General features: G+C 38.3%; 115 protein-coding genes and 1 tRNA gene (1 of these 116 cut by a window edge). 81 read left to right on the top strand and 35 right to left on the bottom strand.

Annotated features, from left to right (window positions below; translation table 11 throughout):
* From recF to IV80_RS04285, 9 genes are all read left to right on the top strand, one after another.
* Nucleotides 1-1,101 carry the 3' portion of a DNA replication/repair protein RecF gene (gene recF / locus IV80_RS04325; protein WP_057750021.1) on the top strand. Its footprint begins 15 nt before the window's first position, so only the last 1,101 of its 1,116 coding nucleotides appear in the window; its start codon lies off the left edge, out of view; the stop codon is at nt 1,099-1,101.
* Nucleotides 1,102-1,139: 38 nt separating this feature from the next.
* Nucleotides 1,140-3,083, top strand: coding sequence for a DNA topoisomerase (ATP-hydrolyzing) subunit B (gyrB, locus tag IV80_RS04320; protein WP_083490516.1), 1,944 nt, complete (start codon nt 1,140-1,142; stop codon nt 3,081-3,083).
* 80 nt (nt 3,084-3,163) lie between these two features.
* Nucleotides 3,164-5,662 (top strand): DNA gyrase subunit A, encoded by a 2,499-nt coding sequence (gyrA, locus tag IV80_RS04315; protein ID WP_057750082.1) that lies wholly within the window; start codon nt 3,164-3,166, stop codon nt 5,660-5,662.
* 182 nt (nt 5,663-5,844) lie between these two features.
* Nucleotides 5,845-6,135, top strand: a complete 291-nt coding sequence (gene rpsF / locus IV80_RS04310; protein WP_057750016.1) for a 30S ribosomal protein S6 — start codon at nt 5,845-5,847, stop codon at nt 6,133-6,135.
* Between the two features lie 39 nt (nt 6,136-6,174).
* Nucleotides 6,175-6,720, top strand: a complete 546-nt coding sequence (gene ssb / locus IV80_RS04305; RefSeq protein WP_057750014.1) for a single-stranded DNA-binding protein — start codon at nt 6,175-6,177, stop codon at nt 6,718-6,720.
* Nucleotides 6,721-6,741: 21 nt separating this feature from the next.
* Nucleotides 6,742-6,981, top strand: a complete 240-nt coding sequence (gene rpsR / locus IV80_RS04300; RefSeq protein WP_057750011.1) for a 30S ribosomal protein S18 — start codon at nt 6,742-6,744, stop codon at nt 6,979-6,981.
* Nucleotides 6,982-7,235: 254 nt separating this feature from the next.
* Nucleotides 7,236-7,916: an EAL domain-containing protein gene (locus tag IV80_RS04295; protein ID WP_057750008.1), complete on the top strand. Its 681-nt coding sequence runs from the start codon at nt 7,236-7,238 to the stop codon at nt 7,914-7,916.
* Between the two features lie 21 nt (nt 7,917-7,937).
* Nucleotides 7,938-9,302: an FAD-dependent oxidoreductase gene (locus IV80_RS04290; protein WP_057750005.1), complete on the top strand. Its 1,365-nt coding sequence runs from the start codon at nt 7,938-7,940 to the stop codon at nt 9,300-9,302.
* A 130-nt stretch (nt 9,303-9,432) separates the two neighbouring features.
* Nucleotides 9,433-10,824 carry an LPXTG cell wall anchor domain-containing protein gene (locus IV80_RS04285; protein WP_057750002.1) on the top strand — a complete coding sequence of 464 codons (1,392 nt, stop codon included), beginning with the start codon at nt 9,433-9,435 and terminating at the stop codon, nt 10,822-10,824.
* Nucleotides 10,825-11,012: 188 nt separating this feature from the next.
* On the opposite strand, the gene IV80_RS04280 is transcribed toward IV80_RS04285, so the two are convergent.
* A complete protein-coding gene (locus IV80_RS04280; protein ID WP_371861638.1) occupies nt 11,013-12,161 on the bottom strand; it encodes an MFS transporter in 1,149 nt (382 codons plus the stop codon).
* A gap of 288 nt (nt 12,162-12,449) precedes the next feature.
* Between IV80_RS04280 and IV80_RS04275 the strand changes: the two genes are divergently transcribed.
* From IV80_RS04275 to IV80_RS04255, 5 genes are all read left to right on the top strand, one after another.
* Nucleotides 12,450-14,477: a DHH family phosphoesterase gene (locus tag IV80_RS04275; protein WP_057749996.1), complete on the top strand. Its 2,028-nt coding sequence runs from the start codon at nt 12,450-12,452 to the stop codon at nt 14,475-14,477.
* Between the two features lie 5 nt (nt 14,478-14,482).
* On the top strand, nt 14,483-14,935 hold the full coding sequence (gene rplI / locus IV80_RS04270) for a 50S ribosomal protein L9 (protein ID WP_057749993.1): 453 nt from the start codon (nt 14,483-14,485) through the stop codon (nt 14,933-14,935).
* Between the two features lie 102 nt (nt 14,936-15,037).
* Entirely contained in the window at nt 15,038-16,429 is a 1,392-nt protein-coding gene (dnaB, locus tag IV80_RS04265) for a replicative DNA helicase (RefSeq protein ID WP_057749991.1), read from the top strand.
* A 103-nt stretch (nt 16,430-16,532) separates the two neighbouring features.
* On the top strand, nt 16,533-17,729 hold the full coding sequence (locus IV80_RS04260) for an MDR family MFS transporter (RefSeq protein ID WP_057749987.1): 1,197 nt from the start codon (nt 16,533-16,535) through the stop codon (nt 17,727-17,729).
* Nucleotides 17,730-17,981: 252 nt separating this feature from the next.
* Nucleotides 17,982-18,530 (top strand): C40 family peptidase, encoded by a 549-nt coding sequence (locus IV80_RS04255; RefSeq protein WP_236699568.1) that lies wholly within the window; start codon nt 17,982-17,984, stop codon nt 18,528-18,530.
* Nucleotides 18,531-18,612: 82 nt separating this feature from the next.
* Here IV80_RS04255 and IV80_RS04250 read toward each other — a convergent pair whose 3' ends face one another.
* Nucleotides 18,613-18,981: a DUF1304 family protein gene (locus IV80_RS04250; RefSeq protein WP_057749982.1), complete on the bottom strand. Its 369-nt coding sequence runs from the start codon at nt 18,979-18,981 to the stop codon at nt 18,613-18,615.
* A gap of 193 nt (nt 18,982-19,174) precedes the next feature.
* Here IV80_RS04250 and IV80_RS04245 point away from each other — a divergent pair, with 193 nt between their 5' ends.
* Nucleotides 19,175-19,612, top strand: a complete 438-nt coding sequence (locus tag IV80_RS04245) for a MarR family winged helix-turn-helix transcriptional regulator (RefSeq protein ID WP_057750079.1) — start codon at nt 19,175-19,177, stop codon at nt 19,610-19,612.
* 58 nt (nt 19,613-19,670) lie between these two features.
* Entirely contained in the window at nt 19,671-21,017 is a 1,347-nt protein-coding gene (locus IV80_RS04240; RefSeq protein WP_057749979.1) for a dihydrolipoyl dehydrogenase family protein, read from the top strand.
* A 246-nt stretch (nt 21,018-21,263) separates the two neighbouring features.
* On the opposite strand, the gene IV80_RS04235 is transcribed toward IV80_RS04240, so the two are convergent.
* Nucleotides 21,264-21,336 (bottom strand) — tRNA-Lys (locus tag IV80_RS04235).
* 206 nt (nt 21,337-21,542) lie between these two features.
* On the opposite strand from IV80_RS04235, the gene yycF reads away from it, so the two are divergent.
* The 10 genes from yycF (at nt 21,543) to IV80_RS04185 (ending at nt 31,543) form a co-directional block, all read left to right on the top strand.
* Nucleotides 21,543-22,244, top strand: a complete 702-nt coding sequence (gene yycF / locus IV80_RS04230) for a response regulator YycF (RefSeq protein WP_057749975.1) — start codon at nt 21,543-21,545, stop codon at nt 22,242-22,244.
* A gap of 18 nt (nt 22,245-22,262) precedes the next feature.
* Nucleotides 22,263-24,110, top strand: a complete 1,848-nt coding sequence (gene walK, locus IV80_RS04225; protein WP_057749971.1) for a cell wall metabolism sensor histidine kinase WalK — start codon at nt 22,263-22,265, stop codon at nt 24,108-24,110.
* The gene (locus tag IV80_RS04220) at nt 24,107-25,426 is read left to right on the top strand and encodes a YycH family regulatory protein (protein ID WP_057749968.1); all 1,320 of its coding nucleotides are present in this window, start codon (nt 24,107-24,109) and stop codon (nt 25,424-25,426) included. The genes walK and IV80_RS04220 overlap by 4 nt, the downstream gene beginning before the upstream one ends.
* A 14-nt stretch (nt 25,427-25,440) precedes the next feature.
* Nucleotides 25,441-26,505 carry a two-component system regulatory protein YycI gene (locus tag IV80_RS04215; protein ID WP_057749964.1) on the top strand — a complete coding sequence of 355 codons (1,065 nt, stop codon included), beginning with the start codon at nt 25,441-25,443 and terminating at the stop codon, nt 26,503-26,505.
* A gap of 42 nt (nt 26,506-26,547) precedes the next feature.
* Nucleotides 26,548-27,351, top strand: coding sequence for an MBL fold metallo-hydrolase (locus tag IV80_RS04210; RefSeq protein ID WP_057749962.1), 804 nt, complete (start codon nt 26,548-26,550; stop codon nt 27,349-27,351).
* A 111-nt stretch (nt 27,352-27,462) separates the two neighbouring features.
* Nucleotides 27,463-28,719 carry a S1C family serine protease gene (locus tag IV80_RS04205; RefSeq protein WP_057749959.1) on the top strand — a complete coding sequence of 419 codons (1,257 nt, stop codon included), beginning with the start codon at nt 27,463-27,465 and terminating at the stop codon, nt 28,717-28,719.
* Nucleotides 28,720-29,390: 671 nt separating this feature from the next.
* Nucleotides 29,391-29,870, top strand: coding sequence for a 23S rRNA (pseudouridine(1915)-N(3))-methyltransferase RlmH (gene rlmH / locus IV80_RS04200; RefSeq protein ID WP_057749956.1), 480 nt, complete (start codon nt 29,391-29,393; stop codon nt 29,868-29,870).
* A gap of 157 nt (nt 29,871-30,027) precedes the next feature.
* Nucleotides 30,028-30,603 carry a helix-turn-helix domain-containing protein gene (locus tag IV80_RS04195; protein ID WP_057749953.1) on the top strand — a complete coding sequence of 192 codons (576 nt, stop codon included), beginning with the start codon at nt 30,028-30,030 and terminating at the stop codon, nt 30,601-30,603.
* A 287-nt stretch (nt 30,604-30,890) separates the two neighbouring features.
* Complete coding sequence (locus IV80_RS04190; RefSeq protein ID WP_236699567.1) at nt 30,891-31,253, top strand: GNAT family N-acetyltransferase; 363 nt, start codon at nt 30,891-30,893, stop codon at nt 31,251-31,253.
* Between the two features lie 65 nt (nt 31,254-31,318).
* A complete protein-coding gene (locus IV80_RS04185; RefSeq protein ID WP_057749950.1) occupies nt 31,319-31,543 on the top strand; it encodes a hypothetical protein in 225 nt (74 codons plus the stop codon).
* Between the two features lie 473 nt (nt 31,544-32,016).
* On the opposite strand, the gene msrA is transcribed toward IV80_RS04185, so the two are convergent.
* The 3 genes from msrA to IV80_RS04170 all read right to left on the bottom strand — a co-directional run bounded on the left by msrA (nt 32,017) and on the right by IV80_RS04170 (nt 35,299).
* Nucleotides 32,017-32,856, bottom strand: coding sequence for a peptide-methionine (S)-S-oxide reductase MsrA (gene msrA, locus IV80_RS04180; RefSeq protein ID WP_057749946.1), 840 nt, complete (start codon nt 32,854-32,856; stop codon nt 32,017-32,019).
* A gap of 186 nt (nt 32,857-33,042) precedes the next feature.
* A complete protein-coding gene (locus IV80_RS04175; RefSeq protein ID WP_057749942.1) occupies nt 33,043-33,306 on the bottom strand; it encodes a hypothetical protein in 264 nt (87 codons plus the stop codon).
* A 25-nt stretch (nt 33,307-33,331) separates the two neighbouring features.
* Nucleotides 33,332-35,299, bottom strand: coding sequence for a CDP-glycerol glycerophosphotransferase family protein (locus IV80_RS04170; RefSeq protein WP_057749940.1), 1,968 nt, complete (start codon nt 35,297-35,299; stop codon nt 33,332-33,334).
* Nucleotides 35,300-35,589: 290 nt separating this feature from the next.
* On the opposite strand from IV80_RS04170, the gene IV80_RS04165 reads away from it, so the two are divergent.
* Both IV80_RS04165 and IV80_RS04160 read left to right on the top strand, forming a co-directional pair.
* On the top strand, nt 35,590-35,934 hold the full coding sequence (locus tag IV80_RS04165) for a hypothetical protein (RefSeq protein ID WP_057749937.1): 345 nt from the start codon (nt 35,590-35,592) through the stop codon (nt 35,932-35,934).
* 210 nt (nt 35,935-36,144) lie between these two features.
* The gene (locus tag IV80_RS04160) at nt 36,145-37,002 is read left to right on the top strand and encodes an alpha/beta hydrolase (RefSeq protein WP_236699566.1); all 858 of its coding nucleotides are present in this window, start codon (nt 36,145-36,147) and stop codon (nt 37,000-37,002) included.
* Nucleotides 37,003-37,082: 80 nt separating this feature from the next.
* Here IV80_RS04160 and IV80_RS04155 read toward each other — a convergent pair whose 3' ends face one another.
* The 4 genes from IV80_RS04155 to IV80_RS04140 form a co-directional block, all read right to left on the bottom strand.
* A complete protein-coding gene (locus IV80_RS04155) occupies nt 37,083-38,723 on the bottom strand; it encodes a peptide ABC transporter substrate-binding protein (protein WP_057749932.1) in 1,641 nt (546 codons plus the stop codon).
* Between the two features lie 635 nt (nt 38,724-39,358).
* On the bottom strand, nt 39,359-40,123 hold the full coding sequence (locus IV80_RS04150; protein WP_057749930.1) for an ABC transporter permease: 765 nt from the start codon (nt 40,121-40,123) through the stop codon (nt 39,359-39,361).
* Entirely contained in the window at nt 40,104-40,865 is a 762-nt protein-coding gene (locus IV80_RS04145; RefSeq protein WP_057749927.1) for an ABC transporter ATP-binding protein, read from the bottom strand. Before IV80_RS04145 ends, IV80_RS04150 begins: the two co-directional genes overlap by 20 nt.
* On the bottom strand, nt 40,858-41,985 hold the full coding sequence (locus IV80_RS04140) for a HesA/MoeB/ThiF family protein (RefSeq protein WP_057749924.1): 1,128 nt from the start codon (nt 41,983-41,985) through the stop codon (nt 40,858-40,860). The genes IV80_RS04145 and IV80_RS04140 overlap by 8 nt, the downstream gene beginning before the upstream one ends.
* A gap of 358 nt (nt 41,986-42,343) precedes the next feature.
* Between IV80_RS04140 and IV80_RS04135 the strand changes: the two genes are divergently transcribed.
* Nucleotides 42,344-43,048 carry an ArsR/SmtB family transcription factor gene (locus IV80_RS04135; RefSeq protein ID WP_057749921.1) on the top strand — a complete coding sequence of 235 codons (705 nt, stop codon included), beginning with the start codon at nt 42,344-42,346 and terminating at the stop codon, nt 43,046-43,048.
* Nucleotides 43,049-43,536: 488 nt separating this feature from the next.
* Here the strand turns inward: IV80_RS04135 and IV80_RS04130 are convergent, their stop codons facing one another.
* Entirely contained in the window at nt 43,537-44,424 is an 888-nt protein-coding gene (locus IV80_RS04130) for an Rgg/GadR/MutR family transcriptional regulator (protein WP_057749918.1), read from the bottom strand.
* Nucleotides 44,425-44,529: 105 nt separating this feature from the next.
* Here IV80_RS04130 and IV80_RS04125 point away from each other — a divergent pair, with 105 nt between their 5' ends.
* A complete protein-coding gene (locus IV80_RS04125) occupies nt 44,530-45,723 on the top strand; it encodes an MFS transporter (RefSeq protein WP_057749915.1) in 1,194 nt (397 codons plus the stop codon).
* 233 nt (nt 45,724-45,956) lie between these two features.
* On the top strand, nt 45,957-47,912 hold the full coding sequence (locus IV80_RS04120; protein ID WP_057749912.1) for a GTP-binding protein: 1,956 nt from the start codon (nt 45,957-45,959) through the stop codon (nt 47,910-47,912).
* A 56-nt stretch (nt 47,913-47,968) separates the two neighbouring features.
* Here the strand turns inward: IV80_RS04120 and IV80_RS04115 are convergent, their stop codons facing one another.
* Nucleotides 47,969-48,478, bottom strand: coding sequence for a DUF2798 domain-containing protein (locus tag IV80_RS04115; protein ID WP_057749909.1), 510 nt, complete (start codon nt 48,476-48,478; stop codon nt 47,969-47,971).
* A gap of 128 nt (nt 48,479-48,606) precedes the next feature.
* Between IV80_RS04115 and IV80_RS04110 the strand changes: the two genes are divergently transcribed.
* Both IV80_RS04110 and pepI read left to right on the top strand, forming a co-directional pair.
* Nucleotides 48,607-49,062 (top strand): P-loop NTPase family protein, encoded by a 456-nt coding sequence (locus IV80_RS04110; RefSeq protein WP_057749907.1) that lies wholly within the window; start codon nt 48,607-48,609, stop codon nt 49,060-49,062.
* 117 nt (nt 49,063-49,179) lie between these two features.
* On the top strand, nt 49,180-50,058 hold the full coding sequence (pepI, locus tag IV80_RS04105) for a proline iminopeptidase (RefSeq protein WP_057749905.1): 879 nt from the start codon (nt 49,180-49,182) through the stop codon (nt 50,056-50,058).
* 334 nt (nt 50,059-50,392) lie between these two features.
* Here pepI and IV80_RS04100 read toward each other — a convergent pair whose 3' ends face one another.
* From IV80_RS04100 to IV80_RS04090, 3 genes are all read right to left on the bottom strand, one after another.
* Nucleotides 50,393-50,821: a universal stress protein gene (locus IV80_RS04100; protein ID WP_057749902.1), complete on the bottom strand. Its 429-nt coding sequence runs from the start codon at nt 50,819-50,821 to the stop codon at nt 50,393-50,395.
* Nucleotides 50,814-52,415 (bottom strand): Nramp family divalent metal transporter, encoded by a 1,602-nt coding sequence (locus IV80_RS04095; protein WP_057749899.1) that lies wholly within the window; start codon nt 52,413-52,415, stop codon nt 50,814-50,816. The genes IV80_RS04100 and IV80_RS04095 overlap by 8 nt, the downstream gene beginning before the upstream one ends.
* 167 nt (nt 52,416-52,582) lie before the next feature.
* Nucleotides 52,583-52,798 carry a hypothetical protein gene (locus IV80_RS04090; RefSeq protein WP_057749895.1) on the bottom strand — a complete coding sequence of 72 codons (216 nt, stop codon included), beginning with the start codon at nt 52,796-52,798 and terminating at the stop codon, nt 52,583-52,585.
* Between the two features lie 128 nt (nt 52,799-52,926).
* Here IV80_RS04090 and IV80_RS04085 point away from each other — a divergent pair, with 128 nt between their 5' ends.
* From IV80_RS04085 to IV80_RS04065, 5 genes are all read left to right on the top strand, one after another.
* Nucleotides 52,927-53,646, top strand: a complete 720-nt coding sequence (locus tag IV80_RS04085; protein WP_057749892.1) for an alpha/beta hydrolase — start codon at nt 52,927-52,929, stop codon at nt 53,644-53,646.
* Between the two features lie 69 nt (nt 53,647-53,715).
* Nucleotides 53,716-54,363, top strand: a complete 648-nt coding sequence (locus tag IV80_RS04080; protein WP_057749889.1) for a DNA alkylation repair protein — start codon at nt 53,716-53,718, stop codon at nt 54,361-54,363.
* 10 nt (nt 54,364-54,373) lie between these two features.
* The gene (locus IV80_RS04075) at nt 54,374-54,811 is read left to right on the top strand and encodes a GNAT family N-acetyltransferase (RefSeq protein WP_236699565.1); all 438 of its coding nucleotides are present in this window, start codon (nt 54,374-54,376) and stop codon (nt 54,809-54,811) included.
* 72 nt (nt 54,812-54,883) lie between these two features.
* Nucleotides 54,884-55,093: a DUF3923 family protein gene (locus IV80_RS04070; RefSeq protein WP_057749884.1), complete on the top strand. Its 210-nt coding sequence runs from the start codon at nt 54,884-54,886 to the stop codon at nt 55,091-55,093.
* A gap of 86 nt (nt 55,094-55,179) precedes the next feature.
* Nucleotides 55,180-55,455: a bacteriocin immunity protein gene (locus IV80_RS04065; protein WP_057749881.1), complete on the top strand. Its 276-nt coding sequence runs from the start codon at nt 55,180-55,182 to the stop codon at nt 55,453-55,455.
* A 183-nt stretch (nt 55,456-55,638) separates the two neighbouring features.
* On the opposite strand, the gene IV80_RS04060 is transcribed toward IV80_RS04065, so the two are convergent.
* Entirely contained in the window at nt 55,639-56,382 is a 744-nt protein-coding gene (locus IV80_RS04060; RefSeq protein WP_164481731.1) for a sulfite exporter TauE/SafE family protein, read from the bottom strand.
* A gap of 217 nt (nt 56,383-56,599) precedes the next feature.
* Here IV80_RS04060 and IV80_RS04055 point away from each other — a divergent pair, with 217 nt between their 5' ends.
* The 13 genes from IV80_RS04055 to IV80_RS03995 all read left to right on the top strand — a co-directional run bounded on the left by IV80_RS04055 (nt 56,600) and on the right by IV80_RS03995 (nt 67,775).
* Nucleotides 56,600-57,379: a Cof-type HAD-IIB family hydrolase gene (locus tag IV80_RS04055; protein ID WP_057749880.1), complete on the top strand. Its 780-nt coding sequence runs from the start codon at nt 56,600-56,602 to the stop codon at nt 57,377-57,379.
* 59 nt (nt 57,380-57,438) lie between these two features.
* Entirely contained in the window at nt 57,439-58,023 is a 585-nt protein-coding gene (locus IV80_RS04050) for a uracil-DNA glycosylase family protein (RefSeq protein ID WP_057749876.1), read from the top strand.
* A gap of 110 nt (nt 58,024-58,133) precedes the next feature.
* Complete coding sequence (locus IV80_RS04045) at nt 58,134-59,957, top strand: GGDEF domain-containing protein (protein ID WP_236699570.1); 1,824 nt, start codon at nt 58,134-58,136, stop codon at nt 59,955-59,957.
* A 149-nt stretch (nt 59,958-60,106) separates the two neighbouring features.
* On the top strand, nt 60,107-60,478 hold the full coding sequence (locus IV80_RS04040; RefSeq protein ID WP_057749871.1) for a hypothetical protein: 372 nt from the start codon (nt 60,107-60,109) through the stop codon (nt 60,476-60,478).
* 3 nt (nt 60,479-60,481) lie between these two features.
* Nucleotides 60,482-61,678 (top strand): MucBP domain-containing protein, encoded by a 1,197-nt coding sequence (locus tag IV80_RS04035; RefSeq protein ID WP_057749867.1) that lies wholly within the window; start codon nt 60,482-60,484, stop codon nt 61,676-61,678.
* 129 nt (nt 61,679-61,807) lie between these two features.
* Complete coding sequence (locus IV80_RS04030; protein ID WP_057749864.1) at nt 61,808-62,692, top strand: LysR family transcriptional regulator; 885 nt, start codon at nt 61,808-61,810, stop codon at nt 62,690-62,692.
* Between the two features lie 120 nt (nt 62,693-62,812).
* Nucleotides 62,813-63,436: a hypothetical protein gene (locus IV80_RS04025; protein WP_057749862.1), complete on the top strand. Its 624-nt coding sequence runs from the start codon at nt 62,813-62,815 to the stop codon at nt 63,434-63,436.
* A gap of 182 nt (nt 63,437-63,618) precedes the next feature.
* Complete coding sequence (locus tag IV80_RS04020) at nt 63,619-64,128, top strand: flavodoxin (protein WP_057749859.1); 510 nt, start codon at nt 63,619-63,621, stop codon at nt 64,126-64,128.
* Nucleotides 64,129-64,153: 25 nt separating this feature from the next.
* Nucleotides 64,154-64,897 (top strand): SDR family oxidoreductase, encoded by a 744-nt coding sequence (locus IV80_RS04015; RefSeq protein ID WP_057749856.1) that lies wholly within the window; start codon nt 64,154-64,156, stop codon nt 64,895-64,897.
* A gap of 42 nt (nt 64,898-64,939) precedes the next feature.
* The gene (locus IV80_RS04010; RefSeq protein WP_057749854.1) at nt 64,940-65,353 is read left to right on the top strand and encodes a cupin domain-containing protein; all 414 of its coding nucleotides are present in this window, start codon (nt 64,940-64,942) and stop codon (nt 65,351-65,353) included.
* Between the two features lie 2 nt (nt 65,354-65,355).
* Nucleotides 65,356-65,676 (top strand): carboxymuconolactone decarboxylase family protein, encoded by a 321-nt coding sequence (locus IV80_RS04005; protein WP_057749851.1) that lies wholly within the window; start codon nt 65,356-65,358, stop codon nt 65,674-65,676.
* Nucleotides 65,677-65,735: 59 nt separating this feature from the next.
* Nucleotides 65,736-66,602 carry a DUF3737 family protein gene (locus IV80_RS04000; protein WP_057749848.1) on the top strand — a complete coding sequence of 289 codons (867 nt, stop codon included), beginning with the start codon at nt 65,736-65,738 and terminating at the stop codon, nt 66,600-66,602.
* Nucleotides 66,603-67,775, top strand: a complete 1,173-nt coding sequence (locus IV80_RS03995) for a MalY/PatB family protein (RefSeq protein WP_057749845.1) — start codon at nt 66,603-66,605, stop codon at nt 67,773-67,775.
* Between the two features lie 43 nt (nt 67,776-67,818).
* Here the strand turns inward: IV80_RS03995 and IV80_RS03990 are convergent, their stop codons facing one another.
* The gene (locus tag IV80_RS03990; protein ID WP_057749843.1) at nt 67,819-68,268 is read right to left on the bottom strand and encodes a DUF2188 domain-containing protein; all 450 of its coding nucleotides are present in this window, start codon (nt 68,266-68,268) and stop codon (nt 67,819-67,821) included.
* A 337-nt stretch (nt 68,269-68,605) separates the two neighbouring features.
* Between IV80_RS03990 and IV80_RS03980 the strand changes: the two genes are divergently transcribed.
* Together IV80_RS03980 and IV80_RS03975 are read left to right on the top strand one after the other, a co-directional pair.
* A complete protein-coding gene (locus IV80_RS03980; RefSeq protein WP_057749836.1) occupies nt 68,606-68,809 on the top strand; it encodes a hypothetical protein in 204 nt (67 codons plus the stop codon).
* Between the two features lie 131 nt (nt 68,810-68,940).
* A complete protein-coding gene (locus IV80_RS03975) occupies nt 68,941-69,165 on the top strand; it encodes a hypothetical protein (RefSeq protein WP_057749834.1) in 225 nt (74 codons plus the stop codon).
* Nucleotides 69,166-69,180: 15 nt separating this feature from the next.
* Here IV80_RS03975 and IV80_RS03970 read toward each other — a convergent pair whose 3' ends face one another.
* A complete protein-coding gene (locus tag IV80_RS03970) occupies nt 69,181-69,819 on the bottom strand; it encodes a helix-turn-helix domain-containing protein (protein WP_057749831.1) in 639 nt (212 codons plus the stop codon).
* 1,018 nt (nt 69,820-70,837) lie between these two features.
* On the opposite strand from IV80_RS03970, the gene IV80_RS03960 reads away from it, so the two are divergent.
* The 3 genes from IV80_RS03960 to IV80_RS03950 all read left to right on the top strand — a co-directional run bounded on the left by IV80_RS03960 (nt 70,838) and on the right by IV80_RS03950 (nt 71,844).
* On the top strand, nt 70,838-71,155 hold the full coding sequence (locus IV80_RS03960) for a hypothetical protein (protein WP_057749825.1): 318 nt from the start codon (nt 70,838-70,840) through the stop codon (nt 71,153-71,155).
* Nucleotides 71,156-71,329: 174 nt separating this feature from the next.
* Nucleotides 71,330-71,530, top strand: coding sequence for a hypothetical protein (locus IV80_RS03955; protein ID WP_057749822.1), 201 nt, complete (start codon nt 71,330-71,332; stop codon nt 71,528-71,530).
* The gene (locus IV80_RS03950) at nt 71,530-71,844 is read left to right on the top strand and encodes a hypothetical protein (protein ID WP_057749819.1); all 315 of its coding nucleotides are present in this window, start codon (nt 71,530-71,532) and stop codon (nt 71,842-71,844) included. The genes IV80_RS03955 and IV80_RS03950 overlap by 1 nt, the downstream gene beginning before the upstream one ends.
* A 185-nt stretch (nt 71,845-72,029) precedes the next feature.
* Here IV80_RS03950 and IV80_RS03945 read toward each other — a convergent pair whose 3' ends face one another.
* The 7 genes from IV80_RS03945 to IV80_RS03910 all read right to left on the bottom strand — a co-directional run bounded on the left by IV80_RS03945 (nt 72,030) and on the right by IV80_RS03910 (nt 77,895).
* The gene (locus IV80_RS03945) at nt 72,030-72,668 is read right to left on the bottom strand and encodes a helix-turn-helix domain-containing protein (RefSeq protein ID WP_057749815.1); all 639 of its coding nucleotides are present in this window, start codon (nt 72,666-72,668) and stop codon (nt 72,030-72,032) included.
* Between the two features lie 847 nt (nt 72,669-73,515).
* The gene (locus IV80_RS03935) at nt 73,516-74,778 is read right to left on the bottom strand and encodes a chloride channel protein (RefSeq protein WP_057749810.1); all 1,263 of its coding nucleotides are present in this window, start codon (nt 74,776-74,778) and stop codon (nt 73,516-73,518) included.
* Nucleotides 74,779-75,011: 233 nt separating this feature from the next.
* The gene (locus tag IV80_RS03930) at nt 75,012-75,770 is read right to left on the bottom strand and encodes an ABC transporter permease (RefSeq protein ID WP_057749807.1); all 759 of its coding nucleotides are present in this window, start codon (nt 75,768-75,770) and stop codon (nt 75,012-75,014) included.
* Entirely contained in the window at nt 75,767-76,690 is a 924-nt protein-coding gene (locus IV80_RS03925; RefSeq protein WP_057749805.1) for an ABC transporter ATP-binding protein, read from the bottom strand. The genes IV80_RS03930 and IV80_RS03925 overlap by 4 nt, the downstream gene beginning before the upstream one ends.
* A 13-nt stretch (nt 76,691-76,703) precedes the next feature.
* Nucleotides 76,704-77,030 carry a DUF1048 domain-containing protein gene (locus tag IV80_RS03920; protein WP_057749802.1) on the bottom strand — a complete coding sequence of 109 codons (327 nt, stop codon included), beginning with the start codon at nt 77,028-77,030 and terminating at the stop codon, nt 76,704-76,706.
* Nucleotides 77,023-77,352 (bottom strand): PadR family transcriptional regulator, encoded by a 330-nt coding sequence (locus IV80_RS03915; RefSeq protein WP_057749799.1) that lies wholly within the window; start codon nt 77,350-77,352, stop codon nt 77,023-77,025. Before IV80_RS03915 ends, IV80_RS03920 begins: the two co-directional genes overlap by 8 nt.
* 132 nt (nt 77,353-77,484) lie before the next feature.
* Nucleotides 77,485-77,895 (bottom strand): VOC family protein, encoded by a 411-nt coding sequence (locus tag IV80_RS03910; protein ID WP_057749796.1) that lies wholly within the window; start codon nt 77,893-77,895, stop codon nt 77,485-77,487.
* 191 nt (nt 77,896-78,086) lie between these two features.
* Here IV80_RS03910 and IV80_RS03905 point away from each other — a divergent pair, with 191 nt between their 5' ends.
* From IV80_RS03905 to IV80_RS03895, 3 genes are all read left to right on the top strand, one after another.
* Nucleotides 78,087-78,638: a GNAT family N-acetyltransferase gene (locus IV80_RS03905; RefSeq protein WP_057749793.1), complete on the top strand. Its 552-nt coding sequence runs from the start codon at nt 78,087-78,089 to the stop codon at nt 78,636-78,638.
* A gap of 448 nt (nt 78,639-79,086) precedes the next feature.
* Nucleotides 79,087-79,635 (top strand): helix-turn-helix transcriptional regulator, encoded by a 549-nt coding sequence (locus tag IV80_RS03900; RefSeq protein ID WP_057749790.1) that lies wholly within the window; start codon nt 79,087-79,089, stop codon nt 79,633-79,635.
* 59 nt (nt 79,636-79,694) lie between these two features.
* Nucleotides 79,695-80,519: a hypothetical protein gene (locus IV80_RS03895; RefSeq protein ID WP_057749787.1), complete on the top strand. Its 825-nt coding sequence runs from the start codon at nt 79,695-79,697 to the stop codon at nt 80,517-80,519.
* Nucleotides 80,520-80,683: 164 nt separating this feature from the next.
* Here the strand turns inward: IV80_RS03895 and IV80_RS03890 are convergent, their stop codons facing one another.
* Together IV80_RS03890 and IV80_RS03885 are read right to left on the bottom strand one after the other, a co-directional pair.
* On the bottom strand, nt 80,684-81,781 hold the full coding sequence (locus IV80_RS03890) for an acyltransferase family protein (RefSeq protein ID WP_057749784.1): 1,098 nt from the start codon (nt 81,779-81,781) through the stop codon (nt 80,684-80,686).
* A 92-nt stretch (nt 81,782-81,873) separates the two neighbouring features.
* On the bottom strand, nt 81,874-82,743 hold the full coding sequence (locus tag IV80_RS03885; protein ID WP_057749781.1) for a LysR family transcriptional regulator: 870 nt from the start codon (nt 82,741-82,743) through the stop codon (nt 81,874-81,876).
* A gap of 129 nt (nt 82,744-82,872) precedes the next feature.
* On the opposite strand from IV80_RS03885, the gene IV80_RS03880 reads away from it, so the two are divergent.
* From IV80_RS03880 to IV80_RS03850, 7 genes are read left to right on the top strand one after another with little or no spacing between them, the layout of a single operon-like run.
* The gene (locus IV80_RS03880; RefSeq protein ID WP_057749778.1) at nt 82,873-83,775 is read left to right on the top strand and encodes an ACP S-malonyltransferase; all 903 of its coding nucleotides are present in this window, start codon (nt 82,873-82,875) and stop codon (nt 83,773-83,775) included.
* A gap of 43 nt (nt 83,776-83,818) precedes the next feature.
* Nucleotides 83,819-85,462 carry a malonate decarboxylase subunit alpha gene (gene mdcA / locus IV80_RS03875; RefSeq protein WP_057749775.1) on the top strand — a complete coding sequence of 548 codons (1,644 nt, stop codon included), beginning with the start codon at nt 83,819-83,821 and terminating at the stop codon, nt 85,460-85,462.
* A 24-nt stretch (nt 85,463-85,486) separates the two neighbouring features.
* Complete coding sequence (locus tag IV80_RS03870) at nt 85,487-86,299, top strand: triphosphoribosyl-dephospho-CoA synthase (RefSeq protein WP_057749772.1); 813 nt, start codon at nt 85,487-85,489, stop codon at nt 86,297-86,299.
* A gap of 1 nt (nt 86,300) precedes the next feature.
* Nucleotides 86,301-86,600 carry a malonate decarboxylase subunit delta gene (locus tag IV80_RS03865; protein ID WP_057749769.1) on the top strand — a complete coding sequence of 100 codons (300 nt, stop codon included), beginning with the start codon at nt 86,301-86,303 and terminating at the stop codon, nt 86,598-86,600.
* Nucleotides 86,590-88,260 carry a biotin-independent malonate decarboxylase subunit beta gene (gene mdcD, locus IV80_RS03860; RefSeq protein ID WP_057749766.1) on the top strand — a complete coding sequence of 557 codons (1,671 nt, stop codon included), beginning with the start codon at nt 86,590-86,592 and terminating at the stop codon, nt 88,258-88,260. Before IV80_RS03865 ends, mdcD begins: the two co-directional genes overlap by 11 nt.
* On the top strand, nt 88,260-88,895 hold the full coding sequence (locus IV80_RS03855) for a malonate decarboxylase holo-ACP synthase (RefSeq protein ID WP_057749763.1): 636 nt from the start codon (nt 88,260-88,262) through the stop codon (nt 88,893-88,895). Before mdcD ends, IV80_RS03855 begins: the two co-directional genes overlap by 1 nt.
* A 56-nt stretch (nt 88,896-88,951) precedes the next feature.
* Complete coding sequence (locus IV80_RS03850; RefSeq protein WP_057749760.1) at nt 88,952-89,749, top strand: alpha/beta fold hydrolase; 798 nt, start codon at nt 88,952-88,954, stop codon at nt 89,747-89,749.
* 101 nt (nt 89,750-89,850) lie between these two features.
* Here the strand turns inward: IV80_RS03850 and IV80_RS03845 are convergent, their stop codons facing one another.
* Nucleotides 89,851-90,840, bottom strand: a complete 990-nt coding sequence (locus tag IV80_RS03845) for an AraC family transcriptional regulator (protein WP_057749757.1) — start codon at nt 90,838-90,840, stop codon at nt 89,851-89,853.
* Between the two features lie 126 nt (nt 90,841-90,966).
* On the opposite strand from IV80_RS03845, the gene IV80_RS03840 reads away from it, so the two are divergent.
* The 6 genes from IV80_RS03840 to IV80_RS03815 are packed head-to-tail and all read left to right on the top strand — an operon-like array spanning nt 90,967 to nt 96,997.
* Nucleotides 90,967-92,316, top strand: coding sequence for an MFS transporter (locus IV80_RS03840; protein WP_057749754.1), 1,350 nt, complete (start codon nt 90,967-90,969; stop codon nt 92,314-92,316).
* On the top strand, nt 92,317-93,783 hold the full coding sequence (rhaB, locus tag IV80_RS03835) for a rhamnulokinase (protein WP_057749752.1): 1,467 nt from the start codon (nt 92,317-92,319) through the stop codon (nt 93,781-93,783).
* Complete coding sequence (rhaM, locus tag IV80_RS03830) at nt 93,784-94,098, top strand: L-rhamnose mutarotase (protein WP_057749749.1); 315 nt, start codon at nt 93,784-93,786, stop codon at nt 94,096-94,098.
* A 19-nt stretch (nt 94,099-94,117) separates the two neighbouring features.
* A complete protein-coding gene (locus IV80_RS03825) occupies nt 94,118-95,389 on the top strand; it encodes an L-rhamnose isomerase (protein ID WP_057749746.1) in 1,272 nt (423 codons plus the stop codon).
* A gap of 47 nt (nt 95,390-95,436) precedes the next feature.
* Nucleotides 95,437-96,279 carry a rhamnulose-1-phosphate aldolase gene (gene rhaD / locus IV80_RS03820; RefSeq protein ID WP_057749743.1) on the top strand — a complete coding sequence of 281 codons (843 nt, stop codon included), beginning with the start codon at nt 95,437-95,439 and terminating at the stop codon, nt 96,277-96,279.
* Nucleotides 96,280-96,316: 37 nt separating this feature from the next.
* Nucleotides 96,317-96,997 carry a YczE/YyaS/YitT family protein gene (locus tag IV80_RS03815; protein WP_083490509.1) on the top strand — a complete coding sequence of 227 codons (681 nt, stop codon included), beginning with the start codon at nt 96,317-96,319 and terminating at the stop codon, nt 96,995-96,997.
* Between the two features lie 47 nt (nt 96,998-97,044).
* On the opposite strand, the gene IV80_RS03810 is transcribed toward IV80_RS03815, so the two are convergent.
* The gene (locus IV80_RS03810) at nt 97,045-98,232 is read right to left on the bottom strand and encodes a hypothetical protein (protein ID WP_057749741.1); all 1,188 of its coding nucleotides are present in this window, start codon (nt 98,230-98,232) and stop codon (nt 97,045-97,047) included.
* Nucleotides 98,233-98,422: 190 nt separating this feature from the next.
* On the opposite strand from IV80_RS03810, the gene IV80_RS03805 reads away from it, so the two are divergent.
* The 3 genes from IV80_RS03805 (at nt 98,423) to IV80_RS03795 (ending at nt 101,468) form a co-directional block, all read left to right on the top strand.
* On the top strand, nt 98,423-99,613 hold the full coding sequence (locus IV80_RS03805; protein WP_057749738.1) for a metal-dependent hydrolase family protein: 1,191 nt from the start codon (nt 98,423-98,425) through the stop codon (nt 99,611-99,613).
* A 17-nt stretch (nt 99,614-99,630) separates the two neighbouring features.
* Nucleotides 99,631-100,836 carry a metal-dependent hydrolase family protein gene (locus IV80_RS03800; RefSeq protein ID WP_057749735.1) on the top strand — a complete coding sequence of 402 codons (1,206 nt, stop codon included), beginning with the start codon at nt 99,631-99,633 and terminating at the stop codon, nt 100,834-100,836.
* A gap of 95 nt (nt 100,837-100,931) precedes the next feature.
* Entirely contained in the window at nt 100,932-101,468 is a 537-nt protein-coding gene (locus IV80_RS03795; RefSeq protein WP_057749732.1) for a DUF1697 domain-containing protein, read from the top strand.
* A 73-nt stretch (nt 101,469-101,541) separates the two neighbouring features.
* On the opposite strand, the gene IV80_RS03790 is transcribed toward IV80_RS03795, so the two are convergent.
* Nucleotides 101,542-102,027: a glutathione peroxidase gene (locus IV80_RS03790; RefSeq protein ID WP_057749729.1), complete on the bottom strand. Its 486-nt coding sequence runs from the start codon at nt 102,025-102,027 to the stop codon at nt 101,542-101,544.
* A 199-nt stretch (nt 102,028-102,226) separates the two neighbouring features.
* On the opposite strand from IV80_RS03790, the gene IV80_RS03785 reads away from it, so the two are divergent.
* Both IV80_RS03785 and IV80_RS03780 read left to right on the top strand, forming a co-directional pair.
* Entirely contained in the window at nt 102,227-103,702 is a 1,476-nt protein-coding gene (locus IV80_RS03785; RefSeq protein ID WP_083490508.1) for an MFS transporter, read from the top strand.
* A gap of 43 nt (nt 103,703-103,745) precedes the next feature.
* Entirely contained in the window at nt 103,746-104,513 is a 768-nt protein-coding gene (locus IV80_RS03780; RefSeq protein ID WP_057749726.1) for a sulfite exporter TauE/SafE family protein, read from the top strand.
* Between the two features lie 49 nt (nt 104,514-104,562).
* Here the strand turns inward: IV80_RS03780 and IV80_RS03775 are convergent, their stop codons facing one another.
* The 4 genes from IV80_RS03775 to IV80_RS03760 form a co-directional block, all read right to left on the bottom strand.
* Nucleotides 104,563-105,267: an EAL domain-containing protein gene (locus tag IV80_RS03775; RefSeq protein ID WP_057749721.1), complete on the bottom strand. Its 705-nt coding sequence runs from the start codon at nt 105,265-105,267 to the stop codon at nt 104,563-104,565.
* Nucleotides 105,268-105,473: 206 nt separating this feature from the next.
* Nucleotides 105,474-106,634, bottom strand: a complete 1,161-nt coding sequence (locus IV80_RS03770; RefSeq protein WP_057749718.1) for a GGDEF domain-containing protein — start codon at nt 106,632-106,634, stop codon at nt 105,474-105,476.
* A gap of 222 nt (nt 106,635-106,856) precedes the next feature.
* The gene (locus IV80_RS03765; protein WP_057749715.1) at nt 106,857-107,558 is read right to left on the bottom strand and encodes an EAL domain-containing protein; all 702 of its coding nucleotides are present in this window, start codon (nt 107,556-107,558) and stop codon (nt 106,857-106,859) included.
* A gap of 181 nt (nt 107,559-107,739) precedes the next feature.
* Nucleotides 107,740-108,927 carry a GGDEF domain-containing protein gene (locus IV80_RS03760; protein ID WP_057749713.1) on the bottom strand — a complete coding sequence of 396 codons (1,188 nt, stop codon included), beginning with the start codon at nt 108,925-108,927 and terminating at the stop codon, nt 107,740-107,742.
* Nucleotides 108,928-109,350: 423 nt separating this feature from the next.
* On the opposite strand from IV80_RS03760, the gene IV80_RS03755 reads away from it, so the two are divergent.
* The 4 genes from IV80_RS03755 to IV80_RS03740 all read left to right on the top strand — a co-directional run bounded on the left by IV80_RS03755 (nt 109,351) and on the right by IV80_RS03740 (nt 114,351).
* Nucleotides 109,351-110,337 carry a choloylglycine hydrolase family protein gene (locus tag IV80_RS03755; RefSeq protein WP_057749710.1) on the top strand — a complete coding sequence of 329 codons (987 nt, stop codon included), beginning with the start codon at nt 109,351-109,353 and terminating at the stop codon, nt 110,335-110,337.
* A gap of 142 nt (nt 110,338-110,479) precedes the next feature.
* Nucleotides 110,480-111,181 carry an ABC transporter ATP-binding protein gene (locus tag IV80_RS03750; protein WP_057749708.1) on the top strand — a complete coding sequence of 234 codons (702 nt, stop codon included), beginning with the start codon at nt 110,480-110,482 and terminating at the stop codon, nt 111,179-111,181.
* Between the two features lie 8 nt (nt 111,182-111,189).
* On the top strand, nt 111,190-113,754 hold the full coding sequence (locus tag IV80_RS03745) for an FtsX-like permease family protein (RefSeq protein WP_057750067.1): 2,565 nt from the start codon (nt 111,190-111,192) through the stop codon (nt 113,752-113,754).
* A gap of 36 nt (nt 113,755-113,790) precedes the next feature.
* Nucleotides 113,791-114,351 (top strand): TetR/AcrR family transcriptional regulator, encoded by a 561-nt coding sequence (locus IV80_RS03740; protein ID WP_057749705.1) that lies wholly within the window; start codon nt 113,791-113,793, stop codon nt 114,349-114,351.
* Between the two features lie 92 nt (nt 114,352-114,443).
* Here the strand turns inward: IV80_RS03740 and IV80_RS03735 are convergent, their stop codons facing one another.
* Nucleotides 114,444-115,244 carry a helix-turn-helix transcriptional regulator gene (locus tag IV80_RS03735; RefSeq protein ID WP_057749702.1) on the bottom strand — a complete coding sequence of 267 codons (801 nt, stop codon included), beginning with the start codon at nt 115,242-115,244 and terminating at the stop codon, nt 114,444-114,446.
* Nucleotides 115,245-115,343 lie beyond the last annotated feature (99 nt).

Raw genomic sequence — 115,343 nt, 5'->3', positions numbered from 1 at the left:
ATTAGTCTTCATAATTTTCGTAACTATACGGATTTGAAGGCCGAATTTGTTCCAGGTGTCAATGTCTTGTTGGGTGCTAATGCCCAAGGAAAAACCAATTTATTAGAGTCAATTTATGTTTTAGCTTTAACCAGAAGCCATCGGACTTCAAATGATCGCGATTTGATCAATTGGGATGCCAATAGTGCCCAGTTGGCCACACGAGTGCATAAAAATCTTAGTTCCATGCCATTAGAACTTGAGATTAGCAGCAAGGGTAAAAGAGCACGCGTGAATCATCTGGAACAAAGCAAGTTATCCCAATATATTGGCCAACTGAATGTGATTCTATTTGCCCCAGAGGACTTATCCTTAGTTAAAGGATCGCCTGCAATTAGGCGACGGTTCATTGACATGGAATTTGGGCAAATGAGTAGTCGCTATCTTTACAATTTGGCTCAGTATCGGACCATTTTAAAGCAACGTAATCAGTACCTAAAACAGCTTAAGTTTAAAGCTAAACAAGATAAGGTGTTTTTAGGGGTGTTATCGGATCAATTAGCTGCTTATGGCGCAGAAATTATTTTTCAACGTCGTCAATTTTTGAAGAAGCTGGAAAAATGGGCGCAGCAATTACATACTCAGATTTCATTGGGTAAGGAAAAGTTGACGTTTGAATACGTCTCGCAAATTGCGACGGATGGTCTATCTGTTGAGCAACTTTACGACGCTTTGCAAAAAGCATTTGTTAGCCATGAAGAACGTGAGTTGCAGCAGGGGACCACATTGGTTGGTCCTCAGCGCGATGACGTTCGTTTTTTAGTCAATGGTAAAAACGTTCAGACGTTTGGTTCCCAAGGACAACAGCGAACGACCGCTTTGAGTGTCAAATTAGCAGAGATTGATTTGATGAAAGAAGAAACTGGGGAATATCCAGTATTATTGTTGGATGACGTGTTATCAGAGCTAGATGATGATCGTCAAACCCACCTTTTGAAGACGATTCAAAATAAAGTTCAAACGTTTTTAACCACCACAAGTTTAAGTGGAATTGCGCGGCAGCTGATCAATCAGCCCCGTGTTTTCACAATTAGTTCAGGTACTTTGCATGAGGAGGAATAAAATTGGCAGACGACGATAAAACACAAACACCGCAAGAAGTGGAAGCTGCACAAGAACGCAAAGAAGAAAAAGCCCAAGAATATGATGCGAGTCAAATTCAAGTACTTGAGGGCCTTGAAGCGGTTCGTAAACGACCAGGGATGTACATTGGATCCACTAGTTCCCAAGGACTTCACCATCTCGTTTGGGAAATTATCGATAATGGAATTGATGAAGCTCTAGCTGGATTTGCGGATAAAATTAACGTCATCGTTGAAAAAGATAACAGTATTACGGTGACAGATAATGGCCGTGGGATTCCAGTTGATATTCAAGCTAAAACTGGTAAACCAGCACTAGAAACAGTTTTCACTATTTTGCATGCAGGTGGTAAGTTTGGCGGCGGCGGATATAAAGTGTCCGGTGGTCTGCATGGTGTGGGTGCCTCAGTCGTGAACGCTTTAGCAACCGAATTGGACGTTAAAGTTATGCGTAATGGCAAAATCTACTATATGGATTTCACACGTGGCAAAGTGAAGACCCCAATGAAGGTAATTGGAGATTCACAACCTCATGCTCACGGGACAATTGTGCATTTCTTGCCAGATCCAGATATCTTTCAAGAAACGACAACGTTTGACATTAAAATCTTACGGACAAGAATTCGTGAATTAGCATTCTTGAATAAGGGCTTGCGGATCACCTTAAAAGATTTGCGTCCGGAAAAACCAACAGAAGACGACTTCTTGTATGAAGGCGGTATACGGCATTACGTAGATTACTTGAACGAAGGCAAAGAAGTCCTTTTCCCTGAACCTATCTATGTAGAAGGGGTTGAAAAGGGAATTACTGTTGAAGTGGCCATGCAATATACTGAAGGTTATCAAAGTAAGTTATTGACTTTTACCAATAATATTCATACTTACGAAGGTGGCACGCATGAAGAAGGCTTCAAACGGGCTTTAACACGTGTTGTCAATGACTATGCACATAAGGCAGGTCTCTTAAAAGATAATGATGATAACCTTTCCGGCGATGATGTTCGTGAAGGATTAACAGCAGTTGTTAGTGTCAAGCATCCCGATCCACAGTTTGAAGGACAAACTAAGACCAAATTGGGAAACTCAGACGCAAGAACGGCAGTTAACGATGTTTTTGGGGAACATTTTAATAAGTTTTTGATGGAAAATCCGGATACTGCTCGCAAAGTGGTTGATAAGGGGTTGTTAGCCTCAAAGGCCCGAATTGCCGCTAAACGCGCTCGTGAAGTGACACGGAAAAAGAGTGGCCTTGAAATTAATAATTTACCTGGTAAATTAGCTGATAATACTTCTAAAGATCCAGCAATCAGTGAATTATTTATTGTCGAGGGAGATTCCGCCGGTGGTAGTGCCAAGCAGGGACGTTCTCGTTTGACCCAGGCCATTTTGCCGATTCGAGGTAAAATTCTGAACGTTGAAAAAGCCACTTTAGACCGGGTATTAGCGAACGAAGAAATTCGATCATTATTTACGGCTTTAGGAACTGGTTTCGGTGAAGACTTTGACGTTACGAAAGCAAACTATCATAAATTAATTATTATGACCGATGCCGATGTGGATGGAGCGCATATTCGAACCTTATTATTGACCCTATTTTATCGTTATATGCGGCCAATGATTGATGCTGGATACGTCTATATCGCCCAGCCACCGCTATATCAAGTGCGTCAGGGTAAGATGATTAAATATATTGATTCGGATGAGGAATTACAAGAAACGTTAGGTCAGTTACCACCAAGTCCCAAACCAGCTATTCAACGATACAAAGGTTTAGGTGAAATGGATGCTTCTCAACTCTGGGAAACTACCATGAATCCTGATAATCGTCGTTTATTGCGTGTTTCAGCGGAAGAAGCCGATGCAGCTAATGGTGATTTTGAGATGTTGATGGGTGACCGGGTAGAACCCCGCCGTAAGTTCATTGAAGACAATGCGGTTTATGTAGAAAACTTAGACGTTTAATTTAGGATTGGAGGTTAAAAATTTTGGCTGATCAAGAAAATATTGGAACTCGAGTAACGGATGTTAACTTGAGAAAAGAAATGCGAACGTCCTTCCTAGATTATGCAATGAGTGTTATTGTGGCCCGTGCACTCCCAGATGTTCGAGATGGGTTAAAACCTGTTCACCGGCGTATTTTGTACGGCATGAATGAATTAGGTGTGACGCCAGAAAAACCTTATAAGAAATCGGCCCGAATTGTTGGGGATGTCATGGGTAAGTATCATCCCCATGGTGATTCAGCAATTTATGAATCTATGGTTCGTATGGCACAGGATTTCAGTTATCGTTATATGTTAGTAGACGGACACGGAAACTTTGGTTCAGTTGATGGTGATGGGGCTGCCGCGATGCGGTATACCGAAGCTAGGATGAGCAAAATTTCGGTGGAAATGCTTCGTGATATTAATAAAAATACGGTTGATTTCCAAGAAAACTATGATGGTACTGAACGGGAACCGAAAGTATTACCTGCCCGTTTTCCCAACCTATTAGTCAACGGTGCAACTGGGATCGCGGTCGGGATGACCACCAACATCCCGCCCCATAATTTAGCAGAAGTTATCAGTGCAATTCATATTTTGATGGATAATCCTGAAGCGACCACTGCTGATTTAATGGAGGCCGTACCTGGTCCTGACTTTCCAACCGGTGGTGTGGTTATGGGCAAGTCTGGAATCCGGAAAGCCTACGAAACCGGTAAAGGCACGATTATTTTGCGTGCTAAAGTTGACATTGAGCAAGAAAAAAGTGGTCGGGAACGTATTGTTGTAACCGAATTGCCTTACATGGTTAACAAAGCAAAATTAATTGAGCGAATTGCCGAATTGGCACGTGACAAACGAATTGAAGGAATTACGGATGTCAATGATGAGACAGACCGAGAAGGAATGCGGGTTGTCATTGATGTTCGCCGTGATATGAGTGCGTCAGTCGTTTTGAATAACTTGTATAAAATGACTTTGATGCAGACCACATTTAGCTTTAATATGCTGGCAATTGTGGCTGGTGCGCCTAAAGTTTTGAGTTTGAAGCAAATTTTGCAATACTATCTCAAACATCAAGAAGAAGTTATTCGTCGTCGAACTGAATTTGATCTGAAAAAGGCACAAGCGCGGGCACACATTCTTGAAGGCTTGCGGATTGCTTTAGATCATATTGATGCCATTATTGCGATTATTCGAAATTCAAAAACGGCCGAGATTGCTAAAGATCAGTTAATGAGCAAGTATTCCTTGTCTGATAAACAATCACAAGCTATCTTGGATATGCGTCTGGTTCGTTTAACCGGCTTGGAACGAGAAAAAGTTGAAAATGAATACAAGAAATTAATGGCAGATATTGCCGATTACAAAGATATTTTGGCACATACAGAACGCATTAATCAGATTATCTATCAGGAATTACTTGATATTCAGGATAAGTTTGGTGATAAACGACGTACCGAATTATTGGTCGGTGAAGTCTTAAGTCTTGAAGACGAAGATTTAATTGAAGAAGAAGATGTCATGATTACTTTGACCCACAATGGCTATGTCAAACGTATGCCGCAGTCTGAATTTAAGGCGCAGCGTCGTGGTGGTCGTGGTGTCCAAGGCATGGGGGTTCACGATGATGATTTCATTGAGCACCTGGTTTCTAGTTCAACCCATGACGTGCTTTTATTCTTCACAAATGCTGGTAAAGTCTATCGTATGAAGGGTTATGAAATTCCTGAATACGGTCGAACTGCCAAGGGAATTCCGGTGATTAACTTGTTGGGGATTAGTGCTGGTGAAAGTATTCAAGCCGTTATTAATGCCGGACAAGACCAGGGTGCTTTGGAAGAGCGTTATTTGTTCTTCACCACTTTAAAGGGTGTTGTAAAGCGGACACCACTTAGCGAATTCTTGAATATTCGTAGCAATGGTTTGAAAGCAATCAACCTGAAAGATGATGATGAATTGATTAACGTGGTGATCACGGATGATCAACAAAATATCATTATCGGTACACATAAGGGTTATGCAGTAAGCTTTTCAGAAAAAACGGTTCGTTCCATGGGACGCTCCGCAACTGGTGTGCGTGGTATTCGTTTACGAGATGAAGATTATGTGGTCGGTGTCGATGTCTTGAAGGCGGATAGCAAAGTCCTTGTTATTACTGAAAAAGGTTACGGCAAACGAACTTTAGCATCCGAGTATCCTATTAAGGGTCGGGGTGGTAAAGGTATCAAGACAGCCAATGTTACAACGAAAAATGGGCCACTAGCTGGCTTAACAACGGTAACTGGTGAAGAAGATATTATGTTAATTACGGATCGTGGTGTGATGATTCGTTTTGATGTGGATTCTGTTCCAGAAACTGGTCGAGCAACGATGGGCGTTCATTTAATTAAAATTGATGAAGATTCTAAAGTAGCTACTATGGCCAAGGTGGATCATGAAGATGATGACCCATCTGATGATGATCAAAAAGATGATGTCACTGAGGCGCAACCGTCAGCTGATGAGGTCAAAGCAACCGACGAAAACACTTCAGAGAATTCTTCTGAGGAATAAAAAATAAATCCCAATAAAGGACGTAACTTAGTTATGTATCGTTTATTGGGATTTTTGTTTATTGCGTTGCACAAGTATGAATGCTATAATTTAAGTTCGTGAGTAACTATTAATTTAGAAGCTCTCCTTGCTTTCTTAAATTGTTAAGGAAGCCACTTAGTCCATAAGGAGGTGTAAAACACATGGAACCCAAATCATACGAAATTACTTATATCATTGCTCCAGATGTTGAAGAAGCAGCTAAGGCAGCCTTAGTAGAACGTTTCGACAAGATCTTGACTGACAATGGTGCAGAAGTGGTTGATTCAAAAGATTGGTCCAAGCGTCGTTTTGCTTATGAGATCGGTGGATACAACGAAGGTATCTATCATATCGTAAACGTTAAAGCAAACGATGATAAGGCTTTAAATGAATTTGACCGTATTTCGAAGATTACTGACGGTATCTTACGTCACATGATCGTCGTACGCTAAAATAGACAAAATAATTAATACAGAAAGGAGTTATTGTTTATGATAAACCGAACAGTTCTTGTTGGACGCTTAACCAGAGATCCTGATTTACGATACACCAACAGCGGTGCTGCAGTGGCAACCTTCACAGTTGCAGTTAATCGTCAGTTTACGAACTCACAAGGAGAACGTGAAGCTGATTTTATTAACTGTGTGATCTGGCGAAAAGCTGCAGAAAACTTCTCAAACTTTACACATAAAGGCTCATTGGTTGGAATTGATGGACGGATTCAAACTCGTTCTTACGAAAACCAACAAGGTCAACGTGTCTATGTGACAGAAGTTGTTGTTGAAAACTTTTCATTATTGGAATCTCGAGCTCAATCTGAGCAACGTCAAAATCAAGGTGGCAATGCGGGATTTCAAAACAATGCTCCTCAATCATCCGGTAATACCAATCCGTTTGATGCAGGGCAAGGCAACAACAATGGTAGCCAAAGCAATAGCAATGGTAATGCATCCAGTGCTGCTAGTTCTAACCCTAATGATCCATTTGCAGATAATGGCGAACAAATTGATATTTCCGATGATGATTTACCATTCTAATCATTAGAGGAGGGAAATTTCATGGCTCAACAAAGAAGAGGCGGAAATCGTCGACGTCGTAAAGTTGACTTTATCGCTGCTAACCATATCGAATACATCGATTATAAAGATACAGACTTACTGAAACGCTTCATTTCAGAACGAGGCAAGGTTTTGCCACGTCGTGTGACAGGTACAAGTGCTAAGAACCAACGTCGTTTAACAATTGCAATTAAACGTGCACGGATCATGGGCTTATTACCATTCGTTTCAGAAGACTAATCAAGGAGAACCTTTCGTGTCAGTTATTGACTTGAGAGGTTTTTTTGTGGCCTAAAAATGAACTAGAACGTTTATCTAAATGGTCATATAAAGATAGTACGAAAATGTATAAAAATATTGTTGGGAGATAAACCAGGTTGAATATTAGCTTACAGGCTGATTTTACTGTGGTTATGAATTAAAAAACTTACCAGCAATTTAGGCAAAAATGATTTATAATAACAAGTAGTTAATACAATAAAAAGGGGTACACAATGTATCGATATTTTATTCAACCACAATTGAATAAGGTGAATAATTCACTAATTGGCTATGAATTACTCATTCGGAGGCGAACCGCAGATGGATGGCGGCCACCTAAGTATTTCTCAGATATTCCGACTACAGTTATTGCCGATATGCTGACAAAGGCGACCAAAAAACTGGTTTTAAAAATTGGTTCGGTATCAGTAAACTTGAATCGTACGCAGATGATGAATAAAGAAATAAACCTAGCCTTGATTCGCTCTCAAGATGCGCTGCGGCCGTTAAAGCTTAACATTGAACTGACAGAAGAACCTGGGGATGAAGCCATTACGAATGCGGATTTGGAACCAATGTTGCAGAATTTTTTGCAACGAGGTATGGAAATTTGCTTAGATGATGTGGGAACTGGTGACAATCAGTATGCTGAAATCAAAGCTTTGTTGCCCTACGTGAGCGAATTAAAGTTTGCCTTACAGAACTTCAAGGAACCGTTCCAAGACCCTAAAATCCAAGCTAGAGTGGTTAAATGGCGAGATATTGCCCACAAGGAAAATCTGCGCTTCATTTTGGAAGGGATTGAAGATGCGGCTGATGATCAATTGGCAGATGACTTAGAGATCGATCTACGCCAAGGTTATTATTATGGAAAGCCACATCTATTAAAATTAAATGCTGATGATCCAGATTAATTTAAGGGAGAAGATGTTATCGTGAAAGTTGTTATCGTAGGCTGTACACATGCAGGAATCGCAGCTGTTACAGAAATTCTAAAAGCCCATCCGGAGACAGAAGTTACTATCTATGAGCGCAATGATAACGTCTCATTTTTATCTTGCGGAATTTCTTTATACTTAAATGGGCAAGTTAAACGTTTGGAAGATATGTTTTACGCGACGCCGGAAGATTTAGCTAAGTTAGGGGCAAAAGTACGTGTTCGCCATGATGTTTTGAGTATTGATACTAAAAAACATCAAATGACCGTTGAAGATTTGCAGACCAAGGAAATCTTTTCGGATACTTATGACAAATTGATTATGACAACAGGCTCTTATGTGGTGGTTCCCCCATTAATGGGCATCGATGATAGCCGCGTCTTATTATGTAAAAGTTATGATCAGGCGAAACAGATTTATGCGACGGCTAAGAACCATAAGCACATTACAATTGTGGGTGCTGGTTACGTGGGCGTGGAGCTTGCTGAAGCATATGCAGACACGGATCATGAAGTCACATTGATTCAATCACATGATCAAATCCTGAATAATTATGTGGATGACTTGTTTTCAAAGAAGATCACGCAACTCTTGAAAAAGCATGGAGTGCATGTTTATTTGAATGAGCGGGTCCAAGCATTTCACGGCGATGAGAAGAATGATAAAGTTGTCGTGGAAACTAACAACGCTGAGCATGAAGCTGATTTAGCCATTGTATGTACCGGATTTATGGCAAATACAGAGTTGTTAAGAGGACAGGTTGATATGGACCGTCACGGCGCTATTTTGATTAATGACTATACACAAACTTCTAATCCTGATGTGTACGCAGCAGGGGATGCCTGTGTGTCACATTTTAATCCGGCACATAACGATGCTTACATTCCGTTGGCAACGAATGCGGTTCGCCAAGGAGCGCTGGCTGGTAAAAATATTTTTGGTAAAGTTCAAAAGTATATGGGTACACAAGCTACTTCGGCAATGGAGTTGTTTGGGTATACTTTAGCTTCTAGTGGGTTGACCTTATCAGCAGCAAAACGTGAAGGCTTAAACGCTGATTCTGTGACGTATAAAGGAAATTATCGTCCAGGTTATATGCCCAGCACGGAAATGCTGACGATCGTTTTGGTTTATGATCGCGACAATCGCCAAGTTTTAGGAGCACAATTGTTTAGTAAGCATGAAGTTGCTCAGTCGGCTAATGCCATTTCAATTTGTATCCAAAATAAAAACACGATTGATGATTTGGCATATGTTGATATGTTATTCCAGCCTCATTATGATGAACCATTTAATTATTTGAACTTAGTGGCCCAGTTAGCCATTGAACAGGAACGACAAGCTAAACTAGAATCACGCTAAAGGCGGGGTTCTTTTTTTATGGGCATTTAGAGGAGGGTAGACACGAAAGATAGCGTTTTCATTTCAACCATGAGATAATAGAGATGAATCTTGGAAATGTGGATGCACGTAATTAAAGTGGAGGTAGATTATGAGTAGGAAAAATGTACCAGATCACGAGAAAAAAATATTTTATTATAACTCTGGAAAAAGATGGTTATCCGTTTTTGTTGTGGCTGGCGTGGTAGGAATTGCTGGGGTGGCAATCCCAAGTGGCTATCACACACAATCTGTTCACGCGGAAACAACGACACAGGTAGTCAAAGAAACAAATGCGCAGGAAAAAGTTGATCAGCAACAAGTGACATTTAAGGTAGCTTCAGTCAGTGTTAAGGATACGAATAAAGTATTTGATAGTGCGACAATTACCGCAAAAGTGGGAGACACCGTCAATTTCGCCGATTATATAAATACCAATGTACCTGGCTATAAGACTTTTTCTAACGTGACACAGACTGTTAAAGCGTCATGGGCAGATGGTACTGTGTATCTCTTGTATCAACCACAACCACAGACAATTACCATTAAATTTGTTGACGCGACAACCCATGAAGCACTCAAAGCACCTGTTGAAATCACAGGTAAAGAAACTGATTCGATCGTCGATTTAACTCAGGAAGGCATTGAGACCAATATTTCTGGTTATAAATTGGGGAGTTCACTAGACACACAGTGGGTTGTTAGAGGCGATCAGAATGTGATCGAGTTATTATACGTGCGTGATACCGCTAAAGTAAATGTCCATTTCGTTAGTGGTTCTAACCCAAATAAGGAGCTAAAACCAAGCCAACAAATTGAAGCTACGGTGGGCGATCGCGTTGATTTTAATACGCTACTTGATCTGAAAGTTTTGGGTTATAGATTAATGTCGAGTGGAAAATATACGGTACAAAGCGGCGCAGTACAAGACGTTTACCTGCTATACATGGGAGAAGCTCGCGATATTAAAGTGCACTATATTGATGCTAAAACGAGGCAAGAATTAAAGCCTAGCTCGATTTTAAGAAATGAAGAGGTTGGCGCCATTGTGGACCTTACCAAGCAGGGACTTGATACGCAAATTGCGGGATATGACTTGCAGAACAGTTTGGAATCCGCATATGTGGTGAAAATCGAGGGGAATGACGTTTATCTAGAGTATGTTGCCAAAAAAGCACCTACGCAACCAGGTCAAACGCCTACTGTGCCCGACAAAAAGCCTGGTGAGTCAGCAAAACCAAATAAGCCTACACAACCGGGTAAAGATCAAACACAAGTAGGCAATCAACAGACAGTTACAAAGACACCAGTCAACTCTATGACGGGCACAAAAGGTACTAGCAACGTTAAAGCTACAGATGCAACAACTAAAGCAACGGGAAAAAGTGCTCAAGGTGCGTTACCACAGACTAATGAGGCAGGTATCGCTGCATATGGGACGCTTGCTGGAATGTTATTATTCGCCACATTATCATTGTTGGGCATAAAACGAAAGAAAAACTAAAATTCAATGAAATTCGATTCATATGTGAAGAGTGGGAAAAAGGTGTATTAACTGCAGACATAGCCCTTTTCCTGATTTCGGCTATATAAAGTTCAGAGACAGAAAGAGATGGGCGTTTTTTCCCACTCTTTTTTGTTTAGTCCACGAAAAAAGGATTGAAAATTGGCATTTTCAATCCCGTGTTGTCATTATTGCATATCTCTCTGTAATTTTTGGGGTTCTCTTAACAATAGATGACCACCTAAAGCAAGAACTAAAAAGATGGCGGCCACACTGCAAACGCCAACCCAACCAAAATGGCTCCAAGCAAAGGTGGCAAAGAAAGTTCCTAGAGCACCTCCTAAAAAGTAGCTGAACATGAAGATGGAATTGTTACGGCTGCTGGCTTCTAAGCTCAATGATTGGACGATGGCTTGGTTAGAAACTTGGCCAAATTGTGTGCCAAGATCCAACAGGATGATTCCAATGATAAGACCGACAAAAACATGCCCTAAAAAAGCAAAAACAACAAAGGCAATTGTTGAAAAGAGAATACCTAAGCCAATGGTCATTCTTGGTGAGTAGACATCCACCATGCGCCCAATGATTGAGGCAAATAGTACACCAGTGATACCCAACAAGCCCAATAAACCAGCCACGCCACTGCCATAGTGGTATTGATGTGCCAAATAAAAGGCAAGTGTTGACCACAACACATTTGAGACTCCGAACAAGCAAAAACCATTAATGGCAGATCCTTGTAAGTGTTTTTCTTGCGCGAGTAGTTTGGGTAATGAAGCTAACACCTTACGATAGTTCATACTTTGATGGCCACGAGGATCACGCGGCAAAAAGCGATGCAAAATGAGTAGTAAAATCCCGCAAATAACGGCAGCAACGAGATAAACGTATTGCCAGCTAAGAACGCTCCCCAACAAGCCACTCACCGAACGAGATAGTAAAATCCCGGTTAATAGGCCACTCAAAACGTTGCCCAGTACCTTTCCTTGATGCAAACTAGGTGCTAAATAGGCGGCGTATGGAATAATGATTTGGGGAGCAACGGAAGTAATGCCCACCAGCAGCGAAGCCATCCCAAAAATGGTAATGGACGGTGCCCAGAAAGCTAAAAATAAGGCAATAATTGAAAAACCCAGCATGGCTTGAATCAAGTGATAGCGATTAAAAATATCACCCAAAGGTACAATTAAAAGTAATCCAAATGCGTAACCAAGTTGTGTGAGCATTGCCACAACGCCGACGGAAGCTTTTGAAACGTGGAAGCTAGCGGCGATTAAGCCTTCAATGGGTTGAATGTAATTTAAGTTGGCCACAATAATTCCAGTTGCAATGGCCATTAATAAAACGGTTTTGCCAGATAATTCTGTTTTTGAATCCAAAGATAACCCTTCTTCGTATGATAGTTTTTCGTGTGACTTAGAGATTACGTGTCAACGAAAAAGGATTTTCAATGCGCATAATTAACCAGTGAAAAAACCGGTGATTTAACATGCTAAAACCTCCAATCACGATCAATTAATTCTAAACAAAAAAGTGATTTTCGTAAAGGCGAGCTTTTATCCAGTGGTTCTTTGTCAGAGGGCTTTGTGATAAAATAAAGCTAGTACACAATTCGAGGAGAAACTATGAAAAAATTTCGTTTAGCAGAAAGGATTCCAGTGTTTATGCGTAACCCCCGACTGCGTTTACTGGCGATTTATATTATTCTACTATCGTTAGTTGGTGCGGGGATCGCTTTTTATTATAACTGGATACTGGGAGTCGTATTAGTTATACTTCTCATTTTGGGAAGTATTTTTATTAGTGACACATTTCATCGTGTGAACGAAGAAACAACTAAATATATTTCCGATCTATCATTTCAAATTAAACGTAGCGAACAAGATTCACTGTTACGCATGCCATTAGGAATTTTAATTTATGGGGATGAAGATCAAGTTCAGTGGGTGAACCCTTATATGCAAGGCTATTTGAGCGATAAGGATGTATTGGGCAAGAAATTAAGTGACGTTGATGCGGATCTAGCTAAGTTATTAGATGAGCATCGTGACGATAAAGGAACGGTTTCTGTTGTCTGGGGAGATCGCCGGTTCACCTTATTAGTTGAACAAGATAGTCATGTCTTGTATATGATGGACATTACGAAATATGCCAAAATTGAAGAAGCCTATGATAATTCACAAGTTGTGATTGGACAGGTCTTTTTAGATAACTATGATGAAGTCACCCAATCGATGGCAGATTCTGATATTTCTAGTTTGAGTAGCTTTGTGACGAATCAAATTTCGAGCTGGGCACAAGAATTTGGGATGTACCTAAAACGCGTTGATGACGATCATTTCTTTGTGATCATGTATGCCGAAGTCTTACAAAAAGTGGAAGCTGATAATTTCAAATTATTGGACACCATTCGGGAAGCAACTTCTAAACAAAACTTTCCGATTACGCTTAGTATTGGGATTGCTTACGGGGATCAGGATTTGAACCGATTGGCCGACCTTTCACAAAGTAATTTGGATCTCGCATTAGGACGTGGTGGGGATCAAGTAGTGGTGAAATCACCTGATGATCAGGCACGCTTCTATGGTGGTAAGACGAACCCCATGGAAAAACGGACGCGTGTTCGTGCTCGGATGATTAGTCAAGCAGTCACGGAATTGATGTCACAAGCTGATCAAATTTTTGTGATGGGACATCAACAATCCGATATGGATTCGCTAGGCGCCTGTTTAGGAATTCGGCGGATTGCTCAGATGAATAATCGACAGTGTTGGATTGTGCTCGATCAGGACAATTTACATTCAGATGTAAAACGGCTGTTAACCTCACTTGAAGATTACCCGGCGATTAAAGAGTCAATCATTACGCCTGAGGCTGCCTTAGAGAACGCCAATAGTCAAAGCTTACTCATTATGGTCGATCATTCTAAACCGTCACTGACGACGGCTCCTGAGCTTTATAAGAAGCTTGAGAATCGGACCATGATTATTGATCATCATCGCCGAGGCACAGAGTTTCCAGAAAATCCAGTTTTGGTATATATTGAACCTTATGCTTCTTCGACGTGTGAATTGATTACAGAAATGTTTGAATATCAATCTAAAGATAGTGAACCTATTAATGAGATTGAAGCCACGGCAATGCTTGCAGGTATCGAAATTGATACTAAGTCCTTTACAACGAAAACAGGGACGCGAACGTTTGATGCAGCGAGTTACTTACGTTCTGTAGGAGCTGACGAAGATCTTATTCGGCACTTTATGAAAGAAAATGCGGATAGTTATCTTCAGCGTAACCATTTGATTGAATCGGTCGAGTTTATTGATAAGCGGCTAGCTGTCTGTGTCGGTGAAGAGGATCGCCAATACGATCCGGTAACAGCTGCACAAGCGGCAGACTCGTTACTTTCTATTTCTGGTATTGAGGCTTCCTTTGTGATTACACGCCGCTCGAAAAAAACGGTGGGTATTTCTGCGCGGAGTGCTGGAGATGTTAATGTCCAGTTAATTATGGAACAAATGGGTGGTGGCGGTCATCTTGGCAGTGCGGCTACTCAGATTGATAATCAAAGTGTTTCTGAAGTTAAAGCTACTTTAGTGGCCATTTTAGAAAAACAAAATGATACAGAAAATAAAGATGATGAAGAGGAGTGAATCTGATGAAAGTTATTTTTTTAGAAGATGTGAAGGGTAAAGGAAAACGGGGCCAAGTAAAAGAAGTTCCAGATGGTTATGCCCAAAACTTCTTAATCAAAAACAAGAAAGCTGAACCAGCCACAAAGGGTGCTTTGAGCAGCTTGAAAGGCCAGCAACGTGCCGAAGAAAAGCATGAACAAGAAATTTTGGAAAACGCTAAAAAATTGAAGACAACGTTGGAAGACGACAAAACAGTTGTGGAATTAACTGCTAAAGCTGGCACAGATGGCCGTTTATTTGGTTCCATTCCTAGCAAGCAAATTGCGCAAGCTTTGGACAAACAGTTTGGTCTGAAACTTGATAAACGTAAGATTGAATTAGCCGAACCAATTCGCGCATTAGGTTATACAAATGTGCCGGTCAAACTACACCCTAACGTTACAGCTAAAATTCGGGTCCACGTGGCTGAAAAATAACGCCGAATAGATTACTTTGTGGTGAAGTTGTCTATCTAGCGGTAGTTACAGGGATGGACGCCGATTGTTTAAGAAAATTTCCTAGTCATCAGAGGTAAGAACATGGATAATGACATTTTAGAAAATCAAACACCGCCACAAAATATCGATGCGGAAAAAGCAGTTTTAGGTGCCATTTTTCTGGATTCAGATGTACTCGTCGACGCAATGGAATATTTGCAGCCAGAAGATTTTTATCAACGGGCTCACCAAATTATTTTCCAAGCGATGGTTTCGCTGAATGATGAGGATGAAGCCATTGATGTTGTGACGATGAATAATAAATTAACTGCACAGAATCAATTGGATGATGTGGGTGGCGTGAGTTACATTGCAGAATTAGCTGCTTCGGTTCCAACCGCTGCCAACGTGGTTTATTATGCAAAGATCGTTCAAGAAAAGGCTATTTTACGACGCTTAATTAAAGCGGCTACGAAAATTGTTACAAAGAGTTATCAACAAGATGAAGACGTTGGATCGGTCCTAGATGAAGCAGAACGAGAAATTACCGAAGTTTCGGAAAATCGTAATCAATCAGGATTTAAAAAAATCTCGGATGTATTGACCGATTCGATGACCGAGATTAACAAGCTTTACCAAAACGGTGATGAGATTACAGGCTTGTCCACTGGGTATAGTGAGTTAGACAAAATTACAGCTGGATTGCATCCAGATGAACTCTTTATTTTAGCTGCACGTCCTGCCGTTGGTAAAACGGCCTTTGCGTTAAATATTGCGCAAAATGTGGGGACCAAAACGGATAAAACGGTAGCTATTTTTAGTTTGGAAATGGGTGCTGATCAGTTAGTTAACCGAATGCTTTGTGCTGAGGGAAGTATTGACGCCAATCATTTACGAACTGGGCAACTCAATGAAGAAGAATGGCAAAACTTGGTGATTGCCATGGGGAGTTTAGCCAAAGCCAATATTTATATTGATGATACGCCAGGAATCAAAATGGCAGAAATTCGTGCTAAATGTCGGCGGTTAGCTAAAGAACAAGGTAATTTAGGGCTGGTCGTGATTGATTATTTGCAGTTAATTGAAGGTTCCGGTCAAGAAAACCGGCAACAAGAAGTTTCTGCCATTTCTCGACAGTTGAAAAAATTAGCCAAAGAATTAAGGGTACCTGTGCTAGCTTTGTCTCAGCTTTCACGTGGCGTTGAGCAGCGACAAGATAAGCGACCTGTGCTGTCTGATATTCGTGAGTCTGGGTCAATTGAACAAGATGCGGATATCGTGGCATTTTTATATCGTGAAGATTATTACGAACGAGAAGGCGAAGATGGTGAGGATCAAGATTCTGATCCTCGTCAAGGCGACAGCCCAGATGTGGGACCAGTTGAAGTTATAATTGAAAAAAACCGAAGTGGTGCGCGGGGAACCGTGAAATTACTTTTTGTGAAGTCATATAACAAATTTGCGCCGATTGCGTATGTTCCAGATAATAACTAAACGCTAAATTTAGCAGTTTCGCACAGCTCTTTTAGACGACTTGTGAAGCTGTTAATTTATGCCTTTTTTTAAGTTAAAAGGTTATTTGGGAAAGGAGAGGACGATGAAAGAATTAAAATTACGTTATTTACTATTGGGAGCTTTAATGGATAGTATTGGAATGAGTTTTGTGTGGCCCTTAACAACGGTATACATGCATAATATTTTAGGGCATTCGTTAACGATTGTTGGGATCGTGTTGATGTTAAACTCAGTGGCTAGTATTATCGGCTCATTTGTGGCTGGTCAATTGTTTGATCGTTACGACGGATATTATCTCTTATTGGGCGGAATTGTGTTTACCGCTTTGAGCATGTTTGTTCTAGTGTTCTCTAATGATTGGCCTGTTTATCCAATTATGCTCATTTTAATTGGTCTGGGTACCGGTTGGATTATGGCATTTGTTAATGCCTTGGGGACTACTGTGCACAGCCGTGATGGTCGGTTCGTGTTTAACATGTTGTACTTTGTACAAAACATGGGCGTTATGATTGGTACGGCCGTTGTGGGGCTCATGTTTAAGGACAATGTGGCACCCTTATTTGCTGTTTCTACTGGGTTATACGTTCTGTTCTTTGCAGTGGCAGCCATCAATTACCATGTTAAACGTGAACGACCAAAGCAAAAACATCAAATGGATCAAAATGCCAATGTGGCTACTAATACTGAGAAACTGCCGCATGTAAACACCGTGATTATGTACACATTATTTATCAGTCTTTTTTTGATTTGGATTTTTTACCAGCAATGGAACAGCAATATTTCGGTATACATGTTGAGTTTGCATATTCCGTTAAAAGACTATAGTTTCTTATGGACAGTTAATGGGTTGTTCATCTTAATTGTGCAAGGCTTTCTGAGTTGGCAAGGCGGAAAATTTTTCAAAGATCCCTTTCATCAAGTCTACTTTGGGATGCTATTTTTGATTGCTTCCTTCGTTATTTTAGTTTTTGCAAAAGCCTATTGGTCATTTGTCCTTGCGATGATTATTTTGACAATTGGAGAAGCGATCACGTTCCCGCAAATTCCAGCAATTGCCAACCTTCTTTCCCCTTATGGGATGAAGGGAAGGTATCAAGGCCTCGCGAGTTCTTTTCCGTCGGCGGGGCGCGCATTGGGACCGTTAGTTGGGAGCTTGATTATTGATACCCTCTCCTTTGTTTCTTTGTTTGTGGTGGCATCCGTGATTATTGCCCTTATATTGTTTATTAATGTGGCTTTGATTGAAAAAAGTAAACATGAACTGATTGAGTATAAGTAGCGCCTCATATTTTTTTTCGGGTTGTGAAGGGCAAAAAATGTCTTTTTTGCTTAATTTGAAGTTAAAAATTTGGATAAATTGAAGGTCGATGAAGGTCGTTTCCTTGTTGTAAAGCGGATTAACGGCACCTTGTAATTTTCTGTAATATTTTGAGAAGAGTTTGTAAATAGAATTAAATGGTGTCGTATTACGTGCGTGTTAATATATATCTTGTTATAATGATAAGAAATTAGTTAACACGAAAGGATGTTTATGATTAAAATCAATTTGAGACATGCACTTGTATTGGCAATTGGCGTAGCGGGGTTCACTTTAGGATCAGGTACGGTTGCAAGTGCCAACGCCAACGCTGGTGGTAATCAAACTTATACAGCTGCACAAACTGCTAACAACACCCAGACGGTTCAAACTTTAGAAACTGCAAGTACAAGCACTTCAAGTAACAGCGCAGTTGTTTCTGAGGCTTTGAAATTAGCTAATCAGCACATCCCTTACGTTTGGGGTGGCGAATCGTTAAGCGGAATGGATTGTTCCGGATTTACTGACTGGGTATACGCACATGCTGCTGGTAAATCGCTTGGTCATTATACAGTGACACAAGAAAGTCATGTGACAAAACAAGCTGTATCTCAAGCACAACCTGGTGATTTATTATTCTGGGGTTCTCAAGGCGCTACATATCACGTTGGGATTTATGTAGGTAATGGGAAGTATGTGGCTGCACCTGCTCCGGGTCAATACGTATCCGTTCAGTCAGTCAGTGGTTCATTCATGCCAAGCTTCTCAGGTCATGTCATTTAAATTTAAACTTAAACAAAAAAAGATGGTTGTAGAAACTAACTTTGAGGATTCCTCAAAACAGTTTCGTCAATCATCTTTTTGTTTACATCATAATGGCTAATAACAGTCCAATGACACCAGGCAAAGCTTCAAGTAAAAAGAAGCGCCGGGTGAAAACAAAGCCTTCATAAATACCGTTAAGGAAGATAAAAAGGTTTAAGAAGATTAGCATGTACTTCATAGGGCCACTTGGAATGATGATGACGGACAAAAGAATAACCAGCCCGATAAATCCGCTATATAAGCCGAGATTTTGAATGAACTTTTGCATCACTGAATTTTTGACGGCCTCAACCGGAATGGCAAAGAACCTACCAACTGTCTCATAAGAAGCAAACAGTTCGATGTACAAATAATAAAGGTGTGCTAAAGCAATAAGTAAACTCACAATGACACTAATTGTAGACAACATAGAAAAACTCCTTACTTAATGAATGGTATAAGTAAATTATAGTTAACTTGTCAAGCATTATCATGAAAATTATATAAGAGATCAAAAAATTAAAGAAGCTAAAAGTTTATACAAGGACGGAAAAAGGTGGCTTGCGATTTTGTCATTGAAGAACTATACTAATCGTGCACGATCGAAAGGAGCTCCTGAATTAATGGAAAATGAAATGAAGCTGACTAATCAACTTTGTTTTTCAGTATATAATGCGAGTCGTCTGTTTACGAAATTTTATCAAAAAGCTTTGAAGCCCTTTAACTTGACCTATCCGCAATACCTAGTTTTACTTTCATTATGGCAACAGGATAATCAGACGTTGCATGCATTGGGGGATGAGTTGCGTTTAAGCAGTAATACGCTTACCCCACTTTTGAAACGGCTTGAACAATCAGGGTGGGTTCAAAGAATTCAACCGGATGAGGATCATCGCCAATTAAATGTTAAGTTAACTGAAACTGCTAAAAAGCAGGAAAAGGCCATTTATAAAGCAATCGGTGAATGTGTGAGTCAAGAGGCATTTGATATTAATGAATATAAGGCAGCCTTGCAAATTAACAATAAACTTGTTGAGGAACTTGAAGCAATTTTAAATTAAGTTGCTTTTTATTTGATCAAATTAGTCGCACACGACTAAAATTTATGGAGGAAATTTTATGCAAAAATATGATGTAATTTTTATCGGTAGTGGCCATGCTAACTGGCACGCAGCAGTGACTTTAAGGCAAGCTGGAAAAACAGTGGCAATTATTGAAAAGGATAAAATTGCGGGCACTTGTACAAACTATGGGTGTGATCCAAAAATCTTGTTGGATGGCCCCTTTGAACTTTTAGATCGACTTAGTGCGTATCAAGGAATTGGCATTAACGAAGCCCCTAAAGTGGATTGGCCAGCCTTAATGGCATATAAGCATCAAGCCATCGATCCGTTATCAATTCAAATGACAGCCGTATTTAAACAACTGGGAATCGATGTTTTTATGGGTGAAGGCCAACTTACAGGAGCGCACACAGTTTCCGTCAATGATCATACATTGGAAGCTCAAAATATTGTGATTGGAACAGGCCAGCGCGCTGCTAAATTAAACATCCCTGGTCAAGCTTATTTACGGGACAATCGCGATTTCTTAGATTTAGAACAAATGCCCAATCACCTCACATTTATCGGAGCAGGTGTGATCTCGATTGAATTTGCCACAATGGCCAGTGAACTGGGTGCAGAAGTCGAAATTGTGGAATTTACGGACCACGCATTAGGCGCGTTTGACCCTAATTACGTCGGAAAATTGGTTCAAAAATTGGAAGCTAAGGGGATTCATTTTAACTTCAATGAAGCAGTAACTGAAGTTCAAAAAGACGGTGATCATTACACCGTGCTGACGAATACGGGTCGCCAAATTAAGACGGATTATGTCATTGACGCGACAGGACGAATTGCCAATGTTGAAAATCTTGGTTTAGCAAAAGTTGGCATTCAAACCACACGTGGCGGTATTGTAGTTGACGATCATTTACGTACGGCTGTTAAACATATCTATGCCAGTGGGGATGCGGTTGATAAACAGATTCCTCGTCTTACACCAACGGCGACATTTGAATCAAACTATATTGCGTTACAAATTCTGGGAAATCCAGAACCAATCAAGTATCCTGCTGTTCCGAGTGTGGTTTATAGCTTGCCACGTATTGCTCAAATGGGAGTGACACCTGCAGAGGCTGCGAAATCTGAACAGTACCACGTGCAGAGCCTGCCATATGGTAAACAGCTTTTGTTCCAATATAAAAATGAAATTGACGCCGATATAACGTTGATTTTTGATACGGACAATTATCTGGTGGGGACTAGTATCTACGGAAATGATGCCCCAGAACTTATTAATTTGATGGCGTTTATTATTAACGAGCGTTTGTCTGCCAACCAATTGAATCAACAAATATTTGCATTCCCAAGTGCTTCAATTGGCATTATTAGTTTGATAAGTACCATGTTGAATCAGGGCTAAATTAATCAATAGAAAAAATTTTCTAGATATGGTTTCAAACTCATAATAAATGAAGAGGGTTATCAGTTTATTTTGCTGATAACCCTCTTAGTGTGTATCGTAAATTTAAGTTTTTACTTAGTTCTGTTGTAATGGAAAAGAAAAGTTGTTTAATTGGACAAAGTCCTGTATAACAATATGAGTATATAAAAAAATCAGCAATCACGGTGGTTTTACACTGCGTGATTACTGATTAATTGGTATTTATGGGTGGTCAGGGGATCGAACCCTGGACCCACGGATTAAGAGTCCGTTGCTCTGCCAGCTGAGCTAACCACCCATATCATTAACCGACTTAAATATATTATCATACATTTTTTAGGTTGGCAACCCACTAAATGAAAAATTTTAAGCCAGGAAGGTGTATTTTTTGTGTTCGTGTAACCGCTAAAACTCATGTGGTATAATAAGAACGCAATGTTTTTAAGCTTTTACCAAAAATAGATGATCTAAAAAACGACTCTGTTCAAGGAGGAAATAAGTTTTATGCAGAAAATTTTAATTGTTGACGATGAAAAGCCCATCTCTGATATTGAAAAATTTAATTTAACTAAAGAGGGCTACGAAGTCATTACAGCTTACGATGGGGAAGAAGCTCTCGAAAAAGTTGAGGATGAACATCCCGATTTAATCTTGTTAGATCTGATGCTTCCTAAAATTGATGGTTTGGAAGTTGCTCGTCGTGTACGTGCGAAACACAGCATTCCAATTATCATGGTGACCGCTAAAGATTCTGAACTTGATAAAGTAGTTGGTTTGGAATTAGGAGCCGATGATTATGTTACCAAACCATTTTCAAACCGTGAATTAATTGCCCGAGTTAAGGCTAATTTACGGCGACAGGATCAATTGGTTAGTTCTGAACAAGAAAGTAATGATATTAAAGTAGGAGATTTGGACATTAACCCAGATGCCTATGCCGTTTCTCGTCGTGGTGATCAGCTTGATTTGACTCACCGAGAATTTGAATTACTTTACTACCTGGCTCAGCATATGGGACAAGTTATGACCCGTGAACACTTGCTGCAAACCGTTTGGGGCTACGATTATTTTGGCGATGTCCGAACGGTTGATGTGACAGTGCGCCGTTTACGTGAAAAGATTGAGGAAAGTCCAAGTAATCCTGTCTATCTTGTCACCCGTCGTGGTGTGGGCTACTATTTACGGAATCCAGAAAATGAAAAATAGTGGGAGCCATATTTGGTTATGAACAAAAAAACCCGTTTTTACCAATCGATAAACTTTAAAATAGCCTTGGTATTCGCCTTGTTATTGATGATAACATTGGAAATTGTCGGGGTTATTTTTGTACGTCAATTGGAACAACAAAATTTAAATCAGTTTAAAAGTCAAATTCAGCCTGGGGCCTATGTAGACAACGCCGTTTCTGAACAGTTAGGTCGGAGTAATACAACCGCTGCTAACAAGGAAATTCAACAAATTATTGCCGATGTCAATAATACGAACATTGTTGAAGTACGTGTGATTGATAATAAAGGCACCGTACGAGCTACCAGTGATTTGAACGAACAATCTTTAATTGGCCAGAAAACTACCGATCAAGCCATTAAAAATGTCATTTATAATTCACGGTCTTATCAGCAGATCAATTATGATCAAGGAAATAACAATCGGTATTATATCTCGATCATTCCTTTGATTAGTACGAGTGGGAACACCAATACGGTGGTTGGTGCTTTGTACGTTCGTGCCAGTCTAGAGAGTGTTTATAAAAATGTTAACAGTATTACTTTGATTTTCTTTGTGGCTGCTTCATTTGCGATTGTTGTGGGATTATTGCTAGCCATCATTATTTCCCGAGCCATCACTAGACCGATTGAAGAAATGAAGAAACAAACGATGCGAATTGCCCGAGGAGATTATTCTGGGCACGTGCACGTCTATGGAAAAGACGAATTAGGCCAATTGGCTTCAGCGGTCAATAACTTGTCTGTGCGTGTGGAAGAAGCTCAAGAATCAACGGAGTCTGAGCAACGTCGTTTGGATAGTGTTCTAGCCCATATGACTGATGGTGTGATTGCAACCGATCGCCGAGGCCGCATCACCATTGTTAATGACATGGCGCTCGACTTTTTAAGTTCAGATGCAGAGCATACCGCGGGAAAATCCATTTTAGATGTCTTAGATATTCGCAATACCTATACACTAAGGGAATTGTTAGAAAATCAAGATGATATTGTACTTGATTTCTCAACAAAAACCCAAGACTTAATCTTACATGCGTCATTTGCCCTTATTCAACGAGAATCCGGCTTTATTAGCGGCCTAGTTTGCGTACTGCACGATGTGACTGAGCAACAAAAGATTGATCAGGATCGTAAGCAATTCGTTTCTAATGTTTCTCATGAACTACGAACACCATTGACCAGTTTGAAGAGTTATATTGAAGCTTTAACTGATGGTGCCTGGAAAGATCCTAAAGTAGCGCCACAGTTTTTGAAAGTTACTCAGGATGAAACAGATCGTATGATTCGTATGATTAATGACTTGTTAAGTTTGTCACGGATGGATTCTGGGACGGCAAAACTAAATCTCGAAATGGTTAACTTAAACGAACTTTTCAGCCATGTTTTGGATCGGTTTGACATGATCCTAAAAACTGATGATAATCCTGATAAGCGTTATACGATTAAACGTGAATTTACACGGCGAGATCTCTGGGTTGAGGTGGATACGGATAAGTTTCAACAGGTGCTAGATAATTTGATGAATAATGCGATTAAGTATTCACCAAATGGCGGCCGCATTACTTGTCGCTTGCTTGAGACGCATAATCATGTCATTTTGAGCGTTTCCGACCAAGGTTTAGGAATTCCAAAGAAAGACCTGACACACGTCTTTGATCGATTCTACCGTGTTGATAAAGCACGTTCTCGTGCGCAAGGCGGAACCGGTTTAGGCTTAGCGATTTCAAAGGAAATCATTTCAATGCATGGTGGCCGAATCTGGGTGGACAGTAAAGAAGGAAAAGGATCTATTTTCTACATTTCTTTGCCTTATGAACCCTTAGATGAGGAGGATCAGTGGGAATGAGAGGAATGCGAACAAGTCGATTTTTAATTCATCTTGGCTTAATTTTGGTGATTCTATTAAGTGTGGTGTTGTCTTGGTTTATTTGGACCAATCCAGCGCGTTATGAACGGACCAAACAACAAACATCACGAAGTAGCAACGTCATTCAAAATGAGCAGGCTAACAAATCCGTTGGCGATATCTATTTACCAACGCAGGTCGTTTACCGGCAAACAGCGACTAATGCCCATTTAATTAATAATACCAATGTCAGTTTGACCGATTCTATTCGTACCGCAATGGAAAAATGGCGCCTAACACGAGTAACACGCCAATCCGTTAATAGTCGTAAGGCTTATGAAGACATAATCAACCAAGATAATATGGTAATGCTGAAATATCCAGACAATGTGACGGGCGGCATTTTGAACGACGCATTCAAGCAAAAAATGGATTTTAGCGGCAAAAGCTCGCGGATATTGTTTTCTGTTGAGAAACGAAATGAAGTTTATCTCCTTAATGATGATAATTATGGGATTTATAAAGTTCGCGCACGTAACCAAAACTTAGCACGCATCAAGGAAATGTTGAGTGGGGATGTGCAACGCTTTGAGGTTAAAGAAACGCTGATTAATCATCATTTGATCACGAGCTATGTGAATGGTGTGAAAGTTCCAGAATATAGCTACTTAATTAATAAGCAAACAGCTGCGTATTTTGTTTCTACGCTCATGAACAGTGACAATGCCTCATCGGTCACTAGTAAAGAACAGAGTGGTAAAACTATTTATAGCGATGGAAACTCAAAACGAATGACCGTTAATAATAAGCGAGGCACCGTTTTTTACGAAGATATGGCAGGTCAAAGTAGCTATCATGAAACGGCTGGCAAGGCCCTTTTACAGAGTTTTACGGTATTGAATAATATGGAAGTACCGCTTGATAACATGCGCTATTACAACTATGATGCAAAAAATAATGCGGTTGTTTACCGTAGTTACGTTGAAGGATTCCCAATTTTTAATCAGACGGACTATGGAACGGTTGAAATTCAAATTACTGGGCCGCGCACAAAAGAAATTGATTTTTCATTGTACAGTTTACAAATTCCGGTGCCGACTGGAAAAGAACGGACAGATCTGCCCTCAACGCAAACTGTGTTGCAGAATTTACAGGCAAATGGTTATAAGTTAAGCGATATTCATAATATTGAGATTGGGTATCAATGGACGGCCAATCCATCTAGTGATTTAGTCGTTAACTTGACCCCTACTTGGTATGTGAATTATAAAGATCAGTGGGTGGCCTATCAGAAACTGACAGCAGCTCAACCCTAAGGAGATGAGTACACTTGGATTTCAAAAGAATTGAATTGATTTTTTTAACGGCGTTTGCAGCGCTTGACATTTTTTTAGTCATTTCCTTTTTCCAGAACAATTCTGACGTGCACTCGACTTCACGGGGAGTTAATCATAACGCCACGATTTTAAAGGAAATGCGTGAGGATTCCATTTCATTTTCTGCGCCTTCAAATAAAAAAGGACAAGGAAACTATATTTCGACACAGACGGCTGGTAATAAACAATTTAAAAAGAAAATGCAGGCTTTAACTGGTCAGTCAGCAAAAATGGTTAATGATGAAATTATTAGTACCTTTAACAATCCCATTACTCTGAATCCGAAAAATCCAGAAAAAACGTTAGATACTGTGGTCAAAGATCCTAATCAGATCGCAAATGGTAAATATTACGAGTATGATGAAAAGACCTCCACAGATAGTCAGATTATTTATACTCAAAAGTATGCGGGAAAACGCGTGTTTTCTAAATCTGGCCAAATTCGGTTTAAGGTCAATGAAGATAACCAAGTCGTAGGTTATACGCAAGGTTACTTGACGGATGCTAATCCTTTACGTGAAAAACAAGATACAATAAGTCAAGAACGTGCAATTATTTGGCTTTATCAGTATAATGAGGTGCCGAACGACTCTGTGATTAAGTGGTCCCGCTTAGGGTATACGAGATTGTTAAGTATCAAAAAGGGATCTGTCTATGTCCCAACGTGGTACATTGCGGTGCATGGTAAAGGGAGTGCGTCATTGCAGTATTACCGCATTAATGCCTTTACTGGGGTGATTATGAAGTATAATACTCAGGTGCAATCTACGAGTTCTAGCAGCAAGGCGACTTCAACAGAGAGTGGTTCACAGGATGATAGTAGTCTGTTGAATCAAGCTGTCTCTAGTTCCCAGCAGGCGGTAGAATCAAGTACTCAGGCTAGTGTTCGAACCACCACTAACCGTTATCAGAGTAGTGCAACGCGGGCGAGTTCCAGTACGGTTTCTACAAGTGCTAGCAGCTCGACCACGAGTAGTAAAATCTCTAGCAGTAGTTCGACTTCATCTGAAGTTCACTAGATACTTAATTTAAGTTCATTTTAATAAGGAGTAAGGAAATACATGAGTGAAGATGACATGAAGATTAGTGTTTTAGCAAGTGGCAGTACCGGTAATGTGACTTATATCGAAACAGCTCAGCATAAGATGTTGGTAGATGCTGGTTTAAGTGGTAAAAAAATTGAAGGTCTCATGAACAGTATTGGACGTGATCTTGCGGATGTAGATTCACTTTTTCTTACCCATGAGCATACTGACCATATTCGTGGTGCTGGAGTATTAGCACGGCGCTATAACCTGGATGTTTATGCCAATCAGGGGACGTGGCAGGCGATTGCGCCTAAAATTGGTCCTATTCCAGAAGAAAAGAAAAACGTGTTTGAAGTTGGGAAAACAAAATCCTTTGGTGACATCGATGTGGAAAGCTTTGCCGTTTCACATGATGCGGCCGAGCCTCAATTTTATGAATTTCACCACAATGGCAAAACATTTGTCATTTTAACGGATACAGGCTACGTTTCGGAGCGCGTTGAAGGCCAGATCGAAAATGCGGACGCCTATTTGTTTGAAGTTAACCATGATGTGGAAATGTTGCGCATGGGAGGCTATCCATGGCCTTTAAAGCAGCGTATTTTAAGTGACCACGGTCATTTATCTAATGAGGATGGCGCCAATGCCTTGATGGACGTCATGGGTTATCATACAAAGAAAATCTTTTTGGGACATCTTAGTTTGCATAATAATATGAAAGAATTGGCCCATTTGACGGTGGCTTCCATGATGAAGAATAAGGATTTGGCAGTAGGTCATGATTTTCAGCTTTTTGACACCGATCATGGAAAAGCAACCAAGCTTACCGCAATTTAGTAAAAATGATTAAATTCGTTCATATTTTCATCACAATTTATTGTTATTCTGTAACCAGTTACAATTAAATAGATGAAGGGGGATTGCGCGGTCACAAGATCGCATATGACTATGTTTAAAAACAAAGGTTTATGGACAGTGTTTATTACAGCGTTAATTGCAGGACTCATTGGTGGAGGGATTGCGTTTGGGACGGCTAACTACCTTAGCAATCGGCAGTCCGAGACAGCCACCGCAGTACCAAGCGGATCTAATAGTTCAGGATCTACAAAAGTTAGCAATGTAAAGGTCAACGTCAGCAATCAATCAGAAAAAGCGTACAGCAGTATCAAAAATGCCGTAGTAACGGTGATCAACCTGAAGAAAGAAAGTTCTAGTTCTAATAACAGTTTATTTGGTTCTATTTTTGGCGAGTCTTCGTCTAGTTCTAACTCCAGCTCGAATTCGAATAAGTTAGAAACTTACGCTGAAGGTTCTGGTGTCATATATAAGAAGAGTGGTAATGCCGCTTACGTGGTCACAAATAACCATGTTATTTCTGGTTCGAATGCGGTTGAAATCATTATGAGCAACGGTAAAAAGGTTTCAGCGAAAGTCGTGGGTAAAGATTCAGTTACCGATTTGGCTGTGTTAAAAATTAATTCCTCAGTAGTGACAACAGTTGCAAGTTTTGGTAATTCTAACAATATTAAAGTTGGTGAAACGGCTTTAGCAATTGGCTCTCCATTAGGTTCGGATTATGCGACATCCTTAACCCAAGGTATTATTTCGGCAAAGAAACGAACGGTTTCAACCACGAACGAATCCGGGCAAGAAACGGGTGAAGCAACTGTTATTCAGACTGATGCAGCGATTAACTCAGGGAACTCTGGTGGTCCACTAATTAACTTAGCCGGTCAAGTTGTCGGGATTAATTCCATGAAGCTTTCCAGCAGTTCATCGGGGACCAGTGTTGAAGGGATGGGTTTTGCAATTCCTTCTAATGAAGTAGTTACGATCATTAATCAGTTGATTTCTAAAGGTAAAATTGTCCGTCCAGCAATAGGAGCTTCCTTACTAGACCTCACAGATATCACTGCTAGTCAGCAAAAATCTGTTCTTAAGTTACCTTCCAATGTGACTGAAGGTGCCGTGATCTATCAGACGTATGCCGGTTCTCCTGCACGTAAGGCAGGTTTAAAACGATATGATGTGATTACGAAGTTAGATGGTACCAAGATTACGAGTGTAGCTACTTTGAGAGATAAACTTTATAAACTCAAGATTGGTGATAAGGTTTCAATTGGCTGGTACCACAATGGTTCTTATAAGACGGCAACCATCAATTTAACAGAAACCACAAGCGCGTTAAGCTCACAAGCTAAATAAATTACACACATTAAAAACGACAAGTTTCGGCTTGGCGTTTTTTTGTGACTTAACGTTGTTTTTTATTAAAAGGATGTAGTGTAGAATTATACACAGGAAATGCATAAGTAAGGGCATTTAACTGTTGTTAACAATAAATTTTAGGGAATTTTGACAAACCTCTTTATTTTTTTGACAAACTGTGGTTCCGAATAATTTTAAATATTCTAAAGAATTTATTAAGGAAGGAAAGGATTTCAATAAATAAAATGCGAACAATACCCCGATTTTCGGGGAATGAATGTTCAGATCGCATTTAGCTTGTGAAAAACAATTGGGGATAACTGTGGATAACTTTGTGAATAACTCAAATGGCTTTTTTACCTGATGACGGAAAACTAGTTAGGATAAGCAATGAAATGTGTTCAAAAGTTATCCACAGGTTGGGATGAAACTTGTGGATTAAATTTGTTTCACAAAAAACAGAACGCCACTAATGCCTTTGTTAAGCCGTTTTAAGCTTGTGGATACGAACATGTGTTACTGTTCAAAACGGTGGATAACTAAATTTTATGTTGACAAACTGTGAATAGCTTATGTTGTGTCGGAATTATTTTGACATCTATATGTAGAAAATCAAGTTATGAACTTGTGGATAACTTTGTGCATAACTTGTGTAAAGGAGTGTTTTTATGAACATCAAGTTTATCGTGGTCGGAAAACTCAAGGAAAAGTATTTTAAGCAAGGAATTGCCGAATATGCAAAAAGACTCACTAAATTTTGCAAGTTTACGATCGTGGAAGTCCCCGATGAGAAGGCTCCGGAATCTCTAAGTGACGCAGAGATGTCTGAAGTTAAAGAAAAAGAAGGTGAACGCATTCTGGATAAGATTAAAGATCGTGAGTATGTCTATAGTTTGGAGATCTTAGGGAAAGAGCGTTCATCAGAGGAGTTTGCAAAGGAAATCGATCAGTTGGCAACGTACGGTCACTCTGATCTCACATTTGTGATTGGTGGTTCATTGGGATTGAGTCCGGCAGTGATGAAGCGGGCCAATGCACATATTTCATTTGGGCGTTTTACATTACCCCACCAACTAATGCGGTTAGTATTGGTTGAACAAGTTTATCGAGCTTTTATGATTAATGCAGGGAGTCCTTATCATAAGTGATAATTAGTTCTGTATTGATCTCCTACTATCAAACTATGCTATTTTCGCACTAAATCACCTTGTCAAAACATTTTGACAACGAATTTTATTGCTTGTCAGGCTAGTTTGATGGTACGTTGAACCTATTCCTGAGACAATTCTGGTGGAGGCGTGGAGAATGAACCTTGGCAAGCAGATTCAAACCTATCGTAAAAAGCTGGGCTTATCGCAAGAAGGTTTGGCCGCAAAGATCTACGTGTCGCGGCAAACCATTTCCAACTGGGAAACTGGGCACAGCTATCCTGATGTGGAAAATCTGTTGTTGTTAAGCGTACTTTTCGACGTTTCCTTAGATGAATTAGTCAAAGGGGATGTTGTTATCATGAAAAATGAGCTCGAACGCTCAAAAATGGATCGCTATACTAAATTGATGCTGTTGTTTATGATACTTGTAATATTTTCCGTTGGACCAGCGTCATTTTTACCGGATTACTGGTGGGCGATTATTCCGGGGAGTTTTTGGATTGTTAGTATGTTTTTTGCATGTAGGCTTGAAAAAATTAAACATGAAAAGGATATTCAAACTTATCAAGAAATTATGGCATTTATGGCTGATCAAAATCTTGATTCAGTCAGACAGCGGCGTAATTGGTTTAGAGATCGATTAAGTAAGGCGGTGATCGTGCTCGTTTTTGCGATTATTGCTGGTTTGCTTGCACTACTTAGTGCATTACCTTATTGGTTAACGCACTAAAAGTAGCCATAGCCAATTGAACTGAGCAAGCAGAAGTATCAGACAACAGTTGGGAGGACTTAATTTTAAGTAGCGAATTTTAGATTGATCTAGAATGTGGCTTAGTGAACAGTTTTTTTAGGGTGCACTGAGCAATCGTTACTTGAAATAAAGCCTTACCTTCTGCTATTGACGATGATATAAATGGGCAGAAGTGTGACTATCGTTCACCTTCTGTTTTTTTTGTGGCTATTTCTAGATTGATAACTGTTGTAACGATTCTGATGTCAATCAAAAGAGTACAAAAAATGACCAAATTAATAACAAAACGAATGAATTTAAGAAACTTTAAATTAACTGATGCGGCGAGTGTTTATCAATATGCTAAAAACCCCAATATCGGGCCGATCGCGGGCTGGCCAGTGCATACAAGTGTGGCGAATTCGCGCTATTTCATTAAAGCTTATTTTATGAGCCCGCATATTTTTGCGATCACGTTAAAAGTAGCGCCTGAAGCCGTTATCGGCTTGGTTGGCCTAGAGTTAGTCGATGAGGGTAATGGTATGCTAATACACCTGATGGAAAAATTCAAGTACAAAATAATGATTTACCAGGAGCTGATCATTTTGAGATTCATGCCCTTGGTGGGGTCGTTTTCTATACTTCATTAAATGGAACTACTGGCTACGATTCCTATTTAGCAACTGGGTCGATTGCTGATGGTTATTCAAAAAATATGGATAACTCAGAGAAAGTAAATAAATATCTTCTTGGTGATAATGGCGTTGTTTACCAGCTAAGACTTGGTGAGGGTATTCCTGCGGCACCAATGGACGGATTTGGAGAGCTTGATAGTAATGGTGATTTTGATAGTGAAACAGCACCCAATCAAGACTTCTCTATATCGAAGGATGAGGCTGCCCAAACTGAGTTGCAAAAATTAATTAAAGAAAATAGTTAAATCATGAGAACCAGTAAAAATAGTAAATATTCTTTTAGTATTTTTGCCCACGGGTACTAATGTAGATGCTTAAACTATAGAAATCATGTCAATTAGCTAGTTTTTCAATAATTCATCAAACTGAGATAAGTCATGGGTTTTATTATTAACTTTGGTGAAATATTACTTGGAAAGTAAATCATATAGTTTATGAGGATATGATAGTGAACGACTTTATCGACTGGAAAAATTTCCAAAGCTTACAGAAAATAAATAACACGACTTTAAGTGGAAAAACTTAGTCGTGTTATTTTTGATTTTAGTTTTTTAATTTACAAACTGATAAAGGTATTTTACCTTGATGATTTGTCCGTTAGTATTGTTACTTTCATACAGAATACTATAAATACAAAACGGTCCAATTCCTTTGATCGCGCTATGAAGCTAACATATAAATTCTGAGACAGAAGAACTCTGATTTTCGAACGAGTTAGTTATTTTTGTTTGCCCAATTTTTTTAGCCATACGCGCAATTTTCCGTGTAAGTGTTGCAGCGCTAGATATTGTTGACGAGCATGTGCCATTCGCTTATATCTCACGGGATGCTTTTTATAAAATTCTTGGTGATAGTTTTCTGCTGGCCAGAATGTAGTGGCGGGTAAAATTTCTGTAACGATTGGACGCTTGTATTTTCCGGAGACAGCTAGTTTGTGCTTGGAAGTCTCCGCGATTTGCCGTTGGTGGGCATTTTGAACGAAAATAATCGGCCGATACTCATTTCCGCGATCATTAATTTGCCCCAGATTGTCAGTGGGATCCGTAATTTGCCAGTAAAGATCTACTAAATCTGCGTAGGTGATTGCACGGGTATCAAAAATGATTTCAACGGCTTCAACATGTCCTGTTTGTTGGCTGGCCACGGCATCATAGGTGGGATGTTCTGTGTGACCGCCTGTATATCCGGATAAGACTGAAATGATACCTGGACGTGTTTCAAAGGGCTCTACCATGCACCAAAAACACCCGCCTGCAAATATGGCTCGTTCGTAATGGGGATCAGTCAAATTTTGATGTTTGGTAATATCAAAACGCGGGATTGACGCTTCATTGTGGGTAATCTTTGCGTAGAAATCCGCAACGTCGGGAGTTAGGTTTTCTCGCCAGGCTAAGGGACGTAACGCAAGTTCTAGCTGATCACAAGCCTGCTGATAAGGGACACCTTGTGTCACAGCATTTTTCATAGTAAGAAGCTGTGTGCGTTCCCAATCACGAGTTGCAGGATTCAAAATTAGATTGTAGAGGTCATTAAGCGTTGCTTGTTCGTCAGTTTGCAATTTATTTTCCCCCCTCCCTTTCCAAGAGCATTATGCAGGAATTCAATGAGAATTGCATCTTTTTTGAATTATAAATCAAGTCGCGTTTTAATCGATTTAAATTGTGGATTTGAGCGTAATGAAAAAGCAATCAGAGAGGCAAATGACGTCTTCTGATTGCTGATATTTAGGTTATCGAATGAAAATTTATTTTGTAAAATCGTGTTTGGCCAGTGATTGATTCAGGGTGAGAAAGCCCCAAATAATTAAGGTTAAGATTCCCCATAAAACACCCAGAATACCTAGTACTACTAAAGATAGCAGAACGAGATTTGGTGCTTCTCGAATCGTGGTAATCCAACCGTTCAGGATTGGTTGATGACGAAATAGTTCAAATGGAATGGCCAATAAATCGAAAACAACACCAATCCCCATAAATGATAGACTTTCTAGCATGGCTCTTTTTAACATAAAGATAACTCCCCCTTGCTAGTTATCATAACATACGCATCACTTGCAAAATGCGGTCACGGGCATGTCGATCTTGAAATTTATAGAGATTTTGTGAGAGGGTTTGTGCATACTTTTCATCTAATCGATTGTTTTTGACTTTCATCTGAAGTTCAGAAATCAACTGAGTTTCGTCTGTTATGACAGGACCTGGAAGTAATGATTCTGCCTGATCACTAAGGGCGCCATTCGCTGGTAAACCATCAAATTGATAATACAAAACAGCTCGTTTTAAGAGGGCGAAGTCGAGTCCAACACTGGAAAAGTCAGTAATTAAAATTCCGTGCGATTTTAGAAGACTTTGAACAGTTTGTTGCCCCTCACGTAAAATGGTGACCTGATCTGAGTGAAATAAATGAGCAAATTTTTGAAAATTAGTGTGTAAATAAAAATCAATGGTGAGGTGCTGTTTTTGTTTTAACTGGCGTAATTTGGGTGAGTTCAGTAAACCATTCAATTTTTTGAAATAATCAGTTTTGACGAAATCCTTATCGGTGAGATTGACAAGTTGTTCGCGCCACGTTGGCATCAGTAACACATGTTTGCGTTTTAAATAGGAAACTAAGCGATTATTGTGTTTTAACAACAAATCGAAGCGCGCAAATCCCGTGATAATGACGTCTTTAGGCTCATAAGCTAGTTTATCAACGACTAATTGCTTTTCTCGCTCAGAGCTGACAATGAATTTGTTGGTGAAATCGGGTTGTGTATCCTTGCCATACAAGTGATCAATATTGCGGACGGCAGTGATCCCGTGCTGTAGGAAAACTTTTTTGATTGTACGCTTTTTCTCAAGAAAGAATTGACTTCGAAAAGGCATTGCATAATCAGAAGAGTGGGTGTGACAAAGAATATCAGCCCGCATAAACACTTTTACATGGTCGGGTGTGTTGTAAAAAACGACGTGATCCATATCATTTTTAAGATTACCGAGATCTGGTGAATCCTTAGTGACCACATAGTATGGCTCAAATTCGGTAAATTTTTTATGCATCAAATATTTAAAAAGAATAAGGCCATTATCTTGGGCCTTTTGTGGATACTCACTGATTAACACCGTTTTAACCGAGGAATTCTTTTTAGTCTGACGGGCCCCGTTTTTGAATTCCAAGTAGGTCTGATAAGTGTCTTTGGGGACAAATGAAATACGATAGGAAAGCTTTTGATACTTGTGTGTGCCGTACCAATACAAGTGCAGGAATAGCTTATCCGTATAGGGAACGTCACAATCTTTGGCATTTTCAGGATTGTAATCGACCCGAAAAGTCCGTGATCGAACTTCAATTGCAGTGAAATGAAGTTGAAAGCGGAGGTCAAAAATTTGCCAATTAAAACCGTTTAAATTAATGTTAGGGGCGATGTCAGTTAATGTCTGGCTCGGCTGGTAACGAATTTGAACGTGATTAACAAATATATTTGGCTGGCGATGTTCACATGAGGTTGGCTTAAAATCCATTAGTGTTGTCGATTTATCAAGTTGGCGATGCGTCACCTTAAAATCTAAGGATGCCAGAGAAAAATACTTAGTATAGATGGCTAAGTTGAAGAAAATGGTGCGGTCCTTAACCGTGATGGATTCGACCTGGTTTTTTAAATAGTATGCAGTCGCACTTGGCAACAGATTGCACATAAAACGTAAGGTATCGTCGATTGAAACATACAAAGACAAGCGGACGCCCTCAATTGTGATCTGCGTGGCTTGAGATTCTTTTAAGTTCGATTGAGTCAAGTCAATTTCTTGATGTGCGCCAAAAATGATATAGGCGCGATCCGTTTTATCGGTGTTAAGAAGAGCCAGTACTTTTGCAGCCGACAGTTGATAGTGGCCGGTAGCAACTGTTTCAAATGGGGTTTCGGTATTAGTTTTTTTGTTCCAAATTCGTAAGTCAGGAAAATTATTTTGAGAAACGATGTGAAAGTAATTTTTTTCCAGATAAATCTCGATTTGATTCATAGGTAGCCTCGCTAGGTTTTAAGTGATTGAAATTTAATAAGTCCCGATACGTGACATCATATTAGAGCCTTTCATAAATTATTGTAGGCGCACTTGAATCACGATTGCAATAGCGATAACTATCGAACTTAATTGAAAGAACTTTCTGTTTTAATGGCACGGGAAAAAACTTGTGGCCAGATAAGACCTTTAAAGAAGCCTGAGTTTGAGTGACAGGTTTCATTCCAGTCTTATAAGCTGTCTTGCGATATAATAAAGATAACCAACATTTAAGAGAATAGGGAGATTATATGTTATTTATCGGAATTATGCTTGTCATCTTTTTTGCGTTAGCTGCGGCCTGGTATGTGATTCAAAAGCGCAGTAATGCCATTAAAAAGCAGTTTACGCTGGAACAAATTAGTAATGTCATGATGAAGGATAAGAGTGTTGTACGAACCGTTAAACAAGCTCGAGTTCTGCAGGGTATTTCAGTCGTTTCTGTATTATTGATTTTATGGACAATTTTTGAAAATTATCCTACTAATTATTATTTGGTGCTGTTAGTTGTGATGCAGTTAACCACGACCGCACGGCAATACTTCTTGTACTTGGCTTGGCAGCGATGTGCATTTTTAATTAAGGAACAATCATAGACAGCGTTGCGGTCGTAACATGGGGATTAGATCGTTACTTCAAGATAAGATCGAAATTCAATTTTTGGTCTTATTTAGATGTTAAAAAAATTATTTTCATCTGCAGAAAAGCACCCAAATAAAGCGAATGTAAATTAAGTGAAATGAAGTTCAAAAATAAGCTCATAACGTTGATTTAATAAACATTTGGAGAACGTAAGGGGAGTAATTATGATGTTCACTAAAATAAGTAAAAGAACTCGTTTTATTTGTTTGATCATTCTGGTTATTGGTGCTGTTTTCTTAGGTGCGTATATCCATAACTATCAAGTGAAAATTGCAAGTCAATATCAGCAAACGAATGTGCCAACGCTATTTATTCATGGTTTTGGAAGTAGCTATCACGCTGAAAAACATATGGTAACTGCCATTAAAAGAGTGCACGCAACCAATGGGGTTATTCGTGCTGAGGTCTCCAAAACAGGCAGGGTAACGCTTGTAGGACATCTGCGTAAAAATGCAGTTAATCCGATTGTGATGATCAATTATCAAAATAATCACGAACGTAGCTACCGCACAGATGGTAAATGGTTACGTAATGTTTTACAAAAGCTGCAACAAACCTACCGTTTTAAAAAATTCAACACAGTTTCACACTCAGTTGGTAATGAGGCCGTCATGTATTATATGGCTGATTTTGCACCTCAAAACAAAGGATTACCCCAATTAAATAAAGAAATTAATATTGCGGGTCACTTTGCCGGAATTCGTGGATATGACGCGGCTAAGGGCAATACTTTGAATGCACAAGGGAAACCCAAACACATGATTGCGACATATCGTGCTTTGTTAAAATTGCGCAAGACTTATCCGCAAAATGTGGCGGTTTTAAATATTTATGGCAATATTGGCGATCGTAGTGATGGCACGGTTCAAAACTATTCTTCAAAATCACTACGTTATCTGGTACAAAAGAAAGCAAAATCCTATCAAGAGTTAGAAATGAAAGGTAAGTTGGCCCAACATAGTAAGCTCCATTCTAATCCGAAGGTCGATCAAGCCATTTTGAAGTTTTTGTGGGAGAAATAACGTCATAAAAAATCGGATAATAAGGAAATTAGATTAGTTAGCTTACTAATCTGAACAGTTTCCTTGTTATCCGATTTTTATTATTTTACATAGGCAGTTCGAAAATCCATGGCGCCATTAAACTTATTGTAAACAATGCCATGCAAGTTAGCGTTGACCAATAAGCGTGAACGACTTTCATATAGTGGTGTGACACCCTGATCTTTAGTAGCTGTTTTTGCAGCTTTAACAAGATCTTCATAGCGATTTGAACTGTTCATAGCATCCTTACCATCAGCATCGCTCATGGCCGTATCGTAGATTTTACTCTGATAGTGACCCATGTTTGAATTGCTGTTTGAAGTTAAAATGGTTAGGACTTGGCTAGGATCCGCAAAGTCCATCCCCCAGCTCGTTAAGTTAAGCTGAAAATCTCCTTGAGAAACCTTTGTTAACATAGATGGGAATGGCATCGTGCGCACATTTACCTTCAAGTTCTTTAAATGATTCATTAGTTGTCCTTGAATATAGGTGGCAGTTTGTTGACTGGTATCATCATTTGCACAGGTGATGGTCAAAGTTAGCTGTTTGGTGCCTAATTGCTTTTGGGCGGCCTGATATAACGTCTTGGCCTTCGCAAGATTAGTAGTCATTTCACTTGGTGTTTGGGCGTCGTCAACAAAATCCGTGCCCGTTTTAGGATTCTTTAACATATTACGAACCCCAAAAGTTTTGGCAGCAATTGAGCCATTTTCAAGAATCTTGGTAACTAGTTGTTGGCGATTAATAGTTAGTGAAATGGCAGTTCGTAAATCTTTGTTGGCAGCTGTTTTGTCTTTTTCGTTGTACTGAATAAAACCAACACGACCGGCCGAAAGGGTTTTTGCTTCAGGGTTATTTTTGTTTTGAACACTTTGTTCGCCAGCCAAGGTGACCATGTCAAGTTTGTGCGATTGATAGAGATTATAAGCAGTAGATGACGTTTTGATCACTTGATAATTGATCTTATTGAGCTTGACAACCTTGTGACCACGATAGGTTGGGTTCTTAACTAACGTCCATTTATCATTAGTGCCAGTCCAGCCTGTTAGTGTGAAGGGACCGTTATAAAGAGTTGTTTTAGCAGTTGTGCCATATTTACTGCCATACTTTTCGACTGCTTCTTGACTAATTGGATAAAAAGTAGTGCCTGCTAATAGTTTCTTGAAGTAAGGAACTGGTTTACTTAATGTAATTTTTAATTGATATTTACCAGTTGCTTTGACACCTAGTGTGCTGGGCGCCTTTTTGCCAGCCATAATAGCGTCTGCATTTTTAATGCTGGTAAACAAATAAGTAAACTCAGATTTTGTTTTAGGGTTCAAAGTTCGTTTCCAAGAATAAACAAAATCTTGAGCGGTTACTTTTTGGCCATTGCTCCAACGGCCGTTGTGTTTCAAATTAATTGTGTAAAGCTTACCGTGATTAGCGATAGTTGTTTTAGCCGCTAAAGCGTTAACGGGTTGACTATTTTTGCTCAAACGATACAAACCTTCGTCGACTTGACTTAGTTGAGCACTTGAAACACCATCGGTTATTTTTGAGGCATCTAAACTTGTTAAATTGGTTGCTTCATACAAACTGATTTTTTGTTCTGGTGCGGATTTGGCCTGTTTTGAATTGGCGTTCACGCCAAAACTAACGCCGCCGATAAGAATAATTCCTGCAATGATTAAAGCTTTTTTGTTTGTAAAGATACTCATGATTTAATTCCTCCAAATAAGTTGCATGATTTGTTTTGAAATTGATCAATGAGTTTTGCCATCGTTTTTGTAACATGTGTTTCACCCCGTTTTAGAAATCAAAAAACCGTCCTTAACAGCCAACGTGTTAAGGACGGTTTCCCGCGGTGCCACCTCAATTGGGTTCATTTTAGATTCACGAAAAGTCTAAAGATGCACCCCTACTTTATAGAGAACTAACATTCTCCTGACAACTGACGTATGTCTGACGTCTTTCCGTACTCTCGAAATTTCGGAAAAGCCCTCGGTGGTCCATTTAATTACTTGCGTTCGGTCATACTCTCAGCAACGATGACTCTCTGTGCGTGCACGGTAATCTTGATCTCCACTTCATCGGTTTTTAAGGACGATTTTAAGTTGCTATTAGCATACAGCAGGTACATAGAAATTGTCAATTAAAAAATAACTACCGATGATTAAAATTCAAGTGCATTCTTTAAAATAATAAAGCAAGTCTTAAACTCACCTGTAAGTGCTAAAATGTCAATAATAATTCTTTTACTAAATATCTCAATTAACTTTTTAAAGTGGAGCATCATGTATAACTTTTATCTTCTTATTAACAACTGACAAAATAGCCTTTAAGAAATTCATTTTCAATAAACTAATTTTTTGTGAACTAATCTAACGGGAATTATCCCCAGTAGTGTAATTACGAGTAACATCCACAAAATATTCCAGCCAACATTTGTAATGCTGCCTATCATTAGGCTTCGACATACATTAACAGCATGGTATAACGGTGAAAACCAGCTATAAGGACGTAACCATTTAGGCATACTACTAATCGGAAAAAAGGTGTCTGAAAACATATACAATGGCTGTATTATTAGCATTACATAATAATTTAAGTAATCTCGATTAGGAACAATGATTGTAAAAATTAAACCTAGAAGTCCAAAGAGCAACCCATTTAAAAATAAAACCAGTGGAATGGCGATAACTAACCAACTTTGTACAGCTCCCAAAAATGCTGCAATTATCAAGAAAAGCGAGCCAAAAATAGTACTTCGTACTCCAGCCCAAACTGCTTGTCCGATAACAATATCTTGTAAATTAACAGGTGTCATACTAATCGCATAGTAAGTTTTTTCCACTCGCATTTGTATAAATGCGTTAGTGGTTGCTTCATTTGTAGCTGCATTCATACCCGTGGCTGCCACTAAACCTGAGGTGACAAACATAAAATAAGACATACTTTCTACATTACCAACAAAACCTGCAAGCCCAATTCCCATCGCCACCAAGTATAAAATTGGATCCAATAAATTAGGAAAAACCGATATTTTAAACAATTTTTTAAAACTCATATAGTTACGTTCAATCACGTGTTTAATTGAATTAAGAGAGAGCTTGTACAATATCGTTCGCCTCCTCGTCAAATCCTGTCAATCCTAGAAACGTGTCCTCCAGTGTTTTATATCCATTTTGTACAGGTAAATTGTCCGGGGTTCCTTCCGCTAAGACCACTCCTTGGTGTATGATCAAAACCTTATCTGCCAACTTCTCAACTTCATCCATGTAATGTGAAGTCAGTAAAAGTGCAACCCCTTGTTGCTTTAATGTTAAAAGCTTTTTCCAAATAACATGTCTAGATTGCACATCTAATCCAGTAGTAGGCTCATCAAGAATAATAAGTTTTGGATCATTCAACATAGCTCTTGCCAAAACCAAACGCCGTCTCATACCACCTGACAAGCTGGTGATCTCTTTATTTGCATAATTAGAAAGACCAACAAATTCTAGTAACTCTTTACATTTTTCCTTCAATTGCTTTTTTGGAATATCGTAACAAATACCATGTGCAATTAAATTTTCAAGAACGGTTAACGATCCGTCCAATAAGTCCTCTTGGGAAACGATCCCTAACGCCCGTTTAGTAGTTGCTGGATTCTTTGAAACATCTATACCGTCTACCTTAATCTGTCCATCAGTTATAGAAGCTGCGGAGTAAATCATTTTCATGGTTGTTGTTTTCCCCGCTCCGTTTTCTCCCAGTAATGCAACACACTCTCTCGAAGAAACAACAAAATTTACATTTTTAACTGCCGTAAAAAAACCATATTTTTTGGATAAATTAATAACATTCAGAATTTCACTCATTTACTATACCTCCACACACTTCACAATCGTCCAATTTTTTTAGTGGAGTGAATTTTTGTTCAAATGATAAAAAGTCAATTGAAAACCGTTTATTGAAAGTCAGCATACTTTCTGCTCCCCAAAAAAGATATCTCATAATTTCAAATGAAACAAAATAGCCCTGAAATAAACAGGCTGGTCCAAGAGCCCCATTAGGCGAACGATAGAGATCAAGCTTTTCCGAGTTTTTCTGAACTCGTGTTGCCATAACCTCTTCTTCATGTTGAGGTAAAGAATTTAATTCATCGACATATTGACAATTGTAGCAGGCTGTTTTTCCTGGAATAACCGTGTAAACTCGTCCGTTCTTCTTATCAACCAAAGCTGCTATTAATGGAATTTTTTTTTCAACACAGGCCTGATTTACCCAGAAATCGATGTAACCTGTTGGATAATCTGCAACATTAACTACAAAATCGGGTTTCGAAACTGTAATGATTTTTTGAACATCTTTTTGAGAGGATATTTCTTGATGAATTGTTTCAAATTGTACATATGAATTAAATTCATTTGCTCTTTTCTTAGCTTCTTCAGACTTTAATTTTCCAACACTTTTTTCTGAGTATAATATTTGTCGATTTAAATTGCTTAAGTCAACTTCATCAAAGTCCGTAGCAATAATCTTCCCTATCCCAAGTTCAAGTAACGCTATACAAATATTTGATCCAATTCCTCCTAATCCAATTATTAAAACAGTCGCATTTTTTAATTTTTCTTGGTATTTAAATTTATTGTTAAATGGGTTTTCTAAGGTACTAAAAAAATTCAAATTAACCTTGTATCGTTCCAGATTATCTCCTGTCAAATCAACGGGTGGCTGAATAGCTTCATCCTCTAAATACCCAGCATTCTCTAATACTTTCAAACAATCCTTAAGTTCTGCTTTGCTTAAATCATATTTTTCTGGATGCGCTAATGCTTCTTTTCTGGAAATACCCAGCTTTAATGCTTTCAAAATTTTTGTATATTTATCATTTGGATTATCAATATTGGCGACATAACTTTCGCCAGCACCAATACGGACTCTATTTTTCAAGAAAAGTAAACCATGCAAATTTTTAATTTTCGGTCTTGTTATCATAGTTAAGGTACCTCACTTATTATAAAAAAGCTTAGCGTGAATTAAAATTCACCACTAAGCTACGCTAGAAACTGATCTAATTAACGTCCTGATGGTTCAACTGCGCTTGCAGTAGTTTTTGTTAATGTCATATCTAACACCTCCGATCAAACAGTTTCCTGATTAACGTCCTGATGGTTCAACTGCACTTGCGGTAGTTTTTGTTAATGTCATAAGTCAGCATCTCCCTTTTAAAAATTTCATGAAAGAAAAGTTATAATAAACTAAGCGTTCGCTCTTTTCTTTCATCGAAATTTAATATATCATTAAATTAGTTCAGTTTTTATCGAAATGTGGAATTTTCTAAGGAGAATGTAAAATGAATAAATTACCTGACGTATCTTTGATAGCCGAAGTTTTTTCAAATAAGACTAGGGTCGCCGTGCTCGATGCATTGATGGACGGGTGTGCTCACACAGTTAATGAACTGTCGACCCTAGCAAAAATCACACCACAAACTGTTGATTATCATTTACAGAAATTACTTTTGTTAAATTGGATCAAACTAGAAAAATATGGTCGATTTCATTATTACTCTTTGATTAGTAAGGATGTTGCCTCCGTCCTTGAAAATCTAAGTCCGCTTGCTCCTTCAAAAAAAATAAGTACATTCAATGATAATAAAAGTTATAAAAGAATTTACTATGGTCGGACTTGTTATGATCATCTAGCTGGTAAATTAGGTGTAGGTTTAACCCAGACTTTTTTAAATAATAATGTCATTATTGAAAAAAACAATGATTTCCTAGTCACCACAAGTGGAAGTAATTATTTACAAAAAAACTTCAATCTAAACTTAGCGCAACTTAGTCAAAAAAAAAGGGCCTTTTGTAAGCCTTGTTTAGACTGGAGCGAAAGAAAGGATCACATTGCTGGAGCCGTGGGGAATGCAATCTTTATATCTTTGTTAAAAAGAGAATTTGTCATTAAATCGGAAAATTCCCGAGCAGTAGAACTAACTAGAAAGGGAGAAATCTTCTTAAACGATACGATTGGCTTGAATTTACACCTGGAATATTCATAGATTGAAGTATAACACTTATGTGTTTAAAAAATAGCCCTCGCGAGGGCTATTTTTTAATGGATTTGACTTTGAGCTTCTACAACAAGAAAATGACACGTATTTAAATCGAAAACAATATGTAGGTCAAAATTTTGATAAATATGTGAACTACTTAAATTCAAACCTATTTTTGTCTTGAAAAACAAGTTTTTAATCCCTTATTCGTAGTAGCTTAGTAAATTACTATGCTATTGGTAAAGATATCTTTGGTAGAGATGATCACAATGTTATCAGTTTTTTAAGACGATTTTAAATTGATAGAAGATAGCGAAAAGGTGCTAAAACTATTTTATTTGTTGTGTTTATGCTATTTAGCTGAACTATTTTGATTGAGAAAGGCCGGTTATGTGAGCTAACTTGAATATCAATAAAAATTAACTCATTATCATCAATTGTATAAAGTACTAAAACGTCATTTACTTTATTTCGCAAAAGTATAACAAAATTGCCTACAAATTATTCCAGTTTATAAATACCTTTTTTAGATCTGTATCAGTTATATATTGTTTTAAAAAGTTAAATTCATTAGTTATAAAATGATCATCATGCATAACTAACACGGTAATATCAATAGATCGCTTTAAAAGTGCTACCCCTTCTTCTTTTCTGTTTTGCTTATACTTAACCAATCCTTCAAGAGAAAAATAACGCGTTTTGTGATAGTAATCACGTTCACTGAAGCCGTTATTTTTCAATAAATTAACAAACGCCATTGCCTGCTCAAAGTCACCAGTAGCTACTAAGTTTAAAATTAAATTATTGTATAAATAGAATACGATTGAGAAACTATCTTGCCGAAAGTTGCCATATAGATTTATTTTTTTAGTTAACACACGAACAAGGCTAGCAGCTGATTTAACATCCATAAATGGCATTGCATGACCAAAGAGATATAGTTCATAAAAAGACCAATTTTCAATTTTTGCAAAATATTCTTGCAAATATGTAATCTCGTTTTTTGAAATTTGACCTTCTCCTAAAGTAACAAGCATCATTTTTAGTTGAATAACTTGCAGCTTGGAGTAGCGATCGCTGCCCTTGTGCCAAAGATTCAAATATTGTTTAAGTACCGTAACGTTACCTGATTGATAGGCTTCCTGCAAATTCATTACAGAATCGTCACTTTTTTTATTGCGTTGATGGAATAGGTAGTCAAACTCAGAGGGCTTTACCTTGATACGATCAAGTAGTTTTAATAAATGTGAATACGAAATATCGCTTAACCCACGTTCAAATTGAGATAAAAACGGTACTGATACAATGTCTTTTCCGGCTTCTTGTAGAGTGATTGATTTACCCTTGCGTAACTCGTGGAATATTTCTCCAGATTGAATCATTTACTTAACCTCCATACTTAGTAATTTAAAGTATATCAAACTTTTAATTGTTATTTTGAGTTTACTTTTACACTTGAATTAATAAGTGCTTAGAAGGTGAATAATGTGAAATTTAAATTTTCTGATTTCAACAAGCTTTGGTTTTCTTTTCTCAAATCTTCAATTGGAGATTGGTTATACAAGTTAGCCTTACCTTTGATTGTTTTGGCTAAAACTGGGTCCGCTTATCATGCTGCAACTATTTATGGAATTTCCTTTATACCGTGGATATTTTTTTCACTTATAGGCGGAAGCATCGCCGATACGTTTAATAAAAAACGTATTTTATTCTTGGGAAATGTAGTGTCTGGAATTTTAACCGTTTTATTGGCATTATTTGTGAAACAAACAAATCTGATTATGTGGCAACTTTATTTGATTGTTTTTTTTCTTTCATCGATTGATCCTTTGATTCATCCAACTTTTCAGAGCATTTTGCCACAACTAACAGAGTCCACAGAACTAATCACGGCCAATGCTAAGATTCAAACTGTGGACAATACGCTATCAATCGTTGGTCCATTGCTCGGCGGAACGGTGATCGTTTTGTTCTCCGGTGTCAACGCGCTTTGGGTGGATGCAATTACGTTTTTTATGGCAGCTTTTTTTATTACCAAAATTTCTATAAAAACTCCCTCGCGTGGCACACTGAGTTTGAAGAAATTAATCAAAAGTATTAAAGAAGGTGCTAGTTACTCATTTGGACAAAAGGTGATTTTTAGTGGCTCTGTAATGTTCTTTTTTAGTAATTTTGCTTTGAATATGTTTGAAGCAAATTTTATGTATTATATGACGCGACAATTGAAATTATCTGTATTCGATGCTTCCATGGCGATGACTTTAGCTGGAATTGGATCTTTAACTGCTGGCTTTGTCACACCTAAAATTAGTCGATATTTTTCATCTGGTAGAATTTTGTCTGTCAGTACGATGTTAGCGGGGTTATTTACAATTTTTCTATTTATAACGAATAGTGCATGGTCGGTTGGGCTTGTTTTAGGATTGATTAGTTTTTTTGGTACTATAAATGTTATTACATACTTCACATTAAGACAGCGAACAGTTCCATCAAATATACTAGGAAGAATAGTATCTGTTACTCGTATGGTTTCATATGCATCTATTCCGATCGGATCATGGTTAAGTGGTTATTTGATTAGTATTGGTACCACGATGAAAGTTATCGTGATATTGGCTGGAATTATTCGTTTATTAGCAGGAGCTGGAGCATGGCTGTCACCACTTGGTAAAGAAAAGTGAGATTAACAGTAAAAATAATTAGGCTTATCAACTATGAATAAGTTTAACAATTTCTATTCTAGAGATATTTGAAAATATACTTCACAGTATTATTTGTTGATGAAACAAACGAAATAATACCTTTTTAAGTATGATAAAATCATAAGTACAGAAGTTGATAATAATTATCAACTTCCTCAATGATAAATGTCCAAAATTATAACTAGAATATTTAATTCGAAGAAGGAATTGTCATGAAACATATTGTTGCTGGAATCATTGCACATGTCGATGCAGGAAAAACGACACTCTCAGAAGCCATGTTGTATCGAACGGGTGCCTTGCGGAAGCTAGGACGTGTCGATAACGGCGATGCCTTCTTGGATACAGATGATCTTGAAAAACAACATGGAATCACAATTTTTTCACATCAGGCTAATCTCAAATATCACGATCTTAGTTTAACCTTATTAGATACGCCTGGACACGTGGATTTCGCTGCCCAAACGGAGCAAGCCTTAAGTGTGCTTGACTATGCTATTTTGGTCATTTCTGCAACGGATGGCGTGCAAAGCCATACCCGAACACTTTGGCAACTACTCAAACGATATCAAGTGCCAACTTTTATTTTTGTGAATAAGATGGATGCGGATGGTGTTGATAGAAGCCAGGTATTAAAGCAATTACAAATGGGACTTGCTGAGGGATGCATTGATTTTAATAACGACACAGAAACACAAACTGATATTCCTGAAAATGGCTATGAAGAAATTGCCATGCAAAACGATACGGTCCTTGAACAATTTTTGGATTCTGGAAAGCTTAGCGATGATACCGTTCGGAAAATGATTATCAATCGTGAAATTTTTCCTTGTTATTTTGGTGCGGCCTTAAAATTAACTGGTGTGGAACCCTTCTTGGCCGGCTTGGAACGGTGGACTTGTGAAAAAACTAGTGACTCAAATGAGTTTGGGGCGCAAATATTTAAAATTTCTCATGATGAAAAAAATGAACGCCTAACATGGTTGCGGGTAACTAGTGGTACACTACGTACCAAGGCTGTCTTGTTAAATGATCAAAAGGCAAACCAGCTTCGAATTTATGATGGTGTGAAATACACTGTTGTGCCAGAAGTTGAAGCTGGTGGGATTTGTGCAGTTACGGGCTTAACAGAAACATATCCGGGACAGGGATTAGGAATTGAGCCGAACAGTAAGTCAGCCACTATTCAGCCAGTACTTAATTATGCACTTGATCCAAAAGATAATGATATTCATGTATGTCTAACGGCGCTTCGTCAGCTTGAGGATGAAGATCCCCAACTACATGTAACGTGGTCAAACCATCTTCAAGTAGTTCGTGTTCAAATTATGGGTGACATTCAACTAGAAATTCTGCAACAGATTTTGGCAGAGCGTTTTAATTTGGATGTTAAATTTGGAGAGGGTAGTATTCTGTACAAAGAAACAATTACCAAATTTGTTGAAGGCGTAGGTCATTTTGAACCTCTTCGCCACTATGCTGAAGTTCATTTGTTGTTGCAACCAGCTCCTAAAGGTAGTGGTTTAATCTTCGATTCAAGTTGTGGGGTTGATGTTCTTGGTAAAAATTGGCAACATCAAGTTTTAACCAATTTACGAGCAAAAGAGCATTTAGGTGTTTTAATTGGCGCGCCAATTACAGATATGAAGATGACGTTGGTTAACGGCAAAGCCAGCATTGTGCATTCCGTGGGCGGTGATTTTCGTGAAGCCACTTGGCGGGCCGTCCGCCAGGGATTAATGATGTTGAAAGCTCAAGATGCTTGTCAGCTTTTGGAGCCTTGGTATCGATTCAATTTAACAATTGATCAGGCCCAGGTTGGGCGGGCAATGAATGATATTCAACGGATGAGTGGCACTTTCGAAACACCAAAAGATAGTGGAACTGAGTTGATAACATTGACTGGAAACGCGCCCGTTTCGGAAATGCAAGGTTATGTGCAAGAAGTGCGAGCATATACGCATGGACAAGGACAATTAGAGTGTGTCGTTGACGGTTATCAACCATGTCATAATGCAGAAAAAATCATCACAGATCTGAAGTACAATCCAACTTCAGATCTTGAAAATACACCAGATTCTGTTTTTTGTGCGCATGGCGCTGGCTATCCAGTTCCTTGGGATGAAGTACCTAAGATGGCACATGTGACATATGTGTTTGAAAACTAAAATTAAGCTAACAAAAAACGTCCACAATCTTTAGATTACGGACGTTTTTACATTAGTTAGTCAATTTCTTCGCTAATAGATTCTTGTTCAGTTTGTTTCTTATCAGCTGCAGATTGCATAATTCCAAGTACTGCGCGGGCAATTGGACCGACAATAAGCAATTGAAGTGGTAGAGCTACAATTAAGTTAAATCCCCAAGTGTGTAAGTAGGTTAGCAATAGATTTCCGCCAAAATTATGTGCCATAATCATTCCGAAAAGTGACATACAACTTACCATTCCAAGAACCATCAATACAGAAATCGTAATGCCAATTAAAACGACATTTTTCTTCATGTAATCATTGATGATGTACTTGAAAGCTAATTTTTTGGCAATCGGTCCTACAACTAATAAATCTAAGATAATCGCAACCAATAGACCGCCTGGGTATTCCTTAATAGAATTTAACATAAATCCTTTTGTGAATCCTTGAACCAGAATCACATTGTAGCAAACCATCACGAAAACCATTAGACCGGCCATGATAGCAGTGAAAACAACTTCTTCTTTTACATTTCTTGGCATTTTATTCTCCTTTATTTTTGAGCAGTAACTACCAGTATACAGGTTGAAAAATGGTCTTCGTAAGTTACGTTTGTGTGACGATTTTGTAAGGGATTGCACATTTTTTGATAGAAAGGAAAATAAAATAAATGAAAATCAGAATTATTGGTCCCGTTGGCAGTGGTAAAACACAGTTGGCAAGGCAACTAAGCTTAAAACATAATATGCCAGTAACTTCACTTGATGACTTGAATTGGAAAAGAGATCCTCAAGGAGACAGACATCGTACGACCGAAGAACGCGCTTGGTTGCTTAAACACGTTTTAGAACAAAGTGACTGGATTATTGAAGGTGTTCAGTATCGTTATGGACGAGAGTCATTTGCGGATGCTGATGTAATTTATTTCAAGGATATTTCGCATTTTCGCAACCTATATTACCTAGTCAAACGATTTTTAAATAATCGGTTGACAGGTGGACCAAAGCAATATGCACATTTGCGATTATTTATAAAATGGGAGCATAGCTTTCGCGTGAAAGAACGGGCCGAGATAATAGCATTATTAAAGCCATATGCCGATAAAACAGTCGTGTTAAAAAAATAAACGAACTTACATGATCACGTTTGACGTGGTTTTTATTTAATTTTTCTAAAGCGGTCATCCTATTCAGGAGTACAATGAATTTAGCAACACTATCTTACATAAGAGGGACTGATTTGGATGGAAATTAAAGAAGGCTACATGCCATTTCATGGGTATAAAACGTACTATCGAATTGTTGGTAAACCGAGTAAAGATAAGGCGCCATTACTATTAATTCACGGTGGACCCGGTTCTTCACACAATTATTTTGAATTATTAGATGATTACGCTAAAACTGGTCGTCAACTCATTATGTACGATCAAGTGGGCTGCGGTAAATCCTCACTTCCAGAAGACGAAGGTGTTTATGTTAAAGAAACTTGGGCAGAAGAATTGGTTGCTTTACGTAAGTATCTTCACTTAGATGAAGTTCATATGTTAGGCCAGTCATGGGGCGGCATGTTGGAAATGTACTATTTGACTAGTTATGATCAAACCGGCGTTAAGAGTGTCATGATTGATGGTTCACCAGCTTCCATTAAACTGTGGACGCAAGAACAGCATCGTTTGATTTCATACTTGAGCTATGAAGATCGTGCGGCCATTGCGGAAGCAGAACGAACGGGGAACTTCAGCGGCCCTAAGTATTTAGCAGCAAACGATCGTTACATGGAACGTTATTGCTGGGATGATCCCGATGAAAATTCACCTGAACCATTACGGCGTGAAACAAATGGAAAACGCGCAAGCTTAATTGCTGAAGGGCCCAATGAATTTACCGAAAACGGCACCATTAGCGATTTTGAAGTTACTGATGATCTCAAGAAAATTCATGTACCTGTTTTGGTTACTAATGGAACTGATGACTTGTGTACACCATTGATTGCCAAATCTGTTTATGACCATATTCCAGGTGCCAAATGGCATTTGTTTGCCAATAGTCGTCATTTAGCCTTGTTGGATCAGCATGATGAATTTATTAGTGTGCTGGATAAGTGGTTGGCGGAAAACGATTAAAAATAAATTTTTTGAAGATATAATGAAAAGCTAACTTTGATTATGTAATTAAAGTTAGCTTTTTTAGTGGACAAAAAATTGGGTGATTCTAGCCAATATCATATCGTTTTAGGAATCTAGCCAAGCGTAAGAGTCGGTAGAATCGCGAGCACCTAAAGTTGGCGCATCAAATAGCGAAGATACGATAAAAGCGTACAAAAAGCGGTTGATTTTCATGCGCTTTTTGTACGCTCTTTTGTAAGAGATACAATTTTTAAAAAATTTGACCCCATCTTGGCAAGTTATCTTGTGAAAAGTAATAACGTCGTTTGGACGGTTACTCAAAGGATAGCGTTTATCTTACCACGGTCACAGTAATGGTGGCATATTTAGCCATGTAGGCTGCTTGACTACCTAAATGTCTAGAAAGTCCCTTTTTAGCTTTGGAGCCAATCACAAGTAGATCAGGTTTGACATGTGGAATGACGTCTTTAACAATGGTCTCGCCAGGCTCACCTTCTGCAATCAACACACTGACTTTTTCGACACCGGCATCAACAGCTTGCTGCTTATAAGTTTGTACGTGTTTTTCTAAATCATCTCGTTGTCCATGCACGAAGTCTTTACTTAAGGCTTCATAGACGTTCATATCACCAGTCTCTAAAACTGACACAATGACCAATTCAGAATTGTTTTGATTGGCTAAGTGAATGGCATACTTAAATGCTAAAATAGCGTCTGCAGAATCGTCAACGCCCACTAGAATCCGTTTAAATTCATTCATGATTAGCCTCCTCTGCTCTCTTTTGAATTAATAAATCTTGTTCCGTGTATTTTTTATTGCTTCTCCGTAAGTCGAATACGGTCCAAACAAGTAAGGCAAGGACAGCCACGATCAAGATGTAGGCAATATTGTCGGCGGCAGACAACTGACTCTTCGTGGCGTTATCACCGAAGATGCCTTCAATTTGTCCTGGAAGACCAATTAGATTTAGATAAGTCAGTCCAATTACCGAAATCCAGCCTAGAACTTTGACCCATAGTGAGTTTTTGAATCGTTTACCCATCTCAGCACTACTATCTGTCATCATAAGTAATGGCAGCATTGAAAAGGGTAAAGCAAATGCTAAAAAGACTTGTGAATTATTCATGAGATCATTTAAAGCAGTATGCTCGGCAATTGCACTTTTACCGCTCGTTAACATCACACAAATTAAAACTGGAATTACGGAAATCAGCCGTGTAACTAAACGACGAAGCCAAAGGGGCATTCGCATATGTACGAAACCTTCCATAATAACTTGACCAGTAAGTGTGCCAGTAATGGTGGAATTTTGGCCGGATGCCAAAAGTGCAACGGCAAATAAGACGGATAACACGCCAGATTTGGCAACACTGATTAAGACACCATTGCTCAGCATAGAAGTATCAGACAAGGCCTTGAATAAGCCGAAGAATGAAGGATCTTTTACAGCACCAGTCTTGAAGACAGCCACACCCATTATTAATAATAAGGCATTTACAAAGAAGGCCGCGGTCAGCTGAATGTTTGAATCCAAAGCTGAAAACTTTACTGTTTGGGCCACTGATTCTTCATCGTTATGGTCGATTTCACGCGTTTGAGAAATAGCTGAATGCAGATACAAGTTATGGGGCATGACTGTTGCTCCGATAATACCTAAGGCACCTGATAATGGCGTTTGGCCACCAATACTTGGCGAACTAGAAAAAGTTTCACCGTTTGGAATTAAGCCGGTAAACACACTTCCCCAATTTGGATTAGAAAGTGCTACTTGGTAAACAAAAACCAGTAAGATAACTAAAATTAAGCAAACCACAATAGCTTCGATTTTCCGGAATCCAATCTTAGTCAATAAAAGTAATAATAAGACATCAAATACGGTAATGAAAACAGAAATGACTAAAGGAATATGAAAAAGAAGATATAAAGCAATGGCCGCACCAATCACTTCGGCGATATCGGTTGCCATGATTGCCAGCTCCGTCAAAATCCATAAAACGATACCAAGAGCTTTGCTTGTTCGCGCTCTAATAGCCTGGGCAAGATCCATCTGACTCACGATACCAAGTTTAGCCGCCATGTATTGCAATAACATCGCGATCAAACTTGACATCAAGATAACAGACATTAACAGGTATTGAAAATTTTGCCCACCGGTAATTGAAGTAGACCAGTTACCGGGATCCATATAGCCTACTGCTACCAACGCACCAGGACCAGAATACGCAAACAAGGTTCGCCAAAATCCCTTTCCTTTCGGGACTGCCACGGTGCCGTTAATTTCCTCAAGCGAAGGTCCGTTCGCATATTCAATTAATTTATGCTTACGGGGCACATTTAGTTTGTTGTCGCTCATTTAAATTCCCCCCTTATTAAAATATATGAGCAACATCATTGTACATCAAAATAATATTAATTGAAATATTGTTTAGGGATACCGAGAAAAATATATAACGTTAAAAAAACTGGCGCTTCTAAATGTTTTCACATTCAGAAGTCCCAGTTAGTTTGTGGTGATAAACTTTATCTTTTTAAGTCTTGCTGGATACTAATTGCATGTTCAAGTGAGATACCAAGTTCAACAGCAGATGCAGCTAATAAAAATTTCCTGTTAATCTGTTTGTTCTGCACATCAGTCGTATGATGAAGTCTCTGAAATGCTGAAACCAGGGCTAAGGTGCTTGAAAGTAGGCCTAGGCCGGTGATAATTACACTTTGATGCCAATAATTATTTTTCAATTCAAATACCTTCTTTATTGATAAAGTATATTTTCGAGATCGCTTACATTATACTATTATTTGTTGAATATTACTTTAGAATAGTGGCATCATAGATAATAGACATTAATAGGTAGAAGGGAGAGTTTATGAAAAAAAGAACCAAAATTTGGCTTAGTGTACTGATGGTTGTGGTTGTCCTCGTTTTTGGCAGTTGGCTATTTTTGCGCTCTCAGATTTATCAACCTAGTTCGACAGCCATGCAAACTGCAGATCAGGCTACGGTCACTAAAGCAAGCCTTAATTTTTCGACAAAGTTAACGTCCAGACCGAATGTTATTTTTTATCCAGGGGCCTTAGTGGAACCAGCAAGTTACAGCATCTGGGCCAAAAAGCTTAATACTGCGGGCTATCCTGTTACTATCGTAAAATTTCCAATGGATTTAGCCGTTTTGGCGCCTAATAAAGCTAATGCGGTTAGAAATAAAACTAGACCTGACTATGTGATTGGCGGACATTCTTTAGGTGGCGTAATGGCAAGTCGGTATGCCAAAACACATCAAAAGAATCTGAAGGGCGTTTTCTTTTTAGCAAGTTATCCAGATCAAAAAGGAAATTTAAGAAAAATGAATCAACCAGTATTATCAGTCACTGCTAGTCGTGATGGCGTCTTGAATTGGTCGGCATATCGAAAGGCTAAACAATGGTTACCCGGGGATACAATGTATAAATCGATTAAAGGTGGCAATCATGCGGGCTTTGGGAGTTATGGAAAGCAAAAGGGTGATCGTCCAGCAACTATCAGCAATGCACGTCAGCAACAAGAAATTGCGCATACCTTAATTAGTTGGTTACAAACGATCAAATAAACAAGTGTTTCGCGTGAAACATTTTAAATGGACCTTGATCGGCTTGGATACTTAAAGATGGGAGATTATATGGAAAAATTAGATTTTGAATTAGTTGGCAATTCTGCCATTGCACCGGCGATGGCACATTACATGAAGGACAAATTTGAATTTATTGGGATTAAATCTGTGGAAAGAAAAGCACAAAGTCGGGATCTGTTAAACCGGAGTACCCATTGTTCACCTACGACCATCAAGGCATGGATTAATGAATTGTATGCACGTAAATATCGAGAGTATCAGTATGTGGCAATTGATTTAGCGATTAAAAATATCCAAAAATGGCATTTTACGGATATTATGGTGTTTAAGCAGTTGGTTACGCAAAAAAGTTGGTGGGATTCGGTTGATCCCTGGCGAACGTTTTTCGGTAAATACGTGAAGCGGCATCTTGATGAAAAAGAAAAGGTATTTGAGTTGTTTTACCAAAGTCAGAATTTTTGGGAACGCCGTGTGGCTATTAATTTACAGCTTATGGAAAAGGAGACTTTAGATACCAACATGCTGACTCACGCTATTTTGTATGATCAGAAGACGGATGAATTCTTCATTCAAAAGGCCATTGGTTGGTCACTAAGGCAGTACAGTAAATACAATCCTGATTGGGTGAGTCAGTTTTTAAAAGCACATGAGTTGAGTAAATTAGCAGTTAAAGAAGGCAGTAAATATCTGTCATAAGGAGTATAAATTGAAAATTCAAAAAGTGACGCAATTAACCTCAGATCAATTGGACCAAATTATGCAGATTTGGTTGGCAGGTAATTTAAAGGCCCACAATTTTGTGGATCCCAACTATTGGCAGGGGAATAAAGCGTTAGTAAGAAAATTAATGCAAAAAGCCACGTTCCTTTTGGCAATTGATCACGAAGGCATTGTGGGATTCCTTGGCTTGATGGATCGTTACATTGCCGGACTTTTTGTACGTGAGGACGTTCAAAATCAAGGGATTGGCACACAGCTAATTGAAGCCGCAAAGAAAGCGGTAAGTCCTTTGACCCTTGATGTGTATGAAAAGAATGACCGAGCTATCAAATTTTACAAGAGCCACGGTTTTGCAATCAGCGAAACGCGAACGGATCCAGCTACGAAGGAAGTGGCGTTCGTTATGAAAACTTTAGAGAAATAGCGTAAACTAATGAAGAAGATAAAAAGTTCACTTTTGAATTTTAGTGATAAACTATAAGGGGGGATCTTCGTTATGCAGATTAAAAATTGGTGGATTATGAACAGTATTTGGTTCGTAATCTTTATGATCGCCACAATCTTCATTTTGATGCGAAAAGTTGACGGCGCCGGTATTGTGCAGACAATGTCTATGAGGTGGCTCGCATTAGCCGTGCTTGGCATATTTTTCGTGATTGTTTTAATTTTTCAGTTAGTTGTTTACCATCTGATTCGCAATCGCTAATTAGTGGTCCCTTAAATGGGTCATAGAAAGTTTCCACTTGAAACAGCGCTACAATATAAAGCGATATACATAATGGGGGGAAGAAAATGGATAAAAAACAACAGGAAATTTTTGATTTGATTGATACAGCCTACAAAGATCCAAAAATTAAACAAAATCCAGAAATTTCAAGTTTTCTCTTAACTTACGCTACTGAGCTAGAAAATAATGTTGAAGTAAAACTTGTCTGCATTAGAATTAGCCGTAAAATTACGTATTACTTATTAGCTCATCATTATGTAGCACCACAAGCCTTGACAACCCTATATCAGGGGATTGCCGCTAATGCAGAGAAGTATTGGGGACTGATATATCTATATTAAAAATGAGAGCTGGAAAAAAGTGGTTTGACTTTCGTAGCTAAGCGGAGAAGACAGTTCCTTTGCTGGATGGCGATTATTCAAGTGTAGAGATAGCAAAAGACCGGGATTTTTTCCCGGCCTCTTTTTTTATAATTGGGTTTTAGAGGAAATGGCACTGCTGTTTAATGCAATGCCTTTTGCTGCTTAGAGTAAAGTTTTAGTACCCATAAATACGAGCAAAACGCCCATAATGACATTTAGAATAATCGCGCCACGGCCGACAGCAAATTTCTTCATTAGTCTTGGCGCAATGGCAGCTCCGACAACAGCGCCACAGATTAAGCTGATGCCAATTGGCCAGTCAACTTGACCACCAGACACATGTGTTAGGGCGCCCACAATTGACATGCATACTAAGACGTATGAAGAAGTGGCCGAGGCTTGAATCATGGGAGCTCCCATTAAAAGCAAACCAGCCATGATTGGTCCCCCACCGCTCAAGCCAGCAACACCAACCATTAATCCGCTAATGACACCAAAAATAACTGGTAGTGTTTTTGAAGGATTTGCGGATGCTTTTTTATTTCCCTTTCTAACTTTATAAAGAACCTGAATGCCCAGAACCAAAAGAATCAGGCCAATAATAATCGTGTAAATTTTAGTAGGAATAAATGGTGCAATAAACGCACCAACCAGTACGGATGGTACGGCAGATAACAACATAATATTTCCTAAGTGAAAGTTAATCTGCCCTTGCCGATAGTATAACCAGGAGCCGATGGCTAAAGAAGGCAGTGCCGTTACGATGGAAGTGGCAGCGGCCGAAGCGGGAGCCAAGTTAAATACAGCGGTTAAGATACCTAAATAGATGGCACCACCACCGCCGCCCATAGAAATGACAAACACACCAACAAGTAAACCGGTAAAGACCATAAATAAGAACTGCAAAGTTACACATCTCACTTTCTTTTACTGTAGTTTATTTTAGTTCATTTCATTTATTTTTGGGTGTTTTTTATTTTATTCTGGTTAATTTGAAAAGTCGTTGAATTATTTGCGTAGAGGGCGTATATTTTAATTACAGCGCTTTTAGAAAAGCCTTACAATGGCTTTGCAGAGCGTGTTTTTAAACTATAGATCTGAAAATCAAAGAGGAAAATTGCAAATGGAAAACTATCGTGGGATCGTCTTTTTTGACTTGGATAACACGTTACTAAATGTTCATCATGGTGTAGATGAAGATGTCTTGTTGGCAATTCAAACGTTGAAGCGTCGTCACATTTTACCTGTGATTGCCACTGGTCGTTCTGCCGGGATTATGACGGACATTTTGACATTGACAGGCATTAATTCAATTGTGGCTTTAAACGGGCAGTATGTGGCATTAAATGGGCACAAAGTGTACGCCCAAAGTGTGCCAAAACAACTTTTGCAACGACTCATTGCTTATTCGGATGCGCATGGGATTGCCCTTTCGCTATATGATGCCTATGACGAATGGGCAACGGGAATTAATGCAGCCATGAAGGCGGGGTATCAGATTTTACATTTGCCGTTACCTACAATTGATAGGGAGCGTTACGAAAAAAATCCAGTTTATATGATTATTGCATTGACTGATGATTTAAATGAAGACGCCATTTTAAAGGCAGAGTTTCCCGAATTTGATTTTTATCGGAACGCGAATTTTGCGATTGACATGGTATTAAAGGGTATCAGCAAGCAAACGGGCATCGCACAAGCCTTAAAAGCCATTGGGCAAGCTAATGTGCCAACCTATGCCTTTGGCGATGGCCCAAATGACATTGCGTTAATGCAAGCTGTAGATCACGGTGTCGCAATGGCAAATGGCGTTGATGCGACAAAGGAAGCAGCTGAATTTGTGACAACAGATTTTCGTGATCACGGTGTTGTTAACGGGCTTAAGCATTTTAACCTCATTTAAGTTGTTAAAGCGCTGTGCTAAGATAAGAAAGTAAGATAATTTGAGTGGAGGATGGATTTATGCAAACGGCGACCGCAATTTTTAAAGCTATTCAAGCCGATCCGCAAAACAAAAAATTTACGGAGCAGCATATCCAGCCCCTCTATCATATTTATCAGGCAGCTGAAATTCTAATCATTAGTCAAGCTCCCAGCAGAAAAGCCCAAGCCTCAATGGTATTTTGGAATGATCCGAGTGGCGATCGGCTACGAAGCTGGATGGGGTTGTCTAAAGATGAGTTTTACCATTCCGGAAAAATAGCAGTCATGCCGTTAGATTTCTATTATCCAGGAAAGGGACCACATGGTGATTTGCCACCACGAAAAGGATTTGCAGAGAAGTGGCACAAACCATTGTTGAACTTAATGCCCAAGCTACAGTTGAAACTTTTAATTGGACAATATGCACAGCAATATTATCTCCAAACACGACGAAAAAAGACACTTACAGAAACAGTTCGTCACTACCAAGATTATTTGCCTGAGTATTTTCCGCTAGTTCATCCTTCACCATTAAACTATGGGTGGATGCATCGTAATACTTGGTTTGAAGAAACCATCGTCCCTGATTTGCAGCAGCATGTGAGGACGATTATGGCGGAGTGACAAGAATGGTGAAGTTCACTGAAGTTAAAACAAATGGTGAATGTTTTGTCGTGTCGGCATTCTGAAAAAGTATAAAAAGTTATTAGATATTGGGGGAAAAGCAAGTGCATATGAATATGGGAGTTGTGACTGCGGGGGCATGGATTGCGCAATTATCAGTAGCAATCTTTTTTATTGTCGGTTTCGTTGAGATATACATGTCCGTTTGGCACATCGCATTTAGAAAATTACATACCACCCAATCTAGGCGCATGGTTGACCGAATTATGCTAATCGTGCTTAGTGTTGGGGTGAGTTCCTTATTGCATTTTGCGGGTTATGAAGGTGGCATTAATGCCATGCTGTACCACAATGTGGGCCTTTTTATTTTGACATTCTCATTAATGGATGCCGATATTAATGCAGTGGAGTATGCGATTCGTGGTTTTGCGGTCGTGATTATTTGGATGATGCACCATGTGGGTGACTTAACCTCAGGACGTTTTTTGTTTTCGATGGTTTTTCTATTTACAATCTTGGTTGTAATCCGCTATCGTCATAAAACAATTAATAAAAATTTCGTTGAAAATATTTTAGTTTACACCCTCATTGGCCTAAATTTTTGGTTAACACTTCCAGCAGAATCAGCTGGGATGCTGGTAAGTATTCCCGTTGCAACTGAAGGCATTCTGATGTTTATCTTGATGACTTTGTTTACTTGGCGACAATGTCACGTGGTGGTTCGAAATAATCAAATTTCTCACATTGCCAATTACGATACGATGACAGGAGTTAAGAACTTTACAGCCTACAACCATGAAATTTTTAATGCCGTTGGTGTTGCCAGAACGAACCAGCAACCTCTTTCTTTGGCAGAATTTGATGTGGATCACTTCAAACAGATTAATGATACTTATGGGCATTTGGCTGGCAACCTCGTATTAACAGGTGTTTCCATGACTGTTCAGAAAATTTTGAAACAGTATAGCCACGATTATCAGCTGTATCGCACAGGCGGTGAGGAATTTGCCATGAGTTTTCCGAATAGCTCTGCAAAAGAAATCATACCGGTTTTGATTCATTGTTGGCAGGCAGTGCGTGAACAGACTTTTACTTACAACACAGACAAAATTAAAGTGACTATTTCGATTGGAATGTCTAGTTTACGTCCCGGGGATAAATCAGTAGATGATCTGTACAAACGGGCAGACGATTCGCTATATAATAGTAAACGTTTTGGGCGAGACACAATTACGGTTGATGGTAAGGAACAAAAAATTATTAGTGATACACATCACAATACTTTTGCTTACTTTGTACAAAGTATCTATGATGTGAAGTCTGGAAATACGCACATTGCGAATGAATTAACACTGCGTTGTTACAATCATAAAAAAGGAAAATGGGAGAAGCCTGACCGGGCTTATTTGAATATTGATGAGCGATTAAAGTTGATTGGTCAAGCACTGATAAATAGTGATTGTAAGAAAATTGTCATTTCCTTATCAACAGCTGAATTTTTGGATTTAAAAGTCGCTAAAAAGATCATTGAATTTCGTAAAGGCGTCGATGGCCCTGAGAAATTAGTTATCGAACTTGACCAAGTTCCAACCCTAGAGGAACTGAAACGCTCAATTGCAATTTATCATCAAGGCGGTATTAAGGTCATGCTGAGCCAAGTAGGTCGTAACCGACATTTTGAGCGTGTAAGTCCTGCCCTGGAATATATTGATGGAATTAAGTTAACCCTTAAAGGGCTGCGTGATAAACAAAGTAGTGAATTTTTAAAAGACAATATCCAATTTTGGGGAAGAATTGCTGATAAATGGCACATTGATTTTATTTTAGATGGTGTTTTAACTCAGCAAGAAGCCCAATTTGTCCCGACGCAATCATTTGTGACGTATGTTGAAGGAAATTATTTTGATCAGTCCCATTTACCAATTGGATCTTAACTTATAAATGTCATTTTCAGAGATGAAAATGGCATTTTTGTTAAAAAGTTTCCACTGTTAACAAAATACTTGTATCCACCCGGAAAAGTGCTATTATTTAGGCAATAAAGCGTTTTCAATTTTGAAAACGTGAAAAAAAGGGTGATATTATGGGCAGTAAAAAGAGTCATGGATTCAAAAATATAAGCTTTTTAGAAATAAGCGTTCTGTTCCTTACAAGCTTGGTTATGATTTTTGGCTTGACCAATCCGACGGTGGTGCAAGCGGACAGTGGAGAGTCACCAATCAGCAAGGCAAGCAGTGTAAGTTCAACTGCTGAAGTTAAGGAGACTGACGCCAGTTCGTCGACTTCAGAAACACAAAAAGCAGTTCAGACGGCTAAAACGTCGCAGTCAGACACGCCAAATGCAGTGTCTGAGTCGACAAGGAGTTCATCTACGACTTCTCAAAAAGTTAACGTAAATCAGTCTTCCAAAAGGGTTTCTGATCAAAAGGTTTCTGAACAACCAGCAGAAACGTGACCAGTGCAAAAAAGTGCCAAATTGACCACACACTATTATTTAACAGGAACTCGAAAGCAATTAGCGAGCGACCAAATCCAAAATATAGCTGTTAATACAAAGTTTACAGCACCAGTTAAAGCACTTACCGGATACAAGTTAAATAAAAACGCTAGTCAGAATGTAACAGGAGTTATGGGAGATACCGATCAAATTAGCAGTTACTTTTATCTGGCTAAGACTGAAAAAATGAAGGTAAATTATTGGTTGTCTCTTGAGGATGAAGAATTTTTACTGGATACACAGATTGTTAAGGGGAAGTATGGGACCAAATATCAAGTGAAACCCGTTGATTTAGTAGATGCAGGTCTTTATTGGATCATAGATGATCAACGAATGCCACAAAATGCAACTGGCTATTTTAAAGAAAAGAATCAGTCTGTGAACTATTATTATTTGTCGGATACAGCAAAAGATGTGGTACATTCTGATGGATCAGAAACTTTTGTTGTTCTTGCCGCTAACGGAAAAATTGGTAGTATTGATCAAACTTATGATGAAGGTGAGGAACTCGACTTTGAGCATGATCAATTTAATAAACCGGTATACGACCTCTACTGGGAAAATGAAGATGGGGATGGAGAATACTGTGAAGTTAATTTTGGGAGTCAGTTATCCTTAAAGCATTCTAAATATATCTATGAGGTTCAGGTTGACCAGTTGGGCGGTGTCAAAATTGCACGTTTAGTAAACAATCAAGCTTTGGATTTTTCTGTTTTGAATGTGTCAAATACCGGCAATATTGCCGCATATGTTTCAGAAAAATTAGCAAATTTACAATATGCCAAGGCTAATGGTGTCCTAGTTTTTGTCCGACAAAACCCAGAGCGAGTTTTTCTGTTTACACATAATGAGTTGTATCTTATTAATCAAGGACAGTTAGAAAATTATGCTGTGAATGCCAAGTTCTACAATGTCTTATTGCAGGCGATGACGGTAGCCACTACAAGTAAAGGCCAAAATAATTTGCTAGCAAACGCTACCGACAAAAAGGTCTCAACTGTAAAAGCCAGTGCCTTAAAACAGGATGATGAAGCGTTACCCCAGCTTGATGAGTCTCATGTTGAAAATTATTTAATATTACTTGGATTCATGATGTTAGGATTCGCATTATTACTTATCTTGATTTCAGTAAAGGATAGTAAAAAAATTAATTTTTAAAAGTAGAAAATTAAGAATCACCTGCGGCATTTTGTGTTGTAGGTGATTTTTTTGATGACAATGTGAGTTTTTAATGGCTGATGTATAATTAAATCATTAAATATGTGTCAAATTAAGGGAGGGATATCAATGGAACTGCGCTTATTACGTTACTTTTGGACAGTAGCTGACCTCGGCAATATTTCCCAGGCAGCTGAACAGCTTCATATTACCCAACCCACATTAAGCAGGCAGATTCGTGAATTAGAAACGGAATTAGGTTCGCCGCTGTTTACCCGTGAAAAAAATCATTTGGAATTGACTGAAGCTGGATTGTTTTTAAAAAGTCGTGCGAGTGAAATTTTAGATTTAACACAAGCTACTCAACAAGCATTTGTGGATCGACGCCGGCAACTATTTAGTGGCCATATCCGGATTGGTTGTGTTGAAGCTGATAATTCAGATACTATGGCTATGATGCTTGAAGAGTTTATTCGTGATTATCCGGAAGTCACTTTTACCGTTCTAACGGGAACCAGTGATGATATTATCGATCGGTTAGACAAAGGACTAGTTGATTTAGCTATTTTGTTGGAACCAATCAATACAGATAAATATCACACCTTAACGCTGCCACGAACGGAACGTTGGGGGCTGTTAGTGGCACAAAATTCATTTTTGGCGGTCAAACCAGCCATCACACCTGATGATTTGAGCGGAATTCCACTCATGATGGGCGCCCGTTCAGAAATTCATCAGTTACTTTCGGACTGGACGGGAGAGCCAAATGATAATTTAAATGTGATTGGTTATTTTAATTTACATTATAATATTCTCCCGCTAGTTGAACGTCAAATTGCTGCCGCGTTAGTCATTGAAGGCGCAACAATTGATAGCAATATCCGTAAAATCAAGTTTATTCCGCTACAGCCAGAAATGAAGACAAATTGTGTCTTAGCATGGCGAAAAAATCGCGTTTTATCGCCAGTGGTTTCAGAACTAGTAAAACGATTTAAGCAGGCCTTTACAAAATAGAAATTAGGTCATAAATCTTTTATAGGTTGGCCAATTTTGCAAAGGTCTATAAGTGTTTGACTTTTAATAATGATGAGCCTATAGTGGAGGCGTTTTGAAGATGAATTAGGGGGGGAAAGTATGAAAAAATCAATAACTTTAATAGCTTTAGTAACTTTATTGTTTTTGGGTGTTTCAGGTGGATCAACGCACGCAAAGACCATCAGTACTTTACGTAGAATTGAGACAACGTATAACGCTTCTAAAAAGGCTGTTACCTTTAGTGGCACGGTTTCATCAAAGAAAACAACGCGTGTTACTTTGGTTTATAACAACGGAAAAAAGACAGTTGTCAATGTTAAAAAGGGCGCCTTTAAAGTAGCTAAAAAGTTCCGTGGCTACAAGACCTTTTCACTTTACGGTACTAATAAGAAAAGTCAGCGCACGACAAGAGTTTATAAATTAACTTCTGCCAAATATGCGACAGCGACACCAACGATCTTAAAAATTGATCATAGTGCCAAAAATGGGACGGTTGTTGTGAATGTGAAGGCGCCAAAGCAAAGTCAAATTCAGATTTATAATGCTAAAAAGAACATTGCTAATGTAAAAAGTAATGGTAAAACACAAACATTGAAGCTAAAGAGTTATAAAGGTAAAACGATTCATTTTCGTTTAAATGCTAAGCAGCGTCATTTAAAGACCAGTAAAGACGTTTATACACCAAAAATTAAACAAGGTATTATTTATCAAGTTAGCTATTAATAATGAAATAGCGGTAAAAAGTATGTTCACACGGTGAGCATACTTTTTTATTGGCCAATTTTCTTGTCTATGCCTGTAAAGCATGAATGACGTTTATTTAAGCATTAGACGCAATGTAATAAGGAGGGTAACATAACCTTTGTAATCAAGAAGACATAACTGATGAATGGAGATGGATGGAGATGTCGGTTATCGTATATTTTTCTCACCAAGGAGAAACTTTATTAGAAGGTCGGCATCAACAAGTTTCATTTGGCAATACAGAAGTTGTGGCAAAAACGATTGCGAAGAAGCTTAACTATGATTTGGTGAAGTTAATCCCTGAAGAGCCGTATGCAGTAGATTATCAAACAACTTTATCACGTGCAAAAATAGAGTTGCGGGATAAAAGTTTACCGAGGATTTCCTTAATCAAACATGATTTTCAGACTGATGATGAAATTTTCTTGGGTTATCCCATTTGGTGGGGAACTTTACCAATGGTGATGAGATCTTTTTTGAAGCAGGTAGATCTTAGTGAAAAAAAACTATATCCGTTTTGTACACATGAGGGAAGCGGTTTTGGTCGTAGCCTACAAGATTTAGGCAAATTATTACCAGAAACTGAAATTCAAAAAGGTTTGGCAATTCGTGGATCACGTGTGACTTGTGCACAATGTGCGATTGATAATTGGTTATGTCAGAAGGCTTAGATAAATAAATTAGGAGGTCATGAAAATGGCAATAAAAGATAAGGTAATTGTAATCACAGGAGCATCAAGTGGTATCGGCGAAGCAACGGCAAAACTAGTAGCTAAAAATGGTGCAAAGGTTGTGTTAGGTGCGCGTCGTGAAGGCCGTTTACAAGAAATTGTAAAAGATATTGAAGCTGATGGTGGTCAAGCCGCATACAGTGTGACAGATGTGCGCAATCCGGATGAGGTTCAGGCTTTAGTTGATTTAGCAAAATCAAAGTTTGGTGGGTTAGACGTTATCTTCAACAATGCCGGGATTATGCCGAACTCTCCGATTAGTGAACTACGTACTAAGGATTGGAATGATATGGTTGACATCAATCTCAAAGGTGTTTTGAATGGCGTTGCCGCAGTTATGCCAACCTTTACGAGACAAAAACATGGACAGATCATTACCACCTCATCTGTAGCTGGAATTAAGAGTTTCACTGGTTCTGGCGTTTATGGTGCCACAAAGTTTGCCGTTCGCAATCTCATGGAAGTTCTTCGAATGGAAAGTGCGCAAGAAGGAACCAATATCCGAACTGTTTCACTTTATCCAGCGGCAATCAATACTGAATTATTAGGCTCAATTACTGATCAAAAGGTCGCTAACGATATGGGTGAATTCTACAAACAAGTTGGTATTACACCAGATGCTGTGGCACGTGTTGTGAACTTTGCGATCGATCAACCCGAATCAGTGAACGTAAATGAATTTACCATTTACCCGACTAAACAGGCTTAGGTTCAATGAAGTTAAATTAAACAAACAAGGAGGATTTTTAAGATGGCAAAGAATGAAGAAGCAGTTAAAAATGGTATTTTCAAAATGGGTGACAAGAACGTCGCTTATCAACAATTTTTCCAAGGCCAAAGTTACTTAAATAATTTGGTTGGTGAAAAAGATATTAATGTGGGTGTCGGTAATGTTACCTTTGAGCCAGGTTGCCGAAACAACTGGCATATTCATCACGATGGTTACCAAATTTTGTTGGTGACTGGCGGCGAAGGTTGGTATCAAGAAGAAGGCAAACCAGCACGTAAATTGCACCCTGGCGATGTGGTTGTTACACATGATGGCGTTAAACATTGGCATGGGGCTACTAAAGATAGTTGGTTCTCACATGTAGCCATTACGGCCGGCACACCAGAATGGCTGGAACCAGTTTCTGATGAAGAATATAACGCATTGGAGGACTAGAAATGGCTAAAAAACAAACTGCAGGACGTGATAATTTAGGTGACTTTGCACCCAAGTTTGCGGAATTAAATGATGATGTCTTATTTGGAGAGGTTTGGTCTCGGGAAGATAAGTTATCTGCACGTGATCGTAGTATGATTACGTGTGCAGCATTGATGGGACAAGGATTGTTTCCACAATTAGAATCTCACATGAAGATTGCCAAACAAAATGGCGTTACAAAAGACGAAATGGTGGAACTTGTGACGCATCTTGCCTTTTATGCAGGTTGGCCAAAGGCATGGTCCGCATTTGGATTGGCGAAGAAAATTTATGCCGACTAATTAATGAAGGCCTAGGGAAACCTAAGCTTTTTTGTATTGTTTTCAGAGAAGGAGAAAATATGACAGAATATAAAGATCAGTATTTCGAAGGGGAACGTCCCTTATTTGCAGAAAAAGATGCAACTATTGTGCGGACTACTTTTGGTGAGGGTGAGTCACCACTAAAAGAGAGTCGTCATATTGAGATGCAAGATTCCATTTTTAAATGGAAGTATCCGTTATGGTACAGCAAACAGGTTAAGGTGGACCATACAATTTTTGAAACAATGTCACGTTCGGGCATTTGGTATACCGATGATATTTCGATCACGAATAGTACGTTACAGGCGCCTAAGTTGTTTCGTCGTAGTCATCGTATTGCTTTGAAGAATGATCATTTTTCCGATGCAGAAGAAACGTTGTGGAATTGTTCTGATATTCGAATTGAAAATGTTCAAGCAAAAGGTGATTACTTTGGCATGAACAGCGATAATATTTATGTGGATCATTTAGATTTAATCGGTAACTACGCGTTTGATGGTGCCAAAAATATTGAGGTTCATAACTCAACGTTGGTCAGCAAGGACGCTTTTTGGAATTGTGAGAACGTCACAGTTTATGATTCAGTGATCAACGGGGAATACTTGGCGTGGAATACCAAGAATATTACCTTAATAAATTGTACGATCGAAAGTGATCAAGGGCTGTGTTACATTGATCATTTGGTGATGAAGAATTGTCGATTACTAGAAACTGATTTAGCCTTTGAGTATTGTCGTGATATTGATGCTGATATTCATTCTCATATTAGCAGTGTAAAGAATCCAATTAGTGGTACAATTCATGCAGAGTCAATTGGTGAAATGATTTTGGATCCCACTAAGATTGATCCAGACCAAACAACGATCGTGACAAATAAAGGTATTTCCAAAAAGAGGTCAGCATAAATGGGTGAATTTGATCAATTAATTTCTCGCCGAGGTACAGATTCTATCAAGTGGCACGTTAAAGATGGCGAATTACCAATGTGGATTGCGGATATGGATTTTAAAACAGCACCAGCGATCTTGAAAGCCATGCGTGAAAAAGTAGATTTTGGTGTTTTTGGTTATGAGGAACCACAAGCAGATTACTTTAATGCTGTAGCCAGTTGGTATGAAACGGAACATCAGGCACGGCCGAAAACGGATTGGATGTTGTATTGTACGGGTGTGGTGCCCGCCATTTCTTCGGTTGTGCAACGTGTGAGTCACGTTGGCGATAACGTGGTTGTTCAGGCACCAGTATATGATATTTTCTATCATTCGATTGAAAATAACGGACGCCATGTCTTATCTAGCGATTTGGTTTATGATCAGCAAACTCACAGTTACGCGATTGATTTTGTAGATTTAGAAAAGAAGTTAGCTGAGCCATTAACTACGCTAATGATTTTATGTAATCCACATAATCCAATTGGTAAAGCATGGTCACGAGACGACTTGATTCAGATTAGTACCCTATGCAAAAAACATCACGTGATTTTATTGAGTGATGAAATTCATGGGGATTTAGTTTTTGGAAAACCCACGTATACACCGCTGTTCTCATTACCAGATGATTTGATTCAACATACCATTACCACCGTCTCCCCAAGTAAAAGTTTTAACGTGGCTGCTTTGCATGCAGCAACAGTGATTGTCCCCAATGAAAACTTGCGTGAATCGGTGAGTCGTGGCATCAACAACGACGAACTGGGTGAACCTAATCTATTGGCGATTCCAGCGACCATTGCAGCGTATACGCAAAGTGCGGATTGGCTGCATGCCTTAAAAGCTAAACTGGTTGAAAATCGGAAAGTTGTGGATCAGTTTGTTTCAGATGAATTATCTGAAGTTCAATTGGTGTCAGAAAACGCGACTTATTTACTCTGGTTTGATGTCAGTCAGATCACTGATGACGCTGAAAATTTAACCAAATTTATTCGCGAACAAACCGGGCTATTTCTATCAGACGGAACGGTTTATCGTGGTAATGGACGTTATTTCTTACGCATGAACATTGCATGTCCAACTGAGATGGTTGAAGATGGATTGCGAAGATTGAAACAAGGCATTACAAAATTTGAAGCACAAAAATGAAAAATGGATCAATTCTGAATTTCAGGATTGGTTCATTTTTTGTCTAGCGGGGATGAATTTCATCCTGCAAGTTGCCATTCTTTTTATAAACTTTGACAGCAGCATCTTTATTTCGCACAATTTCACGAGCGCGTTTAAGGGCTGCTTCTTTAGTAGAAAAACTTTCACTAGCATGCTTGGCTCCGTCAGCTTCAACTTGCCACTTATCATTTTCGTAATAAACTAATTCGTTGGCATTTAGTAAACGGGAATGTCTCTGGTCTGTTTTATGTGGATCATGTTTTGTGGGATTGGACTCAGCTTTGAACTTGGCCCTTTCTTTAGAACTTGCGTTAGCATACCAGCGTTCGGCTTGTTTCATGGCAATTGGAATAGCACGATCATCTGGATAACCATCAGCAAGTAAGGCGTTGGCAATGTCCACGGCCTTTTTGCGTTCGAGTTCTTTCATATTTCTCATTGAATCGGGGTAATCTTGCATATCCCAAGGCATCGGAAGACCTCCTCAAACTTTTAAACAGTGACTAGCTATAGTTAATATTATATAGGTGACAAACTGAAGTTTAAAAATGTTTGCTCAGAAAAAACAGACATTTTATTTTTCAAAACTGAACTTCAATTCTGTTACTAAATCTAGAATTAAAAGGCTCAATAATGGAGACATACAGTATTTTGCAAGTCTCGCAAACACAGACAGAAAAGATGAGTTATCTGAAATGTTTGGTGCTAATATAACAGTTGAAAAGAAGGCCTTCTTTTTATGTTGATAAAAGATGAAAGTAACTAGTTAGATATATTGGATGATTTTTTGATTTAGGGGGATGACTATAATGAATATTGAAAAATTAATGGGGGTTGTATTTTTATTGGTCGCGGTTTGGCAATTTTATGCATTTGCTCGTGGTTTTAAGACTTTACGTACTAAATCAAACAAGAGTACAACAGCTTTTTCAATTGCTGGTACTTGGTATGGGTTGCTCTTTGGTATACTTTTTCTTGGGTTTGGTATGACTTTAGTATTAAATGGATTTTAAACAAAAATATTAATTCAAAAATAGCTGAGAGTTGTAATCTGATTCTCAGCTGTTTTAACTATTGTAGCGTAAAACTTTGAAGATTAAATTCAGAGTATGATTGACCTAACAAATTATTGGAGACGGCAGAGATGAATTCAGAAAATGTAATGGGTCTTATATTTATTTTACTAGCCATTTGGCAATTCAATGCTTTTGGTAAAGCATTTAAGGAATTTCGAAAACACGCAAATAGAAGCACTACTGTTTTTTCCATTTACGGATTTTGGTCAGGACTACTTTATGCATTAATATTTTTAGGGTTTGGAATTGCCCTTATGTTTAACGAGTTAACGGCATTGCTCAGTGGATTATAGTTATTTGTGATTCATTTAATTTTGATTTATAGTTTTCTTTAGTGAATCGCGACCGAAAACTACAATCATGAGACCAAGAGTCATTAATAAAATAAGAGTAAACTTTCCCAGCATAAAGCCTGCAACATAACCCACTTCACCGTTTGATATTTTAGATATGAAATTGTAATTAGCAAAATTTAGGATAACGTGTACGAAAAAAATAAGAATGAAACTCAAGCTGATTTTAATTGCGTATCGAGGATGTTGCAGTTTTTTCCAATTATCATAATAAGACATAAAAATTATGATGTTTATAGCAAGTAGTACGGGAATCAATAGAAAATGAATCCCCGCAATTCTGAAGAATTCCACGTAGCTTAAAAGCCACATAATGAAGTTCAAAATATACGCGCGTTTGGCAACTGTGCGAATCTGAAGACTCTTTTTTTCTTGTTCTTTATAGTAACTTAATACACGATCATCTCGCAGCAACAAATCTAGTGAAACACCGTACAGATCACTTAGTTTCACAAAACTATTGACGTCAGGATAACTACGACCGTTCTCCCAACCAGAGATGGTTTTTCGTGAAACATGTAACGTTTCTGCTACTTGGGCTTGTGTTAAGGATTTATTTATACGGCACTGTTTCAACTTATCTGATATTTCCATTCTATAATCTCCCTAACATTAGTTTACTACATAATAGAAAAAGTCAATAAAAGATACGGTGCATGTGTTGTCTTAATTTATAAGCCACCTATGTCTTGATTACTCAGCTTGAAAGATTCGTTTTTCTGTTTAAAGTTAAAAGTATTTAAAGTAATTTGAAAAATTAAACAATTGAGGGTGAGTTATAAATTGATTTTTTTCGAAGTACCGATGAAGTACCGATAACAAGATTTTTGGTAGTGGGGGAGTAATCTGATAAAGTTGGTAATTCGGACAAAGAAATAGAGGCAAGTTAATTAATGATTGAAATTATTGAAATATTAGTAAGTTTATTTGAATTTTAGGCATTCTACAAAGGTGTAAAAGAAGTTAAACTTTCTAGCAACAAAATAAGTACAACCTATACAATGTTTGCGTTATGGCTGGGTTTATTATTTGGCGTTGCGGTATTGTTACTTTCAATTGCGGCTTTATTAGGAGATTGAAGTTCAATTATAGCTTGATTTTAGCTTGAAAATGCGAATTCTTCTAAACGTTATCTGTGGGCTAAACAGTGAGCTAGAAATTACAAAACTAATCAGAGTCCGTAGTAAAGATTAGTTTTGTAAAACATTTACATTTATTAAGTAAATTTTTGGGGAGAAATTATGAAACGATTAAAGTTGAAGATCATACTGGCTATTCTCTTATATGCGTTAGTAGTCCTAGGAACCTTTACAGATATAGCTTATCCGATTCCGACAATTGTGATGTATATATTGGTGTTTGTGTTTGGAACAGTAGTTGTGTTGAGGGAATCTAATCGAATTTACAAATATTCACTTTATCCTGCCCTAACATACGCAATTACACAGGTGCTTTTAATTTTGTACGAGCCTCAACAGATGAGTATGGTATTTGATAATCTTTATTTTTTATTGCTTATGTTTCTATACAGTTTATTTTTAGGATTCCATAAAAGAAAATAGTGAGTTTTCAATTTGAGATAGTCATAAGAAGTTGCATTGAGGTAGTTAATATGAATAAACAACAAAAAATACAGGGTGATCTAAATATATTTAGAACGCGATTGGGAATGTTAGAAAATACCAATGAAAAACAAAGAGCAATAGAAGCTACCAATGATTTCTTAGGCGCAATTTCTAAACACGAGGTGAGTGATCTTGTCCTCAATGCTAAGGGGAAGATGTTTATTAAAGAAATCACTATTTTAAGAGGTATTTCTACGCATAAAATTGATTTGGATACTCAATCTGTTGCTTTATTTGAAGAGATTCGTGATTTGATTCCAGCAGCTTATAACGAAGTGAATACTATACTTATGCCCTGGGGATGAGTTAAAGATAGAGGGTAACCAAGTTACAATATATTAACACAACTATGCAATGTAAAATCTAGGTTAAAAATGTAGAGATTTTTTTAAAAAAATAAAAAACAAATTTTAATTTACAGTTTAATTAGGTTGAAGGAATAAGTGTTTTGCTTAATGTTGAAATAATGGGGATATATTATGAAAAATTATAAGGAGCTTGACGTTACAAAATTACAGAAAATTTTTGGCAGCATTAAATGGCATTCTGAACTTGTTGATGGGTTAAAATGTACAAAAGGCGGACTGAGCAAGAAAAAATGTCATGTTAAAGTAGGCCGAGCCGGCAACCAAACTAATAGCCAGGAGACTAAAGCATTGATTAGTGATGGTCAAAGATAATGGGAGCCCCAGTTAATCAAGAAATTATTTCAAAATTAATTACTTTTAAAAAAGCGCTAGCTGTACAAAAATCATCTGAAAGTGTTCAGAAAGCTGTTAATTTAACAACTATTGAAATTAATGAGTTGAATAATTCAAAATTAAATAATAGAAATATCTCTATTTCGGCAGAAAAATATATGCAACAAATAAATCTTTTGATTGGTTTTCATGGACTTAATTTGAATAAAAATGCTGAGGATGCTTGGAATGATTTTAAACTATTAGTACCACGTAGAAGATCGTTCATTAATGAAATGTCCTTTCATTTTTAAATTGTGGTGTTGTACATTTAAAAGTTTAGTTCTGAGCATTTTGAATTAGATCAGTTTTATGTTAGGTACTGCAACTCAGATAGTTGAAGGATTCAGCCTGAAATTTGTTTGACTTACGAATAAATATGCTTATTTAGCTTGTGATTATAAATTCATGTTTTGAAAGCTGTAACGTTTGAACAGTTTTATTTGATGTTTTCATAATTATGTAACGCATCTCTGAAGAAAATAATTATTGTTAGACTAAAACTTATGAGAGAATTTAAAATAAGTCTACCTAACATCATGCCTGTTATAAAATTAATATCGTTATTATTCATTTGGTATACAAAGCCTGAGCTTAGTAGATTCAGTAAAACATTTATTCCAAAAATAATTATGAAACTAAAAGTAACCGTAAGACGATAAGCGTTGTTGCTAAATTTGTACCAGTTTTCATAATGAGAAATAAAAATTGCTATGTTAATAAGAAGAAATAAAGGTATAAGTAAAGAATGAAGACCGGCAATTCTGAAAAGCTCTATATAACTAAGTCCAAGCATTACGATATTAAAAACGTAAGAATATTTAGCTATCTTGTGAATTTGAATATTTCTCTTATTCTGCTTTTTATAATATTTTAATACCTTGTCATCACGTAACAAAGAATCGAGTGAAACTTTGTATAGATCACTTAATTGCACAAAACTATTTACATCTGGATAACTGCGACCATTTTCCCATCCGGAAACTGTTTTTCGTGATACATGTAGAATTTTTGCCACTTGTGACTGTGTTAAAGAATTGCTCAATCGACATTTTTTTAGTTTTTTAGATATTTTCAATCAAAAATCCCTCCCAAAAATTGGTAACGTTGTTACGGTTTAGAATCACTAAATTAGTATACTATAAACTTTTTAAACAATACGTTTTTGTTTAGTATACAACAACCAAACTCAGTAGGCTCAGCAAACAGAGATCTTGTAAGATCATCAACATATAAGCATGGTATTTGCTAAACTATATTTTTAATTGATTACATTTCTGTCTAGTTGATTTTTAAGATTTCATAGAAAAAAACAGCAAGTTTTCAATTTGAAATAGTCATAAGAAATTGAACTGGGGTAATTAATATGAATGGATAACTGAAAATACAAGGTGACCTAAATATATTTAGAACGCGATTGGGAATGTTAGAAAATACCAATGAAAAACAAAGAGTACTAGAAGCTACCAATAATTTTTTTGGATGCAATTTCTAAACATGATGTGATTGATTTTATTCTAACTACTAAAGACGATGAGTTTATTAAAGAAATCACTATTTTAAGAAGTATTTCTACGCATAAAATTGATTTGGATACTCAATCAACTGTATTGTTTGAAGAAATTTGTGAGTTGATTCTTCAAAATCGAACAAATATACTTGTTTAGTTGGTGATTGTAAATTGAATTTTAAAATTTCGGTTATAGTTGATAATTCAATATTATGAATTTTGAGTAAGGGTGAGCTAAATAAAAGACAAAAACATTTCATGTCAGGTTGGGGCGTAACTCAGATAAAATACCAACATACAGATCGATATTAACAAATATTTGATACGCAGCGTAATACACACGACCAGTACGTATTCTATGTCCAAAGTAAAACAAAGACGTTCTCCGCAAGAAACGTCTTTGTTAAGTATATTATTAAAATATATTTAAGCCATGCAACCAATCACCAATCTGGTCAAAAACGGTTGGCGCGTATTTGGTATAGCGTCGTTGTAGTGATTTTATGAGCATCAATAAAATAGTCGCTAAAATAACAAATGGTAACAAGTTTATCGGGGCGAACATGATAGCCATCAAGCTTCCCACCAATAACGGTGATTCCAAGATAGCAGAACTTACACCTATTGCCACCATGACCATCACGAAAGTTCGATCTAAGTTTGGTAGTAGTTGACTTATAGCTAATCCTTGAATGGTTGCTGAGAAGAGCACAGGAAAAATATCGCCACCAACCCAACCTGTATTAAGTGCAATGGTTAACAATAATAATTTAGCAAATGAAATAGCGGTTAAATACAGTACCGAGTGACCAACCCAATTGGTTGTAAACAGATGAAAATTATGCTGGCCAGAAAACAAAATTTCGGGTGCTAAGAGGCTGGATACGTAAATAGCAAGTCCGCCAAGCGTAATCAATGCCACTTCATGAAAAATCCGAGACTGAATGACCTTTCGAATTTCAATCATCACTTTTAGGTATACATGACCAACTGCGTAACTCACCAGTAAAATCAGTAACATCCAACCGAGTTTTTCATAATGCCAGTTGGAATCGCCAATTCGAATAATCAGCGAGGGCTCTCCAAAGAGGTTATAAACAATGGAAAATCCTAAAACACCGTTTAAAAAGTAAACGATCTTGGTCATCTTCTTATTTAAAAAAATCCCACGATGTTCAGGAGAATCCTCACGGTGAATTCGGTACTGATGTGGTATCAGTAGGACTCGTAATACCATGAGCCAACTTGATTTTTTTAGTTTCGCATAATTAGCTTCAACGTATCTCAATTTGTCACCAATCCAAATACCATATAGCACGGTAGAGCTCACTAATGTTGCCTCTGGTCCTAAACTAGTTCCGCTGACCAAGATGATTGCCGGAATCACCATTTGCGCCAGTAAAGTGTGATAGTTGGCTGTTCCTTTTTGTCGAATTTCAGCCATGACATTACTAAAGTTACGTGGTAGTTGACCAAAATGTTTGCGTGTTAAGAAGATCACAATACCGATTACTAGTAAAATGATGGCATTAGTTACAGGGCGAGAAAAAGCGTCGACATTTTTATGCCAAAAGAATTCAATTAGAAAGCTCTGTAACACGTAGAATAAGCCCAAAATAAACCCTGCTATGACACTTAGACCCAATCCATACATAAAAATCAGGAATTTTTTTCGCATAAGTTGTACCTCTCTAAAAATAAAAAGTCCATTGTCCATTTAAACATAGATAGGCTGAAAAAAATAGGTCATCAGCGATTAGCAATAGTATGTGGTCAATCATTGATTAATATGAATCTAGAACACTTTTTAGATTTATAGTTTTGTGAATCAAAAACACTCTATAAATTTTAAGACTTTTGCGTCTACAATTTACAGAGTGTAGTCATCGTTAGCGGGCGCACATCAAACGGTTAAACATGTCGATAAATACGTGTGCCAAGCAAGTAAGAAATGAGGGTAATTGCAATGATCCAAGCTAACGCGATCCAACCATGATTGCCGATTGGCTGAGCAGTTAATAATTGGCGAATAGCTTGAATAATGTGGGTAACTGGCTGATTTTCGGCAAAAACTTGAATGACTTTGGGCATGCCGGTTACCGGAACAAACGCAGAACTGATGAACAGCAAAATTAGGACCAAATAGGAAAAGGCACTAGCGCCATCGACACTTTTCGCCGCTAAAGCAAAAGGCACTGATAGCCAAGTGATGGCAAGCGCAAAACCCATCAAGATTAGAATGGCTAGTCCCCATTCGGCAAAATTTGCCTGACTTCGAAAACCAATTAAAAATCCAACTAACAGAACAATTAAGGTAGAAGTCATCATAAAAATGACCAAGGCGACAGCTTGACCGTTTAAAACGGCCGATTTGGAAATTGGTAAGGATTTGAAACGATCAAACATACCTGACAACTTGTCTGTATTGATTCGCAAAGCAGTATAGGCTGATCCTGTTGCGATGGTCATCAATAAAATTCCGGGCAACACATAATTCACATATTCTGCATGGCTAACACCAGGAATTTCGATGGATCCACCAAATAAATAGACCATTAAAAGTAACATCATGATGGGCATTAAAATAACGGTGATGATGGTATCCAGGCTACGTAAATTGTGCTTAATTAAGCGACCAGCTAAGGTAAAAGTGTCCGTTATAAAAGTCATAATGAAGCTCCTTTCGTCAATTTCAGGAAAACATCATCCAGGGTAGGTGAAGTTACCTGAAAAGTGTTTGGTTCAATTTCATTTGTGGAGAGAAGATGCAGTATTTTTAAAACACTCTGCATACTGTCGGGTAATTCTACATTGATAGAAACTTCATCAATAAGTTGGACTTTAAAATCAGTTAAGAGTGTTTGAGCTTGTGCTAATTGTTCAGAAGTTAGAAAAATTAGTTGTAATTTTTCGGAACCAGCAAGATGTTTCATTTCACTAGGGGTGCCAGTAGCAATGATTTTTCCTTCACCTAAAAAACCGATTTTATCTGCTAATTGATCTGCCTCTTCTAGGTATTGGGTGGTTAGAAAAATAGTTTTTCCTTGCGATTTAAGCTCACGAATAGTTTGCCATAAATCATTTCTACTGCTTGGATCTAAGCCGGTGGTTGGTTCATCTAAAAATAAAATTTCAGGATTACCAACTAGGCTCATTGCTAAATCCAAACGTCGCCGCATCCCTCCCGAGTAATCAGCCACTCTTTTTTTGGCAGCATCGGTTAACTTGAATTGGACTAATAAATCTAATGCGAGTTGCTTAGGATGAGCTACATGCCGCAGTTTAGCGATTAGAACCAAGTTCTCATATCCGGTTAGAATGTCATCGACAGAAGATGTCTGGGCACTAAAACTAAACAACTGTTGAACTTGGCGTAAATCTTTGGTGACGGTCAAATTGTTTACCAAAACATTTCCTTGATCGCTGTCTAATAAACCGGTAATAATTTTTAAAAGCGTACTTTTTCCGGCTCCATTAGCACCCAAAAGGGCATAAATACTGCCCGGTTGAACTTCAATTGAAACTGAATCTAAAACCAATTGCTTTTTAAAACGCTTTTTAATATTTTTCACTTCAATTATGGGGGTCATGATAAGTCCCTCCTTATTTTTTATAGGAATCGCGTAGCTTTTGACGCTGTTTGTCCATCCAGGTTTCCTCTGGATATTCCCTTAATAAATTGTCTGCAAAGGCGGCAATGTCGTCTCCAACAACCGCTTGAATTGGCTCACCGTCAGCTACTGCAGCCTCAAACATGTCAAGAATTGAATAAAGTAGCCCTATCATGCCGTCTCCTTTGGCCCAATTCCAAAGATACTTTTCTAAGGCTAGCATGGTGTGACGATATTCCGGTGGTAAAGCTTCAATTCGTATTTTATATAGACGATATGCTTTCTTTTCCTGCCGTAATTTTTTTAAATACTTAAACATGATGATCCTCCTTTAAGTGATCCATTTGGGCCGTCAAAAATGTCCAGTGTTTCCAAAACAAAGTCAATCTTTGCTGACCAGCATCATTAAGCTGATAAAATTTACGTGCTGGTCCCAGGGACGATTTCTTTTTTTCGACGGTCACTAATTGTTGCTTTTCTAGACGCATTAAAATGGTATAAACGGTGCCTTCAACCACATCCTCAAAACCATGATCATTTAGATTCTTTGTGATTTCATAACCATAAGTTTCACCTTCACTTATGATCTGGAGCACAATGCCTTCCAAAACGCCCTTAAGCATTTCCGTTGAGATTTTCATGAGTTCCTCCTAGCTACTTAGTCTTAAAGAGTACTGCTACATAGTAAAACATAGTAGCTAATCTGTCAAGAATTTATATTAAAAAAGGGAACTTGAATATTAAAACATTCAAATTCCCTGTATTTTCAATAGTCAATGACTTGATGCACGATGTACGAGTTGCCAGGTAATTCCGAATTTATCAGTTACCCAAGTTGCTTTGTCGAATTGTTGGATAGCTTCGGGACCCATAAGCACAATGCCATCTTGTGATAATTGATTAAAAACCTGATCAAATTCGTTGGTGTCGGAAAATTCAATATATTGTGAAGTCTGCCAACTGGCTGGTGGCGCTTGTTCTGTCGTGAAATCAAGTGCGTAAAATGGTTCGCCCATGATGGTGAAGTCAGCATTTAAAATTTTGCCAATAAGGTCAGGGGCATCGTGTGAAAAATAATGAAATTGAATTAATTTACTGTTAGGAAAAGTCTTAACGTAAAAATTAACCGCAGCTTCTGCAGTTCCAGGAAAACTAAAGAATGTAATGGGGCGATTTTGCTTCATAAGTTTCAGCTCCTCAGTTGACGTGTATTTTGTATGGCTAGTGTATCATGATAGGGCTTTCACATGAATTTCTTTGCCCGTAAAAATCGTTGATGATTACAAGTTAGCTATCTCTGCCACTAACAGACACGTATTAGTCTAGTTAGAAAAGTATTATAATATATCTAATTATAGGAGAGAAGGCGTATATAATGTTTGCTTATCAAGTTAATGACAATTTGAGTTTAGCATTACCTAACCCGGAGAAAGACGCGGAAAAACTTTTCGCAGCAATCGAAGATAGTCGTGAATCAATGCAAAAATGGTTACCTTGGGTGAAAGATGTTCGATCTGTTGAAGACGAATTAAAATTTTTAAAACACGTTAATGTAAATTTTGGAAAAGGTGAGTCCTTAAACGTTGTAATTTGGTGGAAACAGAAACCAGTGGGCATGATTAGCTTTAATCACATCAAGAAGGCCAATATGAGTGCCGATATTGGTTATTGGTTGGCAAAAAAAGCGCGAGGACAAGGCGTGATGCACCAAGCATTATTGGGGATGGTGGACATTGGTTTTAAAGATTATGGGTTGAACCGGTTAGAAATCGAAGCTGCCGTGGGAAATGATGGTAGTAATCATGTGGCTCAAAAGGCTGGGTTTAAGTTGGATGGCACTTTGCGAGCCAATATTCGATTATTAGATGGCCAGTATCATGATCACAATTTATATTCCCTTTTACGAAGTGAATGGCAAAAAGCCTAAGTTTTGAACTTCATAACTGGGTAGTTAAAGCAAAATATGAAGTTAAATTAAGTTGAAAAGTGACGAAAATAAACGTTACTTTTTTTAATTTTCTAATTACTGTGTGAAGATTTAACTTCAATTGCGGTTTAAAAAAGAATGGCTCTAAAAAATTAAGTTCAAAATTGGGATAAAAAAACGCAACTGATGTAAACTGCTTAGATTGCTGTTAAATGGGGATGCGCAACTGCAAGTGACACTTGATGTAAAGCAGAAGTTGCCCCAATGTAAACCGCCATTTGGGGAATGTAAACAATGCGTTGCCCCTTTATGTATTTTTCTTAATCGAAATAGATAATAAATAAAGTCTTCACAAGGACTAATATACTGGTATGTAACAGGTTTGTTGCTTTATTTGTTGATCAAAGTTTCTCATACTAGTAATTGTGCAAAGGAAGAGGGGGTTCAAATGTCTTTAGGCGATTCATTAAAGCATGCGCGTATAAATAAAAGTCTAACCCAAGAATCGGTTGCAAAAATATTGTTTGTGACAAGACAGACAGTTTCGCGGTGGGAACAAAACAAAACGCTACCTAACATTTATGTTTTAAAAGACCTAAGTTCGCTTTATGGCTTGTCTTTGGATGAATTAATCTCTGAAACCAAAGCACAAATTAAGCATAATGAGGAGATTAGGCCAATGAATAAAATAAACTGGTTTGCATTATTTGGAGTGATTGCGTTTAACATAGTGTTATTTTCTTCGGGAGCTATCATCGTTGTTGCGATGCTTGGAGCACTTTGGGTAATTACGGCAGCTTTTATAATTTCACCGCTGCTATTATTGATTGGATTAATTACTGGCACGCAAATATACCCAATTTTATCTACATTGTTATGTGCTCTGATATTTATCGTTGGCTTGGGTTTGTATCCGATCGCAAAACGTGCAACCCACTATCTAGTGACGTTTTTTGTGGGTTATGTAAAATATAATCGACGAACAATTTATAAATAGAAACTATCTTAAAAATCGTTTTTGTGGGGGGACAAGTTAAGAGAAAGGAAGTGCTCACTTTGAATGATGAAATAGAACAACTATTGGAGAATGTAGATGGTGATACAGAAATCGCTCGAAAAACTAAAGAGTTACCTGAAAAGACTCAAAAATATTATGTACATGGTGAGCTAGTCGCTATTTGTATAACATGGGAAAATGAGATTCATCCATTCGCGTTATATTTTACTGTATATGAAAAAAATGCTCAGAATGAAACACTAAATTTAAAAATTTTACATCATATACGACAAAAGGCCTTAAAATCAAATAAAGATCGACTTATTACTCGTGATTTTGCACCACAAGGACATTTCAATCGTTGGTTACAAATGCAGAATTTTAAATTAGTTCGAACTACAGTAGAACCCCAAATTGCTACAAAAGATGTTCATGTACAGAATGAAAAGATTCAATTTCAAACGGCCCATCAGGTTAAACAAAATAGTTATTTGTTAAAGCAACTAGTAAGCAAGTGTTATGCGCGTTACAAACAGGTTCATATGATTAATCCAGTGGCTAGTATGTCCAGAGAAAGATGGCAAAAAATTATTTTTCAAGATCAAATAGATTCTGCACCATTGATTACAATAAAAAAGGATGAAATCTTAGCGTATGAATTTCTTTTTGAAGATGCCACTAATTTGGTCACGTTAGGATGGAATGGACAAAACGTGTCAGGAGAACTGAATAAATTGCAAAATATACAGTTCCAATGGATCAAGGAACGATATGAATTTATTGGTGGTGAATTTGACTCTACTGATGAATTGGCAATAGAGACGAGTAAAAACTGGAATTTCCCTAAAGAAAAACGATATGAAACATTTATAAAGATGCTTTAACACCATTCTTTAGATTTTTTGTAAACCTCAATTATAAAATGCACCACACACTATATTTGGGAAACAAAACTAATTTATTTTAATCGAAACAAAAGACGACCGTTACGAATTTTCGCTTCGGTCGTCTTTTGTGTTTTTAATCCTGTTTGACTAAATGAATAATTTTAGAAGTTAAATTTATGTTTAACGGCAAACCAACTTACATGAAAAACATAAGCGGAAGTGAACGCCAAAATCCAAGTTAAGATGTAACAACAGATAATAGCCCAAACTGGATGATTATTGCTAAGACTATTCCCGAATATATGCCAGATGACTTGTAGCCAAAAAACATTTGATAAGTATGCACGATAGGCATAAGTTGCCAAGAAATGCATGGGTTGTAGGACCCGTGAGTGTTGGCGAATATTTAGAAATGCTAACGCAGCTACCAAACCAATAATAGCCAGAGCATAAAGCGTCATTGACGGCTTGTAATAAATGGCGTTTGCCAAGTTTACGGGATGACCAAAGGATTTTAATTCCAAATTAGTCCAGATAAATGTGCCAACCAGAATAATAGCTATGATCCCCCAAAAACGGCGAAGGAGATTCTCCAATTGATGATGTTTCTTCCAAGCCAATGAACCGAAAATACCGTAAATAATAAAGCTAACGAAAAGGCGATCTAACAGATACCAGTGCTGCATTTGGGGACCATAAAACACAAAATGATCATAAAAGAACAACCAGATAAAATAACCGATAGTCGTAACTAATAAGGTTCCGTAAAGACGATGGGTTGATTTTACTGCCCAGCGAGAAAGCCACCAGAAAAACGGCATTAAAATGATGAACTGAAGCATCATTGTGTTGTACCAAAGATGAGGGGCTGCATTTCCGTTAATGAAGTGCCACAGAAAGCTACCCAAATTATGATAATGGTTAACCTGTTGTACATTGGGCATAATCAAGAGATACGCGAGTGTCCACCAAAAAGTAGGGACAAATAAAGCCGAAAATTGTTTGGCCATATAACTGCCATAATCGGATAAATGAGCATTTTCGTGCGTTCGAATTGTGGAAAAAAGAATCCCAAAAATGAAGGCTGGTGCAGTATACTTCACCAGATTATAGACGATGCCAATTCCAGATTGGGTTGCTAAACTAGGGCCTGTTTTTAAAACGAGTGAAAGCACCGTCTGCATCATCACTGCCGTACAGGCGAATACTTTCATGTAGTCACCAACGTCCGCGGCTGGCGGAGTTGTTCTTGTTGTCATTGAAGTTTGCCACCTTTATTGAATTTGTGAGATCAATCAAAATGGCGAAGTAAAATCAACGTAAATATAGCAGGTTATTTTCATTTGCGCAACTATATTTTTAATTCTTGCTTTTGTGCAGCTACAAATATTTCAACGAGTTCATTACTAATTTCGCGCTGAATTGTGTTCAATTGATGTGCAGGAGAACAGAGGTAAATCGTGCGACGCATCGTGTGCGGTGTGAGGCGGGCAAGATGCAAGGACTTGCCGACTGTTTGCCAGGTGACAGCCGGAATAAAACCGACGCCAACACCAGCATCAATAAGACCACGAACAGTTGCAGGGTCATCCGTTTCATATTTAAATTTAATAGATAAGCCTTGTTTTTGAAAATACGTATCAATTGTTTTACGTAACTGATTTTGACTTCCTAGGCCGATAAACTGGGTGTTAGTTAAAGTAGCTGCTTGAACAGTGTCGTTAGGATAACTGGATTTCCAGCCCACAAAAATTTCTTCACTAATGATGGGTGCTACGAAATATTTCGGAATTTTTCGCGTGGTGACAATGAAATCATACTGTTCAAGATCGGTATCCATTTGAACGTGTTGGGCAATATTCAATTGCACCTTAGGTAAATTTTGTTGGATGCGATTAACAATTTGAGGAATTAAGGTGGACCCAACTTCAAACAAAATGGAAATAGGTTGTTCTGTAGCTTGAACACCGCCTGAAACAGCAGAGATACCACGGTCAAGTAAATTCAAACTATCTTTGACATAGCTATAAAAAAGTTTGCCTGCCCGGTTTAACTTAATGGTTCGGCCAATTCGGTCAAAGAGTTTGACGTTTAGTTCTGACTCTAGTTGTTTAATTGTTTTGCTGACAGCAGATTGGGAGACAAATAGTAACTCGGATGCTTTAGTAATGCTTTGTTGACTAGCGACAACAGAAAAGTAACGTAGATGTGTTAAATTCATAAATTAGCCTCGCTTTATTGTTAACCATTTGGTTAAGTATCTTTCCAACTTTGTATTATACATATTTCAGAATCAACATTAAAGTAAGCAGTGTGAGATCAATTCATAAGAAAGCTGGCGTGTAAAAGGATGAAAACCCTATGGATGTTTCCAGGACAGGGTTCGCAACGACGAGGAATGTTAGCAACTGTTGATCCAAATTTGAAAAATAAAGTGACTGAGTTGACAGGTGTGAATTTGGAAGATACGGACCAAGGCTATCTGGACTCTGTGCAGATTCAGTTAAGTATTCTAATTCTACAAATGGATCAGGTAAATCAATTAAGAGCGGAAAATAAACAGCCCGATTTAGTAGCTGGACATTCTTTAGGTGTGTTTGCTGCAGCATATGCAGCCGGAGTGATTCGTGCGGATGATGCGATTAAAGTAGTTGCACAGCGAGCCAATTTAATGCAAAATGCATATCCTGATGGTTATGGCATGGGTGTCATTGTAGGATTGCTACGCAAAGAAGTTACACAGATTGTCACTGATCATTTTGATGAAGCCCATCCAGTTTATGTATCCAATCAAAATTCACAGTTACAAGTCACAGTTTCAGGAAATATTGTTGGTATTCAAACGGTGTTAGAAAAGGCAAAGGCTCAGGGAGCACAAAAGGCCAAACTATTGCGTGTACCGGTCCCTTCTCATTCACCTTTGATGAGAGGTGTTGCGAAGAAACTAACTGAAGCATTAAGTAAAGTAACTTTGAAGGCCCCTAATTGCATTTATTTAGCAGATTACAACGGACATGCCACAAGGGACGTGAAAAAAATAGCCTATGATTTAGGAAATAATCTCTCATATCCGGTGTATTGGGATGTCATGATGGCAATTGCACAAGAGTATTTAACTACAGTTTCCGTTGAATTTTCGCCGGGACATGTGATGACTAACTTGTTAAAAGCCAAAGCACCTGATATTAAGACGATTACCTTAGCAGATATGGCTATGGACGATGCTAAATTTTTGTTGAATAAATGGGCTTAGTAATTAGTGAAAAAATAATATAGATAATTAAAGGAGTTAAATCATGAGTGAGATTAAAAGTTGGACAACTCATCGCGATGCAAAACGACAAAAACTTGAAAATGCCGCAAGCCTTTTAGATGGAAAGTTTGCCAAAACCAAAGATGCAAAAGCTTTGTTAGAAACCTTGATTGATTCAAATGATAAGGTCGTTTTGGAAGGCGATAATCAAAAGCAGGCAAGCTTTTTATCAAAAATTTTGGCGAGTGTTGACCCGGAAAAAATACACGGTTTGCATATGATTATGTCGAGTATTTCACGTCCGGAACATTTAGATTTGTTTGAATTAGGTATTGCAAATAAAATGGACTTCTCATTTGCGGGACCACAAAGTACGCGTGTGTCGCAAATGATTGCCGATGGAACAATGCAAGTTGGGGATATTCATACGTACCTTGAGTTATACGCACGTTTATTTATCGACCTGATTCCTAATGTTGTCCTCGTAGCTGCTGATAAAGTTGACCATGAAGGGAACTTATACACTGGTAATAACACTGAAGAAACACCGGTAATCGTTGAATCAGCGGCATTTAAAGATGGTATTGTGATTGTACAAGCTAACGAAGTGGTAGATAAAGTACCACGTGTTGATATTCCTAGTGACTGGGTAGATGTGGTTATTCCTGCTGATGAGCCTTATCAGTTGGAACCATTGTTTACACGTGATCCACAAAATATTACGGAATTACAAATTCTGATGGGCATGATGGCCATTCGCGGAATTTATGAAAAACACAATGTACAGTCTGTTAACCACGGGGTTGGGTTCAATACAGCTGCGATTGAGTTGTTATTGCCTACCTATGGCGAACAACTAGGTTTAAAGGGCAAAATTGTTCCTAATTGGGAAGTTAATCCAACGCCAACTTTAATTCCAGCAATCGAAAGTGGTTGGATCAAGTCCATTCACAGTTTTGGTGGCGAAGTCGGCATGGAGAAATACATTGCAGCTCGCCCAGATATCTTCTTTGTAGGTAAAGATGGCAGCATGCGATCCAACCGAGCTTATGGTCAAATGGCTGGTCAGTATGCTTTGGATATGTTTGTGGGTTCAACCTTACAAATTGACCAATACGGAAATTCTTCAACCGTTACCAATGGTCGTTTATCCGGATTTGGTGGGGCACCTAACATGGGTAGCAATCCTACTGGACGACGTCATTCCACACCTGCTTGGCAGAGTTTGCGTCCTGATAATGATCCTCTTGGCAAGGGACAGAAGCTAGTTGTTCAAATGGTTGAAACCTTTGGAGCTAACAAGAAACCTGTTTTTGTTGATCATCTTGATGCTGAGGAAGTTCGTAAGGAAGCTAAATTAAAGAACGTGCCAATCATGATTTATAGTGAAGACACCACCCATATTGTGACTGAAGAAGGAATTGCCTATCTTTATAAGACGGATAGCATGGCAGAACGTCAGGCCGCTATTGAAGCAATTGCGGGCGTCACACCAGTCGGATTACGCAGTGATGCAAAGACATTAGCTGACTTACGTGCACGTGGTATTGTAGCATTACCAGAAGACTTAGGTGTTTCTCGTGGTCAGGCAAAACGTTCATTATTAGCAGCACAGACGATGGATGATTTAGTAGAGTGGTCAAATGGATTATACAATCCACCGGCAAAATTCCGTAGCTGGTCATAATGATAAGTTGGAGTGAAAGCTGAAATGAAAGTAAGGATTGCTGAAAACCTAGCTACGCAGGCGGTACAGGCGTTAAAATGGGAAGCTAACTTTGCACCCAAACCAGGATTGGTTACAAAAGTATCTAATGGCTCGCATACAGATATGGATATCGCGTTATTTATGCGTTCCGCAGATAGTTTATATGAAACTTTTCGGCAGATTGCTGAGACTGCACAAAACATGTCCATTTCACTCAACTTACGAGAAAAAATTGGGTCACTTGGCCGTGAAGGTGAAGAGGCAATGCTTCAAGCTACTCAAGGTGTCAATACACATAAAGGTGCCATTTGGGCCTTAGGCGTGTTGATAGCGGTCATCAGCAGTCAAGAAACAGCGGACTTGCCAACTATTTTGCAAATGGCTGGCAAATTGGCGAGTTTTCCTGATCGATATGTACAGACGCATCCTCAAACAACCTATGGTATACAAGCTAAACGAAAATATAAAGTTATTGGCGCCCGCGAAGAAGCTGCGAGTGGCTTTCCTCACGTGGCAGCGGGTTTGAAATTAGTGCTAGGTCAAGCAGAGGTCACACCACAACAGTGGTTGCGTGTGTTGTGCCTGCTGTATGCCAGTGTAGATGATACCAATGTGATTCATCGCAGTAGCTTGGCAGTTTTACGTGATTTTCAAAATGAAGCGCGACAAGCACTGGTAGCTCCTGTGGTTGAAGAGAGTCCCGCTTTTCAGCAATTAAATCAAATGGCGGTCAAGTACCAGATTTCGCCGGGCGGCTGTGCGGATCTATTTGCAGCAACTTACTTTTTACACAATTTAAATATCAAGGAGAATTAAAATGGAAAAACTAACATTTTCATTTAAAAATACAAAGCCAGTTCAGCATCCGGTTCATGTAGGTGTCGTTGCATCTGGTGATTTAGAAGTTATCTTCAAGCCAACATCGGCGAAAGAAACAACGCTGCATATTGTGACTGGTAGCGATGGCTTCAAAGAAGTTTGGCAAAATGTTTTAACGCGCTTTTTTGATCGGTATCCGTTACTAGCAGATATTGAAATTAACGACTTTGGTGCAACGCCAGGGGTGGTTAACTTGCGATTAACTCAGGCAATGGAGGCGTTAAACGATGAAAAATAGTTTTGTGGAATTAAGCGGACGTGATCGGGCACTCGCCTTACTGGATAAGGGAACGGCTCGCGAATTGGTAGGGCCTTTTGATGATATGATTTCGCCACATTTGGAGCCACAAGGGATTGTGCCTGAAAGTGATGATGGTGTCATTTTAATGAAGGGTCAATTGGAGCACAAAAACGCCCTAGTTATTTCAATTGAATCTGCTTTTCAAGGTGGAGGCATTGGTGAAGTGAGTGGTGCCAAAATTGTGGCAGCTCTCGAACAAGTTTTGAAAGATAATCAAAACGGCACCGAAATTTATCCCATTATTATTTTGGATACTGGTGGTGTTCGTTTACAAGAAGCTAATTATGGCTTACTCTCAATTTCTGAGATTCAAAATGCCGTTATTGCGATCAAGAAATATGTACCGGTTATTGGTTTAATTCCAGGACGTGTCGGTTCATTTGGCGGTATGTCAATTACCTCAGCAATTTTGTCTTACTTGATTGCAACTAAAAAAGCGCGTATCGGTTTAAATGGTCCTGAAGTAATTGAACAAGAAGCTGGTGTTCGTGAATTTGATTCCAGTGATAAGGATTTGATTTGGGATACATTGGGCACCAAACAACGTGCAGCTACAGGAATTGTAGACGAAATTGTGGATGATTCTGTTGAAGTGATGCGCGACGCCGTAACAGCGGCCATTGCTGAGAAAAAGGATGCCAAACGCACAGAAAAAGCTGATTTTTACCTTTCCTTGTTGGACAAGTTAGATATGAGCCAACCTTTAAATACCACTGAGTATCGGCAACGATATCAAGACGTTGAAACAGTGGCTCATCCGATCATTGATGCCGTATCGACAAATGATGAGAAGCCAAAGAGCCGTGGGCGTCTCTGGTTTGAAAAGTTAACTGGTATTCAAAATGCAGAAACTAATGTCCCGACTGTGTTGCAGGCTACTGTAGGTGGAAAAACTTACATTGCTATTGTGCCAGATCCAAAGAATCGTTTTCCGCGGGTACAAAATGGTGAAGCCGGATTACAAGAAGGTTTTGCCATTGCAAATGTAGTAAACAAGGTGATTAAAGAGGATGCTGACAAGGATACAAAACGACCAATTATTCTTGTTGTGGATGTTCCTAGTCAGGCTTATGGTTATAAAGAAGAGTTAATTGGGATTCATGTGGCTTTAGCTTCGAGCGCAGCAGCATATGCAAAAGCGCGTCAGGCAGGTCATCCAGTTATTTCCTTTATCCCTGGAGATGCCGTTTCTGGTGGCTTCTTGGCTCATGGATTGCAATCAAATCGGATGATTGCTTTAGACGATGATTCCATTACGATTCAAGCCATGTCTAAAGCCAGTGCAGCCCGCATTACACAACGCACGATTGCAGAGCTTGAAGAAGCAACTAAGCATGTACCAGCGATGGCCTATGATATTGATAATTACGAAAAATTGGGTGCTTTGTACAAATTAGTTAAGGATGTTTCTTCATGGGATGCCAACGATCAGGCTGTGACAGAAATTAAGAAAATCATTGATGAAGCCGTTGAAAGTGCGCGCCAGGGTGAGAATAATTTACACTTCCGTTATGAAACCAAAATTGCTAAAGAAAGTGGTCGTGTAGCAACCTTAAAGATGCGTCAAGCTGTTGCTGATCAGTGGCATGTGTCATAATGACTTACTTTCCACACGATTTAATTAAGTTAAATGAAGTTCAACATTTGGTAAACTTCGCTGAATTGCCACAGTGGGCTAAAGATTCTTTGTTACGAGCTCCTTTTGTAGTTGTGCGCCGCGGCTCGCAGATTAACGGTCAAATTCCGGTTGGTATTCGTGGCCTTTTGAAGGCACAACGGGCTGCTGCAGTGATAGCCGAGAAAAATGTGGCTCAAAAAATTTCACCTTTTCAACTGGTTCAGAGTCAAAAGTGGACTTTTGTGGAAAAAATACGACAACAATTACCTGTTTTCCAGGCATTGCCAGCAGTTGTTCCCATATTAGAGCCATTTGAGTGGGGCATTGGGGGTAGTTGTGAGTACGAACTGGCAAGTGGTGTGCACATGGTGAATGTGAACAGTGATTTGGATATTATTGTGAAGCATTTTGCAAAACTAAGCGTGACTCAAGCCCAAACTTTGCTCGCAAAACTGAATCAGTTTGGTGTGCACATTGATTTGCAGGTAGTTACTGGTCAAAACGGCTTTTCGTTAGAAGAATTTGCGAATGCGAGAAGTCAGACGGTCTTAATTAAGACGAGCAGTGGCCCAAAGTTGGCAACTGATCCTTGGCAAGCGATTCAAGAACTATAATTCAAAAAGTGTCGTAACTTTGGGTTACGACACTTTTTGGAGTGAAAGGAACTTTTATGAAATTCAAAACTTCGGATGGTATCAGTTTAGATTATACAGATCAGGGCACAGGATATCCTGTAGTTTTTGTGACCGGCTTTGGTGGCTACAAGGAAATTTGGACACTGCAAGTTCGGTATTTACTGGAAATGGGATATCGTGTTGTGACGTACGATCATCGGAATCAAGGTGCCTCACAGCGTGTAAAGAAAAATGATTCGTTCACAAGATTGATTTTGGATTTAAGAGAGTTGATCCAGTATCTGCAACTTGAAAAACCGATTTTGGTGGGGCATTCTATGGGTGCTAGTATCTGCTACGGTTACATTGCCAAATTCAGGCAGGTGGCAGGTATTATCGGTGTGGATCAGACTCCAAAAATGTTGAATACTGCGACGTGGCCATTTGGTTTTATGAATGCCACAGCAACTAATTACAAACAGGTGGCAAGTCGTGAACCTAGAATTAAAGAAACCTTACATGGTCTCAACCGGGATGTTCTTGACCGCCTGTTAGTACAAAAAAACCGACATCCCTTTGAACGTTCCCGAAATATAGAACTTTTAGAAAAGCATTTTACTAAGGATTGGGTATCAACGTTGAACGTTAGTGAGATTCCTGTACTTTTAATTGCTGCTATTCAGAGCCCGTACTACGATGCGAAATTTGTTGATGCAATAGCGCAAGTGAATAAAAATGTTTATGGTGCCAAACTGAATAATTGTGGACATGTTATCATGGCAGAATTACCGAAGGAGTTCAATCAGTTATTAAGACATTTTGTATTGAAAAATCGGCACCGACAAGTTGGATAGCTGTTATTTGGCGGTTTGAATTTTGAGTATTCATTTTAGAAATGCAATTAAATAATCTACGTAATCTATCAAATAAAAATTCGATAGGTTACGTAGATTTTTTAGATATCTAAGGTTTCTCGGTCTTTTCCAGGAGTTGAGTGATAAAACTGTTTGTACTTCTTATAAAAGAAGGTCTTATTCGAGATGCCCACTTGTTCCATGACAATTGTGACAGGCATAGTTGTTGAAGAAATCAGATTATGAGCTTGAATTAAGCGTTCTTGAGTTAAAATTTCGCTAAATGTTTTTCCAGCTTCTCGTTTAAATAAATTACTCAAATAATTTTCGCTGTAACTATAGTGATCGGCTAGTTGTTGGAGCGTAATAGTTTTGTATTTTTCAGAGACTGTTTTTAATATTTCAATAATTAGTTTCTGCTGTTTACTTGAATGCTTATTGTTTGAAAGCGGGTATTCCCGGACTAATTGAGTGAGCAAAATTGAAAGATAAGATTTAATAATGGAATTTGAGAAATCTCGCTTTAAGAAATATTCGTCAATAATGTGTTCAATCGTTTCTTTGATCTCACTTCCGTGTTTCTTGGGAAAAAGCAGAAAATCTTTTTGAGATGACGTATTACTTACAGTGTGACTGAGTAAGAAATCGTATAAGACACTATTATTACGCATCAAATCACTTAAAAAATTGATACTAATAGTTTGTTCACGAAAAAGTATGTTTATGAGAATGTCATCTTCGCCTAACGCTTTGATAGCATGTTTTGACCCAATATCGAGTAATAGTAGATCTCCCGCGTTTAAAATTAACTCTTTGCCGTCAACAATTTCCGTGGCACTACCATGCAGCATGTAATTCATTTCTAAAAAGGTGTGCGTGTGATTAGGATAATCGGCAAAGCGATTGTGTTTGCTTATATAGATATCACGATTGCGAAAGAAAAAATTATTTAGCACCCTTGTATTTGCCTGTTTTGATAAATTAGCGTTAATCGCCTTTGAAGGTAGATCTTCACAAAACTTGTGAGATTTTTTCTGTTGTAATTCTAGTGACGTAATATTTTTAAGAATATTGAGTACTCGTGTGTTCATAAAAAATCCTCCTGTAAATATGATACTCCAAAAGCATGTATTTGACATTGTTGGATCATTAAGTAAGCGGTTACAATGTCCTTGTAATCAATTGAAACCGTTTACTAAATAAGGAGGGCACATGTCATGAGTGAAAGTAAAACAGGATCTATTAAATCAACAATTGCCGTTTCAATTACGAATTTTTTAGATTCTGGCTCAATTGTAGCAGGAGCTAGTGGATTGACCTTATGGACTAAGGCTCTAGGCCTTTCAAGTTTTCAAGTAGGTCTACTAGGAGCTCTAAGTGCAAATGCATTTGGTGCAGCTGTAGGTGCATTAATTGGAGGACATTTATCGGATAAATATGGCCGAAAGGTTATTTATACCTATGATATGTTAGTCTACATGCTTGGAACGATAATTGTGGCACTCTCATTTAATTTTCCAATGCTGCTGTTAGGATTTTTGGTAACAGGCGTTGCTGTGGGAGCCGGTGTTCCAGCTTCATGGACTTATATTTCTGAAACCTCTCAGTCAACTAATCGAGCAAAGAATATTGGAATTTCTCAATTTGCTTGGTCATTAGGACCAGCATTAATCTTTATCGCAGGTACTTTACTAGCACCGATTGGATTAATTGGAAATCGAATTATTTTCGGCTTATTAACGATAATTGCGTTTATTGGCTGGAGATTACAAAGCAAATTACATGAGTCACAGGCTTGGGTTGATCAAAAGGCTCGTGAAAAAGCGACCAATGAAAAACCACATCCTTACAGAGATCTTTTTTCAAATGCTGTTAATATTAAAACCTTACTATTTTTGATTGGTGTTTACATGTTCTGGAATTTGGTTGCCGGAGCAATGGGATTCTTTATGCCATATGTATACGAAACGGCTGGCGGCTTAAGCAATATGGAAGCTAATCTGTTACAAGCAGTTTTGTGGATCTTTACAGCATTAGCTACTTATTTCGGTTTTGCTCAATATGGGGATCGCGCAAATCATCGGATATTCTTTTTTGTTGGGTCTGCGATGGCGGTTGCTTCTTGGATTGTCCTAAGCTACGCAGGTATGAATTGGGTAAGCTTATGGGTTTTCGTCACAGTTTGGGGAATCTCAGCAGGAATTGGCGCGCAAGCTTGGTACGCACTTTGGGCTACAGAACTTTTTCCAACTAAATATCGTGCCGGTTCACAAGGCGTTATGTTTTTTGTGGTTCGCTTGTCAGCAGGCATTTGGTCCATAATTTTCCCAACAATTTTGACAAATATGGGATTCAAAGCAGCCGGAACTTTCATGATTGTGTTATTAATCATTTCCTTAGTAATTGGCACTATTTGGACACCGCAAACTCGTGGGAAAACACTGGATGAAATTACTAGGGAGCGTTATAGCAAACAAGTTACAAGGGAAAAAGTGGTTAAGAATACAAAGTCACCAAACAGAAAATCTGGTTCTACAGGAGTTCATTTAACAGGAGGTGCAAAGTAAATGAAAGCATATATTGCTGTTGATATTGGGGCGTCAAGTGGACGTTTAATGCTTGGTGAGCAAGAAAATGGCCGTCTTTCGTTAAAGGAAGTTTATCGATTTAAAAATGGTTTTTCTAAAGAAGATGGACATGATCGCTGGAATATTGATCATTTAATTCATGAAATTTTTAAAGGCTTAGAGAAAGTTAAGCAAATGGGTATCAATGATGTGAAGCTAGGAATTGATACTTGGGCTGTTGATTATGTGCTGGTTGGTATGGATGGCAAAAAATTAGAAGACCCAATCAGCTATCGAGATAAACGGACGCATAATGCGATTCAAAAATTAACGAGCCAACTGCCAAAAGAATATATCTATGAAAAAACGGGTATCCAGTTTCAAGATTTTAACACGTTGTATCAGTTATATACAGAAAACCGTGGGTTACTTGCCAAAGCTGACAAGATCATGATGATTCCTGATTACATTGGTTATGTACTGACAGGCAATGCTGTTACAGAGGTCACAAACGCATCAACCACGCAAATGTTGAATTTACGAGTTGGACTATTTGATAAAGATTTACTTGCAGAAGTCAACGTTTCTGAAGAGCAATTTCCACATTTGGTTGAATCTGGAACCGTGCTTGGTAATGTGAGTTATCACTGGCATCAAAAGTATGATATTCCAAATGTTGAAGTCATTACGGTTGCCACACATGATACGGCATCTGCAGTTGTAGGAACTCCTGGAGTAGGTGATCGTTGGGCGTTTTTGAGCTCTGGTACGTGGTCTTTGCTAGGATCGGAGTTGAACGTTCCAGAAAATGGGCTTCAGGCTTTTCATGAAAATTACACTAATGAGTGGGGAGCATATGGCACATATCGATTTTTGAAGAATATTATGGGACTTTGGATTGCACAATGTGTGCGACATGAATTAGGTGATGAATATAGCTTTGATGACTTAGCTGATATGGCAGAAAAAGTAAAACCCTTTGAACAGTTTATCGATATTAACGATGAGCGGTTCGTAAATCCAGAAAATATGATTAATGAACTGCAAAGCTATTGCAAGGAAACTAATCAGAAAGTACCAGAGACACCTGGTGAGCTCTTTCAAGCAATTTATTCAAATCTTTCATTATTCTATGCAAATGAGTTATCAAAGCTAGACGAAATTCTTGGTTATCACATTGATACATTGAACATTGTCGGTGGCGGTAGCAATGTTGGGTTAATGAATCAGTTAACCAGTACTTTAGCCAATGTTAAGGTTGTTGCGGGTCCAGGAGAGGCCACTGCGATTGGAAACATTATGGTGCAAATGATTGCTTCTGATGAAGTTGAAAATGTTCATGCGGGGCGTCGACTGATTGCTAAATCATTTGATTTGAAGAAGTATCAACCAGAAACAAATAAATTTGGCAACATTTTGAAACAGTATCAAAAATTTATTCAAAATCCTGTGAAGGAGATGGTATAAGTGGTTAGACTGGGACAAGTTATGTATTTGCATAAGGATGCCTACAAAGAATATCAAAAGAGACATTCGGAATTATGGCCACAAATGAAATTAGCTTTGCACGAATATGGCGCATCGAATTATTCAATTTTTTTAAATAAGAAAACGGGTCAAACGTTTGCCTACTTGGAAGTGCCAAGTGTGGAGACGTATAACAGAATTGCTGACACTGATATTTGCAAAAAATGGTGGAAATATATGGAACCATTAATGGATACTAATCCAGACAATAGTCCTGTCACAACAGATCTTAAGGAAGTTTTTCATTTAGACTAAAAATTAGGAGGAAACAATGATGGCTAAAACAGAAGAAGTTGAAAAGGCATATCAATTAGCGAAGGAACGTTACGCTGAGCTGGGTGTTGATACAGATAAAGCAATGGAACAATTAAAGAAAGTTAAACTTTCAGTTCATTGCTGGCAAGGCGATGATATCCATGGATTCTTAAATCCAAATCAAGAATTAACTGGTGGAATTGGTGTTTCTGGTAATTATCCTGGTATCGCACGTACACCCGATCAATTAACTGGTGACTTGCATGAAGCATTGTCTTTAATTCCAGGTAAACATAAAGTTCAATTACACACACTTTATGCAGTTACAGATAAAAAGAAAGACTTTAATGAAGTTGGCCCTGAAGATTTTAAATACTGGGTTGATTGGGCTAAAGAAGAGGGAATAGGGCTTGATATGAACCCAACATTCTTCTCACATCCAATGGTTAAAAATAATTTCACCTTAGCTAGTCCAGACAAATCTGTCCGAGATTATTGGATTGAAGTTGGTAAAAAGTCTCGAGAGATTTCTAATTACTTTGGCAAAGAGCTTGGCCAACGCTCCGTTAATAATTTCTGGATTCCAGATGGCTTCAAAGATAATCCGATTGATAAACAGTCACCGCGTGAACGCTTGATTCAATCATTAGATACTATTTTTGAAAAGAAATATGACGAAAATAACACAATTGAATCTGTTGAAGGTAAGTTATTTGGGACTGGAATTGAATCATACACTGTTGGCTCACATTTGTTCTACAACAATTATGCAATTAGTCGAGGAAAGTTATGGACCATTGATGCTGGACACTGGCATCCAACAGAGGATGTCTCAGATAAGTTCTCGGCATTCTTACCATTTGGGAAAGGCTTAATGTTACATGTTTCTCGTCCAGTACGTTGGGACAGTGATCATGTCGTAATCTTTGATGACGCTTTAACTAGAATTACGCGTTCCTTAGTTCGTGATAACGAATTAAGTCGTACGAATATCGGACTTGATTTCTTCGATGCCACTATTAATCGTGTTGCTGCTTGGGTTATTGGTGCACGTGCTACCCAGAAAGCGTTATTACAAGCTATGTTGGCACCAATTGATGACTTGAAGAAGGCTGAATTGAACTTCGATTTCACAAAACGATTAGCTGTTACTGAAGAGTTGAAATCATATCCATTCGGTGCTGTTTGGGATGAATTCTGCTTGAAGAATGATACGCCAGTTGGTACTGATTGGCTTAACAATATTCATGATTATGAACAAAAAGTTCAGTTTCCTCGTGATGAAAAATAATTTTTACTGATTTAACAAACAAAAAATAATTTTAAGAGGCGGAAGACATGAAAGACTTTATTGAATCTAAATATGTACACGAAATGGCACAAACAACGAATAATTTATATCGTCATGGCTGGGATGAACGCAATGGTGGAAACGTCAGCTTGCGTTTAACCAAAGAAGAAGTCTCACAATTTGCTGGCACGGATAAAGTATTACGCAATATTCCAATTGATTTTGATGCTAGTGAATTGGCTGGAAAATATTACTTAGTTACGGGTACTGGACGTTATTTTAAGAATATTATTGAATTTCCAGAACGTGATTTAGGTCTTATTCGGATTACCGATGAAGGAAACAGTGTTGACTTGATGTGGGGTTTTAATGACGGAGGGCAGCCTACTAGTGAATTTCCATCACATTTGATGAGTCATATCGAACGATTGAAGAAAGATCCAGATCAACGTGTCATTATGCATTGCCATCCTACGAATCTTGTAGCAATGAGCTTTACTAATCCGCTAAATTCTAAACATTTTAGTCGAACATTATGGAAGATGCATCCTGAATCAATCGTTGTCTTTCCAGAAGGTATTGGTGTTATTCCTTATATGTGTCCAGGTACAACAGCTATTGGACGAGCAACAGCTGAAAAGATGCAGAACTTTAGAGTTGTTGTTTGGCCGCATCATGGCGTTTTTGCTGCAGGTGATTCGTTAGATGAAACTTATGGTCTGGTCGAAACTGTTGAAAAATCGGCCTTGATTTATACAACGATTCAATCACAAGGTGGCGAAATTTTACAGAGTATTACTGATAAAGACCTTCATGATCTTTGCCACCGCTTCGATTTGAAGCCAAATCCAGAGTTCTTAAAGCCTGAAAAAGTAGCTGTAACAAACTAAACTCTAATAATGAAAGTTAAGTGATAAAGTGCGTGCTTTGGAAAGGAATACCACACTAGAAAATAATGATTGGGGTAAAAGATGGTCCTTTCTTGGCTTGTCATTACTCATAAATGCAACGGGCCATTCAATTACTATTGTGATGAACTTAGGAAGTGCCGTTTGGACCGCATCTGCAGTGAATCTGTATCATATGTGGCCACTTAGTTTGAGAGCTACGCTATTCCTTTGTGGAGTTGTTGTCGTCTTAATGAATGCGTTGCTTATTCAGCAATTTAATTGGAAAAGAATAATTGGGAATTTGTTATTCACCTTTCCGTTTAGTTACTTGATTCAATTATTTACACAGGTAATAAGTAAAACAGGCATAAATCAATTGCCTTTGAGTGTGCGGATTATAACTGATGTCTTTGGTATCTTGTGTGTGGCATTGGCAACATCCATTTATCAAAGAGCTAACATCATACTGCATCCCAACGATGATTTTATGCAGATCATTCGATTTAAATATATGAATGGAAATGCAACTCTTGCTCAGATGATTCACTACATTCCACCTGTTATCATTATGCTTATTACGTTTGTTATGACAAAACATCTGTGGGCGGTTAACATCGGTACATTAATTTGCTTATTTTTTCAAGGTACGTTCATTGGTTTCTTTGATAAACACGTATTTTTAAACTTAAAACATTATGGTTTGCATGTTATCAAATAAAAAATAGTTATGAATTCTATTGTGAATTCATAACTATTTTTTTTAGTTTAAATTAATTTCAAGAAAATTGATGCAATGATGACTGACGCAATTGACACAGTAGCAAAGCCGCCAACTAACATTTTTGGTAACATATTTTCTGTCAAAAATTCTTCTTCCTGCTCATTTTCAGCTACGCTATGGCAAATTTCGGTTGTTAGAATATAATCAGCTGGAAAACCAAATAAAGCAGTGAGTGAACAGGCAAAGGCCATTTCACGAGTCATGCCAAATGGTTTTGCCAATACGGATGAAGCAATGAACATTCCTAAAATGCCAAGTGCAATTAATACAATAATTTGAACTACAATACCACCCATAATTTGTGGTGTTGTTAAACTCAATTGTGCAAAGACATAGGCTAATAAACCATACATTAACCAGTTGAAGACACCGGCTTGGTTCAAAGCATTGTCTTCCAAGAAGCCAAGCTGATGCGCAACGACTCCAAAAATCAAACAAACCACATTTGCGTTGATGGCATTGTTAAGGAGGCCCGCCACCCAATTGCTAAAGAGGGCAACAAGGGCGATTCTAACAAGAATGAAAGCTGGTGTTTGATATTCATCAGGAAGATTGAAAATGCGTTGCTTAGGTTGTGCTGCGACGGCTTTTTTAGTCATTTTTGGGGCGTCTTCTTTAGCTTTTAAAGTGCCATCACGAAGACCAGTGACTAAACGGTGCCCTTCTTTTTTTAACATGACAGCAGTTAAGGGGTAGCCAATGACAGAATGGATAACATACATTGAGACTGGCAAAGCAACTAGCGTGGTAATACCAGCAGCTTTTAAACCATTCGTCATTAAAAGAGCAGCAACTAGACCACCAGTTAATGGCGGAATAGCGGCAACGACCGTGTGCCAATCGAAAATAACTGATCCCACAATTAAGGTTAAAATCAAAGTTCCTAAAACACCCAATAAAGCAATACATACTGCTTTCCATTGAGCAATTAATTCTTTCAGGTTCATCAGGGTTCCTAAGTGAACGAGTAAAATGGAAATACAAACACCCACAAACGGAGTGTCAAAAGAAGCTTGAGAAACAACATTTTTGGGAAGAATTGTCCAAAAACCAATGACGAATAAGACCGCAGTCACGAAAACAGATGGGATAAATGCTTTGGTAAGGCTGGAAACCCATTCACCAATTAACATGAAAAGCATGACACAAACAAATGCAATTAAGTATGACATATAAAAGCCTCCAAAATTCTATGTAAAAAATTAAAAATATTCTAATAGAACATTAATATAAGAACACCCATAAGTCAACGCAAAAAACGAATTATTTTTAACATCTCATAATTTTATAATTAAAAGCAAGTTTGACTAGACTGAAAATGAGAATTACAATCAAATACAAATATGCTTAAGGAGTGTAAAGATGACAAAAACGAACTATAAGAATTTTAATTTGTTTGATGGTGTGCATGAAAAATTACAAGTAAACGCCAATTTCACTGTTGATAATGAAACTGGCCGTCTTGTTGCTGGTGACAAGGCTGACGATGTTGTGGATTTAAAAGGAAAATATGTAATGCCGGGACTCATAAATGCCCATACTCATCTGATGATGCAGCCCCAGTCAAACAAGTTGGAATATCTTTCTGAAGCAGAAGTTACATTTAGTGCGATTGAAAATTTAAAAGAACTACTACGTTCAGGGGTTACTTATATTCGTGATTGCGGATGTGCCTTTGATGTTGATATCAAACTGGCTAAGTTGCAGCAAGAGGGTCAACATGTGGTTGGACCACAAATTTTACCTTCTGGTCGTCCAATGTCAATTACCGGTGGACACGGTGATTTTACAGAAGGTTGGGATGGAGATACCACTTGGGGTTATCTAACGGATTCAACTGACGAAATGCGTAGAGCAGTTCGAAAAGCATTTAAATATGGTGCCCGCAACATTAAAGTTATGGCAACTGGTGGCGTAATGTCTGCAACGGATCAGGTTGACGATACAGAATTAAGTTATGAAGAAATTAGAACGGCGGTTGAAGAAGCGCATTCCAAGCATATGACGGTGGCGGCACATGCTGAAGGTGCGAAAGGAATTCACAATGCTGTTAAAGCTGGTGTAGATTCAATTGAACATGGTTCATATGTTACGGATGAAGATATTGAATTGATGTTGCAGCAAGGGACATACTTAACACCAACACTAATTGCAGCTTATACCATTCCCAAATATGGACAAGGAAAATTACCGCAATATATGTTAGATAAAGCCAATGCTTTTATTAAAGACTATTTTGAAAGAATCGGCGCTGCAATTAAAGCAGGAGTCAAAATCTCCTTTGGTACGGATGCAGGAACACCATTCAATGGCTTTAAAGATACACCGTTCGAATTGCAGTTGTTAACGGAGGTAGGAGCTACTAATGTTCAAGCATTATTTGCGGCATCACAAAATAGTGCTAAATTGCTACATATTGATCAAGATTATGGCACATTGGAAATTGGAAAATTTGCTGATTTCTTAGTATTAGATTCCGATCCGGTAGCTGATGTAAAGGCTGTCCAACAAACCGATAAAAGTGTCTATCAACACGGCGCTAAAGTATATTAGTTCAAGGAGAAATGAAAATGAAAACAACCTATTTCAATGCTAAATTATTTAATGGAATTGATAATAAAATTGTTTCAGATGCTTGGTTTACTGTAGATGATGCAACTGGAAAAATTACGGAAACTGGAACGGAAACGCCATTAGATGATAATGCCCATGTGGATTTACAGGGACAGTACGTTATGCCCGGTTTAATTAATGCACATACACATTTAATGATGAATCCTGATACAAATAAATTGGAATTTTTATCAGAAACAGAAATCGCTTTTGGTGCTTTACGTAGTTTGAAAGAGTTACTTCACTCTGGTGTGACCTATATTCGCGATTGTGGTTGTGCTTTCAATGTAGATTTAAAGTTATATAAATTGGCAGAAGCAGGACAATTATCCGGTACTGAAATTGTACCCAGTGGACGACCAATTTCGATTATCGGTGGACACGGTGATTTTCGTGAAAATGAAGATGGAAAGACTAATTTCTCATACTTAGTTAGTTCACAAGATGAGGTGCGTAAATCTGTTCGTGAAGCATTTAAACAAGGTGTCAAAAATGTCAAGGTAATGTCCACCGGTGGCGTAATGTCAGCAAATGATCAAGTTGACGATACAGAATTAAGTGAAGCCGAAATGCAAGTCGCCGTTGAAGAAGCACATTCTAAACATATGACGGTGGCTGCTCATGCCCAAGGTAATCAAGGTATTCAAAACGCTTTAGATGCCGGTGTTGATTCAATTGAACACGGAATTTACGTAGATGAACAACAAGCCACGTTCATGCGTGAACATAATGTCTATTTAGTCCCTACTTTAAATGCCGCTGCTTCAATTACTAAGTACGGAAAAGACAAGATTCCAGATTATATGATTAACAAAAATAAAAAAGTGCAGACTGATTTTTATAAGAATGTGGCGATGGCCTTGCAAAAAGGAGTCAAAGTTGTTGTGGGTACTGATGCTGGAACACCATTTAATAGTTTTAAAACCGGAACTTGGGAAGAAATGGCTATACTGGTTCACGAGATTGGTGCGACTCCTTATCAAGCATTGCTAGGTGCAACAAGTTATGCAGCACAATTGCTACGGATTGATAACGAGTATGGTAGTTTAGCTGCTGGAAAAGTTGCGGACTTTTTGGTTTTAAAGGAAAATCCATTAGAAAAAATTGAAGCAGTTCAACAGCCTGATAAAGAAATTTATAAAAAAGGTCATAAAGTTGTGTAAATGGAATCTGATAACCATTTAAGGTCAGGTTTTTAGGTGTTTATTTCCGAAATACGCTACAATTGGAATATCTTATCGAAAGAAAGGCATTTCGGATGAAGTATTTACTCTTGTTACGCGGTATTAATGTCGGTGGACATCATAAAGTAGTCATGAAAGAACTGAAAGCAAGTTTGACAGAGATTGGATTTACAAACGTGATTTCTTACATCAATAGTGGGAACTTAATTTTTGAGAGTGAACAAGCTCAGATGATCGTGACACAAAAGATTAAAAAGGTTTTGAAGGAAAACTATACTTTTCCGATTACAATGCTTGTGATTTCGGCCGTTGACTATCAACAAGACTTTTCGCATGTTCCTGAATGGTGGGGTGCTGATCCTAGTTTGCGTCACAATGCGCTATTCATGTTACCTAATTTTGATCTTGAAGCTGTGCAACAATTAAAAGAACAAATTACAATTTATGATCAGATTGAACTCAAAAATCAGGTGATCTTTTGGAGTTCAACGTTTAAAAAAGATTTTAGTAAGTCCATTTATTCCAAACTCATGAAGGCTTCTTTTTATAAAGAGGTTACGATTAGGAACAGAAATACGGCCTTGAAGCTATTACAGTTATTGCAGGACTAATTAAAATAACCAAAGCTTACTTCTAAGAAGTTGACCATTCAGAAGATAAGCTTTGGTTATTTATTTGATGTTATTACTTTACTTGTTTTTGTAAAACAGATTCAATCTCATTTGTCATTTTCAATGGATTAGTTTTTGGTGCGTAACGTTTAACGACATTTCCATCACGATCAACAAGAAATTTGGTAAAATTCCACTTGATTGAAACGCCTAATGTGCCAGGTGCCTCTTTAGTAAGATAGGTAAATAACGGAAGGGCATCCTTGCCATTGACATCAGCAATAGTGTGCATCGGGAAGCTAACGCCATAGGTTGTACGGCAAGCTGCAGCGGCCTCCTGACTGGTTGAAACCTCTTGTTTGAATTGATTAGATGGAAATCCTAAAATCATAAGGCCTTGATCTGCATAGGTTTGATAAAGTTGTTCTAGTTGTTTAAATTGTGGGGCAAATCCACATTTAGTGGCAGTGTTCACGATAATCATGGGATGACCACGATATTTAGAAAGTGAATAACTTTCGCCATTTTCAAGTGTAACAGTGTAATCGTATATAGACATTTTGGAGGACCTCCTTATAGCTATTATAGCCATTATTCAAGTAAAAAGCGTGTCTTCTGATCAAAATAGGGTATTGGGTTAAATTTCTGTCAGGATGAGTAGGGTTAAGCTGTTAAGAAAAAGAAAATAAAACTAACACGAAGTTCTTTATAAGTTGTAACATAAAAGTTAGTTATTTTTTAGAAGGTAGGGAAGCTCAGTGTCAAAACGTCAAATTTTGATCGTCACCTGCGCGTTATTGTTATCTAATGCAATGAGTGGGTTAGACGGTACCATTATTAATACGGCTTTGCCAGCCATTATTTCGGATTTACACGGGATTGAAATGATGGGCTGGATTGTGGCCGTTTTTCTACTCGGAACGGCTGTGAGTACCCCACTGTGGAGCAAATTGGGTGAACATATTGGTAATAAAGGTGCCTATCAATTAGCCGCCTTATTCTTCGTTGTGGGATCACTACTACAGGGATTATCACCTAATATTGTTTTTCTGATTATTACCAGAACAATTGCTGGAATTGGCAATGGAGGAGTGGTTTCACTTCCTTACATTATTTATGCACGAATGTATACAAATCCGCGTAAACGCATGAAAGTTTTAGGCTTTGTTTCTGCTAGTTACAGTACTGCAACCATTATTGGACCACTAGTTGGTGGTTTCATTGTGGACGCGTTTACTTGGCACTGGGTCTTTTACTTAAATGTACCGATCGGCTTGTTATCAGCACTTCTAGTTCAGATATACTATCAACTTGAAAAAGAACCTCAGCGTAATAAACCTGTGGATTACTGGGGATCGATTTTGATGACAGTTGGGCTCACAAGTTTGCTAGCAGGAATCGAAATGATTGGTAGTGCTAGCAACGTTTTTGTTTTTGGTGCTTTAATTTTGGCCGCGGTCTGTTTGGCAGCCATGGGTCATTACGAGAGCCGGGTTGCGGATCCCATTATTCCAAGCCGGTTATTTAAAAATCGTGCGTTAGTCATTGATTTTACGCTGTTTACCTTAATTTGGGGTGCATTCGTTGGCTTTCTGATATACAGTCCGATGTGGGCCCAGGGCTTGCTAGGCACATCAGCATTAATTGGTGGGGCGACTCAAATTCCGAGTTCTTTTACTAACTTTATGGGCTCTGGATCAGTTGCACCACTACGCCGGTTTTTCACGCCACAAAAAGTGGTCGCTTTAGGCATTATCATGTTAGTTGTTTCCTTCGTATTACTTGTGGTTGGTGGAGTTAAAACGCCTTACTGGATTCTGCTTTTAGCGGGCGCATTTGAAGGCTTTGGCAATGGGGCCTGCTTCAATGAACTTCAAGTGAAGGTCCAACAAGATGCGGAAGAAAAGGATATTCCGGTAGCAACCTCGTTTAGTTTCTTAATTCGCATGTTGAGTCAAACCTTTACAGCTTCAATTTTTGGTTTGGTTATGAATCAGGCGTTACGCAAAGGTGTGGCACAAGCAAACGGAGCAATCACCATGAAAATGATGAACAAATTGAGTGATGCCACTAACATCAACTCATTACCAGCAAAATTAATTCCGCAAATGCGGGTAATTTTACATCATGGCTTACATAACATTATGTTGTTATCATTAGTGTTAATGATGGTATCGCTAGGTATTAATATTTGGGCACAGTATTTAGAAAAACGTGCCCACGTAGAAGCATAGTGCCTTAGAAGTGGGTTGAAAGTTTAGAAAGAAGTTGATCATTGTGTCATTGTGGCTTACTTCCATTATTTTATTAGCAGCCGGTCTGTCAGCGGGTTTTGTATCCTCGATCGCTGGGTTAGCTTCCTTAATTTCGTATCCGGTCTTACTACTATTAGGACTACCTCCCGTTAGTGCCAATGTGACTAACACAGCAGCGCTTATATTTACCGGGGCGGGATCCAGCATTTCTTCGTTGCGGGAATTAAGTCATGTTCGAAAAACTAAGTGGAAGGTCACCTTTTACGCTTTAATTGGAGGTGTTTTGGGGAGCGTTTTATTGGCGTTTGCGCCGGCAACAACATTTGAGCGGGTGGTGCCTTTCCTTGTTTTGGGAGCCGGTTTGTTGATGATTTGGTCACAGTTCAGAAAAACACCGCCACAAAAAAAGGTCAATCCACATCAATTAAGAACCACGATTTTAAAGAACATCGCAATCTTTTTAGTAGGTGTGTATATCGGCTATTTTGGGGCATCGGCTGGCATGATCTTGTTAGCCATATTAATCGTGACTTTGAATAATACATTTGGCGAAATTAATGCGATTAAGAATTTTGCGGCTTTTATGACGAACATTTTATCTCTAGTTATCTATGCCTTTACAACCAAAGTGTATTGGTGGATGGTATTACCATTGGGGATTGGCATGTTTGTGGGTGGCTATTTAGGTCCCGTGCTTGTTCGCCATGTACCTGTGAAGCCCCTGAGAATTATCATTTCTTTTGCGGCATTCGGTTTAGCAGGTTACCTGTTTTATACCGCGTATTTTTAAAAATAAAAACGATTGGGAGAATGATTCTCCTAATCGTTTTTTTGTTATTTTAAATTTTAAATGGTAAAACTGAATTTGCGTGCCGTTCACTAATTGTAGGCAGGTAGACTGGATGACCTAAACCAAAACCTTGTAGCATGTCGACGTGATAGTTGATTAGCATTTTGAGATCATCACGATTTTCAATACCTTCGACTGTAAACAGCTTATGATGTATGTTGGCTTCATGATTCCAGAAATTAAGGGCGGGTATGACCTGATCCATATTGTGCATACTCCGAAAATTTTGTATGGCGAATTTGTATTCGTGTACGCATGGATTGAGCATGCGCACACGCTCAATTTGGTTATCACCAAAGCCGACATCGTCAACGATTAGGTGGATTCCTGCGTGATAAAAATTCTTGGCAGCTGCTAAAATTTGCTGATTAGAAATCATGGGGGTGGCAGGATGCTCGGTTAGTTCAACGGATAAGATAATGGGCTGCAACTGGGCCTTGATGGCATGCAGAGCTTGACAAAATCCCTGATCAATAAATTGTTCGGGATCCAGATTAATAGAGATTTCTTTAAAATTCTTTTGAATAGCTGGGACTGTTTTTAAAAGTAAATCGGCTATTTGACTGGGTGGAAATTGACTGAAATTCTGTGGTAGAACCCAACTGTCACCATCTTTTTCACGTAAAAAGAACTCATAACTGATTGGACTAAGTGGCTCTACGCTAAATTTAGATTGTCCCCAAAACCTTATCATGATAGGTGCCCCCATTCATTTAATACCAGAATGATTTCTATAATTAAGATACATGTTATTATTCGGTAAGCGTTTTATATCGACATCATTCTAGCACATCTAGCATAAAACACAATAGAATTTTGTATGTTTTACAGACAAATGCTTCTAAATTCATACTTAATTAGGCTAATTCACAAAAAAACAGCCCGTTTGAGTGTGACAAACTAACTGTTTTTGTCTTGTTGTGGTTCAAGTGAAATCTGATTTCTTCCTTGGCCTTTAGAGTGGTAGAGCATCTGATCAGCACGCTCATAAAAGAGGTTGGCTGAAATGTCACTTGTTTGCAATTGTGCGACTCCCATAGATAGGGTAATTCGGAGGTCTTCGTCGTTTACGGTAAAGATGCGGTAGCGTACGCGATCTTGGATGCGGTGACTGAAAATTCCGGCCTGCTTTAAATCCATATTAGGTAGCAAAATGTTAAATTCTTCACCGCCGACACGATAAGCTTTGGCTTCGGGAACTTTTGCCGTCTCTGTAAGAATAATTTTGGCTATGGCTTTTAAAATAACATTGCCAGCGAGATGACCATAATCATCATTGACACGTTTAAAGTAATCAATATCAATGGCCACCATTGTCAGAGGAGTCTTTAAGTTGTAAAACTTGGCGTACTGAGAGGCAAATTCTTCTTTAAAAGCTAAATAGTTACTTAACTTAGTTAAAGGATCTGTAGTAGCCTTCTGACTTAGTAAGGTGAGGTAATTATCTTCAGCGTTTAAATGTGTAATTCCAAATTCAAGGACGGCATTCATGACTACGAAGCTAAACCAATTGTACAGGGCCTTTGATGTGGAAATTGTTCCAAAATAAGGTAATTTTAGTTCAGCGAATAACAGCCACATGCCACCAACAAAGACATCTAATAGGCCAATTAAATAGATACGGCGTAATTCGAGTTTTCTTGAAATACTGGTTAGTCCAAGGATGAGCGTGTAAAGCCCCCACGTAAATAGGAAAAATAAGAGGGTACCAGAACTAAATCCCCATAAATAAATCCGCATTAGAGAACTCACTAGAATGATTGTCACACTACTCCGTTTATTGAGATAAATGGTCACATAAAAGAGTAGTAATAAACGAAAATCAACGAAGTTTAGATCATGGGTATAACGAGCCACAACGATTTCAAAATAGATGGCCAAAACAGAAAAATAAATAACGCTAAATGTCGCTAATCTACCAGAAAGATAATTTAGTGGACGCGCAAAACTTCCTGAGTGGGAGATTAGCATTCGCGCTAAAATTTGAAAGAAAACGACGACCCCTAATGTCACAAAAATACCTGTAAACAAAGGGGATAGTAACCATACATGTTGTGTCAATGTGTCTCATCTCTTAGCTAAATAATTAAGGTGTCGCTTTAAAAACCAGGCTGTAAAATCCTTATACCTGTAATAGTTAATATAGAATACCTTTTCATTTTTATTATAGCAGAGAAATTGCTGCCCAATAACGCATCCGCAAGAAAGGTTTTGAAAACAAAAAATCGCCATGCCAGAAATTGACTTCTAGCAGGCGGTTTTTACTGAGTTAAAAATGACGTTTTAATTAGAACAAGCAGCAATGCTGCCTAAAGGATCGTTTTGAGTTGGCAGATAGACTGGCCGGCCTAAAACATAGCCTTGCAGCATATCAACTTGGTAGTGCGAAAGAATGAGGAGGTCCTCTTTGGACTCAACCCCTTCAATGGTAAACAGTTTGTGGTTCTTTTTAGCTAGTTCATGCCAGAAAGTTAGTTTAGGCATAATCTTATTAAGGGTCACACCAGGACGGAAATTCTGAACGGCAAATTTGTATTCATGGACATAAGGATCTAAAAGCTGAACGCGCTTTAGCTGATTATCACCAGACCCCACATCATCGAGGATCAAATACAAATTAGCACTGTTGTAACGGCGAGCTGCTTCAATGAGTTGATCTTCAGTGGTGCCTTGGACGGTCGCATGCTCAGTCAATTCAATGGCTAAATGAATACCAGCAAGTTTGTTTTTGACTGAAAATAAAGTTTGGCAAAATTTAGGATCAATAAATTGATCGATATCTAAATTAATTGAGATGTTTTGGATATTTTTCGGTAATCTTGGTGTTGTTTGCATCAATAATTCACAAATTTGATCAGCTGTGAATTTACTAAAATCATTTGGAACTTTCCAATTATTAGCAGATCCCTCACGAATAAAAAGTTCGTAACCTACTGGTGCTAGCGGCTTGCGCGAAAAACGTGGTTGTCCCCAAAATCTAATCATCACTTACATCCCCAATCCTAAATAAAAAAGACCCGTACTTGACTTTCTCAAGTATGGGTCGTGTGCAATGTCGAAACATTGACTGAGCTTTTTTTATTTAATTTGCTTTGTTTATAGTTATAGTTTAGCACTTGAAATGAAAAAATTAAAGTTGTTTTTCAGAAAAATTGAATAAACATGATTACTCTCGTTCAGGCTGTGAAGAAAGTGAGGCGTGCGGCTCTTCTTGTGAAACGGTAATCCGATCACGTCCCTCGCCTTTAGAATGATACAGCATTTGATCAGCGCGTTCGTATAAAAGATTTTGTGTGACATCACTTTCTCGTAAGGTTGTGACACCCATTGAGATGGTAATATGAATTGCCTTTGAATCTGCAATTGAAAAAGTCGTCTGGCGAATCTGTGCCTGTAATTGACGACTAAATTCATGTGCTTCTTCTAAATCAGTGTTGGGCAGTAAAATGTTGAATTCTTCTCCACCAACCCGATAGGCATGTGCATTTGGAATCTTGGCAACCGCCTCAGACAAGATGGCTCCCATGGCTGCTAAGACCTTATTACCAGCTAAATGTCCGTATTGATCGTTGACACGTTTAAAGTAGTCAATATCTAACGTGATCATCGCCAACGATTGGTTGTCATGATGGAAAGCTTCAAATTGAGTTGTGAAGTCTTTTTTGAAAACTGAGTAATTTTCTAAATGTGTTAAGGGATCAAAGGTCGCTTGATGCACTAATGTGGTGAGATAATCATTTTCATTATTAAGCCACATCAGGCCATAGTAAAGGAAAGCATTCATGATCATAAAGCTCACCCAGTAGTAAAAAGCATCCCTTAGAGAAATGATGCCCAAAGATTTTGAATGGATAAAGTATAAGCCAAACCAAAAGATTTGAACAATGACATCTAAAATAGCAACTAATAAATATTGTTTAGCTTGATATTTGCGTACCAAATGAAGATTTATGGAAAATAGAAGGTACATGACAATGGTTAATAAAATGAAGTTCCAAGTGCTAGCGTTAGGCCCCAAAAGTAGTAAGCGGGCAATGATGCTCGTAAGGATTACAATTAGACTCGTGCGCTGTCCTAAAAAAATGATCACGTAAGACAAGAGCAAGAGGCGGAAATTTATGAACGCGATGTCTTGGTTAGTTTGGGCGGCTGCAAATTCAAAGTAAACGCCAAGGATAGAAAAGTAAGCCACACTCAAAAGAGATAGGCGGCCCACCAAGTAATTAAGGGGTTGCGTGCCCTGGTTAGTATGATTAACAAAAGAACGCACTAATAATTGAAAAAATAAAATAATGCCAAGGGTGACAAAAACGCCCGTAAAAAGTGGGGAAATCAGCCAGGCCTGTTGTGTCAAGGTAATTCATCTCTTAACTAATAAATTTTAATGGAATTAAATTCCACTCCTATATTAGGGTAGTAAATGTACAAATTATAACAAATTATCCGATTCTTTCACAAATTAAAGATGTTATATTTGGGAGCAAAAAAACAGCCATCAAAGTAGTCGGGATGGCTGTTTAACACTAATAATAGTGTGGCATGTTTGACCATGCGTCAGACAATTGTCTGATAAGATTTGGCACCTTATACATGTAGTGTAACATAACTGCTGTGCAATAACGTCATTTTTAAGAAATTGCGTAGAAAAATAATCTTTATATCCCTATTTTGAATTTGATGCATTTTAATTTTTTGTTTGAATTGCATTTTTAATCAGAATATACTGTTTCTATGTACTAAAAGTTAGCATAAATTAGAGATGGGATGTGAAGGACACATGTGTACAAGCGTCATGTATCAAAACGCAGAGGGCAATTGGTTTTTAGCGCGAACAATGGATTTTTCATTTGAATTAGGCGGTCGCCCTGTTGTCATACCAAGAAATTTTCATTTTAAGAGTGATGCCACCGAAGCAGGATTTGATACCAAATTAGGTTTTGCTGGTGCAGGCCGTGACCTAAAGGGGTATATTCTGGTTGATGGTGTCAATGAAGCGGGCGTGGGAGCTGCAACCCTTTATTTTGATGGCTTGGCAAAATTTGCTGAGCATAATGAAGCCACGAAAACAAACTTGGCACCCCATGAAGTGATCAATTGGATTTTAGGAAACGTAGCTAGTGTAGCAGATTTGAAAGCTAAAATTAATCATGTGAATATTGTGGCAATCGCAAATGAATTATTTAAAATGATCGTCCCACTACATTGGATTGTGGCAGACAAAACAGGAGCTTGTGTGGTCTTAGAGCAAGACGAAAACGGGATGAAAGTAATGGATGATCCTGTTAAAGTTATGACGAATAGCCCCGATTTTCAGTGGCACTTAAAGAATTTGAATAATTATGTGCAATTAAAAGCAACTTCTCATAGCTCTAAGAAGTATGGTGAATTTGAATCAGATGCATACGGCTTAGGGAGTGGTGCACTTGGGTTGCCTGGTGATTACACCTCTGTTTCTCGTTTTGTACGCGCCGCATTTATTCGGCAAAATACAGAAAAAGCGGCCACAACTAGTGGTGCGATTAATGCTTTGTCACATATTTTAAATAGTGTGGAGATTCCTAAAGGTGTTAAGGCTGATAATGAAGGTGGCTGTGATTACACGCAGTATCGTGGTTACATGGATCTTGATGAAGGTGCCTATTATATGCAACCTTATGATGACCAAACAATTACGCGGGTGGTTTTGATACCAGAACTACTCAACGCCAGTGAACCTAGCGAATATCCCTTGCAAACCGAGCAACAATTTCATTCAGTTAATTAGTTTAATAAACATCAGATGATACGAAAAGAGACGATACGCTTCTTTCAGCTGGTGTTTTTATTTTGCCTAACTATCGTGATTGAAGAATTTTAAATGCTATAATTCAATTATTAGCGCGATAGCTGAAGGAGCGGATATTAAAATGGCATTTATTACTTTAAAAGATGAAACGAAACAGTATGTGATGGAAAACAACGTGATTGTCGCCAATGATAAGATCAGTTTTGATATCGATGAAGGTGAACTGGTGATTATTTTAGGTGAATCAGGGGCAGGAAAATCGACCGTTTTAAATATGTTGGGTGGCATGGATCACCCCAGCTCGGGCAATATTTTGATTGATGGTCAAGATATTGCGACTTACAATGAACGACAATTGACGGAATATCGACGTACCATGGTTGGCTTCGTCTTCCAATTTTACAATCTGATTCCTAATTTAACAGCTAAAGAAAATGTGGAATTGGCCAGCCAAGTCACAGACGATGCCTTGGATGTGGAAGAAACCTTAAAACATGTGGGACTGGCGCAACGGATGGCTAATTTTCCGGCTCAATTATCTGGTGGGGAACAACAGCGGGTGGCCATTGCACGCGCACTTGCTAAAAATCCGAAGCTCTTGCTTTGTGATGAGCCAACTGGTGCTTTGGACTATCATACGGGTAAACAGATCCTTAAGCTTTTACAAGATACAGCGCGAAAAACAAAACGAACGGTCCTCATTGTGACCCATAACTCCATGATTGCGCCAATGGCAGACAAAGTGATCCACTTAAAGGACGCTAAGGTTCAAGGAATTGACATCAACAAGCAACCAACTCCCGTTGAAGACATTGAATGGTAGGTGTAAAAATGAATCGAACATATTTTAAGGCTACCATTCGTGAAATTAGCCAGTCGATGGGGAAGTTTATCTCAATTGTCCTCATTATTTTGCTAGGATCTTTGCTTTATGTCGGAATTCGTAGTGTTGGCCCTGATCTGAATCAATCTGCCAATCATTACTTCAAACAACAAAAGTTAAGTGATGTGAAAGTAAGCGCCACAATAGGATTAACGAACCGCGACTTAACTTCAATTAAGCAAACTAAGCAAGTAAAAACCGCCATGCCCTTTCATATGACGACTTTGCAAAAAAGTCGAAGCCAAATTGTGAGTGTGTATGGTTACCAAAAACAAGCGTCATTGGATCAACTAAAATTAGTGAGTGGCAAACTGCCACGCCGAGCTAATGAAATGGTTTTGGACCATAAGGCTAAAGAAAATGGTTATCAAATTGGTGATACCTATCGTCTACCAAAAAACGATAATTTAAGGCGACACACGTTTAAGGTGGTTGGCTTTGTTAACTCCCCTCAGTATATTAGTAGTACCGATCGTGGCACCACGAATTTGGGTAACGGAACCGTCAATTATTTTGCATATGTCCCTAACCAAGTTTTTAAGCAAAAAGTCTATGCGGGTATTGCTGTAGCATTTAAAAATCCCAATCAGTATGCAGCCGGCACAGATAAGTATAATAATTATGTAGACTCTCAAAAAAATAAGTTAAAAAAGCAACTTAGCAAGCGACCACAGGAACGTCAAAAGCAGTTACAAAATACGGCCCAAGCAAAGTTAAATCGCCAAAAAGCGCAAGTGGTGCAGCAAGAAAAACAGTTGGATAAGGTACCAAATGGGTATCAAACAGCTAAAACGAAGGCTGCTAAGCAGAAGTTGACGGCCGCTAAAACCAAAATTAAACAAGCAGAAACGCAAATTAAAGCGATTGATAAACCAAGCTATTTCTATAATGAGCGCAGTGCCAATCCGGGTTATCAAGATTATTTTGATGAGTCGCACAGCATTGCGGCCATTGCGATTATTTTTCCAGGTTTCTTCTTATTTATTGCTATCTTGATTACCTTTACAACAGTTTCACGCATGGTGGAAAAGAACCGTCGTGAAATTGGGTTGATGCGAGCGCTAGGTTATACCAAACATGAAATTGCGATGAAGTATATTATCTACACACTGTTAGCTGGTATTCTAGGAGCTGGATTGGGAAGTGTGCTCGGGATGCTGACCCTGCCTCAATTTATTTTCAGCCTTTTAACCAATAATAATTTAACGCAATTTGTGGGAGTTATGCCATGGTCTTATTTGATAGAAGCCATGATTGCCGGCTTAATTGCGACACTTGGTAGTGCCTTAAGCGTCTTGATGATTAATTTACGTGAAGTACCAACAAATTTAATGCGAGAACGTGCGCCCAAAGCCGGCAAACGAATCCTATTGGAAAGAATCACGCCACTGTGGAAACGATTAAGTTTTAATCAGAAGGTCAGTTACCGTAACTTATTTCGATATAAAGGCCGCATGTTGATGACAATTGTGGGAATTGCGGGTTGTACGGGACTAATTTTGACCGGATTTGGCATTCAAAATTCTGTCGATGATTTGGTTCCTGCGCAATATGATGATGTTCAGCATTTTCAAGCAATTGTTACGGTCGATAAAGCAAACCGAAAGGTGCACACAGACCAAATTTCTGCACAAAAAGAAGTGCTAATTAAATCAGTGACAGCAAGACCAACGCATGGAACAGCCAATGATACGGTGACGATGGTGGTTCCTAAGACGAAGACTCATTTTAAGCAGTTTGTGAGTTTGAATAGCCTGAAAAATGGCCAATCAATAGAACTAGCCAATGACGGGGTCATTTTATCAGAAAAATTAGCGACTGATATGAATGCCAAAAAAGGGGGCTATGTCTCACTCCAAGTTAATGGAAAACGGGTTCGTGCCAAAGTTTCTGGGGTCATTAAAAATTATGCGGGCCACTGGATTTATACGACGCCTACATACTACCGAAAACTAACACACAAAACTTATCGCGCCACCTCGCGATTGATAAAAACGCGTCAGATCAAAAAAACGCAACGGGATGAACTTAGTCGTCAGTTGCTCAAACAGACGGGTGTTTTAAACGTGAGTTTTCCAAGATATGCTGCTAGTGCTTTAAGTACTGGCGGACTGGGTTCAGTTGTTTTAATTATGATTGTGATGTCCGGTGCTTTAGCTTTGGTGGTCTTATACAATCTAACTAATATTAATATTTCTGAACGAATGCGCGAACTTGCCACAATCAAAGTTCTGGGCTTTTATGATCGCGAAGTAACAGCATACGTAGCCCGTGAGAACGTCATTTTTACTATCGTTGGCATTGTCGTTGGTTGGGGAATCGGAATTTTCTTACACCGATTTATTATGATTAAGGCCCAAACCGGTAGTATTTTATTTCCAATGACTATCCATTATCCTGGCTACCTCTGGTCGGCGTTGATCACTGGATTGTTCAGTTTAATCATTGGCATTTTGACGCATTATCGGTTGAAACGTATTGAGATGTTGGATGCGCTGGCAGCAAGTGAGTAATTTTCAGATAAGAAATAACGGGGAGTGACAACTGATATGCAAGACAAACAACAGAAAATCTTTAATTCGGCGCAGCAAATGTTTAAGGAATACGGATTTAAGGGAACTAATATTGTCAAAATAACGCAGCATGCGGGGGTCGCGACCGGTACTTTCTATCGTTTTTATAACTCCAAAGAAGAGATTTTTATTCAAGTTTATGCAGCTGAAAATGATCGCGTTAAACAAACTGTGCTTAATGACAATGACCTTGATGAAGAGCCACGAACCCTGTTGCCCAAGGTAATTCACCAACTAATGGCTCAAATGAATGTAAGCCTTATTTTGCAGGCATGGTATACGAATCCTAAGTTAAAACAATTAATTAAGGATAACTCTTCGATGCAGGATGATTTTATGTATCATACGGTTTTTCAACTAATTAAACACTGGCAAACACGCAACTTATTGCGTCCAGAAATGACAATGGCTCGAGTGCAGCAGTTGTTTGAAGCACTGGTTGTGGTAAATAATCATCAGGAGGAATTGCCCACAGGTGATTACAAACAGCTATTTACAGATCTCATTGAAGGCGTATTAGATCGCATTTTAAAATGAATGGCTTCATTATTGGTAGAAGTAAAATAAAAAGCACATAAAAAACCATCTCATTAAATTCCAGCGAATTTAGTGGGATGGTTTTTGAATACTTAAAGAATTTGACTTTCTTTAGAGAAAGTAACCTGATCGGAATGCGATCGTTTGCGTTGATTGTGCAAACGGTACTGTTTAGGCGTGGTGTCAGAGAACTTTTTGAAATGCTTAATGTAATTACTGGAATCGTAGTAATTGAGCATACGGGCGATTTCACTTAAAGGTAAATCGGTATGCAAAAGTAGCTTTTTGGATTCGTCAACTCGTTGCTTATCAATATAACTTTGAATAGACATCCCCATTGTGTGAGTGAACAAGCGGGAGACATACTGATACGAGAGGTTTAAATACTCGGCGATGCGAATTGGCTGCATTTTATCATACAAGTGCATATTGACGTAATATGTAATTTGATAAACCTGCTTAGGTACCGTATCGGTTGAGGTGATTTCATCCTCTGGTGTTTGTAAATTGAAAAAGTCTTTGCAGATTAATTCTAAAATTTTGCGGAAAATTTCGGTGTTTTCCGGTTTTTCCGGCGTGAGCCAGTCAAAATAAGCTTCACGTAATTGTACAAAGTTGGTGGCATTAAAATGATTGGATAAACCAGTCATGGTAAAGTCACTCACGATATTAATTAGGCTCCGGTGCAATTCTTCGTGAGTTGCCTCTGCCACGAGGTCACTGTGGCGCTCAAAGAAAGAGGCCACTTCACGTTTGGCACGTGCTGGTTCTCTTTTTTCGAAGTTAAAGATTAGACTGTATTCTAAAAAGGAAAAACGAAGTAAGTAATTTGATTTTTTTGAATCTAATTTATGTTGTGCAAAGTTAAGTTGGTCATAGTCATAATAGAACATATGCCGTTTCCTCCAAGCTACTTATTTTTTTATAGTTAGAATTCTAAAAAGGGACGCAGATAAAATAATACCACAAATTTAATCATCTATTCAATATAT

This window comes from Pediococcus cellicola (assembly GCF_001438655.1).
GTDB lineage: Bacteria > Bacillota > Bacilli > Lactobacillales > Lactobacillaceae > Pediococcus > Pediococcus cellicola.
The sequence above is the reverse complement of the archived record's forward strand: the minus strand, read 5'-3'. Positions and strand labels throughout refer to the sequence as shown.

Bases quoted from the DNA above. Each gene is read 5' to 3' on its own strand.
- IV80_RS04065 (WP_057749881.1), top strand. From the start codon at position 55,180: ATGGATAAAAAACAACAGGAAATTTTTGATTTGATTGATACAGCCTAC.
- IV80_RS04120 (WP_057749912.1), top strand. From the start codon at position 45,957: ATGAAACATATTGTTGCTGGAATCATTGCACATGTCGATGCAGGAAAA.
- rhaD (WP_057749743.1), top strand. From the start codon at position 95,437: ATGAAAGACTTTATTGAATCTAAATATGTACACGAAATGGCACAAACA.
- gyrA (WP_057750082.1), top strand. From the start codon at position 3,164: ATGCGAACGTCCTTCCTAGATTATGCAATGAGTGTTATTGTGGCCCGT.
- IV80_RS04100 (WP_057749902.1), bottom strand. From the start codon at position 50,821: ATGAATGAATTTAAACGGATTCTAGTGGGCGTTGACGATTCTGCAGAC.
- IV80_RS04030 (WP_057749864.1), top strand. From the start codon at position 61,808: ATGGAACTGCGCTTATTACGTTACTTTTGGACAGTAGCTGACCTCGGC.
- ssb (WP_057750014.1), top strand. From the start codon at position 6,175: ATGATAAACCGAACAGTTCTTGTTGGACGCTTAACCAGAGATCCTGAT.
- rhaB (WP_057749752.1), top strand. From the start codon at position 92,317: ATGAAAGCATATATTGCTGTTGATATTGGGGCGTCAAGTGGACGTTTA.
- IV80_RS03795 (WP_057749732.1), top strand. From the start codon at position 100,932: ATGAAGTATTTACTCTTGTTACGCGGTATTAATGTCGGTGGACATCAT.
- IV80_RS03900 (WP_057749790.1), top strand. From the start codon at position 79,087: ATGTCTTTAGGCGATTCATTAAAGCATGCGCGTATAAATAAAAGTCTA.
- IV80_RS04040 (WP_057749871.1), top strand. From the start codon at position 60,107: ATGGGCAGTAAAAAGAGTCATGGATTCAAAAATATAAGCTTTTTAGAA.
- IV80_RS04195 (WP_057749953.1), top strand. From the start codon at position 30,028: ATGAACCTTGGCAAGCAGATTCAAACCTATCGTAAAAAGCTGGGCTTA.
- IV80_RS03765 (WP_057749715.1), bottom strand. From the start codon at position 107,558: ATGATTAGATTTTGGGGACAACCACGTTTTTCGCGCAAGCCGCTAGCA.
- IV80_RS03980 (WP_057749836.1), top strand. From the start codon at position 68,606: ATGAATATTGAAAAATTAATGGGGGTTGTATTTTTATTGGTCGCGGTT.
- IV80_RS04085 (WP_057749892.1), top strand. From the start codon at position 52,927: ATGAAAAAAAGAACCAAAATTTGGCTTAGTGTACTGATGGTTGTGGTT.
- IV80_RS04210 (WP_057749962.1), top strand. From the start codon at position 26,548: ATGAGTGAAGATGACATGAAGATTAGTGTTTTAGCAAGTGGCAGTACC.
- IV80_RS04160 (WP_236699566.1), top strand. From the start codon at position 36,145: ATGATGTTCACTAAAATAAGTAAAAGAACTCGTTTTATTTGTTTGATC.
- mdcA (WP_057749775.1), top strand. From the start codon at position 83,819: ATGAGTGAGATTAAAAGTTGGACAACTCATCGCGATGCAAAACGACAA.
- IV80_RS03855 (WP_057749763.1), top strand. From the start codon at position 88,260: ATGACTTACTTTCCACACGATTTAATTAAGTTAAATGAAGTTCAACAT.
- IV80_RS04000 (WP_057749848.1), top strand. From the start codon at position 65,736: ATGACAGAATATAAAGATCAGTATTTCGAAGGGGAACGTCCCTTATTT.
- IV80_RS03950 (WP_057749819.1), top strand. From the start codon at position 71,530: ATGGGAGCCCCAGTTAATCAAGAAATTATTTCAAAATTAATTACTTTT.
- IV80_RS03915 (WP_057749799.1), bottom strand. From the start codon at position 77,352: ATGAAAATCTCAACGGAAATGCTTAAGGGCGTTTTGGAAGGCATTGTG.
- yycF (WP_057749975.1), top strand. From the start codon at position 21,543: ATGCAGAAAATTTTAATTGTTGACGATGAAAAGCCCATCTCTGATATT.
- IV80_RS03735 (WP_057749702.1), bottom strand. From the start codon at position 115,244: ATGTTCTATTATGACTATGACCAACTTAACTTTGCACAACATAAATTA.
- IV80_RS04050 (WP_057749876.1), top strand. From the start codon at position 57,439: ATGCAAACGGCGACCGCAATTTTTAAAGCTATTCAAGCCGATCCGCAA.
- IV80_RS04205 (WP_057749959.1), top strand. From the start codon at position 27,463: ATGTTTAAAAACAAAGGTTTATGGACAGTGTTTATTACAGCGTTAATT.
- IV80_RS03925 (WP_057749805.1), bottom strand. From the start codon at position 76,690: ATGACCCCCATAATTGAAGTGAAAAATATTAAAAAGCGTTTTAAAAAG.
- rplI (WP_057749993.1), top strand. From the start codon at position 14,483: ATGAAAGTTATTTTTTTAGAAGATGTGAAGGGTAAAGGAAAACGGGGC.
- IV80_RS04045 (WP_236699570.1), top strand. From the start codon at position 58,134: ATGAATATGGGAGTTGTGACTGCGGGGGCATGGATTGCGCAATTATCA.
- IV80_RS04250 (WP_057749982.1), bottom strand. From the start codon at position 18,981: ATGTTGTCTACAATTAGTGTCATTGTGAGTTTACTTATTGCTTTAGCA.
- IV80_RS03930 (WP_057749807.1), bottom strand. From the start codon at position 75,770: ATGACTTTTATAACGGACACTTTTACCTTAGCTGGTCGCTTAATTAAG.
- IV80_RS04115 (WP_057749909.1), bottom strand. From the start codon at position 48,478: ATGCCAAGAAATGTAAAAGAAGAAGTTGTTTTCACTGCTATCATGGCC.
- IV80_RS03745 (WP_057750067.1), top strand. From the start codon at position 111,190: ATGAATCGAACATATTTTAAGGCTACCATTCGTGAAATTAGCCAGTCG.
- rlmH (WP_057749956.1), top strand. From the start codon at position 29,391: ATGAACATCAAGTTTATCGTGGTCGGAAAACTCAAGGAAAAGTATTTT.
- IV80_RS04095 (WP_057749899.1), bottom strand. From the start codon at position 52,415: ATGAGCGACAACAAACTAAATGTGCCCCGTAAGCATAAATTAATTGAA.
- IV80_RS04245 (WP_057750079.1), top strand. From the start codon at position 19,175: ATGGAAAATGAAATGAAGCTGACTAATCAACTTTGTTTTTCAGTATAT.
- IV80_RS03740 (WP_057749705.1), top strand. From the start codon at position 113,791: ATGCAAGACAAACAACAGAAAATCTTTAATTCGGCGCAGCAAATGTTT.
- IV80_RS04165 (WP_057749937.1), top strand. From the start codon at position 35,590: ATGTTATTTATCGGAATTATGCTTGTCATCTTTTTTGCGTTAGCTGCG.
- IV80_RS03885 (WP_057749781.1), bottom strand. From the start codon at position 82,743: ATGAATTTAACACATCTACGTTACTTTTCTGTTGTCGCTAGTCAACAA.
- IV80_RS04145 (WP_057749927.1), bottom strand. From the start codon at position 40,865: ATGAGTGAAATTCTGAATGTTATTAATTTATCCAAAAAATATGGTTTT.
- IV80_RS04140 (WP_057749924.1), bottom strand. From the start codon at position 41,985: ATGATAACAAGACCGAAAATTAAAAATTTGCATGGTTTACTTTTCTTG.
- IV80_RS03990 (WP_057749843.1), bottom strand. From the start codon at position 68,268: ATGCCTTGGGATATGCAAGATTACCCCGATTCAATGAGAAATATGAAA.
- IV80_RS03880 (WP_057749778.1), top strand. From the start codon at position 82,873: ATGAAAACCCTATGGATGTTTCCAGGACAGGGTTCGCAACGACGAGGA.
- IV80_RS03845 (WP_057749757.1), bottom strand. From the start codon at position 90,840: ATGAACACACGAGTACTCAATATTCTTAAAAATATTACGTCACTAGAA.
- IV80_RS04220 (WP_057749968.1), top strand. From the start codon at position 24,107: ATGAGAGGAATGCGAACAAGTCGATTTTTAATTCATCTTGGCTTAATT.
- IV80_RS03865 (WP_057749769.1), top strand. From the start codon at position 86,301: ATGGAAAAACTAACATTTTCATTTAAAAATACAAAGCCAGTTCAGCAT.
- IV80_RS04260 (WP_057749987.1), top strand. From the start codon at position 16,533: ATGAAAGAATTAAAATTACGTTATTTACTATTGGGAGCTTTAATGGAT.
- IV80_RS03840 (WP_057749754.1), top strand. From the start codon at position 90,967: ATGAGTGAAAGTAAAACAGGATCTATTAAATCAACAATTGCCGTTTCA.
- IV80_RS04110 (WP_057749907.1), top strand. From the start codon at position 48,607: ATGAAAATCAGAATTATTGGTCCCGTTGGCAGTGGTAAAACACAGTTG.
- IV80_RS03870 (WP_057749772.1), top strand. From the start codon at position 85,487: ATGAAAGTAAGGATTGCTGAAAACCTAGCTACGCAGGCGGTACAGGCG.
- IV80_RS04295 (WP_057750008.1), top strand. From the start codon at position 7,236: ATGTATCGATATTTTATTCAACCACAATTGAATAAGGTGAATAATTCA.
- IV80_RS03975 (WP_057749834.1), top strand. From the start codon at position 68,941: ATGAATTCAGAAAATGTAATGGGTCTTATATTTATTTTACTAGCCATT.
- IV80_RS04190 (WP_236699567.1), top strand. From the start codon at position 30,891: ATGACCAAATTAATAACAAAACGAATGAATTTAAGAAACTTTAAATTA.
- IV80_RS03955 (WP_057749822.1), top strand. From the start codon at position 71,330: ATGAAAAATTATAAGGAGCTTGACGTTACAAAATTACAGAAAATTTTT.
- IV80_RS04275 (WP_057749996.1), top strand. From the start codon at position 12,450: ATGAAAAAATTTCGTTTAGCAGAAAGGATTCCAGTGTTTATGCGTAAC.
- IV80_RS03960 (WP_057749825.1), top strand. From the start codon at position 70,838: ATGAATAAACAACAAAAAATACAGGGTGATCTAAATATATTTAGAACG.
- IV80_RS03775 (WP_057749721.1), bottom strand. From the start codon at position 105,267: ATGATAAGGTTTTGGGGACAATCTAAATTTAGCGTAGAGCCACTTAGT.
- IV80_RS04130 (WP_057749918.1), bottom strand. From the start codon at position 44,424: ATGATTCAATCTGGAGAAATATTCCACGAGTTACGCAAGGGTAAATCA.
- IV80_RS03810 (WP_057749741.1), bottom strand. From the start codon at position 98,232: ATGTCATACTTAATTGCATTTGTTTGTGTCATGCTTTTCATGTTAATT.
- IV80_RS04055 (WP_057749880.1), top strand. From the start codon at position 56,600: ATGGAAAACTATCGTGGGATCGTCTTTTTTGACTTGGATAACACGTTA.
- mdcD (WP_057749766.1), top strand. From the start codon at position 86,590: ATGAAAAATAGTTTTGTGGAATTAAGCGGACGTGATCGGGCACTCGCC.
- pepI (WP_057749905.1), top strand. From the start codon at position 49,180: ATGGAAATTAAAGAAGGCTACATGCCATTTCATGGGTATAAAACGTAC.
- IV80_RS04015 (WP_057749856.1), top strand. From the start codon at position 64,154: ATGGCAATAAAAGATAAGGTAATTGTAATCACAGGAGCATCAAGTGGT.
- IV80_RS04155 (WP_057749932.1), bottom strand. From the start codon at position 38,723: ATGAGTATCTTTACAAACAAAAAAGCTTTAATCATTGCAGGAATTATT.
- IV80_RS04005 (WP_057749851.1), top strand. From the start codon at position 65,356: ATGGCTAAAAAACAAACTGCAGGACGTGATAATTTAGGTGACTTTGCA.
- IV80_RS04070 (WP_057749884.1), top strand. From the start codon at position 54,884: ATGCAGATTAAAAATTGGTGGATTATGAACAGTATTTGGTTCGTAATC.
- dnaB (WP_057749991.1), top strand. From the start codon at position 15,038: ATGGATAATGACATTTTAGAAAATCAAACACCGCCACAAAATATCGAT.
- IV80_RS04255 (WP_236699568.1), top strand. From the start codon at position 17,982: ATGATTAAAATCAATTTGAGACATGCACTTGTATTGGCAATTGGCGTA.
- IV80_RS04185 (WP_057749950.1), top strand. From the start codon at position 31,319: ATGGATAACTCAGAGAAAGTAAATAAATATCTTCTTGGTGATAATGGC.
- IV80_RS03905 (WP_057749793.1), top strand. From the start codon at position 78,087: ATGTTTGCTTATCAAGTTAATGACAATTTGAGTTTAGCATTACCTAAC.
- walK (WP_057749971.1), top strand. From the start codon at position 22,263: ATGAACAAAAAAACCCGTTTTTACCAATCGATAAACTTTAAAATAGCC.
- IV80_RS04025 (WP_057749862.1), top strand. From the start codon at position 62,813: ATGAAAAAATCAATAACTTTAATAGCTTTAGTAACTTTATTGTTTTTG.
- IV80_RS03935 (WP_057749810.1), bottom strand. From the start codon at position 74,778: ATGCGAAAAAAATTCCTGATTTTTATGTATGGATTGGGTCTAAGTGTC.
- IV80_RS04010 (WP_057749854.1), top strand. From the start codon at position 64,940: ATGGCAAAGAATGAAGAAGCAGTTAAAAATGGTATTTTCAAAATGGGT.
- IV80_RS03750 (WP_057749708.1), top strand. From the start codon at position 110,480: ATGGCATTTATTACTTTAAAAGATGAAACGAAACAGTATGTGATGGAA.
- IV80_RS03790 (WP_057749729.1), bottom strand. From the start codon at position 102,027: ATGTCTATATACGATTACACTGTTACACTTGAAAATGGCGAAAGTTAT.
- IV80_RS04170 (WP_057749940.1), bottom strand. From the start codon at position 35,299: ATGAATCAAATCGAGATTTATCTGGAAAAAAATTACTTTCACATCGTT.
- IV80_RS03920 (WP_057749802.1), bottom strand. From the start codon at position 77,030: ATGTTTAAGTATTTAAAAAAATTACGGCAGGAAAAGAAAGCATATCGT.
- IV80_RS03910 (WP_057749796.1), bottom strand. From the start codon at position 77,895: ATGAAGCAAAATCGCCCCATTACATTCTTTAGTTTTCCTGGAACTGCA.
- IV80_RS04240 (WP_057749979.1), top strand. From the start codon at position 19,671: ATGCAAAAATATGATGTAATTTTTATCGGTAGTGGCCATGCTAACTGG.
- IV80_RS04080 (WP_057749889.1), top strand. From the start codon at position 53,716: ATGGAAAAATTAGATTTTGAATTAGTTGGCAATTCTGCCATTGCACCG.
- IV80_RS03970 (WP_057749831.1), bottom strand. From the start codon at position 69,819: ATGGAAATATCAGATAAGTTGAAACAGTGCCGTATAAATAAATCCTTA.
- rpsF (WP_057750016.1), top strand. From the start codon at position 5,845: ATGGAACCCAAATCATACGAAATTACTTATATCATTGCTCCAGATGTT.
- IV80_RS03890 (WP_057749784.1), bottom strand. From the start codon at position 81,781: ATGACAACAAGAACAACTCCGCCAGCCGCGGACGTTGGTGACTACATG.
- rpsR (WP_057750011.1), top strand. From the start codon at position 6,742: ATGGCTCAACAAAGAAGAGGCGGAAATCGTCGACGTCGTAAAGTTGAC.
- IV80_RS04280 (WP_371861638.1), bottom strand. From the start codon at position 12,161: ATGGCCATTGCAACTGGAATTATTGTGGCCAACTTAAATTACATTCAA.
- IV80_RS03825 (WP_057749746.1), top strand. From the start codon at position 94,118: ATGGCTAAAACAGAAGAAGTTGAAAAGGCATATCAATTAGCGAAGGAA.
- IV80_RS04175 (WP_057749942.1), bottom strand. From the start codon at position 33,306: ATGTTAAAAAGAGCCATGCTAGAAAGTCTATCATTTATGGGGATTGGT.
- IV80_RS03850 (WP_057749760.1), top strand. From the start codon at position 88,952: ATGAAATTCAAAACTTCGGATGGTATCAGTTTAGATTATACAGATCAG.
- IV80_RS03805 (WP_057749738.1), top strand. From the start codon at position 98,423: ATGACAAAAACGAACTATAAGAATTTTAATTTGTTTGATGGTGTGCAT.
- IV80_RS03995 (WP_057749845.1), top strand. From the start codon at position 66,603: ATGGGTGAATTTGATCAATTAATTTCTCGCCGAGGTACAGATTCTATC.
- IV80_RS03755 (WP_057749710.1), top strand. From the start codon at position 109,351: ATGTGTACAAGCGTCATGTATCAAAACGCAGAGGGCAATTGGTTTTTA.
- IV80_RS03800 (WP_057749735.1), top strand. From the start codon at position 99,631: ATGAAAACAACCTATTTCAATGCTAAATTATTTAATGGAATTGATAAT.
- IV80_RS04285 (WP_057750002.1), top strand. From the start codon at position 9,433: ATGAGTAGGAAAAATGTACCAGATCACGAGAAAAAAATATTTTATTAT.
- IV80_RS04135 (WP_057749921.1), top strand. From the start codon at position 42,344: ATGAATAAATTACCTGACGTATCTTTGATAGCCGAAGTTTTTTCAAAT.
- IV80_RS04020 (WP_057749859.1), top strand. From the start codon at position 63,619: ATGTCGGTTATCGTATATTTTTCTCACCAAGGAGAAACTTTATTAGAA.